This is a genomic window from Lysobacter auxotrophicus (genome assembly GCF_027924565.1).
GTDB classification, from domain to species: domain Bacteria; phylum Pseudomonadota; class Gammaproteobacteria; order Xanthomonadales; family Xanthomonadaceae; genus Lysobacter_J; species Lysobacter_J auxotrophicus.
This window is the reverse complement of record NZ_AP027041.1, coordinates 3,289,677-3,403,921: the sequence shown is the minus strand read 5'-3', so window position 1 is coordinate 3,403,921 and position 114,245 is coordinate 3,289,677. Positions and strand designations below refer to the sequence as shown.

Below are 114,245 nucleotides of genomic sequence, written 5' to 3'. Positions count from 1 at the left end.
TCGTGTCGCGCTCGATGCCGTACTTGCGCAGCTTTTCCACCAGCGTGGTGCGGCGCAGGCCGAGCAGCGGGGCGGCGTGGGCGACGACGCCGCCGGTCTGCGCCAGGGCGGCGCGGATCAGGTCCAGTTCGATGTTCGCGATGTGCCCGCGCAGGTCGATGCCCTGCGGCGGAAGCGTCGTGGTCGGCGACAGGGTCGACGGGTCCGGCGCTTGTGCCTCGCGCATCAGCGCCATCACCGGCGCGGGTTCTTCCGGCTGGATGGCATCGATCGACGCCAGCGTTTCGGCCGGCAGCGTGCAGCGGTAACGCGCGGGCAGGTCGTCGGCGCGCACCAGGCCGTTGGGATGCAGCACCGACAGGCGTTCCAGCAGGTTGCTCAGCTCGCGCACGTTGCCCGGCCACGCGTACTGCTGGAGCATCGCGACCGCATCGCCGGCGAGGTTCACGCGGCCGCGGCCACTGTCGGAGAGCTGGCGCGAGATGGCGTTGATCAGGTCCGGCAGGTCCGCCGCGCGCTCGCGCAGCGACGGCATCTCGATGGGGAACACGTTGAGGCGGTAGAACAGGTCCTCGCGGAATTTGCCTTCGGCGATGTGCGATTCCAGGTTGCGGTGCGTCGCGGCGATCACGCGCACGTCGCACTTCATCGTCGCGCCGCCGCCGACGCGCTCGAAGCAGCGCTCCTGCAGCACGCGCAGCAGCTTCACCTGCATCGCCATCGGCATGTCGCCGATTTCGTCCAGCAGCAGCGTGCCGCCTTCGGCCATTTCGAAACGGCCCTTGCGCTGCGTCAGCGCGCCGGTGAAGGCGCCCTTCTCGTGGCCGAACAGTTCGCTTTCCAGCAGATCCGGCGGGATCGCGCCGCAGTTGATCGCCACGAACGGCTTCTCGCGACGCTTGGAACGTGCGTGGATCGCGCGCGCGGCGACTTCCTTGCCGGTGCCGGATTCGCCCAGAATCAGCACGGTCGTGTCGAAGTTCGCGACCTGGTCGATCATGCGGTTCAAACGCAGCACGGCGGCGCTGCGGCCGGTCGGGCCGACCTGCGGGATCTCGCGCCGCGCGTCGTCGTCCAGACGCTTGAGGCTGGCGCGACGCAGCACGTCCTGCAGCTGCGTGCGACGGATCGGGTAATCCAGCGCCCACACCTGGTCCGGATGCAGCTGCACGCGCCATGCGGCGTTGTCGGCATGGCCCGGCAGTTCCAGCACCGGCGGATGCATCGGGTGCGAACCCAGCCATGCGGCGAAACGCTCCCACGCCTGCGTATCGCCCGACGTATCGCCGGCGATGACGGCGACCCAGTCGGTGGCGCGCGCGCGATCGAGGTTGATCTCGCTGGCGTCGCTGGCGATGCGCGGGGTGAAATCCATGAACTCCAGCAGCGTGGCGACGCGTTCGGCGCGCGCCATGTCGGTGTCGATCAGGAGGATGCGGGACTCGCTCATGGGGTGTCTTCCGAAGCCAGGCGCTCCAGCAGCGGGAGCACGTCCTGGATGTAGGCAAGCTTGCTGACGAAGGCATCGGCGCCGGCGCGCAGGGCGTGCTCGCGGTGCTCGGTGTCGTCGAAATGACTGGCGATGACGATGTAGGGCAGGGGTTCGTCCTGCGCCTTGATCAGGCGCGCGGCCTGCAGGCCCCCCATCTCCGGCATCGCCATGTCCATCAGCACCACGTCCGGACGCAGCGTCTCGCACTGGGTGATGGCTTCGATGCCGTTGCCGGCGGTGCCGACGACATTCGCCCACGGCTGCTTGCGCAGATGGCGGATGGCCGCGCTGATGAAGCCCGGATGGTCGTCGACGATGAGGATTCGCAGTTCACGCATGATGGTTTCAACCGGCCTTGGCGTAGGTGACCGGGCGGCGGCGCTGGCGCGCCGGCGCGATGGCCAGCTGGTCACGGTACTTGGCGACGGTGCGACGCGCCACGCGCACGCCCTGGCGGGCGAGCAGGCCGGCGATGGTGTCGTCGGCCAGCGGCGCGTGCGCCGGTTCGTCGTCGATCAGGCGCTTGACCATGGCCTTGACCGCGCTGCCGGACACCTCGGCGCCTTCCAGGCGCACGGCGAACAGGCGCTTGAGTTCGATCGTCCCGCGCGGCGTCTGCAGGTACTTGCCGCTGGTGATGCGCGAGACGGTGGATTCGTGCATGCCGATGGCGTCGGCGACCTCGCGCAGCGTCAGCGGCGCGATGGCTTCCTCGCCGCGTTCCAGGAACGCGCGCTGGCGATCGACCAGCACCTGCGTGGTGCGCAGCAGCGTGTCGTTGCGCATCGCCACGCCGCGCACCAGCCAGCGGGCTTCGTCGAGCAGCCCGCGCAGCGCGGACACGTCGCCCGGCGCGTCGGCGAGCGCGCGTTCGCAATGCGGCGCGATGCGCAGGCGCGGGGCGGTGCGCGAGTTGAGCGCGACGTGCCAGCGGCCATCGGCGCGCCAGGCGACGACGTCGGGCACCACGATGTCGCGCTCGCTGACGGCGGCGTCGCGGATGGGATGCGCGCGCAGCGTGAGGATCAGCGCCACGGCGTCGCGCACGTCGGCGGCGTCGGCGCGCAGCACCTTCGCGAGCGCGGCTTCGTCGTGCATCGCGAGCAGGTCGATGTGGTCCTTGAGGATGCGCGCGGCGAGCGTGCGGGCGGCCGATTCGGGCTGCATCGAAAGCTGCGCGGCGAGGCATTCGGCGGCATCGCGCGCGGCGACGCCCGCCCATTCGCCGTGGAGCAGGCGCTGGCGGACGATTTCCAGCTCCGTGGCATCGACGTTGCAGGAGCTGGCGCCGAGCAGGTGCAGCTCGTCGAGCGGGGCTTCCAGGTAGCCGCGGTCGTCGCACTGGTCCAGCCACCACGCGGCCAGTTCGACGTCGCGCGCGTTCCACTGCAGCGACAGCGACTGCAGCAGGCGCACGCGCGGATCGCTCGATTCCCCGTCGGCGATCCGCGCAGCCGCATCGTCGTCGAACTCGCCGCCGCCGTTGCCACCGGAAAGGAACGACGGCTCCGGAAGCTCGTCCCATGCGGCGGCGTCCTGCTGCGCGTCCGTCGCCGGGTCGACCCCCTCGTCCTCGGCTTCGTCCTGCTCGAGCAGCGGGTTGCGCTCCAGCGCCTGGGCGAGCTCGAGTTCGAGCTGCGGCGCGGTGAGCTGCAACAGGCGGATCGACTGCAGCAGTTGCGGCGTCAGGTTGACGCCCAGCCCGAGCTTCGGGCTCATCGTTGCTTTCACGTTTGTGTCCCCATCCGCCGGAGCCGGCGGCCACGAACGTCATCGTGATGTGAAGGTGACGGCAAACGAATCGGGGCGTTCCCGGACAAAAGCCGGGGAATTCCTGTCGGTTTGTAAGGGCATGCCCTACTTTGCGACGTGTTTCTGACTGGGGCTGTTCGCGCGCGTCAGGCTGTGACGCGCAGGGGCACGGAGATCGTCGTCACTGTTGGGGTTTGTGACGAGGAATTGGCGGCGGCGCGCGTCGGGTTCGTGGCGTTGCGGGGGAACTGCAAGGGGTGGGCCAGAGGGGGGTGGTGAGGGTGGGCGGTGAGGGTGGGGATCGAGGTGGGATGCAGGCGTCGTGCTTCGCTCTTGATCGTCATCCCGGCGAACGCCGGGACCCAGGCCCATAGCGCACGGGCACTCCCATGGCGGCGAGCCACACCACCGTCTTTCCAGCGAAAGCTGGGACCCAGGCCCGTAGCGCACGGGCACTCCCATGGCGGCAAACCTCCCCACCGTCATTCCAGCGAAAGCTGGAACCCATTTTTGCTTTTGCTCTTGCTCTCGCACTCGCACTCGCTCTTGCTGCTGCCCCTGCTCTTGATCGTCATCCCCGCGAAGGCGGGGATCCAGGGACTTTCCACGCTTTGACGCCAGCACTTCAGACGAAGAATTTTGCTGTTGCTGTTGTTCGTCGCTAACCGCCCAGATGCGGAAACGCCATCGGTAAAGCATGAAACGTCCCTGGATTCCCGCCTTCGCGGGAATGACGAGCAGAGGCAAGAGCGAAGGGCGAAAAGCTCAATGGGTTCCAGCTTTCGCTGGAATGACGGTGACTTGGTTTACCGCGAAGAGAGTGGCCGTGCGCTACGGGCCTGGGTCCCGGCGTTCGCCGGGATGACGGTGACGTGGTTTACCGCAAAGAAAGTGCCCGCGCCCTACCGACCTGGGTCCTGGCTTCGCCGGAACGACGGTGACGTGGTTTACCGCGAAGAGAGTGCCCGTGCGCTACGGGCCTGGGTCCCGGCATTCGCCGGGATGACGATCAAAAGCGCCTTTCGCGGAAATGACGAGCCAGAGCAAAGAGAGTGGCCGTGCGCTACGGGCCTGGGTCCCGGCGTTCGCCGGGATGACGATTGAAAGCGCCTTACGCGGAAATGACGAGCCCGGGCGAACGCGAAGGGCGAAGGCGAAGACAGAGCGAAGCGCCAGATGGGTTAATGCTTTTTGCCGCCGCCCTTGCCGGGATGACGATGACCTGCCCCGTCGGGCGAAGACGCGCCGGCTCAGCCGCCGCTCAGCCTGCCGGCCGATCGTGCAGCCGCATCGCCATGCGCAGCAGTTCGATGGCGTTCCGGCAGCCCAGGGTGGCCATGATGCGGGCGCGGTGGGTTTCCACGGTCTTGACGCTGATGCCGAGGTCCGCCGCGATCTGCTTGCTGGTGCGGCCGGCGCCGAGGGCGGCGAGGATCTCGCGCTGGCGCGGGGGCAGGGCGTCGACGCCTTCCTCGCTGCGCGGGCGCGCGAACAGTTGCGGGGCCGAGACCTGCGGGCTGAGGTAGGTGCGGCCGGCGGCGGCGGCGCGGATGGCGATTTCCAGCTCGGCCGGCGCGGCTTCCTTGACGACGAAACCGCTGGCGCCGCGGGCCAGGGCCTCGCGCACGTGGGTGGGATCGTCATGCATGGACATCACCACGACGCGGCAGTCCGGATGGTCGCGGCGCAATTCGACCAGCGCCTCGAAGCCGCTGCGGCCGGGCATGGAGAGATCGAGCAGGACGATGTCCGGCCGGTGCTGGCGCGAGCCCACGACGGCCTGGTCCGCGTTGGCGGCTTCGGCCACGACCTCGATGTCGACGAACGATTCCAGCAGGCGCCGTAGCCCGGCACGAACCAGTGTGTGGTCGTCGCAGATCAGTACGCGCAACAGCCCCGAGCCCAACTTCCGTTCCCCAAAAAAGCGTCAACTCTCCGTCAGGGCACCTTAGCCGAGGTGACGCGGAGGGACCATTCGTTCACCTCGGGAATGTGACGTGTCTGACAAATGTTCCACCGTGCGGCGGGGTACCGGACGGGGTGGTATGGCGCTTTTTGTCAGGGCTGTCGCATTTATTTTCGCGATCGGCCAGCGGTGCGACGCGGAATGTTCCACGCGTTCGGCTCGTGGCGGGTCGATGAGGGAGTGCCCATGCGGTGCGGGCCTGGGTCCCGGCCTTCGCCGGGATGACGGTTCGACCCGGCATCGGGCCCGGCGCGATCAGCGCAGCCGCCGGCTCTCCGCCACCTGCTTGCGGTGGAGGCGGAACAGGTGGCGCTCCAGTGCGTCGGCGAGGTTGGGCGACAGCGGTTCGAATGCGAGCCACGCGCGTGCGCCTTCCACGGCGATCACGTGCGACGGAAGTTCGATGCAGTCCGGCAACCAGTCGGCGGGTTGCACGCGCAGCACGCCGCGCGCGCCGGGACGGATCGCCAGCGCGTCGCCGAGCACGTCGATGCGCGCGCCGCGCGTGGACCAGCGCAGCACGGTCGGCGGCGGGAGGTCGCCGCGCTCGCGCAGCATGGTGCCGAGCAGGCCCAGCACCAGGTCGATCTTGGCTTCCACGCGTTGCAGCGCGGACGAGGGTTCGGCGTGATCGTCGCCGTCTCCCTCGCTGCGTGCGTTTTCGCTCAGCGCGAGCGAGGTGAGCAGCATTTCCGCGCGCGCCACGCCGACGTGCGCGGCGGGCGTATCGGCGAAACCGGGCAGGAACGCCGCCGGGCGCCGGTCCTGGTGGACCAGCACGTCCCCGAACAGCTCCGCCTCGGCCGCCTGCCAGTTCATCCGCCGAAGCTCCGGTACGCCAGCGCGCCACGGCGTTCGCGGCCCATGCGGGCGAGGATCGCCGCGGTTTCGTCGCGCATCACCACCAGGTCGGCGAGCAGCGCGTGCTGCTGCGCCAGCAATTCGCGCCAGGGTTCGGCCGACAGCGTGGAGAGTTCGGCCGACGCCAGCGCCTGGTGCAATGCGCGGTCGTGTTCGGCGAGCAGTTCGAACGCGCGCTCCCACTGCTGCGCGTGCATCGCGGCGCGAACATCGGCCTCGGGCAGCGCGGGAATGGCGGGCGTCATGGCGGCGCGCGTCACGGGGTCTTGGGCGCGATGGCCAGCCACGCCGATTCGATGTCGCCCAGCAGCGAATCCACCTCGGTCAGCGCCGCGGCGTCGTTGTCGCTGTTGGCGATGAGCAGGCGCTGCTGCGCGTAGTCGTACAGCGACTGCAGGCCCTGCGCGATCTCGCCGCCGGCTTCCAGGTTCAGCGCGCCGTTGAGGCCGGTGATCAGGCCGCTCGCGTCGCTGATCGCCTTCGCCTTGCGCGGGATGTCGCCGCGTTCCAGGCAGGCGCCGGCCAGGCGGATGCGGTCGCGCGCGCCGGACAGCATGAGCGCGACGAGACGGTGCGGATCGGCTTCCAGCACGGCGGCGCTGACGCCGGTGCTGCGGTACTGGTTGGCGTAGTTGCGGTGGCCGAGCATGGGAAGGTCTCCTTAGGACATCGAGCCGAGTTGCTGCGAGAGGTAGCCGCTGGATCCCTGCAACTGCGTGACCAGCTGTTCCATCGCGGTGAACTGCGCGGTGTAGCGGGCCTGCAGCGATTCCATGCGCCGGTCGAGGTCTTCGTATTGCTTGTCGTAGGTCTTCATGCGCGCGTTGAGGCTGTCGGTGCGCGAGTCGAGCAGGCCGTCGGTTTCCAGCACGCTGTCGAGCATGCCTTCCAGGTCCGCGCCGTAGCCTTCCTCGCCGGAGAACAGGCGCGAAAGCGCGCCCGGATCCTCGCCCAGCGCCTTGGCGAGCGTGCTGGTGTTGAGCGCGAGCGTGCCGTCGGTGTTGATCGACAGGCCCAGCTCCTTGAACGCCACCACGTTCTCGCTGGCCATGTTGCGCAGCGAACTCTGCAGGCCGCGCACCATCGAATCGCCGGTGAGCGCCGAGGCGGTCTTGGTTTCGGCGTTGTACGCGGTGAGCGACTTGGTCAGGCCGATCGACGCGTTGTACGCCGTCACGAACGACTGCAGCGTCTTCTGCACCGCGGCGTCGTCGGTGTCGACCTTCAGGTTGAAGGTTTCGCCGGGCTTGGCTTCGGTGAGGTTGAGCGTCACGCCCGGCAGCAGGTCGGTGAGGCTGTTGCTGCTGGAGGTGCGCGTGAGGCCGTCGACCTTCACCACCGCGTCCTTCGCCGCGACGGTTTCGGTCATCGAGGTGGACACGCCCGGGTCGTAGGTCAGCGCCGACAGGCCGCCGTCGCCGCCGCTGGTGGTGACGCGCAGCTTGCCTTCCAGGCCCGAATCCACCGCGGTGAGCACCAGGTGCTGGCCGCCGTCGGCATTCACCAGGCTCGCCTGCACGCCCTTGCCGGCAGCCGCGGTGTTGATGGCGGTGCGGATGTCCGACAGCGTGTTGCGGCCTTCGACGATGTCGACTTCGATCTTGGTGTCGCCGGCCTCGATGACCAGCTTGCCGGTGCCGATCTTCGCGTCGGCGGCCTTCGCCGGCGAGGTGAGGCGGTGCGCGGTGGCGAGCGATTCGACTTCGATCTTGTATTCGCCCACGGCCGCGGTGGTGTCGGCCGAGGCGGTGAAGCCGGCCTTGTCCTGCACGGTCGCGGTGCGTGCGTCGGTGCCGCCGTCCTTGCGCAGTTTCTCCAGCGCGGACTGCAGGCCGGAGAAGACGCTCTTGAGCGAGCCCATCGCCGACAGCTGCGTCTTGGCGGCGTTCTCGCCGCGCGCGATGCGGCTTTCGATCGGGGAGCGTTCGGCGGCGACGAGCTGGGACACCAGCGAGGGGATGTCGATGCCCGAACCAAGCGTGGAAATGGCCATGACCGCTTACCCTCCGCGTCGACCGTGGACCGCGTGGCGCGGTGTGGGGCGGGGCGAGAGATGAGCGGTCATGGCGACTCCTTTCGGAAAGAACCGACGGGATGCGTTCGCGCGCATCCCGCCGGGGTGCCATCGGGGCGCGCATCCCGCGCCCCGTCTGGCGGTGGATCAGCCCAGCAGGCTGAGGACGTTCTGCGGTACGGCGTTGGCCTGGGCGAGCATCGCGGTACCGGCCTGGCTCAGGATCTGGGTACGGGTCAGCTCGGCGGTTTCCTTCGCGTAGTCCGCGTCACGGATACGGCTGCGCGAAGCGCTCAGGTTCTCGCTCGTCGCCTGCAGGTTGGCGATGGTCGAGGTGAAGCGGTTCTGCACCGCACCCATGTCGGCGCGGGCGGAGTTGACGCTGGTCAGGGCCTTGTCGACGATTTCCATGGCCTGCTGCGCGCCGGTGAAGCTGGAGATGTCGAGGTCCTTGATGTACTTCGTGCTGCCCGCCGAAGCGGTCGCGGTGGCGCCGATGCCGGCTTCGGCCATCGTGATGCCCGTGCCGCCCGTCAGCGTGCCGGCGGTGAAGGAGAAATCCTTGCCCGCGGTGATCGAGGTCAGCGTCAGCTTGTTGCTCGAATCCAGCGAGGCGTAGACGCCGGTCTGGTCCATCTTGTCGTTGATCGAGGCGGCCATCTTCTTGGCCACGTCGCCGCCGGTGTCGCCCACGCCGATGTCGATGGTGTCCACCGTCACGCCGTTGATCGCCATGCCGGCGAGGGTGCCGGTCGCCGTGGCCGTACCGGCCGAGACAGCGGCGGTCGAGGTCTGCGCGGCGGCGAACTGGGCCTTGCCCAGCGCGTTGGCGTTGGCGTCGACGATGCTGTTGACGGCGATGGTCTGGCCCGAGTTGGCGCCGACCTGGAACAGCGCGCCGGCGAAGGAGCCGTCGAGCAGCTTGGTGCCGTTGAAGTTGGTCTGGTTGGCGACGCGGTCGATTTCCGAGACCAGCTGCGAGACTTCGGCGTTCAGCGCGTCACGGTCGGACTGCGAGTTGGTGGCGTTGGCCGACTGCACGGCCAGTTCGCGGACGCGCTGCAGGTTGTTGCCGATTTCGACCATCGCGCCTTCGGCCGACTGGGCCAGCGAGATGCCGTCGTTCGCGTTGCGCACGGCGACGTCGAGGCCGCGGATCTGCGTGCTGAAGCGCTCCGAGATCGCAAGGCCCGCCGCGTCGTCCTTCGCGCTGTTGATGCGCAGGCCCGACGACAGGCGCTGGATGGTGGTGCCGAGGCTGGCGCTGCTGGTGCCCAGGTTGCGCTGGGCGTTGAGCGACATCACGTTGCTGTTGATGACTTGTGCCATGGTGGTTCTCCGTAGGTTTCGGTTAGGGCACCGGCGAAGCGCTCGCCGGCCGGCAATTACCGCAGTGGTTGGTCGGTGTTGCCGGCCCTTGCCGCTGCTGAACTAGGTAGCGGCCCACGTTTCGAAACCTTTAGCTCCTGGTTGACAAGTCTTTGGAAGTGGGATGGATGTCTAGAAGCGCTTGATCGGTGATTGGTGATTCGTGATTCGTGATTCGTAAGAGCGGGGCTCCGGCCCGGAGCGGGGATCGCGAGGCCACCACTGGTTCTCCCCCGGCCTTTGTAGCCCGGGTAAGCGCAGCGCACCCGGGGTTACCGCGCCGGAGCCGTTGCCCCGGGTGCGGCCTTCGGCCTTACCCGGGCTACAACCGCCCGGCTCACGAATCACGAATCACCAATCACGAATCACGAATCACGAATCACCAACCTCACATCAAATCAAACAACGAACTCGACTGCAGCCGCATGAAGGCCTGCTGCGCGGCCTGCAGGGCCGTGCTTTCCAGCTGGAAACGGCTGATCGCCTCGGCGTAGTCCAGGTCGCGGATGCCCGACAGCGTGGTTTCCAGCGTGACCGACTGCGCTTCGCGCAATTCGGCCGCGCTGTCCATCGCCGCGAGCTGGGCGCCGCCGGTGGCGCGCCCGTCGATGAAGTGCTCCTGCGCCGTGGCCGCGTCGCGGAGCGACGCCTGCAACGCGTTCTGCTGCCTCGCGCGCTGCTGCGGGGAGTCGTCGGGCAGTTCGAGCGCGCCGACGAGGTCGTCGATCATGCCGAACACGTCGCGGGTTCCCGCCGGGCCGACGGAAAAACTGTCGCCCGCGGCCGGTGCGCCGTCCACGCGCAGGTTCAGCCCGCCGACGTTGATGCCTTCGCCGCTGACGTACGCGCCGGTGCCGATGACCGCACCGCCGGCGTCGCGAAGTTCGTAGGCGTCCGGCGCGGTGAACACGACGCTGAAACGGCCGCCGGTCCAGCTGCCCGACGCGTCCAGGCCGAACTCCATCAGCACGCCGGTGCCGGTGTTGGTCGCCGCCGCGGCACCGTTGACGCGGCCGTCGCCGGTCTTGACGCGCATGAACAACTCGCTGCCCGGCAGCGTGTCGGACACGAACTGGTCCGGTGCGATCTCCACCTCGCGCTGGCGCTGGTCGCCGGTGTAGCTGACGTCGCCGGCGCTCACCACGAACGGCGCGTGGTCGTCCGCGGTGCCGCCGAACAGGTAGCGCCCGCTGCCGTCCTGGCTGTTGGCCAGGCCGATGAGTTCCTCGCGGATCACCTTCAGCTCGGCGGTGATCGCCTTCTTGTCCTCGCTCGACATCGCGGCGTTGTTGGCCTGGATGGTGAGCTCGCGCACGCGCGCCAGGCGATCGCCCGCCTGCGCCAGCACGCTTTCCTGCAGGTTCAGACGGTTGCCCAGCAGGTTGGCGTTCTCGCCGAAACGTTCCAGCTCCGCGCTCGCGCGGTCCAGCGACACCGCGGTGCCGGCGGCGACGGGATCGTCCTTCGCCGTGACCAGGCGCTGGCCCGAGGCGAGCTGCTGCTGCGTATGCGACAGGCCCGCCTGCTTGCGCAGCATCGTGCCCAGTTGCAGTGCGTAGGCGCCGCTGGTGGAAATGCGATTGTTCATCGACGCACCGCGCTGAGCAGGGACTGGAACATCGTGTCGGCGGTGGAGATCACCTGCGCGGCGGCCTGGTAGGCCTGCTGGAAGCGCAGCATGTTGGCCGCCTCCTCGTCGATGTTCACGCCGGAAATCGAATCGCGCGCCGACTGCGCCTGGTCGTACAGCACCTGCTGCGCGTCGGCGGCGTAGTCCGCCTGTCGCGCGGCCGAGCCGATCGTCGTGGTCAGCCCGCCGATCGCGCCGTTGAGCGACACCGTGCCGCCGTTCAAGGCCTTCGCATCGTCGAGGTTGCCCAGCGCGATCGCGTTGCCGTTGTCGCTGGAGCCGGCGCCCGTGCTGCCCACGCTGAAGCGGTCGCCCGCGGCGGGCACGCCGTCCAGGCTGAGGCTCCAGCCGTTGGCGTTGATCGGCTGGCCCGCGGTGTACGGGAAGGGACCGGTGCCGTTGATCGTGTACTGCGTTGCGTCGATGAACTCGATGTCGGCGGGCGTGAGCAGGTTGGCGTGGGTGGCGTCGGTGACCTTCACCGTGCCGATCTTGCCGGTGCCGACGTTGTCGAGTTCGGCCTTCGCCTTCACCGGCGTGGCCGCCGCGATGCGGTTGGGGTCGTCGATGGCGACGCCGATCGCGCCGGCCGCGCCCGCGGTGGGCTGCAGCAGGAAACGATCGCCCGACGCCGGCGCACCGCCGACGACGAGTTCGACGCCGTTGACCACCAGCGGGTCGGCCGCGGTGCCGGTGCCTGTCAGCGGCACGTTGGCGCCGGTGTCGGCGCGCGTGGCGCTCCACGCGCTGCCGTCGAACTTCAGCACGACGTTCTGCGCGTCCAGCTTGGACAGGTCGCCGACGCTCGCGGTGAGCGTGCCGGTGCCGGTGTTGCTGGCGTGGTTGTTGACCTTCGGCGCGGGCACGGAGAAGAAGTCCGTGCCCATCTGGCCGTTGAGGTCCATGCCGGCGCGGTGCTGCTGGTTGAAGGCGTCGGCCAGGCCCACGGCGATGCGCCCGAGTTCGGCCTGCGCCGGATCGAGCACGTCGCTGCGGAAGTCCATCAGGCCGCCGATCTTGCCGCCCAGCGAGGCATCGTTGAGCTGGATCTGCTGGCCGTTGCCGTCCAGCGCCAGGCGCACGCGTTCGGGGCGATAGGGGTCGGTGGCGACGGTGAGTTTCGCCGACGTGTTGCCGACGACCAGCGCCTGCCCGCCGGCGGTGAACACGTTGAGCGCGCCGTCGCCCTGCTGCACCGCGGTGCCGCCGGTGAAGCCGACCATCTGCGAGACCAGGCGGTCGCGCTGGTCGAGCAGGTCGTTGGAGACGTTGTTCGGGTTGCTGGTGATCTCGCCGTTGAGGCGCGCGATCTCCGCGCCGATGCGGTTCACTTCCTCGGCGCTGCTGCGCAGGCCGCTGTTGACCTCGTTGCTCAGCGAATCGAGCTGGTTGTTGAGCTGCTTGAAGCGCGCGGTGAGCGCGTTCGCGTCGGACAGCACGTCCTCGCGCGCGGCGCTGGAGGCCGCGTTGCTGGTCAGGCCCGTGGCGGCGTCGAAGAAGTTCGACCACACGCCGGCCAGGCCGGTCGCCTTGTCGGAAAACAGGCTGTCCACGCGCGAGGCCAGGCCGGAAAGCTGCTGCGCGCGGGCCAGTTCGCCGCCGCTTTCCAGCAGGCGCGTGTTGGCGAGCTGGTCGGCGATGCGGCGCACGTCCGCCACCTGCACGCCGTTGCCGACGTAGCCGTAGCCCATGTCGGTGGGCGAGCGCGTGGACAGCTCCACGCGCTGGCGCGAATAGCCTTCGGTCGCGACGTTGGCGACGTTGTGGCTCACGGTCGCCAGCGCGCGCTGGAACGCGATCAGGGCGCCGGAGCCGGTGGACAGGACGTTGGCCATCGTCAGCCTCGTGTGTTGCCGTCGAGCGCGGCGAGCGCGCGGTTGAGCGTGGCGCCTTCGGCGATCGCGTTGATCTTCGCGGCGTAGGCGGGGTCGGTGGCGTAGCCGGCCTTCTGCAGCGCCTGCGCGAACTGGCGCGTGTCGCTGCCGGCCGCGCGCGCCTGCGCGTAACGCGGGTTGTTCAGCAGCCTGGCGTAGTCGGCGAAGCTCTCGCCGATGGAGCCGTAGGCGCGGAAATCGGCGCGCTCGCTCACGCGCGTGCCGCCGACGTACTCGTGCGTGCCGGCGTTGATGCGCTGGCCGCTCCACTTCGAGCCGGCCTTGATGCCGAACAGGTTGTGCGAGGTGACTTCGCCGCCGCCTTTCGCCAGGCGCCGGCCCCAGCCGGTTTCCAGCGCGGCCTGCGCGACGAGCGCCTTCGGATCCACGCCCAGTTCCTGCGCGGTGCGCTGCGCGTGCGGCCAGACCGACTTCACGAACGCTTCCGGACTGGAGCAGTCGAGCTTCGCGTTCGGATCGCATTCGACCTGCGCCGTTTCCACGCGCAGCAGGGCGGGCGCGGCGAGCGCCGGAAGCGAGACGCCGTCGCTGCTGGGCGTGAGTGACAGCGACATCGGCGAGGCGGCGGGCGAGAACGGCAAACCGCCCGGCGGCGTCGCCGTCGCGGTGGCGCCGCCGGTGTCGCGGGTGAGCTGCTGCACGATGATCGGCGCCAGGCCCAGGCCGCGCCCCTTGGCGAGCTCGCGCGAGAGCTGCTGGTCGTACATGTCGCGGTAGGTGGAGTTATCGCCCATCAGCGGATCGCCGAAGGACGCGCTGCGCATCGACTTGACCAGCATCTGCGCGAACTGCGCTTCCAGCTGCTGCGCGGCGTATTCCACGCGCGAGCGGTCGGCGCGCGGCGCACCGTCGGTGCTGGGCGTCGATAGCGGCTGGGACAGGGCGGGGCGCAGGTGCATGGTGGGGTCAAGGCAAGAGTTGTGCCGTGACGTTTTTCTCCCTCCCCTGCGTGCAGGGGAGGGTTGGGGAGGGGTACGCGCCGCGAAGCGGCGGCATCGCGGCGAGTTCGGCGCTGGCCCGCCTCACGACCCCCTCCCAACCCGCAGCCATCCGGCAATAGCCCGATGGCGTTCGACCGGACGCGCGCCACTGGCGCGCAGGCAGTCCGCTCTCACCCCCTGCATGCAGGGGGAGGGGCAAAAGCGCTGCGGTTTCCTCGTTCCGCGCAGCGCCCATCAGATCACCTCCAGCTCCGCCCGCAGCGCGCCGGCGCGCTTGAGCGCTTCCAGGATCGCCACGATGTCGCCGGGCGCGGCGCCCACGGCGTTCACCGCGCGGACGATCTGCTCCAGCGACGTGCCGCCCTGGAACAGGAACATGCGGCCGCCGTCCTGGCTGGCTTCCACGGTGGACTGCGGCGTGACCACGGTCTGGCCGCGGCTGAATTCGTTGGGCTGGCTGACCTGCGTGTTCTCGGAGATCGACACCGTGAGCGAGCCGTGCGACACCGCTGCCGGCAGCACGCTCACCTGGCCGCCCATCACGACGGTACCGGTGCGCGAATTGACGATGACCTTGGACGCCGCGGCGCCGGGGCTCACGTCGAGGGATTCGAGCTTCGCCAGAAAACCGACGCGGTCGCCGTCGGAGGGCGGCGCGACTTCGATGGTGACGGCGTCCACGGCGCGGGCGCGGCCGTTGCCGAACTCGCGGTTCACCGCATCGACGATGTGCGCGGCAGTGGTGAAGTCGGCTTCGTGCAGGTTGAGCGTGACGTTGCCCGACGCCGGCGCACCGGCGACGGCGCGCTCGACGATGGCGCCGTTCGGGATGCGGCCGCCGTTGGGCGCGTTGACCGAGATGCGCGAGCCGTCCTTGCCCGACGCGCCGAAGCCCGACACGACCAGGCTGCCCTGCGCGATGGCGTAGATCTCGCCGTCGGCACCGCGCAGCGGCGCCATCAGCAGGCTGCCGCCGCGCAGGGAACCCGCGTTGCCGATGGACGAGACGGTGACGTCGATCGGCTGGCCGGGCTTGGCGTACGGCGGAAGTTCGGCGTGGATCGCGACGGCGGCGACGTTCTTCAGCTGCGGATTGACGCCCGGCGGAATGCTGACGCCGAGCTGGTCGAGCATCGTCTTCAGGCTCTGCACGGTGAAGGGCGTCTGGCTGGTGCGGTCGCCGCTGCCGTCCAGACCCACGACCAGGCCGTAGCCGATCAGCGGATTGCCGCGCACGCCCGCGACCTGCGCGAGGTCCTTGATGCGCTCGGCCCGCGCCGGCGGCACGACGGCGAGCGTGAGCACCAGGCCGGCGAGGGTGCAGGCGATGGCGTAGGCGATGAGGCCAGTGCCTTTGGGGAGGCGGGGGTTGCGCGTCATCCCCAGCACTTTCAGACCCGTCATCCCGGCGAACGCCGGGACCCAGGCCCGCAGTGTCGAAAGCAGCGTCGCGATGGATTCAAACGCAGCCAGCCTGGGTCCCGGCGTGCGCCGGGATGACGAGGCGATGGGGCGCGATGAGGCGGACTGTGACGGCACCGGAGCGGACGACCCGCGCGTCGAAGAAGACGAAGAATCACGAGTGTTCATACGCCCCCTCAGTACGGATAAACCGCGGAATTGAAGAACCGGCCGAGCCAGCCCATCGCGTTGGAACGCGCCAGGGTGCCGCGGCCGCCATAGACGATCTGCGCATCGCCGACGCGATCGGAGGAAATGCGGTTGTCGGGACCGATATCGGCCGTGCGCACGATTCCTTGAACCTGGATCAGCTCGTCGCCCTGGTTCAGGCGCAGCTGCTTCTGGCCGCGCACCAGCAGGTTGCCGTTGCCCAGGTTCTGCACGACGGTCGCCGTCACCGAGCCGTTGAGGCGGTTGCTCTGCGTGCTGTTGCCCGAGCCCTGGAAATCGCGCGAGCCTTCGACCGACGCTTCCAGGATCGCGTTGCCCTTGTAGGTGATCGGCACGCCGGCGATGGTCGGCGCGGCCATGTCGATGCCCGATTCCTTGCTGACCGACGTGTTGGCCTGCGCGCGCGCGCTGGTGTTTTCGACCAGCACGATGGTGACCAGGTCGCCGACGTCGCGCGCCTTGTTGTCCTCGAACAGGCGCAGGCTGCGGCTGCCGTAGATCGAGCCTTCGCTGGCGGGCGTGGCGGGGGCGGCGATCGCCGAGGCCGGGGCGGCCATCGGCGCAAACGGGCGCACGTCGCCGACGACGGCGGCGCACCCGGCCAGCGCGAGCGTCGCGCCGGCGATGGAAACACGGAAGAAGGCGTTCACGCCGCGACTCACAGATTGTTGTTGAGGAAGCCGAGCATCGTGTCGGTGGTCGAGATCGCCTTGGCGTTGGTCTCGTACGCGCGCTGGGTTTCGATCATCGACACCAGCTCCTCCACGACGTTGACGTTGGAGCCTTCCAGCTGGCCCTGCGCGAGCTGGCCGATGCCGTTGGTGCCCGGCGCGCCCTGCTGCGCGGGGCCGCTGGCGCCGGTCTCGACGAACAGGTTCCCGCCGATGGCCTGCAGGCCCGACGGGTTCACGAAATCGGCCAGCGTCAGCGCGCCGACCTGCACGTCGTCGGCCTGGCCCTGCACCTTCACCGACACGGTGCCGTCGGCGCCGATGGTCACGCTTTGCGTGCCTTCGGGAAACTGGATGCCCGGTTGCACCGGGTAACCGGCGCTGGTCACCAGCTCGCCCTGCGAATTGCGCTTGAAGCTGCCGTCGCGCGTGTAGGCGCTGCTGCCGTCGGGCATCAGCACTTCGAAGAAACCGCGGCCGTCGATGCCGACGTCCAGCGCGCCGTTGGTGACGTTGAGGTTGCCCTGCGAGAACTCCTTCGCCGTGGCCGCCACGCGCACGCCGGTGCCGGTGGACAGCCCGGTCGGCATCTGCGTCTGCTCGGACGTCGCACCGCCGGGCTGGCGCACGGTCTGGTAGAGCAGGTCCTGGAACTCCGCGCGATCGCGCTTGAAGCCGGTCGTGTTGACGTTGGACAGGTTGTTCGAGATGACCGCCATGCGCGTCTGCTGCGCGTCGAGGCCGGTCTTGGCGATCCATAGCGCCTGGGTCATGGCGTTGTCTCCTGTTCGTCGAAGCCTTCCTGTCGTCATCCCGGCGAAGGCCGGGACCCAGGCGGGGAAGGCTTCGGTTCTGTTGCGGTTTTAGATCGATGCGTTACGGGCCTGGGTCCCGGCCTTCGCCGGGATGACGGCGAAGGCGCGGCGCCTCAAGGACCACCGTCAGCGAGAACCCAGCAGCGAATTCGCGCTGCGTGCGTTCTCATCCACACTCTGCAAGACGCGTACCTGCATCTCGAACGCGCGCGCGGTCTGGATCATCTGCACCAGCATCGAGGTCGCCTCGACGTTGCTGTTCTCCACCGCGCCGGGCGTGAGCGATTCGCCGGCGGCGGGCGCGGGCGGCTGGCCGTTGCCGGGGCGCATCAGGCCGTCGTCGCCGCGCACCAGCTCCGCCGTGCGCGCCTGCACGACGCCCAGGCGGCCGGCCTCGGCGATGGTGTTGGCCGGCTGGCCCTGCGGAACGATCGAGATGGTGCCGTCGCTGGCGATGTCCATCGACTGGAACGGCGGCACCGTCACCGGCGCGCCGTCGCTTCCGAGCACCGGACGGCCGTTGCTGGTCAGCAGGCCGTTGGCGTTCATCGCCAGGTTTCCGGCGCGCGTGTAGGCGGGGTTGCCCTGCGCGTCCTGCACGGTGAGCCAGCGGTCCTGGTTCAGCGCGACGTCCAGCGTGTTGCCGGTCTGCAGGATCGCGCCGTGCGTGTCGCTCACGCCGTACGCCTGCGCGGCGGCGGCCACGCGCGAGGCGTGGCCGTTGCCCTTCACCGGCGTCGCGGTGGAACCGGCGAGCGTCGCCTGGAAACCCACCGTGTTGGCGTTGGCGAGGTTGTGCGACACCGATGCCTGCGTCTTCAGCGACGTGCTGGCGCCGGTCATCGCGATGTAGAGCGCGCGGTCGGTCATGGCGGACCTCCTATCTCATCGCGTCCGCGCTTAGCGGATGTTGATGATCGTCTGGGTGACCTGGTCCTGCGTCGAGATCATCTGCGCGTTCGCCTGGAAGTTGCGCTGCGCGGTGATCATGTTGACCAGCTGTTCGGTGAGATCGACCGTGGACGCTTCCAGCGCGCCGGACTGCAGCGTGCCGAAGTCCGCGGTGTCCGGCGCGCCGATGCGCGGATCGCCCGACGCGTAGGTTTCGGCCCACACGTTGTTGCCCTGCGGCTGCAGGCCCTGCGGGTTGGTGAAGGTGCCCAGCGCGATCTGGCCCAGCGGCTGGTCGGCGCCGTTGGAGAAGCGCGCGTAGACCACGCCGGTGGAGTCGATGTCGATCTCGTTGAGCTTGCCGGCGGCGTAACCGTCCGGATTGATGTCGCGCAGCGAGAACGCCGAGCCGTACTGCGCCGAGCCGGACACGTTCAGCGTCAGGTTCATGACGCCCGCACCGGTGGTCGGGGTGAACGGATCCATCGCGATCTGCCCGTTCGCCGGCGAGATCAGCGCGCCGGAGCCGTTGAACTGCAGCGTCGTCGGCGCACCCACGGCGGTGCCGTCGATGAAGTTGTGCACCTGCCATTCGTTCGGATTGGCCGTCTTCACGAAGTAGGAGGTCTGCACGTGCGCCACGCCGAGCGAGTCGTACACGGTCGCGCCGCCGCTGGAGTGGTTGTAGGTGTTGGTGTCGGTCGGATCGAACGGCGCGATCGTCGGCGCCGCCGCGTTGCCGGGCAGCGTCACCTGCATCACCACGTTGCTCGACGCCTGCGGCGGGCTGGTGGTGGTGAGCAGCTGCAGGTCGACCATGCGGCCGACGTCGAAGCCGTTGCCGTTGGCGTTCGGCGCGAACACCTGCAGGCGCTTGCCGTCGGGCGTGCCGATGAATCCGTTCGCATCGGGCTGGAAATTGCCCGCTCGCGAGTACACGCGCGCACCGTTGTCGTTGAGCACGAAGAAGCCTTCGCCGTCGATCGCGACGTCCAGGCCGCGGCCGGTCGGGTCGATGTTGCCCTGCGAGAACTGCTGCGCGACGTTGCTCAGCTTCACGCCCGAACCGATCGCGTTGCGCGACAGGCCGTAGGCGGTGGAGGAGAACAGGTCGGCGAATTCCGCGCGCGATTCCTTGAAGCCGGTGGTGTTGACGTTGGCGATGTTGTTCGCCGTGACGTTGAGGTCGGCGTTGGCGGCGTTGATGCCCGACAGCGAGGTGTTGAAACCCATTGGATGTTCTCCGGAGAGAGGAAGCCCCTCTCCCGCGAGCGGGGAAGGGGTTTGGGGTGAGAGCTGCGGTTCGTCAGCGGATGCGCAGCACGTAATCCAGCGGCGCCGTGCCCAGCCCCGCGAGGTCGAGGAACACGCCGTCGCTGCCGACGGTCACGCTGTCCACGCGCGATTCGACGTAGGTGCTGAGATCCTTCTTGGTCTCGCCCGAGCCGATCGTCGCGGTGACGCCGTACGTGCCAGCGGCCAGGCGGTTGCCGTTGGCATCGCGGCCGTCCCATTCGAAGGCGACTTCACCGGCCTTTTCGGCCTGCACGGTGAGCTTGCGGACGCTCTGTCCGTTGGCGTCGGTGATCTCGAAGGTGACGGTGCCCGAGTCGGGCGCGGCGACCACGCCGTTGACGCTGCCCTCGCTGCCCAGCGACATCTTCGCCGACGGCACCAGCACGCTGCGGCCGACGAGCGAGGCGCCGCGCAGCATCTGGTCGGTGGCCAGCGAGCCGTTGAAGCTGTCCATCGAGGTCTGCAGGCCCTGGATGCCCTGCACGGTCGAGAACTGCGCGAGCTGCCCGAGGAATTCGCTGTTCTGCATCGGGTTCAGCGGATCCTGGTGCTGCAGCTGCTCGGTCATCAGGCGCAGGAAATCGGCCTGGCCGAGCGACTCGGTCTTCTTCTTCGTGTCCGTGCCGCCGGACGCGTTGGCGCCGAGGCTGGAGTAGATATCGGAGGCGATGGAGGTCATGGGGTTCCTTCGTGCGGAAGCGGTCAGCGGCCCATCTGCAACGTCGACAACGCCAGTTCCTTGGCGCTGTTGAACACTTCGACGTTGGCCTGGTAGCTGCGCGAGGCGGAAATCAGGTCGACCATCTGCGCCACCGGATCGACCGCGGGCGCGTACACGTAGCCCTGCGCGTCGGCGAGCGGGTGGCCGGGTTCGTAGCGCTTGAGCGGCGCGTCGGTGCTCTCGCGCACCTCGGCCACGTTGACGCCGGCCAGCGAGGGATCGCCGGGCACGCCTTCGGCGCGGAACACGGGCTGCTTGGCGCGATAGACCTCGTCGGGATTGCCGGAAACCGAATCGGCGTTGGCGAGGTTCGACGCTATGGTCGACAACCGCACCGACTGGGCGTTCATCGCCGAACCGGCGACGTCGAAAATGGGCAGGTTGCTCATGCGCGCGCGTCCACGTTACTGGCCAGTGATGGCGGTGAGCATCCCGCGCACCTTGGATTCGACGAAGGTCAGCGAGGCGCGGTACTCCAGCGCCGCCTGCGCGAACAACGCGTGCTCGCGCTCGCCGTCGACCGTGTTGCCGTCGACGCTGGGCTGGCTGCTGGGCCGTGCGTAGCGCGCGCCCTGCGCCGCGGCGTCGATGGCGTCGCCCGCGGCGGCGTTGGGCTGCAGCGCCGATTGCAGCGCCGAGGTGAAGTCCAGGTCCTGCGCCTTGAAGTTCGGCGTATCGGCGTTGGCCAGGTTGGCCGACAGCACCTGCAGCCGCTGCTCGCGCAGGGCCAGCGCAGTGCCGTGGATGCCAAGGAAATCGGACATGACGCCTCCGGGCGTGGGTTCACCGGAGACAGAGGCAAGCGGCGTGCCAGAGGGCATGTTTGCTCCCTCCCCTGCGTGCAGGGGAGGGTTGGGGAGGGGTTGCGCAGGCGCGGGAGCGCCAAGCTCAGCGAAGTGCGCCGATCGCTACGGCGCTGTGCACGGCACCCCTCCCCAACCCTCCCCTACTAAGTAAGGGAGGGAGCGGAAAGCGTCGCTTCACCCCAGCGAATTCACCCGCGCCGCCACGCGCTGCGCCAGCTCGTGCTCGGAGTACTTGGGCACGAAGTCGTCCGCGCCCACGCGCTCGACCATGGCCTGGTTGAACACGCCCGACAGCGACGTGTGTAGCAGGACGAACATGTCCCGCAGGGCCGGGTCGCGTCGGATTTCCGTCGTCAGGGTGTAGCCGTCCATGGCCGGCATCTCGATGTCGGAGATGACCATGGCGTAGCGCTCGTGCGGGTCGATGCCGCTCAGGACCAGCGCCTGGAGGTGCTCCAGCGCCTGGCGGCCGTCGGACAGCAGCGTCGAGCCCAGGCCCAGCTGCTCCAGCACCATGCGGATCTGGTTGCGCGCCACGCGCGAGTCGTCGACCACCAGCACCTCGCGCGGCGCGGTCGGGCTGGTCGCGGCGAGCGGGGCGATGCGGTCGGCGTCGCTGCCGCGCGGGGCGGATTCGGCCAGCACGCTTTCCACGTCGATCAGCTGGATCAGCTCGCCGTGGTGGCGCGTGACGCCGGTGAGGTAGTGCTGCTCGGCGCCGTGTTCCGGCGGCGGGTGGATGTCCTGCACCGCGATGTTGACGATGCGGTCCACCGCCGAGACCAGGAAGCCCTGGACGGAGCGGTTGAACTCGGTGACCACCAGGTACTTGGGCTCGGTCGAATGGGCGTCGCCGTGGCCGATCGCGTGCGCCAGGTCCAGCACCGGGATGCTGCGCCCGCGCACGTCGGCCGCGCCGCTGAACGCCGGCGGCAGCTGGGGCAGGGTGAACAGCGGCGGGCGCGGCAGGACCTCCTGCACCTTGAAGACGTTCACGCCAAAAAGCTGACGCGTGCCCAGGCGGAAGAGCAGCAGCGCCAGCCGGTTGTGGCCGGCAAGGCGCGTGCGTTGGTCGATGCGGTCGAGCAGGTCCTGACTCATGCTTCGGGTTGTCGGCCGGGGTGGGCGGGACTTGAGTGGTCGCGGTGCGGTGCAAAGGGTGGGCCGCCGTCATCCCGGCGAAGGCCGGGACCCAGGCGCGTAACGCACGGCATTCCCATCGCGGCCAACCACCTCTCACCGTCGTCCCGGCGAAGTCCGGGACCCAGGCCCGTACCGCACGGGCCTCCCGCACTGGCAAACACCCCCTCACCGTCATCCCGGCGAAGGCCGGGACCCAGGCCTGTACGGCACGGGCACTCCCGCACCGGCAAACACCCCCTCACCGTCATTCAAGTGAAGGCCGGCGCCCACGCCCGTAACGCACGGGCACTCCCGCACCGGCAATACACCCCACCGTCATTCCAGCGAAAGCTGGAACCCATTTTGATCCCGCTCTTGCTGCGGCCCTTGCTCTTGCCGCTTCGCTCCCGCTCTTTGATCGTCATCCCCGCGAACGCGCGGATCCAGGGACGTTCCACGCTTTCCTGTAACCCTTCAGATCAGAAGAGGAAACAGGAACCGCAACCGCAACCGCAACAACGCAGCGCGGTGCTACACCGGCCGTTCAACGTTCCCCTTCGTTGCCCCTCACCCCAACCCCTCTCCCGAGGGGAGAGGGGCTTAACCCCAAAGAGCAGCTGTTTACGCGCCCACTGAGGGCCCCAACGCCTTCCGGCACAAATCCTGCACGCCCCTTGCGGATCTCCCCGGAGCCGCACGTGCACGCCATTTCGAAAGCCCTGCTGACCGCCTTCGCGCTGTCGCCGTCGCTGGCGATGGCGGGCGCGTTCCAGTCCGTGGAGTCCATCCGCGACACCGCCATCGCCGCGATGGGTGCCATGGCCGCCAACGGGCAGGCCGAGGCCTCGGTCGACTCGCGCCTTCGCATGCCCGCGTGCGCGCAGCCGCTGGCGGCGACCGTGGCCGGACCGGCTTCAGTGGCGGTGCGCTGTGCCGATACCCCGGGGTGGCAGCTCTACGTGCCGGTGCGGGTGCGGCGCGAGGCCGATGTGGTGGTCCTCGCAAAGCCCCTCCGGGGCGACGAGCCGATCGGTCCGCAGCACCTCGCCGTGCAGCGGCGGGAACTCGGGGCCGGCGACGGCCCGGTCGTCAGCGATCCGGCCGCCGTCGTCGGCAAGCGCCTGCGTCGCGCCATGCCGGCTGGTGCGGTGCTCGGGGCGGACGATGTCGGCGGGGAGGACGCGCTCAAGCGCGGCGACCCGGTGACGCTCGTCTCGCGCGCCGGCGGCATGGAAGTGCGGATGGGCGGGCGTGCGATGGGTGCGGGCCGGGTGGGGTCGACCGTCTCGGTCGAGAACACCGCCTCGCGCCGTATCATCCGGGGCCGCGTGGTCGGGCCCGGGCTCGTCGAAGTCAATTTGTGACGGCCCTTACAAAGCTGTCAGGTTTTCCCCTCAAGTCCGGCCGTGGGCGGCCGTTATCCAGTTCGAACACGTTCTCAAGGAGTCAGCCATGACCCACAAGATCGACGGCGCCATGTCGCCCGCCCTGCGCCAGATCGAAGCGGCCGGCAGCACGTCCGTGCAGTCGCGCTCCGGTGCGGACCGCGGCCAGCCGGTCGGCGCCACCGCGCCCACCGACCAGATGCGCCTGACCGGCGATGCCACCCACCTGCAGGCGCTGGAGCGCGAGCTCGGCGCGGCCCCGGCCGGCATCGACGTGGCCAAGGTCAACGCGATCCGCTCCGCGCTCGCCGACGGCAGCTACAAGGTCGACCCGCAGGCGATCGCCGATCGCATGCTGTCGCTCGAGAACGCGCTGTCGAAGTGAGCCATCGCGGATGAACGCGCAGGCGCACCCCCTCGACGTGCTGGAAGACGCGCTCAATGCCGAGCGCCGCGCGCTGCTCGACCACGACGTCGAAGCGCTGCTGCTTTCCACGCAGGCGAAGCTCGAAGCGCTGCGCGCGGCCGAACGCGCCGGCGCGAGCGCGGACGACGCGCCGCGCGTGCTCGCACTGAGCGAGCTCAACCATGCCAACGGCGCCTTGCTGGCGCGCCGTCGCCGCGAAGTGAACTGGGCGCTGCGCCACCTCGGCCGCCTGGATGCCGACGCCCTCTACGACGCCAACGGCCAGGCCGGCGCGAAGCCGCATAGCCGGGTGAATGTGTCGGCGTGATTTTTCCCGCGAATCGGGAATCGGGAATCGGGAATCGCCCGCACCTCGGCAGATTCTCGAAGCGCAACGTTCTGACGATTCCCCATTCCCCATTCCCGATTCCCTGCGTGATTTCGCCCCGCATGCGCTAACGTGACCCGGCCACACGCAGCAGGCCCGGAGCGGGATGAGCGAACAACCCATTACACAGCCCGGCGATGCCCTCTGGAGCGAAGACATGCTCTGGGCCGTCGCCATGTCGGACCTCGCGGTCTTCCTGCTCGACGCGAACGGCGAGCTGCTGCACAGCAACGACGCCGGACGCGTGCTGGCGATGCGGCTGCATCCGGACGATCCGCATCCCGATCCGGCGATGCTGCTGTCCTACATCCCCGAACAGGGCTGGCAGATCGCACAGCGCGATGGCCGCTGGATCGGCGAGGTGCCGACGGCGTTGCCGGGGCTGGTGCTGGAGATCAAGGCGTTCGCGGGGCGCGATCGCGGACGCTGCCGGCGCTACACGGTGATGACCGACATCTCCGTGCGTTCGGCGCGCGAAGGCGAACTGCGCCGTCGCCACGACGAACTGCAATCGACCTACGACCGCCTCGCCAGCGCGCAGGAACAACTGCTGCAGTCGGAGAAGATGGCGTCCATCGGCCAGCTCGCCGCCGGCGTCGCGCACGAGATCAACAATCCCATCGGCTACGTTCATTCCAACCTGGGCACGTTGCAGGAATACGCCAGCGCGCTGCTCGCGCTCGTCGACGGTTACGCCAACGCGTTGCAGTCGTCCGATCCCGCCGCGAGCCGTCCGTTGATGAAGCAGCTGCGCGAACGGCTCGACGTCGACTTCATCGTCGGCGACCTGCCCAAGCTGCTGGAGGAATCGCGCGAAGGCATCGAGCGCGTGACCAAGATCGTGCAGGACCTCAAGGAGTTCTCGCACGTCGAGCGCGATGAGCCCATGCGCCCGTCGGACCTTCGAAAAGGCCTGGAATCCACGCTCAACATCGTGTGGAACGACCTCAAGTACAAGGCGAAGATCGACAAGCACTACCACGACGTGCCGCTGGTGGAGTGCTACCTGTCGGAGATCAACCAGGTCTTCATGAACCTGCTGATCAACGCGGGGCAGGCGATCGACGACCGAGGCCTGATCACGCTGGCGATGGGCGTGGAAGGCGACGAGGTGTGGGTGAGCGTCGCCGACGACGGCGTCGGCATTCCCGAGGACGCGCTGCAACGCATCTTCGATCCGTTCTACACGACCAAGCCGATCGGTCGCGGCACCGGGCTCGGTTTGGCCATCGCATATCGCATCGTCGCCAAGCACCACGGCCGCATCGAAGTGCACAGCCGCCCCGGCGAAGGCAGCACGTTCCGCGTGGTGCTGCCGATCTCGCAGCCGGTGTTGTCGCGGCCGCGCGCGAAGTAGCCGCGCGGCAGTCGTCAGCGCGCACGGGTCGCGCACTTGTAGCCCGGGTAAGCGAAGCGCACCCGGGATGGCCTCTCCAAGGTGGGCGCGTCCCCGGGTGCGCTGCGCTTACCCGGGCTACAACGGCGCAAGCACTGACGACGAACGGCATCGCGCTGCCGACACCGCCGCAACGGCCTGTTAACGAAACGCCCACACCGTTACACCGTGCGTCCGCGCTATTCAGCCGCGAGCCGAACCTCATGCCTTCCCTAAGGTTTCAAACGAAACCTGTGGAACCATCGAGCTGTTGCTGCACTGCACGATGACAAACTCGGCACAGTTTGCTTAGTTTTGGTTAAGGCTTCGTGGTAGCGCTATCACAGGGGGTGCGCTGCCCGACGCCGGATCGAGCACCACATAACGCGATTACTGCGACTGCACGGGTCACTGGAACCGCAAGGAAGTCGGCATCGGAAGTGCGGGAAACGGGCGATTGCAACGCCCGGATTTTGGAAGTGGCGGGAGCAACCCGCGGGTGCCCTGGGGAGGGGCGATTACATCCATCGATCGAAGTAGAGGGCAGACCACATGATCTGGTTCCGGTCCCACGCAGCAGGAGCGTCCAGCGCGCACGCGGCCACTATCGCGCCGCAACGCAAGGACGTGGTTTCGATGATCCAAACCTCCGTCCGGAGGGTCGCGCCATGAGCACGCGCTCCAGGACGTTCAAGCCGAAGTTCGGCAGCAGGACCTTCAAGCGCACGGCGATGTTCACCTTCGTCGGCGGCATGCTGGTGATCAATCCGGCGTTCGCGCAGGACGCCACGCAGGCGACGCAGGCGCAGGTCGCGCAATCGCAGCGCCCGGCGGGCGATGAAGCCACCACGCTCGATTCGGTGGTCGTCACCGGCCTTCGCAATTCGCTCAACCAGTCGATGGAGCTCAAGCGCGAAGCCGCTGGCGTCGTCGACGCGATCAGCTCCGAGGACATCGGCAAGTTCCCCGACACGAACCTCGCCGAGTCGCTCCAGCGCATCACCGGTATCTCGATCGAACGCCGCGACGGCGAAGGCGCGCAGATCACCGCGCGTGGCTTCGGCCCGCAGTTCAACATGGTCACCCTCAACGGTCGCCAGATTCCGGGCGCGGACGCGTTCGGCGCGCCGGGCCAGATCCCGATCGGCGGCGTCGACGGCGGCACGCGTGCGTTCAACTTCGCGCAGCTGGCCTCCGAAGCCATCGACACGCTGGTGGTCTACAAGACCGGCCAGGCGACGGTGCCCAGCGGCGGCATCGGCGCGACGATCGACATCCGCACCGATCGCCCGTTCAACCACCAGGGCGGCAACGTCGTCGCCAGCGCCGGCGCCAAGGCGGTGTACGACGAATCGCAGCCGTTCGACACCGACATCACGCCGGAAGTCTCGGGCATCTTCAGCTACGCCAATGCCGACAAGACGTGGGGCGTCGGGCTGTCGGCGAGCTACCAGAAGCGCCACGGCGGTTCGGTGCAGTCCACCGAGAACGCCTGGAACATGCAGCGCTGGACCGGCACGGATCCGGCACTGCGTCCTGATGCGGTCCTGGTGAACGCGCCGGCGATCGGCCAGCTGTACGGCATGCCCAACGACCTGCGTTATGCGTTCGCCGATTTCGAACGCGAGCGCATCAACGGCCAGGCCGTGCTGCAGTTCGCGCCGACCGACGCGCTGACCTTCACGCTGGACTACACGTACTCCAGCAACGAGATCACCGAGAACCGCGGCGAGCAGACGATCTGGCTGCAGCGCGCCAACAGCTTCAGCCACCTCACCTTCGATACCGACGAAGAAGTCGCCACGCCGATCTATCTTCGCGACATCGTCGGCACCAAGGACTTCGGCTACGAGCAGCAGCGCCAGGAGCAGGAATACAAGCTCGATTCGCTCGGCCTGAACGTGAAGTGGGACGTCACCGACCGCTTCCGCCTGGCGTTCGACGCGCACAACACGACGTCCAAGAGCCTGCCGAACGATCCGGTCACCGGCGGCGGTTCGACGTTCTTCTCCATCGCCGGCACCAACAACTGCACCGTGGGTCCGTACTGCGGCGGCAACTGGGCGCAGGAGCTGTACTTCAACAGCGGCCTGCCGATCGGCGCGCGCACGTGGTATCCGGACCCGACCTCGGCGGCAGCCGGCGTGGGCGGCACGCTCAATCCGGACTTCCCGGCCGAGCAGATCGGTTCGCAGGTGCTGCGCATCAACTACCAGCGCCAGGAAACCGAAGTGAAGCAGGGCCGCATCGACGGCGAGTACAACTTCGACGACGGCCGCTTCCTGTTCGGCGTGGATTCGTCCAACGTCACCATGAAGCGCATGCAGGCGACCGAAGCGTATTCGACGCTGGGCGACTGGGGCGTGGCCAACACCGGCAACGAACCGGGCCTGCAGCAGCTGCTGACGCCCATCAGCATCATCGGCATGTTCGAGGACTGGAACACCGCCGGCGCGGCACCGGGCGCATGGCGCGGCGACGCCACGGCCGGCGCGTTGTGGGCGGGCGATTTCTACGGCGCGACGACGCGCCGCAGCGACCAGCTCGCCGCCGACAACCGTGTCGAGGAAGACACCGACGCGGTCTACGCGCAGGTCGAAATGGACGGCACGCTGGGCGGCTTCCCGACGCACACGCGCCTGGGCGTGCGTTACGAGAAGACGTACGTCACCTCGACCTCGCAGGTCGCCATCCCCACCGCGATCCAGTGGCAGGCGAACAACGACTTCCGCATCCTGCGCGGCGAGGACCAGCAGCCCTTCAAGGAAACGCACAGCTACGACTACGTGCTGCCGAACCTGGATTTCAGCATCGACTTCACCGATGAGATCAAGGGTCGCGCATCCTTCGGCAAGACCATCGCACGCGCGCCGTACGGCAACCTGTATGCCGGCCCGACGCCGAACCAGCCCACCGGTTCGATCCTGGTCAACCCGTCCGCACGCGCCGACGGCGACGCGCAGAACCCGATGCTGGATCCGCTGGAGTCCGACAACCTCGACCTCGCGGTGGAGTGGTACTTCGCCGATGCGAGCTTCGTGTCGGTCACGTTCTGGAACAAGGACGTGAAGAACTTCATCGGCAATTCGGTGGTGCGCGAAACGCTGTACGACCTGCGCGACCCGACCTCCGGTCCCGATGCGCAGGCCGCGCTCGCCTTCCTCACCAGCCCGCAGTGCGCCACGCAGGCCGGTGCGGCCGGCGCGGATCTCGCGCAGGCGTGTTCGTCCAACGACACCGCGCTGTTCACCGCGCTGGCGATGTTGCGCAATCCCGAAACCGGCGGCCTGGCGGCGTACAACGGTACGTCCGCGCAGTCGCTGGCGATGGAGAACGCGTACGACCTAGTCGGCGAGGCGGACGATCCGCTGTACGAGTTCGACGTGCAGCGTCCGGTCAACCAGAACAACGCCAACCTCCACGGTTGGGAAATGGGTGGCCAGTACTTCTTCGGTGAGTCGGGCTTCGGCATCTTCGCCAACTACACGCTGGTGGATGGCGACGTCGCGTTCGACAACACCGTGATCGAACGCGACCAGTTCGCGCTGCTCGGCCTGAGCGACACGGCCAACGTGATGTTCATGTACGAGAAGTACGGCTGGTCGGCACGCCTGGCCTGGAACTGGCGCGACGAGTACCTCATCGCCGCGAACGAGAACGGCTCCAACCGCAACCCGTTCTATGTCGAGGAATACGAGCAGTGGGACCTGAGCGTCAACTACTCGTTCAACGACAACTGGCAGGTCGGCTTCGAGGCCATCAACCTCACCGGTGAGGACGTGCGCTGGCACGGGCGTTCCGACAAGCAGATGATCAAGCTGGTCGACCAGAGTCCGCGTTACATGCTGGGCGTTCGCTGGCGCTACTGAGCCACGCGCACGCGGGTGCGGAGCAGTGGGAAGCGGGAGGGAAGGCCCTCCAGCTTCGACAGACAAGGAGCGGGAAACGAACGGGCTCTCCCTCGGTCGTTTCCCGTTTCCTTCCAGATGAGAAGCGAGTAAAACAAGCAGGAAACGCGGGAGGCGCGAACGCTCGCCATCCACTCCCGCATCCCTCGCTTCCGTTCTTCCGGTTGCCATGGCCCGATACGAACTGCTCAACAACATCACGCACAAGGACCTGCGCGTCGCCACGCGTTTCGGTCGCGAGTTCGGCGACGACATCGGCATGGTGCTGGCGTTCCCGACCGAGTTCGCCGAGCTGCAGCGCGAATACCCGATCTTCTTCCGCAAGGACCGCGAGAGCGGGCAGTGGCAGGCCGTCGCGCTGCTCGGGTTCGACGCGAAGGAAAACCTCTTCCTGCAGGGCGAACGCTGGAACGCGGCGTACCTGCCCGGCGCGATCGCGAAGGGGCCGTTCCTGATCGGCTTCCAGGAACAGCACATCGAAGGCGAGCTGCGTCGCGAGCCGGTGGTGCACGTGGACATGGACCATCCGCGCATCCAGGCCGGCGACGGCGAAGCGGTGTTCCTGCCGCAGGGCGGCAACAGTGCCTACCTCGACCACATTTCCACGGTGCTGCGCGGCATCCGCGACGGCGTCGACGCCGGTCAGGCGATGTACGCCGCGTTCGACCAGTTCGAACTCATCCAGCCGGTGTCGCTGGAGATCACGCTCGACGAAGGCCACCGCGTGAGCCTGTCGGGCCTGTACAACATCGATCGCGACCGCCTGGCCGCACTCGATGCCGAGAAACTGCACGCGCTGCATCGCGCGGGTTACCTGGAAGGCGCGTACCTCGTGCTCGCCTCCGTGCACAACCTGCGCCGGCTGATGGCCGAAAAGCAGCGGCGACTGCGCGAGACCGCGCAGTGAACGCATTGGCCGGCGACGCGACGATGCACGCGCGCGCCGGCGCGACGCAGCCGATCCGCGAGCTGCACGACGTGCGCGCGCACGCGCTGCCGCTGGATGAACTGCTGGAACGCAACGAACCGGTCGTGCTGCGCGGCATCGCGCGCGACTGGGAGCTGGTGCGCGAAGGCGCGCGTTCGATGCAGGCGGCGATGGACTGCCTGCGTCGTCGCGACAACGGCCAGCCGGTGACGTATTCGTGGGGACCGCCGGAGATCCGCGGCCGCCCGTTCTACAACGACGAGTTCACGCAGCTCAATTTCGAAGTGCGCCGCGGCGCTCTGTCGCAGGCGCTGGACGAGATCGCCGCGCACGCCGGCGATGCGTCGCCGCCGATGGTCTACGTCGCCTCGCTGCTGATCGACTCGCGCATGCCGGGCCTGCGCGCGGCGAACGATCTGGGCCTGCCGGCGCAGGGCATCGACGCGCCGCCGAGCATCTGGATCGGCAACCGCGTCACCGCGTCGTGCCACTTCGATGCGATGAACAACCTCGCCGTGTGCGCGGTCGGCCGTCGCCGCTTCACGCTGTTTCCGCCGGAGCAGATCCACAACCTCTACCCGGGGCCGCTGGATCCCACGCCGGGCGGGCAGCAGGTGAGCGTGGTGGATTTCGATGCGCCGGATTTCGCGCGTTATCCGCGTTTCCGCGACGCACTCGATGCCGCGCGCAGTGCCGTGCTCGAGCCGGGCGATGCCATCTTCATGCCGAGCCTGTGGTGGCACCACGTGCAGGCGCTGGACGCGTTCAACGTGCTGGTGAACACCTGGTGGAGCAGCGTGCCCGCGCACGTACCCACGCCGATGCACGCGCTGTACCACGCGATCTGGACGCTGCGCGATCGCCCCGAACGCGAGAAGCAGGCCTGGCGCGAGGTGTTCGAGTACTACGTGTTCGGCGACGCCGAACGCGCGGGCGCGCATCTTCCGCCGCCGGCGCGCGGCGTGCTCGCGCCGGTGGACGAGCTGCTCGCGCGGCAACTGCGCGCGATGCTGATCGCCAAGCTCAACCGCTGATTCCACGTTCAATCGCCACGCGACACGAAGGGAGCGACGAGATGGAGAAGGGCAGGATCCGCAGGGTCGTGATCGCCGGCGGCGGTACCGCGGGATGGCTCGCCGCGGCGGCGCTGACGCACCAGTTCCGCGACCTGCTCGACGTGGTCCTGATCGAATCCGAGCAGATCGGCACCGTGGGCGTCGGCGAATCCACCGTGCCGCCGATCCGCAACTTCCACCGCTTCCTGCAGATCGACGAGCAGGAGTTCCTGCGCGAGGTCGCCGGCACGTTCAAGCTGGCGATCTCGTTCGAGAACTGGCGAAAGCAGGGCGAGCGCTACATCCACCCGTTCGGCATCACCGGGCAGGGCACGCTGGTCGCCGCATTCCATCATTTCTGGCTGGAAAGCCTGGAGCGCGGCATCGATTCCAAACTTGGCGATTACTGCCTGGAAACGCAGGCGGCGCTCAAGGACCGTTTCGCGCTGCCGGCCAGCCCGCAGGTGAACTACGCCTACCACCTCGATGCCGGGCTGTATGCGCGTTTCCTGCGCAAGCGTTCGGAAGGCTTCGGCCTCAGACGCATCGAAGGCAAGATCCGCGAGGTGCGCCAGAACGGCGAATCGGGTTACGTCGAAGCGCTGGTGCTGGAAGACGACCAGGTGATCGAAGGCGATCTGTTCATCGATTGCACGGGCTTTCGCGGGCTGCTGATCGAACAGACGCTCAAGTCCGGTTACGAGGACTGGCACCAGTGGCTGCCGTGCGACCGCGCGGTGGCGGTGCAGACCGAATCCACCGGCGGCCCGGTGCCGTACACGCGCGCGATCGCGCACGAAGCCGGCTGGCGCTGGCACATCCCGCTGCAGCATCGCGTCGGCACGGGCTGGGTGTATTCCAGCCGCCACATGTCCGACGACGAGGCCACCGCGCGCCTGCTCAAAGACGCTGCGGCGACGCCGATCCGCGATCCGTGGCGCGTGCCGTTCCGCAGCGGCCGCCGGTTGAAGGCGTGGAACAAGAACGTGGTGTCGCTCGGCCTTGCGAGCGGTTTCATCGAGCCGCTGGAATCCACCAGCCTGCACCTGTCGATGACCTCGATCATCCGGCTGGTGGAGAGCTTCCCGTTCGACGGCATCCCCGACTCGCTGGTGGAGATCTACAACGACACCGGCCGTCGCGAGATGGAACACGTGCGCGATTTCATCATCCTGCACTACCACGCCAACCAGCGCGACGAGGCGATGTGGAAGCAGTGCCGCGAGATGGAGATTCCCGATTCGCTGTCGATCCGCCTTCGCGCATGGCGCGACCGCGCGCACGCGTGGCAGGGCGCGAACGAGCTGTTCCGCGTGGATTCGTGGACGCACGTGATGCTCGGGCAGGGGTTGCAGCCGCAGCAGCACCATCCGCTCGCGCGCGCGCTGCCGGACGACCAGATGCGCCGCTTCTTCGAACAGATCCGCAAGCCGATCGATGAGGCGGTGGCGAAGTTCCCGACGCAGCAGGAATTCATCGAGCGCTATTGCAAGGCCGCGCCCGAAGTATGGGGCGGCCGGCCGCGCAAGCAGGCGGAGCAGGCGTGAAGCCGGCAACGCGTAACGACTGACGGGCAACGAGGAACGACGCAGGCGCAAGCCGCCTCGTCTCGCGTTCCTCCTGCCCGTTCCTACAACCAACAGGAGCGTAGCGGTGAAAGCACGGAATCTGACGCGTATCGGAACGACCGTCCTCGTGGCGGCGCTCGCACTGGCGGCATGCAAGAACGACGACGCGCCGCAGCCGGCCGCGCAGCCGCAGGCCGGCGCATCGCCGTGGCCGGAGGTGAAGTGGCCGCTGCCGGAAGATCCCGCGCTGGAAAAACGCGTCAACGACCTGCTGGCGACGATGACGGTCGAGGAGAAGGTCGGCCAGATCGTGCAGGGCGACATCAGCAGCCTCACGCCCGAGGACGTGCGCACCTACCACCTCGGCTCCGTGCTCGCCGGCGGCAATTCCGATCCGGGCGGTCGCTACAACGCGTCGCCGGCCGAATGGCTCGCGCTGGCCGACGCGTTCTACGAGGCCTCCATCGACACCTCCAAGGGCGGCAAGGGCATCCCGGTGATCTTCGGCATCGACGCCGTGCACGGGCAGAGCAACGTGCTGGGCGCCACCGTGTTCCCGCACAACATCGGCCTGGGCGCCACGCGCAATCCCGAGCTGTTGCGCCGCATCGGCGAGATCACCGCGCTGGAAACGCGCGCCACCGGCATGGAATGGGCGTTCGCGCCGACCGTCGCGGTGCCGCAGGACGATCGCTGGGGCCGCTCGTACGAAGGCTATTCCGAATCGCCCGAAGTCGTCGGCAGCTTCGCCGGCGCGATGGTCGAAGGCCTGCAGGGCAAGGTCGGTTCGAAGGAGTTCCTCGACGGCCGCCACGTCATCTCGTCGGTGAAGCATTTCCTCGGCGACGGCGGCACCACCAACGGCGAGGACCAGGGCGACACGAAGCTGAGCGAAGCCGACCTCGTACGCATCCACGCGGCCGGCTATCCGCCGGCGATCGCCGCCGGCGCGCAGTCGGTGATGGCCTCGTTCAACAGCGTCAACGGCGTGAAGATGCACGGCAACAAGGCCTTCCTCACCGACGCGCTGAAGGGCCGCATGGGCTTCGGCGGTTTCGTCGTCGGCGACTGGAACGGCCACGGCCAGGTCGACGGCTGCACCAACAGCGATTGCCCGGCGACGATCAACGCCGGCCTCGACATGGCGATGGCGCCCGACAGCTGGAAGGGTTTCTACGACACCGCGCTCGCCGCGGCGAAGGCCGGCACGATCCCGAAGGAACGGCTCGACGACGCGGTGCGCCGCATCCTGCGCGTGAAGTTCCGCCTCGGTCTGTTCGAAGCGGGCAAGCCGTCGCAGCGCGCGGTGGGCGGCAAGTTCGAACTGCTCGGCGCACCGGAACATCGCGCCGTCGCGCGACAGGCCGTGCGCGAATCGCTGGTGCTGCTGAAGAACCAGGCCGGCGTGCTGCCGCTGGATCCGCGCAAGCGCATCCTCGTCGCCGGCAACGGCGCCAACGAGATGACCACGCAGGTCGGCGGCTGGACCTTCAGCTGGCAGGGTACCGGTTCCAAGCGCGCCGACTTCCCGAACGCCGACACGATCTTCGAAGGCATCGCGCAACAGGCGAAGGCCGCCGGCGGCGAGGCCACGTTGTCGGTGGACGGCACGTTCACGCGCAAGCCCGACGTCGCGGTCGTCGTGTTCGGCGAGGATCCGTACGCGGAATTCCAGGGCGACATCCCGAACCTGATGTACCGGCCCGGCGACGATTCGGATCTGGAACTCATCAAGCGCCTGAAGGCCGCCGGCGTGCCGGTCGTGTCGGTGTTCCTCAGCGGCCGCCCGCTGTGGGTGAACCGTGAGATCAACGCGAGCGATGCGTTCGTCGCCGCGTGGCTGCCAGGTTCGGAAGGCGCGGGCGTCGCCGACGTGCTGCTGCGCAAGGCCGACGGCAGCGTGCAGAACGACTTCAAGGGCAAGCTCAGTTTCAGCTGGCCGCGCAACGCGATGCAGGTCGCCAACAACGTCGGCCAGAAGGATTACAACCCGCAGTTCGCGTTCGGCTTCGGCCTGACGTATGCCGACGACGGCAACCTCGCCGCGTTGCCGGAGGAATCCGGCGTGAAGCCGGGCCAGACCGAAGCCGGCACGTTCTACGCGCGCGGCACGCTCGCCGACGGGCTGCGGCTGCGCCTGGGCAATGCGGCAGGCCAGAGTGCCGACGTCGCCACGCTCCCGGCGACGCTGCCCGATGGAAGCCTCACCGTCACCGCGGTCGACCACGAAGCGCAGGAAGACGCACGACGCCTCGCATGGTCGGGCGCGCAGCCGGCGACGGCCACGCTCGCGACCGACAAGCCGACGACGCTGATGCGCGAAACCAACGGCGAGGTGATGATCGTCCTCACCACGCGCGTGGAGGAAGCGCCGACGGGCGACGTCTCGGTCGGCGTGACCTGCGGCAGCGGTTGCAAGGCGGCGACGCTTCCCGCGCGCGATGCCCTGGCGAAGCTGCCGAAGGGGCAGTGGACGACGTTCGGCATTCCGCTGAAGTGCCTCGCCGTCGCAGGCGCGGACATGCGCAAGCTCGATGCCGTGCTCGTGCTGCAAAGCGCCGGCAAGTTGCAGCTGTCGGTGTCGCGCGTCGCACTGGGCGCGTCGAACGAAGCCGAGCACGTGCTGCCCTGCAAGGTGATGTAGGGCGTCTCGCGCCTGAGTGAAGCCGGAGCGCTTACGGCGCTCCCGGCTTCCGCCACTGCGCGAGATCATTCGCGCTGGCGCATTCATTCGCGCGCAATTTCACCGCTACGCAACACGGCAGCGCTCTCGACCATTGCGCGACACGCGATGGTGGCCGCGGTTGCGTCCGCATGTGTTTCCCGCCGCTTGCAGATTCTTCCGCACGTCAGGCGAAGCGCGTTCTTCACCGGCGTTGGACTTTCGATGTGCCATCGCGACTGCCTTCGCACGATGCGTCGACTGAATGCGTAGCGGACGCGGCCGGCGCGTACACGCATGTAGGCATGACGCGATGGCACGGCGCTTGCGACGTCTCCCTTTGTCAGGCAATCCGCCTGCACATCGGAGAAGCAGTAATGGGTAGCAACAACCAGCGTGAGCAGAACCAGGGCGGTGGCATGCAGGGCCAGGGCCAGGGCGGCGGCCAGCAGGGTGGTGGCGGCCAGCAGGGCGGTGGTCAGCAGGGCGGCGGCGGCCAGCAGGGTGGCGGTGGTCAGCAGGGCGGCGGCGGCCAGCAGGGTGGTGGCGGCCAGCAGGGCGGCGGCGGCGGCCAGCAGGGCGGCGGTGGCGGCCAGCAGGGCGGCGGCGGCCAGGGCGGCGGCATGGGTGGCGGCCAGAACCGCGAAGAGCGCGGCGGCAGCCAGCGTCGCTAAACCTGCGACGGCGTAAACGCGCAACAGCGCCCGGAGTGGATCCGGGCGCTTTGCGCATCCCGGCGCGGCCATCGTGTGCGCGCCGATCTCCGACGTCGAATCGCACGCCGGAACCTCCGACACCGACTTCTACGTGACGCCGTACGCGATGGGCGGCGAGATCGACGAAGCGCGTCGATCACCAGCACCGCCGCGTCGTCGACCGGGCCGTGCGCCATGCCGGCGCGTCGAAAACGCCGGCGTCCTGGCGCAGGGAGAACGCGATGCGCATCCACCATCTCAACTGCATTTCGACCTGCCCGCTCGGCGGGGGCCTCATGGACGGCCGCACGCACGGCATCCTCGAGCGCGGCCAGCTCGCGTGCCATTGCGTGCTGGTGGAAACGCCGCGCGGGCTCGTGCTGATCGACACCGGCCTCGGCCTGCGTGACGTCGCCCATCCGCGCGCACGTCTGAGCGCTTTCTTCCTCGCGCTGCTGGCGCCCGACCTGCGCGAGCAGATGACGGCGGTGAGGCAGATCACGCGCATGGGGTTCGACGCACGCGACGTGCGCGACATCGTGCTGACGCACCTGGATTTCGATCACGCCGGCGGGCTCGACGATTTCCCGCAGGCGCGCGTGCACCTGCTGGCGACCGAGCGCGGCTATGCGATGAAGCAGAAAACATGGCTGGATCGCCAGCGCTTCCCTCCGCAGCAGTGGTCGACGCAGGGAAACTGGATCGTGTACGCGTCGGGCGTGGGCGAGGACTGGCTCGGTTTCGACGCGGTGCGCGACCTGCACGGCCTGCCGCCCGAAATCCTCATGGTGCCGCTGCCCGGGCACACGTACGGGCACACCGGCGTGGCGATCGACGGCGACGACGGCTGGAAACTGCTCGCCGGCGATGCGTACTTCTGCCACCACGAAATGGAACCGCAGCCCACGTGCACGCCAGGCCTTCGCTTCTATCAATGGATGATGGAGAAGGACCGCAAGGCGCGGCTCGCCAACCAGGCGCGGCTGCGCGAGCTGTGTGCGCGCGATGGTGCGCACGTGCGCATCTTCTGTTCGCACGATCCGGTGGAGTTCGAAGTCGCCTCGGGCCGTCGCATCGACGAACCCGCCGTGTCGGTGGCGCCCATGCAGCGCGCCCAGGTCGCGTACTAGGCGTCAGTACACCGACTCGCCGGCGGCGCGGCGTTCGTGCGCGCGGAACGCATCGAGGATGTGTTCGCGCAGCTCCTCGTCGTTCCACGGCTTGGTGAGGAAACGGTAGATCGCGCCGCGGTTGATCGCCTCGGTGATCGTCGCAAGGTCGGTGTAGCCCGACAGCACCATGCGGATCGTGTCGGGGTACAGATCGCGCACGCGCGTGAGGAACTCGGTGCCGCTCATGTCGGCCATGCGCTGGTCGGACAGGATCACCTGCGCGGTGTTGCTCGCCAGCAGGTCGAAGGCCTCGCGCACGCTCGACGCGGTGAGGATGTGGTAGCCGTCGCGACGGAACAGGCGCACCAGCGAGCGCAGCACGTTTTCCTCGTCGTCGAGCAGCAGCAGCGTGCGCTCGGGGCGCGTCGCCGCGAACGCGCCCGGCAGCAGGAAGCGCTTGCGCACCACTTCGCCGAGCTGGTCGGCCGGTGCCGACGGACTGAACAGGTAGCCTTGGAAGAAATCGCAATGGTTGCGGCGCAGGAAGCCCAGTTCGGCCTCGCTTTCCACGCCCTTGGCGATCACCTTCATGCCCAGCTGATGGCCCATCGCGATGATGCCGCGCACGATCGCGGCGCTGCGCGGATCGCTGGCGACGTTGCGGATGAAACTGCGGTCGATCTTGATGCGATCCAGCGGGTACTGGCCGAGCGCCGCGAAGGACAGCCCGCCGAGGCCGAAGTCCTGCACGGTCAGCGTCGCGCCCATCGCGCGCAGGCCGGCGAGCGTGTCGTGCACGCGGTGGCTGTCGGTGACCAGCACGCTTTCGGGAATCTCGAATTCCAGCGCATTGCCCGGCAGGCCGTAGCGATGCAGCAGCGCGCCGATGCGATCCAGGCAATCGCGCTGCACCAGCAGCGGGCCGGACAGGTGCACCGACATCGACAGGTAATCCAGGCCTTCGGCGCGCCATTGCGCGAGCTGCGCGATCGCCGATTCCACGACCCACGCGCCCAGCCGCGCGGCGAGGCCGACGCGGTTGATCGGCTCGAGGAACTGGCTCGGTCGCAGCAGGCCACGATCGGTCTGCCAGCGCAGCAGCGCGGCGAAGCCGGTGACGCCGCCGTCGTGCGCGGCGACCTGCGGCTGGTAGTACAGGCGGAACTCGCCGCGATCGAGCGCTTCGATGAAGCGCTGCGCGAAGCCGTCGTTGGGCGCGCCGCGATCCTCGGCGGCGGCCGAATACAGGCCCACGTTGTTCAGGCCGTCCTGCTTCACGCGACGCAGCGCTTCCTCGGCCTTCGACAGCAGCGTCGCGGCGTTGGGCGCGTGGTCGGGGAACACGGCGATGCCGATGGAGAGCGTCACCGGCAGCGTGTACGGCGGGAGCGACAGCGGCGTCTCGAACGCGTCGCGCAGGCGTTCGGCGAGGCCGGCGCCGTCCAGCTCGCCTTCGCGATACCCGATGCCCACGACGAACTCGTCGCTGGTCAGGCGCCAGATCCAGCCGTCGCGCGGGACCGCGCGGCGCAGGCGCTGCGCGATGGCGGCCAATGCCTGGTCGCCGGTCGCCGTGCCCATGTTGGTGTTGATCGAGCGGAACATGTCCACGTCGATGTGCAGCAGCGCGATGCGTCGTCGCGTCGCGCCTGCCACCGCGATGGCCGTCGCCAGGCTGGGGCCGTTCGCGCCTAGACGATGCAGCCCCGTGATGGGATCGACCGCGGTGTCAACCTTTTCGTCGTACCGCTGCGCCATTGCCTTCTTTGGTTACTTCGCTGCTGCCTGGGGGGTGGCGGGCTTGCTGCCGAAGTCGCCGTCCGCGGACGCCGCCAGGTAGGCGAACACCGCATAGGCCGCGACGTTCTGCGCCAGCGCCTGCGGATCGATCTTATCGAACGTGTCGTCCGGGGTGTGGTGAAGATCGAAGTAATCCGTGCCGTCCTGCGCCAGTCGCGCCCAGGCCATGCCCTTCTCGGACGACGGCCCGATGTCCGGGCCCGGACCGCCCTGGCCCGGCGTGTACTGGATCCCCAGCGGCGCCAGCGCCTGGGCGATCTGCGCCTCGGCGGCCTTCGCGTAGTCGGGTGCGGAGGTCGAGAACGCGTAGATGCGGCCCGCGCCGAAATCGCTCTCGGCGCCGATCTGGTGCTTGAGGACGTCCTTCATGTGTTCGGCCGCGTACGCCTTGCCGCCGTGCAGGCCCTGTTCCTCGTTGGCGAAGGCGACCACGCGGATGGTGCGGGCCGGGTGCTGCTTGAGATCGCCGATGAGCTTGCCGGCGGCCATCGTCAGGCCGACGCCGGCGCCATCGTCGATCGCGCCGGTGCCGAGGTCCCACGAATCCAGGTGGCCGCCGATCACGACGACCTCGTCGGGCTTCTTCGAACCGCGGATCTCGCCGATGACATTCTGCGAGGTGTAGGTGCCGTCCCAGCCGCAATCCAGCGCCAGCTTCACCGTCACCGGCTTGCCGCGCGCGATGAGGCGGGCGAGCTGGTCGGCGTCCGGCACGGCGAGGGCGGCGGAGGGGATCGGCGTCAGGCCATCGTCGAAGCGCGTGATGCCGGTGTGCGGGTTGCGATGCGAATCGGTACCGGCCGAGCGCATCAGGTAGCCGATCGCGCCGGCGCGGATCGCCGCCGACGGGCCCTTGCTGCGCACGCGCGAACCCGGGCCGTAGCCGGCGCCGTCGCGCGCGCGTTCCATCTTGTAATCGATGAAGGCGATCTTGCCGGCGAGCGAACCGGCCGGCGCGGCTTCCAGCGCCGCGAGGTCGGCAAAGCGCACGACCTGCGCTTCCACCGTGCCCGCCGGGCTACCGCCGAGCGCGGTCAGGTGCAGCGGCTGCGCGTTGGCGCCGACGACATGCGCCGACTCGCTGCGGCGTTCCCACTTCGGGAAGGTGACCGGTTCGGTCCAGACCTTGTCGAAGCCCAGTTCCTTGAACTTCGCGACGGCCCACGCGACCGCGCGCGCGTCGGCTTCGCTGCCGGCCAGGCGCGGGCCGACTTCGGTGGTCAGCGATTCGGTGATGCGATAGCCCAGGTCGCTCTTCAGCGCGGTGTCGCGCAGCTGCGTGGCGGTGGCGATGGCCTTGTCGGGGATGCGCGTTTCGCGCTCGGCCGCGACGGCATCCAGTGCGGCGGTGGCGAACAGACAGGTGGCGACGGCCACCGACAGCATTGCGCGCATCGAACAACTCCCCCGGGAAGATGGTGTCGAAAGGACGAAAGCGCGAGCGTAGCAACTCGCGGCCGGAAGGCAGGGTGTCGTCAGTCACGCGACGGCGCGGCGCGCTTTGCGGTGTGTGGCAGGACGTGCGCCGGAAACCCGGGCACCGTCATTCCCGCGAAGGCGGGAATCCATCTTCCAGTCGCGTCACCTTCGGGCGCGCGTGATGTGCCGGGCCGTTGGATCCCCGCCTTCGCGGGGGATCACGAAGAGGAAGGTGACTGCGAAAGGTGATTTCCGGCGGCGAGCCGGAAGACGCAGAGGACCGCGCGAACGCGATCAGCCCTTGCTCTTCAACTCGTCGCGAATCTCGCGAAGGAGCAGCACTTCTTCCGACACTGCCGCGGCGGCCTGCGGCGCGCGGATGCGGTTGTAGGCCTTCAGGATCAGGAAGATCACCAGCGCGATCAGCAGGAAGTCGATGATCGTCTGCACGAACATGCCGTAGCGGATCGCCAGTTCGGCCGCGACTTCCTTGCCGGCCGAGTCCAGCTGCGCCGGCTTGATCACGTACTTCCAGTCGCTGACGCTCACGCCCTTGGTGAACGCGCCGATCGTCGGCATGACGATGCCGTCCACCAGCGCCGTGACGATCTTGCCGAAGGCCGCACCGATCACGACACCGACGGCGAGATCGACGACGTTGCCGCGCGAAACAAATTCCTTGAACTCGGTGATCAGGCCCATGGCGTCGTGGTCTCCAGCGTTGACATCAGTGGCGGTGCGCGCCGCGGTTTCGGACTATACCGTCCGCCCGGTGACGATCGTCCCGGAATGCTCGGCGATGCCTTCGAGCACCGCGTGGAAGCGATCGCCCGGTTGCAGCGGGCCGACGCCGGCGGGCGTGCCCATGAAGATGAGGTCGCCGGCGCGCAGCGCGTAAAGCTTGGACAACTCGTGCAGGATCTCCGGCACCGTCCAGATCAGGTCGGCGAGCGAGCCGCGCTGTTTCGTTTCGCCGTTGATCGACAGGCCCAGCGTGCGTTCGCCCAACTCGCCCACGGCGCTGGCGGGAACGATCGCGCTGATCGGCGCGGCATGGTCGAACGCCTTGCCGGTATCCCACGGCAGGCCCTTCGCCTTCGCGGCGCCCTGCAGGTCGCGGCGCGTGAGGTCCAGGCCGACGGCGTAACCGTAGACGAGGGCCATCGCGTCGGCGGGATCGAGCACGCCCTCGGGCGCGTCCTTGCCCAGCGCCACGACGAGTTCGACTTCGTGGTGCAGGTCGTTCGTGCCGGGCGGGTAGGGCACATCGGACTGCAACGCGATCGCATCGGCCGGCTTGAGGAAGAACACCGGCGTGCCGCGATCGGCGGGCGAGGCCGGAACGGCGGCACCCATCTCGCGTGCGTGGTCGGCGAAGTTGCGGCCGACGCAGTAGATGCGGTGTACGGGAAAGGTCTGGTCCGTGCCACGGACCGGGACGCGCGGTTGCGGCAGCGCCGCGATCACGTCGCTCATGCGGGATTAGACGCTGGTCTGGGAGCGGGGACGTTCGATCGTCGGCTGGCCGACGACGGTGAACTCGCCTTCGACGATGCGGGCGTCGCGCTGCGCACGGGCCAGGCGCTTGCCGCGGGTCTTCCACAGCTTGTAGAGCATGCCGGCGGCGATCATCGCCGCACCCAGTGCCACCGAGAACGCCACCAGCACCGCGAGCACGCCCAGGCCGACCACGCCGAGCGCGAAACGCAGCAGGCGATGACGCGGCTTGCGCGGCTCGAAGGCCGAACGCACGCGCGAATGGAAGTGGGAGGTACCGAAGCGGAAGGTCTGGGCAAACATCGGATTGCGTCGTGACACAATGCGGCAACAAGCGCCGGGGAGGCGAGTATCGGGCCAGCCATGAGCGAGGGTGTGAGAACTTCGTTAAGCAATTCGCACGAACACGACCGTTCGGCGGAGCCGCTCGTAACGCTGGAACGCTTGCCCGACGGGGCTTTCGCCGAGGTCGAAGTGGTCCTCGACGGCGATGCGGAAAGCCTGATTGTGTATCGTGACGGCGATCACGTCCGGGCCTGGCTCAACATCTGCCCGCACGCCGGCCGGCGCCTCGACTGGGCGCCCGGGCAGTTCCTCAAGAGCAAGGACGGCCACCTCGTCTGTGCAGCGCACGGCGCGAGTTTCGAACTCGTCGGTGGCGAGTGCGTCGGCGGACCGTGCCGCGGGGAGTCGTTGCGGGCGGTGGACGTCGTCGCACGCGACGGCGCGGTGTGGCTCGGCGAAACCGCTGCTTGATGCGCGACGTGCCGGTCACGTCGCGCCCTGAAGCCGGATTGAGCAACCGCAGGGAACTTCGATGACGCATCCCCTGATCGTCCCGATGGCCGCGCATGTCGCGTGGGCCGCCTTCCTCTATGTGGTGTTGACCGCTGCGCGCGCACCGGCGGTGTGGGGCGTCGGCCGTCGGGCCGATGGAAGCAATCCGTGGTCCAAACTCGAACCGCGTATCAGCGCGAACCTGTCGAACCAGTTCGAATGGCCGCTGTTCTTCCACGTCGCCTGCGTGCTGTTGATCATCACGCGCGACATCGGGCCCGTGCCGCAGGGGCTGGCCTGGCTCTTCGTCGTCGGCCGCGTGTTGCACAGCGCCGTGCAGATTCCGATCGCGAACGTGCGCCTGCGCGGCGTGGTGTTCACGGTGAACTTCCTCGCCGTGCTCGCCTTGTGGGCGGTGGTGGTAGCGAGGGCGTTGGGCGTTTGAGTCGCGCGGCGTTTGTAGCCCGGGTAAGCGCAGCGCACCCGCGGGCAGCGATGCCGTGCAAAGCTTGGCGCGTTGTGACGTGATGCCGTGACGGGCCCCGGGTGCGCTTCGCTTACCCGGGCTACAAGAGCGCTGGCTCTTCCCGATTCCCGAACCCTCAATAAAGCAGATTCACCATCGCCACGGCGACGATCGTGTAGATCAGCGAGAGCGGGCCGCCGATCTTCCACAGCTCCTTGCCGCTGTAGCCGGCCGGGCCGGTGATCATCGAAATGACCGGGTTCGAGGCGGTCATGAAGTTGTTCGATGCCGACAGCGCGACGATCAGCGCGAACGCCGTCGGGTTGCCGCCCGCGGCGAGCGCGAGGTTGATCGCCAGCGGCACCGTCACGATGGTCGCGCCGACATGGCTGATCACCAGCGAGAACAGCGTCGTGAACAGGCCGACGAGGATTTCCAGCAGCCACACCGGCGTGCCTGTCGGTAATCGTTCGATGGTGTGGCCGGCGACCCAGGCCGCCGCGCCGCTGGAATCCATCGCCCATCCCAGCGGGATCAGGCACGCCATCAGGAAGACGGTCTTCCAGTTGATCGCCGCGTACGCCTCATCGATGTGGATCACGCCGGCGATGAGCATGCCGGCCACGCCGGTCATCAACGCGATGGACACCGGCAGGCGCGAGGACAACGCCAGCAGCATCGCCACGGCGAAGATCGCCATCGCGATCTTGAATTTGTGCGGGCGCTGCTCGCCCTTGGGGTAGTCGGTGACGACGACCAGGTCCTTGCTCGCCGCCGCTTCGTGCAGGTCGGTCCAGATGCTGTGGAACACCAGCATGTCGCCGGCGCGCAGGTTCACGTCGCGCACGTTCTCGCGCAGCACGCTCTTGTCGCGGTTGATCGCCAGCAGGCTCAGGCCCATCTGCTTGCGCAGCTGCAGGTCGCGGCCGTTCTTGCCGATGAACTTCGACGTGGCCGGCACCACCGCTTCGGAAATGCCCGCGCGGCTGGGATTGAACAGGTCGCCGAAGTTGCGCAGGCGCGCGGACAGCCGCAGGAAATGGTTCTGCGCGAAGTCGCTCACCTGCTGCTTCGGGCCCATCGCGCCGAGCACGCTGCCGACCCAGATGCGCGTGTCCGCCGGCGGCGCCAGGCGCGCCTCGCCGTCGCTCTTGAGCGCCAGCAGCAACGGCGCGTTGTGCAGCGCTTCGGCTTCGCCCAGCGACATGCCGACCAGCGGGCTGTCGGCGGTGACGGTGAGCTCGTACACATCACCGTCGATGCCGTACGCCTTGGAGAAATAGCTCTGCGTGCGCGCCGGCGTCGCGCCGGTGCCGTCGTCGTCGTGGCGAAGGCGCTTGTCGCCGAAGAAATGGAAATACGCGATCGACGCGGCGAGCAGCGCCAGGCCGATCGGCAGCGGCGCGAACATCTTCAACGGTTCCAGCGTCGCCGCGCCCGAGGGCAGGTTCGCGTTGGCGGCGATCAGAAGGTCGTTGAGCAGGATCAGCGGCGAGTTGCCGACCATCGTCAGCGCGCCGCCCATCACGATGGCGGCGGCGAGCGGCAGCAGCAGTCGCGGCAGCGCGATGCCGGTGCGCGAGGACAACCGCGCGGCGACGGGCATGTAGAGCGCCATCACCGACGGGTTCTGCATGATCGAGGAATTGATGCCGGCCACGGCGTTGGTGAGGATCAGCAGCCGGCTTTCCATGCCGCGCGAGCGCCGCAGCAGCCAGCCCGCGAGGCGGTTCAGCGCGCCGGTGCGATCCAGGCCCGCGCCCAGGATCATCGTCGCGACGATGCTGATGACCGCGTTGCCGGAGAAACCGTTGAACAGCTCGTCGGGTTCGACCAGGCCCGACAGGCCCAGCAGCACCAGCACGACCAGCGCGACGACGTCGGCGCGGATGCGTTCGAAGAGGAACATCACCATCGTGAAGCCCACCAGCCCGAGCACGAGCTTCATGTCGGTGGTGAGCGTCAGCGCGGTGTCCATCAGGCCGTGGTGTCGTGATTCGTGGTGGGTGAGGCGGAAGCCATCCGCGTTCCGACCGACCCGGCATCGCGGCAGGCACGCGTGCCTGCATTGCGAATCACCAATACCGAATCACGAATCACGGCACTTTGTCGTACAGCAGGTCCCACACGCCGTGACCGAGTTTCTGGCCGCGGGTTTCGAAATGCGTTTGCGGGCGCCACTGCGGCCGCTCGACGCTGCCGCGCGGGCCGGCGCGATTGGCAAGGCCCGGCGTGGCATCGAGCACGTCCCACATCTGCTCGGCATAGTCCTGCCAATCGGTGGCGAGGTGCAAGCGGCCGGTCGGCGCCAGTTTGGCCACGATCAGGTTCGCGAACTCCGGCTGGACCAGGCGTCGCTTGTTGTGGCGCTTCTTGTGCCACGGGTCGGGGAAGTAGATGCGGACCTCGTCGAGCGCGCCGTCGGCGATCTCGTTGCGCAGCACTTCCACGGCATCGTGGTGGTAAAGGCGGACGTGTTCGGCCTCGTCCTGCGCGAGCGCGTTGAGCAGCCGGCCGACGCCGGGCGCATGCACTTCGATGCCGATCAGGTCGCGCGCCTTGTCGTGCTGCGCGGCGAAACGCAGCGCTTCGCCGTTGCCGAAACCGATCTCCAGCACACGCGGGGCATTGCGCCCGAACGTCGCATCGAAGTCGCGCGGCGCGCCGGTGTAGTCCAGCCCGTAGCGCGGCCACAGCGTATCGAACGCGCGCTGCTGCGCCTCGGTGAAGCGGCCCTGGCGCAGCACGAAGCTGCGGACCTGGCGGCGACCTTCCTCGAGGGTGAAAGGCTTCGGGGGGAGCTTGCCCTTCGGCGTGTCGCTCATCACCCGATGAGTCCGTCGACCGGGCTCGAGGCCGAAGCGAAGCGCTTGCGCGGAATGCGGCCGGCCTTGAACGCGGCGCGGCCGGCTTCCACCGCGAGCTTCATCGCGTGCGCCATGAGCACCGGATCCTTCGCGCCGGCGATGGCGGTGTTCATCAGCACGCCGTCGCAGCCCAGTTCCATCGCGATGGCCGCATCAGACGCCGTGCCCACGCCGGCGTCGACGATGATCGGCACCTTCGCGTTCTCGACGATTTCCAGCAGGTTGTATTTGTTCTGCACGCCCAGGCCCGAGCCGATCGGCGCGGCCAGCGGCATCACCGCGACGCAGCCGATGTCTTCCAGGCGCTTGGCGAGGATCGGATCGTCGGAGGTGTAGACCATCACGTCGAAGCCGTCCTTCACCAGCGTTTCGGCCGCGGCGAGCGTCTGCACGACGTCGGGATAGAGCGTCTTCTGGTCGCCGAGGACTTCCAGCTTCACCAGCGAATGGCCGTCGAGCAGTTCGCGCGCAAGGCGGCAGGTGCGCACGGCGTCGTCGGCGGTGTAGCAGCCGGCGGTGTTGGGCAGGATCGTGTAGCGATCGGGCGGGAGGACGTCGAGCAGGTTCGGCTCGCCCGGGTTCTGGCCGATGTTGCTGCGGCGGATCGCGACGGTGACGATCTGCGCGCCAGCGGCTTCGGTCGCCAGGCGGGTCTGTTCGAGATCGGTGAACTTGCCGGTGCCGGTGAGCAGGCGGGAGGCGTAGGCCTTGCCGGCGATGACGAGCGGATCGGCGGGGAACGTAGGGGAGTGCGGAGCGGTCATCGCGCTAGTTTAGCAGCGCGATGGCAGGGGCCTTTCGTGTTCAGGGGCTTTCGTGGGTGGAAGTGCTGGAGTGCGCGAGGCGTGTTGTGAGTGCCGGGGGTTGGATCGGGTGAGTGCCGCGGCACGGGATCTGGTTCGGTTGCGGTTGCCATGCGTGGCGAGGCGCGCCGGCTTCGCGTCGCCGGGCCCGTCCATCCATGGGTGTGGGTTCGGCAGACCGCGGCACGGGATGCGGTTCGGTTGCGCTTGCCATCCATGGCGAGACGCGCCTGGCTTCGGATCGCCCGGCCCGTCCATCCATGGACGGGCGTTCGGCAGGCACGCGGCAGTGCCGCGTAAGCGGCCTGCCTCACCCCCCGCCCAGGGCGTGGACGATTTCGACGCGATCGCCCTCGGCGAGCGCGTGCTCGCCATGCCGCCCGCGCGGGACGATTTCGCCGTTGACTTCCACCGCCACGCGGCGCTCGCCCAGGCCTTCGGCCTGCACGAGCTGGAGCACGGTGGTCTGCGCCGCGATCGCGCGCGGCTCGCCGTTCAATTGGATCTGCATTCGCGTATTGTCGCCCCTCGCCGTCGCGGCGGGCCAGTCGGCACGGTTTTTGACGCAGTGCGGCGTGAGTGCGTTCACGCCGCGTGGTTCGATGCCGCCATCCGCGGGCGTATGTATTCCCGGATCGAACCCGCCGGCCACAACAGAACATCCAACAAGGAACCGAAGATGAAGAAACCCGTCCGCTCCGTGCTCGCCGCCGCGCTCGCGCTGGCGACCGCGCCGGCCTTCGCGCAGGACTATTCGCAGACCGTGTTTTTCGGCGACAGCCTCACGGACGCGGGTTATTTCCGCCCGGCGATCATCGCCCAGGCCGGCCCCGCCGGCGCACTGCTGGGCAAGTTCACGACCAACCCGGGCCTGGTGTGGTCCGAGCAGCTCGCGACCGAGCTGGGCACCAACGCCACCCCGTTCAACGCCGGCGGCACCAACTACGCCATCGGCGGCGCGATGGTCACCACCGACCGCGCCGGCCTGACCGCGCAGCTGCCGACGCTCTCGCTGCGTTCGCAGATCACGCGCTACCTCACCGCCAACGGCGGTGCCGCCGATCCGAACGCGCTGTACACCGTGTGGGGCGGCGCGAACGACCTGTTCGCCGCGGCTGCCGCTCCGGCGCAGGCGCAGGCGATCGTCGGCGCCGCGGTGACCGGCCAGGTCACCAACGTCATGACGCTGCAGAACGCCGGCGCGCAATACATCCTCGTGCCGAACGTGCCGGACCTGGGCATCACGCCGCAGTTCCGCTCGCAGGGCGCCGCCGCGTCGGCCGCTGGCACGGCGCTGGCGACCGGTTACAACAATGGTCTCTACGCGGGCCTGGCGACCGCCGGTGCGCGTTTCATCCCGGTCGACACCTTCCACCTGCTGCAGGAAATCGTCGCCAACCCGGCGCCGTACGGTTTCACCAACACCACCGGCACGGCGTGCAATCCGCAGATCACCGCGCAGTCGATCACCTGCAACCCGGGCACCTACGCGACGCCGAACGCGCCGGACACCTACGTCTTCGCCGACGGCGTGCATCCCTCGTCGCGTGCGCACGAGATCGTCGCCGACTACGCGCTGTCGCTGCTGGAAGCCCCGCGCCAGATCGCCGTGCTGCCGCATAGCGAAGCGATGGTTGGTCGCGCCCGCGCCGAGCGTGTCGGTGCCAACGCCGCCACGCGTCCGGAAGTCGACGGCATGCGCTGGTGGGCCGACGTTCGCGGCGATTCGCAGCGCTACGGCGGCGGCGACAACTACGACGGCTTCGGCCCGACGCTGACCGCCGGCCTCGACTGGGCCAGCGGCGACCTGGTGTACGGCGGCTTCGCCGGCTGGGGCCAGCAGAAGATGGACTGGGGCCTCAACCGCGGCCAGTTCGACCAGGACGACGCGACCCTCGGCGGCTACCTCGCCTGGTCGGCCGGTTCGGCCTGGGTCAACGGCCAGCTGAGCTACACCTGGGTGTCCTACGACGTCGACCGTCGCGTGAACCTCGGCCCGACCTCGCGCGTGCACAGCGGCTCGGCCGACGGCACCAACCTCACCGCCGCGATCGCCGCCGGCTGGAACTTCGGCGAAGGCTCGCTGAAGCACGGCCCGGTCATGCAGCTGGTGTCGCAGACCATCGAAGTCGACGGCTTCGACGAAAACAGCAACGAAGCCACGGCGCTGTCGTTCGGCGACCAGGAATTCGACTCGCTGATCGGCAGCCTCGGCTGGCAGGTCAACTACGCGATCAACGAGCACCTGCAGCCGTACGCCAAGCTGACCTACGACCACGAGTACGAAGACGCTCCGGCCGAAGCCACCGCGTCGCTGCGTTCGCTGCCGGGCGTCGGCGCGTACGCCGTGCGCGGCCTGGAGTACGACCAGGACTACGGCACGCTGGTGATGGGTGCGCGCACGGAACTGTTCGGCCTGCGCACCGACATCGGCGCGAACCTCACCGTCGGCCAGAAGGGCGGCAACGACGCGACGGTGTTCGTCAGCTTCGGCGGCGGATTCTGATCCGCGCAACACGCTGAACCGGCCCGCGGCGCCCGCGAACACTTCGTCGGGCGCCGCGTTGCCAAGCCTCCTCGCGGCGGCATAGACTTCATCGCGACGCGGGTGTAGTTCAATGGTAGAACTGCAGCTTCCCAAGCTGCTAGCGTGGGTTCGATTCCCATCACCCGCTCCAAACATTTGCGACGGCGGCCTGCTTTACAGTGGCCGCCGTTTTTGTCTTTCAGGCGAGGTCCTGGAGGCGCGATGGCAAGCAAGGTCGTGCTCGGCTGGCGTGAATGGATAGCCCTGCCGGAACTGGGTATCGGGCGATTGCGTGCCAAGGTGGACAGCGGTGCGCGAAGCTCCGCGTTGCACGTGGACACGCAGTGGCGTTTCACCGAACGCGGAAGTCCCTGGGTCGGTTTCTGCCTCAGTCCCGGACACGGCGGGCCCATGATCGAAGCGGCCGCGCCGGTGTTCGACGAGCGCGAGGTCACCGATTCGGGCGGCCACTGCACGCGGCGCGTGTTCGTGCGTACGACGCTGGCGCTGGCCGGCATCGAACGCGAGATTGAAATCAATCTGTCCGATCGTCGCGGGATGCTTTTCCCGATGCTGCTCGGGCGCACCGCGCTGGCGCGCGCGTTCACGGTCGACCCGGGACGCTCGTTCCTCCACGGTCGGCTCAGCCGGCGCGAGCCGGGCGTCGTCTCGCGTCCCGCCGCTCCCGGCGAGGCGCTTCCCTTTCCCCCCCAGCCCCCACACCGCCGCCCTTCATGAAACTGGCGATCCTCTCGCGCAACAGCAAGCTGTATTCGACGCGCCGCCTGGTGGAAGCCTCGCGCGACCAGGGCCACAGCGTCCGCGTGCTCGACCCGTTGCGCTGCTACATGCGGATCGCAAGCGACGGATTCAGCATGCGCTACAAGGGCAAGCCGATCTCCGGCTACCAGGCGGTGATCCCGCGCATCGGTGCGTCGATCACGCGCTACGGCTCGGCCGTGCTTCGCCAGTTCGAACTGATGGGCACGCTCACGCCCAACTCCTCCGACGCCGTGCTGCGCGCGCGCGACAAGCTGCGCTGCCACCAGCTGCTCGCGGCCGAACGCATCGGCCTGCCGACCACCGTCTTCGGCGACAACCCCGACGACACGCACGACCTGCTGTCGATGCTCGGCGCGCCGCCGCACGTCATCAAGCTCAACGAAGGCACGCAGGGCGCCGGCGTGATGCTGACCGAGAAGCTGTCCGCGTCGCGGGGCGTGATCGAGGCACTGCGCGGCCTGTACGCGAACTTCCTGGTGCAGGAGTTCATCGAGGAAGCGCGCGGCGCCGACCTGCGCTGCTTCGTCGTCGGCGGTCGCGTGGTGGCTGCGATGAAGCGTCAGGCTCCCAAGGGCGACTTCCGCTCGAACCTGCATCGCGGCGGTACGGCCAAGGGCGTGCGTGCGAGCGCGGCGGAAGAAGATGTCGCGATCCGTGCCTCGCGCGTGCTTGGACTCGGCATCGCCGGCGTCGATCTGATCCGTTCGAAGAACGGCCCGCTCGTGCTTGAGGTCAACGCGTCTCCCGGGCTGGAGGGCATCGAGGAAGCCAGCGGCGTGGACGTGGCCGGGGAGATCGTCACCTATCTGGCCGACCGGGTCCGCCGGAAAGCCTCGAAACGGGCGGCCGAACGCTGAGGCCGCTGTTCACGGGCGATGCCTGCAGATTCGCCGAAGTTCTTCGATCCTGCCGCGTTCAGTGGCGATTTTCGGAGCTGAATAACATCGATTTAACCTGCGTTTTTAACGACGGTTTAATCGAAATCGGCGTAGCCTGTGCCTACCGCAGCACTGCCGCTCTTCCTCGTCAGCAACAGGTCGATGCAGGTTACGGTAATCGGGGCAATACCTTTTTGGCCCAGGCACGGTGGCCCCGTGCCTGGGCCTTTGTTTGGCCGCTGTCCGGCAATCGCGCCGTCGCGCGTCGATGCAAACGTGCGTTGCGACGTCAGTGCGCGGTGATCGGCGCACTCCAGCGGCTCTGGCAGAATCGTTAAGCTCGCGGCGTTGCCGCACGCATTCAGTTCTTGCCGGCCCGTTCCACGTGGTTGCGGTTTCTGCGGAACCGCGGATGCGCGTGCCGGTCGAAGGCCCATTACCCAGGAAAGGTCACATGCGCATTCTCGTCATCGAAGACAACCAGGACATCGCGGCGAACCTCGGCGACTTTCTCGAGGACCGCGGCCACACCGTCGACTTCGCCGCCGACGGCGTCACCGGCCTGCACCTGGCGGTGGTCCACGACTTCGACGCGATCGTCCTCGACCTGAACCTCCCGGGCCTGGACGGGCTGGAGGTCTGCCGCAAGCTGCGCAACGAGGCGCGCAAGCAGACGCCGGTGCTGATGCTGACCGCGCGCGATTCGCTGGAGAACAAGCTCGCCGGTTTTGATTCCGGCGCCGACGACTACCTCATCAAGCCCTTCGCGCTGCAGGAAGTCGAGGTGCGCCTGAACGCACTTTCGCGCCGCGGTCGCGGCGTGCAGACGCGCGTGCTCAACGTCGCCGACCTGGAATACAACCTCGACACGCTCGAAGTGCGTCGCCAAGGCAAGCTGCTGCAGCTCAACCCGACCGCGCTGAAGATCCTGCAGGCGCTGATGGAAGCCTCGCCGGCGGTGGTCACGCGCCAGGAACTGGAAACGCGCGTGTGGGGCGAGGAGTTGCCCGATTCCGACAGCCTGCGCGTGCACATCCACGGCCTGCGCGCCGTGGTCGACAAGCCCTTCGACGTGCCGCTGATCCAGACCCGACATGGCATCGGTTACCGCATCGCCGCGCCCGACAACGGCTGACCGGATGGCCGAGGAGCCCTCGCAGGATCCCACGCCGCCGCGCAGGCGAACGCGTTTCCGGCGGCAGCTTCGCAGCCGCATCATCCTGGCCTTCGTGCTGCTGGGCTTCGGCCTGACGGCGATGTTCGCGTGGGCGACCAACTGGACGCGCAACCGCGTGGAGAATCAGCTGGTCGAGGACGTGATGAACCGGAACATCGAAATGGCCGCGCGCCAGTTCGAGCTGGATCCGGACAACCCGCAGTTCGCCGTCGACCAGATCCGCGCGTACGTCTATCCCATCGACAAGATCGATTCGGTGCGGGTGAACTGGCCGGAATGGTACGAACTGAGCGACGGCATCTACGGCATGACCGGCGTCGCCAACGGCGAGCCGTTCGCCTACAAGCTCGCCGTGCGCAAGACGCCCAAGGCGTGGTTCTTCCTCGCGTACGACATGTCGCAGGCCACGCGCGGCGAGGCGCAGTTCCAGCGGGCGATCTGGGCCGCGGTGTTCGTGTTCACGCTGCTGTCGTTGCTGGTCGGCTGGTGGTCGGCCTCACGCGTGATGAGCCCGGTGACGGAGCTGGCGAACCGGCTGAAGCAATCGGGCCGAAGCGCGGAACCCGAAGGCCTGGCCTCGCATTTCCCGAGCGACGAAGTCGGCCAGCTCGCCGAGGCGCTGGACGATTACGCGGAGCGGCTGACCGAAGTCGTGCAGCGCGACCGCGAGTTCAACGCGGACGTCAGCCACGAACTGCGCACGCCGCTGGCCGTGATCAAGGGCGCGGTCGAACTGCTGCTGTCGCGTCCGGACGTCGACGAGAAGACGCGCAACCGGCTGCAGCGCATCCAGCGCGCCGAGCAGCAGTGCACGGACCTCATCAGCGCGCTGCTGCTGCTCTCGCGCAACGAGCGCGGCCACGGTGCGACCGATGTGGCGAAGGTGGCCGAACAACTGCTGGATGCGCATCGCGCGCAGCTCGGCGGCAAGTCGCTGGAACTTCGCGTGGTCGGCGAGCCCAGCCTGATCGTCGATGCGCCCGAAGCGGCGGTCTCGGTGGCGCTGGGCAACCTGATCGGCAACGCGGTGAAGTACACGACCGAAGGCGAAGTCGTCGTGCGTATCGGCAAGCGTTCGGTGGACGTGGTCGATTCCGGCCCGGGGTTGAGCGAGGAAGACGCGGCGAAGCTGTTCCAGCGCGGCTATCGCGGCACACACGCGGGCCATTCGCAGGGCGGCGGCATCGGCCTGTCGATCGTGCGGCGCCTGTGCACGCTGTACGCCTGGGAAGTGCAGGTGCGCCCGGGCGGGCCGCGCGGCGTGGTGGCGACGCTGACGTTCGATTCGCCGATGATCTCGATTCCGAGGGCGTGAGGGAGCGTAGCCGGCGGGCATCCCTTGTCGATGTCCACGTGGGCCCTGTTTCGTTGTGAGTTGAACCTTATGGGTGTTCCTCACGGCTTTCGCGCTTGATCGTCATCCCCGCGAAGGCCGGGACCCAGGCTCGTAACACTCGGTCACACTCACACGGCGGTGAACCACCTCACCGTCATTCCAGCGAAAGCTGGAACCCGATGCTCTTGCTCCCGACGCGGGCGCTCGTGCGATGCGCGACCAGTGGTTCGCCAGCGCGCATCGCCGCTCTTGTAGCCCGGGTAAGCGAAGCACCCGGGGACGCGATCACCTGCCACTCGGGTGCGCTTCGCTTACCGGGGTCACAACAACAACGGCAAGAGCGCCCAGACGGCGCGTGCACGCGTAACGCATCCATCAACGAAAAAGGCGCCTTCCGGCGCCTTCTTCGTATCCGATGACCGCAGCACTTACAGCGCTTCCAGCCACCCGTACTTGTCCGGCGTCTTGCCGTCGAACAGGCCGAAGAACAGCTCCTGGATGCGACGCGTCACCGAGCCCGGCTTGCCGGCGCCCACCTGTCGGCCGTCGACGGAGCGGATCGGCGTGATTTCCGCCGCCGTGCCGCACATGAACAACTCGTCGCACAGGTACAGGTACTCGCGCGGCAGGTCGCGCTCGACCACGTCGATGCCGGCGTCGCGAGCGAGCGTGATGATCGTGTTGCGCGTGATGCCGTTGAGCAGCGCGGCGCTTACCGGCGTGGTGTGCAGCGCGCCGTCGAACACCAGGAAGAGGTTCTCGCCGGCGCCTTCCGACAGCAGGCCGGTCGATGCCAGCGCGATGCCCTCGCCGAAGCCGAGGCGACGCGCCTCGCGCGCGACCAGCTGGCCGGAGAGGTAATTGCCGCCCGCCTTCGCGCCGGCGGGCAGGGTGTTGGGGGCGAAGCGCTGCCAGCTCGATACGCAGGCATCGATGCCCTGTTCGAGCACGCTCGCGCCCAGGTACTGGCCCATCTTCCACGTCGCGACGGCGACGTCGGTCGGCGTGTCGGCCGACAGGCCGAAGCCGCCGAGGCCGCGGTACGCGACGGGGCGCAGGTAATCGGTGGTGTTCTCGTTGGCCTGGATGACCTCGCGGCACGCCGCGTTGATCTGCTCCAGCGAATACGGCATCGCCATGTCGTAGATCTTGGCCGACGCGAACAGGCGGGTGTTGTGGTCGGTCAGGCGGAAGATCACCGGGCCGTTCGGCGTCTGGTAGCAGCGGATGCCTTCGAACACCGACGAACCGTAATGCAGCGCGTGCGACATCACGTGCGTGGTGGCGTCGGCCCAGCGCTTGATCGCGCCGTTGTGCCAGATCCAGTCGGGGTATTGCATCGCGGCCGTCCGTCAGGGGAAACCGCTATTGTGCCTCGCGCCGCGGCCGCTTCCCATTCGGCGGGCTTGCCGGCACGGCCGGTTCAGCCCTTGATCCACCAGCAGCCGAAATGCTTCTGCAGGCCGAACACCGTCCGCGACGGCGTGATGCCGTTTTCCAGCGTCTGCTCCACGCGCACGGCGACCGGGCTCCTCGGCCGGGGCGGCGCGGGGGCGGCCGGTGTCTCGGGGGCGGCGACGTCCGCCAGGACGGCCTCGGTAAAGACGGGGCGGGGCGCGGCGGTCTCGACGTCGGTCGTCGGCTGGTCCTCGGGCATCACGGGCACGATGTCGATCAGCGGCCGCTGCACGATCGCATCCAGCCGCTCCATCACGTTGTAGGCGGTGCTGCCGGACATCCCGGTCCAGTGATAGACGCCGGCGAGGCGATTGGCGTCGTGGGCCGCGAAGGCGGTATTCATCTCGAACAGCAGGTCATCGAGGTTGCGTGCGCAGCCGGGCGCGCGCTTCTTCTCGACGTTGCCGACCACCGGCCGCTGCTCGACCTGCTCCGTGCCGCCGACTTCCGCGCAACCGCGATCGGTGAAAACGCTCTGGCCGTCGGGCAACACGCAATGGCGCACGTCGGCCGCGGCCGGCGCGCACCATGCGAGCAACATCAGCGCGAGGAGCGTGTGGATCGAACGGAAGCGCGGGTCTGACATCGGCGCAGACTAGCCGGGCGAACCGCCCGCCGACAGTGCGTGGATCGCACAACGAGGCACGGTGTCCGGAGCCTGCCTTCACAGGCGCACGAAATAGCAACCGGCGTAACGCTCCACGCCGACTTCCATCACACGCTGCGGGCGGTCGAACGTGAGCTGCATCGCGCCACCCCCGCCACCGGCGAGCCCGGGCCAGAAGGTGGCTTCGACGAGCGACGCGCGCGCGAGCTGCATGAGGCGGTTCATCACCACCTGCGCTTGGCGATGGCGAAGGCCGGGCCAGTGCACGCTTTCGGCGATGCGATTCACATCGCCCATCGCGAAGGAGGCCAGCAGGTCCATGGACAACTGCGTCGGGCTGCGCGCGCAGCCGGCCTGCGGCGCGCGACGCACGCGGATGGCGGTGGAGAGCGAACGCGCGCGCGAATCGGTGTCGAACGCCGCATCGTCCGACGCCAGCCGGTTGAGCAGGTCGGTCGACATCGCGGCGGGCTTCGCGTCGAACGCCGCGCAGGCGCTGTCGGTGTAGACGGACGAGCCGTCGGGCGCTTCGCAGCGATGGAGGCCGCCTGCGGCGTGCGCGGGGGCGAACGCGCACAACAAGGCCAACAGTGCGATCCATGACGCCGTCGCGCGCTGTTTCGGCGTGCTCTTGCGCAGCGCGCCCTTGTGCAGCTTGGTCATGTCGGTTCCCGGGGGGAGCGGGTGCGCTCATCCTCCCCCCGGTACCGTCAATGCGACGTGTGAGATCGCGCCGTTTACCGGCGTTTTCAGGCCATCCGCGCGAGCACCGACAGCGTCGGTTTGGTCAGGTTCAGCGTGTAGAAATGCAGGCCGGGCGCACCGCCCTCGACGAGGCGGCGGCACATGTCGGCCACGAAGTCGGCCGCGAATTCACGGATCGATTCCACGTCGTCGCCGTAAGCCTGCATGCGCTTGCCGATCCAGCGCGGGATTTCCGCGCCGCACGCATCGGAGAAACGACGCAACTGCGAGAAGTTCGAGATCGGCATGATGCCGGGCACGATCGGGATCTCGACACCCAGGCGGCGTGCATCGTCGACGAAACGGAAATACGCGTCGGCGTTGTAGAAGTACTGCGTGATCGCGCCATCCGCACCGGCGTCGACCTTCCCCTTGAAATGGCGAAGATCGGCGAGCGCATCATCGGACTGCGGATGGCATTCGGGATAGCAGCCGACTTCGATATGGAAATAGCCGTCGTGCTCGCGGCGGATGAACTCGACCAGTTCGGTCGCGTAACGGAAATCGCCGGTATGGCCCATGCCGGAGGGCAGGTCACCGCGCAGCGCGACGATGCGCCGGCAGCCCATGGTCTTGTAGCGCTCGAGCAGTTCGCCGAGCTCCTCGCGCGTGCCGCCCACGCACGACAGGTGAGGCGCCGCGCTCAGCCCATGCTGCGTGTGCAGGCGCTCGACCGTCTCGGGCGTGTAGCTCAACGTCGAACCGCCCGCGCCGAACGTGCAGGAGACGTAATCGGGCTGGTGCGATTTCAGCTTTGCTGCGGTCTTGTCCAGCTGCGCGCGCTGCTCGTCGGTCTTGGGCGGGTAGAACTCGAAGCTGATCGGGGTCGTGGCCATGCGCACCGGCTCGGCGGGAAGTGTGGGCAGTCTATCGCTTCATCGCGATGAATGCTAATTGATATCAGACAAGCGTATTGCTCAAGAAATACATCAATTTCGGACCTCTGTTTCCCTCGATTCACGTGCCGCGTCAGCGCATGAAGTCCAGCGCTGGTGTGGGGCGGAACTGAGGAGGCACGCATGGGAAGGATGCTTGTCGCGGCATTTCTGGCCGCAATGCTGCAGACGGGTGGGCACAAAGCGCTCCGCATCCGCGGGACCAGGGGAGCGACTACGCCAGGTTGGTGAGGCCGAAATAGAGATTGCGACTCTGGGGATCTCAACCGGTTCCATCGCCATGTCTTTATGCGGCCAGTCTGGAGATGTTCGGCGCTGCGAGTAAACGTCGCCTTTGTTTCGCGACTTTTTTCGCAGGGGTTTTCCTACGTACCAGCGCGCGGCTGCCCGATGGTGGCGAGTCGCGCTCGCACAATGCTTGTACATCGCGTAACCCAAGTGCAGCGCAATGACGCGGGCAAGAGGTTGCCGTTTTGGCAAGAACTTGCCAGCGATCTGGCAAGAAATTGCCGGAGCGCGTATTCGCCGATGAGCAAGTCATTGATGTGCCGTGTGTTGAGGCGTTGGCACGGTGATTGCGTTCCTGCCATCGACCACTGATGAACGTCGGTGGCACTACAACAAGAGATAAGGAGTTCGGCGATGCCAACCCCCGCCTACATCGCCCTCCAGGGCAAGACCCAGGGCAACATCACCCAGGGCGCGTTCACCGCCGACTCCGTTGGCAACACCTTCGTCGAAGGCCACGAGGACGAGATCCTCGTGCAGGAAGTGAGGCACATCGTCACCGTGCCGACCGATCCGCAGTCAGGCCAGCCGTCCGGCCAGCGCGTGCACCGCCCGCTGAAGTTCACCTGCGCGCTGAACAAGGCCGTGCCGCTGATGTACAACGCATTGGCCGCCGGCGAGATGCTGCCGACCGTCACCTTGAAGTGGTTCCGCGCCACCATCATCAGCGGTTCGTCGGGCTTCGTGATTGACGGCAAGTCAGCGGCCACGGTGGGCGATGTCACAGATCACGGCGGCACGCTCACCGAAGGCGACAGCGGCTTTCTGCTGGGCTGAGGCCGGGCCACGAAACACTCCTATAGAACACGTTGCAAGAGGTCAGGAGACTTCGGTGCTCCTGCGCAAAGGACGAAAGCATGGCGCACCAATCGGATGTGCGATTTAGATTCCTGGTGGGCGAGCAATCGCTCGACGTAGTGCGTTTCGAGCTGACCGAAGGCGTATCGCAGGCGTTTCGGTTAAACCTGGAGCTGTCCAGTGTCGATGACGCAATTGACGGAGCGGGGCTACTGGACCAAGACGCAGTCTTCACGATCGAGCGTGATGGCATCCCTGATCGTACCGTGGCCGGCATTGTCACTGCCTTCGAGCAAGGCAACAGCGGCCATCGTTTCACCCGCTATCGAGCCGTGGTCGAATCCCCGTTGGCGCGCTTGGCGCTGCGTCACAACAGCCGCATCTTCCAGCAGGTCAACGCGCCGGAGATCCTTGCGACCGTCCTGAAAGAACACCGCCTCCAAGGCGCCAAAACGACCTACCTCGCTAAGCACGAGCCCAGGGAGTTCGCGGTCCAATACAGGGAACACGACGACCGATTCCTGTACCGGCTCGCGACGGAAGAGGGCATCGTCTATTGGCATCAGACGGAAGGCGCGCAATCCAGGTTAGTGCTGAGCGACCGTATCGATACCGCGCCCACACTCGATGGCGAAGTCCTGTATCAACCCGTAACGGCCGGCGACGCGCCGGTGCCGCACGTGCGGCATTTCGCCCACCGTCGCCAGCTTGCGCCGACGAGGGCGACCCAACGCGAGTACAGTTTCCACAATCCGCCGTACAACCAGGAGCACGGCACCCGTGCCTGGGCTGCCGAGCAAGCGGCGGGTGATTTTGAGTTCTACGACTATGCTGCGGGGTACAAGAAGGACGAGGTGGGCCGGCCTTTCACGCGGACCAAGCTGTCCGGCCTACGCAACCTGGCCGAGCACGCGCTAATCGAAGGCGACGATGCACGCCTATGGCCGGGCTTGGCGTTCGAACTGACCGGGCATTCGAATGAAGCGTTGAATGTGCGTTGGCGCGTGATCACGATGCGCCATCGTGGCGAGCAGGCTGTCTCGCAGGAGGCCGATGCGGCGGGTGCTGAGCATGGAAGCCGCTACGACTACAACGCCACGGTCGTCCCCGCCCATTACGATTGGAAGCCCGAACCAGCGCCGCACCCCGTGATCGACGGGCCGCAAGTCGCAGAAGTGGTTGGTCCGGAGAATGAAGAGATCTACACCGATGTTCACGGAAGGATAAAAGTCTACTTCCCTTGGGATCGCGAGGGTGATCGCAAGGAATCCAGTTCATGCTGGATCCGCGTGTCGCAGGGCTGGGCCGGGGCGATGTACGGCTTCATGGCGGTCCCGCGGGTGGGGCACGAGGTGATCGTCAGCTTCCTGGACGGACGGATCGATCAGCCGATCGTGACCGGCCGAGCGTACAACGCCGCGAATCGGCCGCCGTATGAATTGCCGTTGCACAAGACGCGCACGACATTTAAAACCCAAACTCACAAAGGCAAGGGTTACAACGAGCTGCGCTTTGAAGACGAAGCCGGGCAAGAAGAAATATTCGTCCACGCGCAGAAGGACCAGAACATCGTCGTCGAGAACGACGAGACGACGAAGGTCGGTCACGATCGCAGCGAGGACGTCGGCAACGACGAGACGATCCAGATCGGTCACGACCGTAGCGGGCTATGCAATGGCCCATTCCGCAGCGCTTACCTCCCGGCATACCGAGCGCCGTGCGATTGACATGACCATCTCCGGAGCGGTTGGCAGTGATGTTCGCGACGCTAGCGGTGCCGCCTGCCGAATTTCCTCTTCAAGTGATCAACATACGGTCGGTCAGAGCTACGGCGTCGTGAAGCTCGCAAGCGACCCGCCCCACTGGTCCGATGACGGACATTGAGGTCCTGGCATGAATGGAAAAATCTGCTTGCTTATGGCAGTGCTGCTGTCATGTGCCTGCTCTTCTCAAGTGACCAGTCCCTTGGCAAGTGCCGCGCAGCCTGAGGTCAAGGGGCCCGTGCGGATCGGCTTTGCCGTCTATCGGGATTCGAAGGTAGACCTCTATATCGCGGGAAATCTGTACCGCAGTGACAAGTTGACGATGCAGTATCCGTCGGGAGACGGAGGAACACTTTGCTGTCGCGAGCTGGCGGCCATCGCTGCGCTTCCAAAGCAGCCCGCCGAAACAGTGATGGATGTGGAGACAGGCGCGTCGATGCTCAGATTTGAAGCTCCTCCAGTCAAATCACGCGAGCCGCTTATCGGAGTGGTGGCGATCAACGCAGCTGAGATGACGCAGGCGATAGATGGGGATGACGTGACTGTTCGTGCGGAATCTGGACTGCTACGCATCACGTCCTGCTTCAGCCAGGAAGGTAGTCACCTATTTGTGCGCCAGGACGGGAAGCTCGTCTCTCACTTCTACTACGGCCTTGACTATGACGTGCAGCCGACGTGCCCAGAAGGGCTGTTTGAAGAGGAAGTCAAACAATGACTGACAAGGGCGCAGTGGGTATCAGCGTGCGTTCGCTGGCAACAAGTCGGAGCGAACGTTTGGGTCGCCGTCAATAATGTGATGGGGAGAATCACGATTGACGCAATAAACTCGATCGCTGACCAGGAGCATCTTGTTCAACGAATAGGTGTTTCAAGAAAGGCGTACTACACCTCGCTCACTGTGGATAGTAAGGGCATTCCTAATGCGAAGGTGAAGTTCTTGAAAGGCTGGCATAACCGTGTCGACGACTGTCTGCGAGCTTCGCCATGAAACGCTTTGCGTTTGCGCTCTTGCTATCTATGCCCCAGTGGTGCCTGGCCGGTGACCTTCCTGATCGATTCTCTGGAGACTGGGTCGAGGTAACTCAAGGCGACTCGGCTGGGGAGACGCCGTACTCCACATTCGAGCTTCATCTTATTGCTAAAGATAAGAGGTTGATGGGTAGTTACTGTTACGTCACGCGTCATGGCGCGAAGATTGACTGCGATCCAGCAGAGAGCAATTTGTCTGGCGTGGTGAGCACGGACGGAAAAACTGCTTCCGTCAAATTTAGTTCAACTTTTGGTGCTACGGGCGGTGTGGCCCTATTGTCTCGCAACGGTGAGCAGCTGAGCTGGAAGCTGCTGACCGTGCCGACAGGTGGAGCCTTTTACGGTCCTAGAATGGCGAGCTTGATTGCGGAGAACCGGGAGGAGAAGCGATGCGGCTGGCTTTCTCTAAGTAGGTCTAGCGAGGTATCTCTGCGTGATCGCGATGGGAGTTGGTCGGTCACCCGTAAGGGACCGGATGGTGGGCTTCTAGGACAAGGCGGTTTTCGTCGTGGGCACTGGGTTCGCACGGACGATACTGCCGGTTACGGCTGCGCATGTGTTCGCGCGAAAGTGAACAAGGTGGCACGAAGGATCTTTGAAGTTAGCGATGTCCAGAGTCAGCCCCTTAGCAGATGCTTCTCTGATCCAGGACTGAAGGGGATGAATCCATAATCGGAGACTTACTGCGCTATGAGGTCGAGCTTGTTCGCGCTGTCGAACCTATGGATGGCGCGCCGGCAGTTGCTGCTCGCGGGGGTTGTTGCGCCTGTGCTTAATCCTTGACAAAAAACGGGCGCCGAAGCGCCCGTTTTCCGTTGCGATACCGCCGTGGATCAGTACCGGTAATGATCCGGCTTGTACGGGCCTTCCACCGGCACGCCGAGGTAGGCGGCCTGCTCATTGGTGAGCGTGGTCAGCTTCACGCCGATCTTTTCCAGGTGCAGGCGCGCGACCTCCTCGTCGAGCTTCTTCGGCAGGATGTAGACCTTCGGCTCGTAGGTGTCCTTGTTCGCCCACAGGTCGATCTGCGCCAGCGTCTGGTTCGAGAACGAGTTCGACATCACGAAGCTCGGGTGGCCCGTGGCGCAGCCCAGGTTCACTAGGCGGCCTTCGGCCAGCAGGAAGATCGAGTTGCCGTTCTTGAAGGTGTACTTGTCCACCTGCGGCTTGATGTTCAGGCGCGTGGCGCCCGACTCGTTGAGGCGATCGACCTGGATCTCGTTGTCGAAGTGGCCGATGTTGCAGACGATGGCCTGGTCCTTCATCTGCGACATGTGCTCGAGCGTCAGCACGTCCTTGTTTCCGGTGGTGGTGACGTAGATGTCGCCACGGCCCAGCGTCGATTCGACGGTGTTGACCTCGAAGCCTTCCATCGCCGCCTGCAGGGCGTTGATCGGGTCGATCTCGGTGACCACCACGCGCGCGCCGTAGGCACGCAGCGAGTGCGCCGAACCCTTGCCGACGTCGCCGTAGCCGCACACCACCGCAACCTTGCCGGCGAGCATCACGTCCATCGCGCGCTTGAGGCCGTCGGCCAGCGATTCGCGGCAGCCGTACAGATTGTCGAACTTGCTCTTGGTGACCGAGTCGTTGACGTTGATCGCCGGAACGAGCAGCTTGCCGGCTTCGGCCAGCTGGTACAGGCGGTGCACGCCGGTGGTGGTCTCTTCCGAGACGCCCTTCCAGTCGCGCACGACGGTGTGCCAGAAGCCCGGACGCTCGGCGTGCACGCGCTTGAGCAGGTTCTTGATGACCTGCTCCTCGTGGTTGCCCGACGCGGTGTTGACCCAGTCGCTGCCGTTTTCGAGCTCATAGCCCTTGTGGATCAGCAGCGTGACGTCGCCGCCGTCGTCGACCACCAGCTCCGGGCCGAGGTACTTGTCGGAACCCTTGCCAGGGAAGGTCAGCGCGGCGAGCGTGCAGTCCCAGTACTCTTCCAGCGTTTCGCCCTTCCACGCGAAGACGGGCGTGCCCGACTTGGCGATCGCGGCGGCGGCGTGGTCCTGCGTCGAGAAGATGTTGCACGAGGCCCAGCGCACGTCGGCGCCCAGGTCGCGCAGCGTCTCGATCAGCACGGCGGTCTGGATCGTCATGTGCAGCGAGCCGGTCACGCGGACGCCCTTGAGCGACTGCGCGGCGGCGTACTTCTTGCGGATGGACATCAGGCCCGGCATCTCGTGCTCGGCGATGTCGAGCTCCTTGCGGCCCCAGTCGGCCAGGGAGATGTCGGCGACCTTGTAGTCGCCTTCGGTCGAGAAGGTCTTGATTTGCGCGTTCATCAGATTGCTCCGGTTTGTGTCCCGTTCTCCCTCGCGGGAGAGGGTGGGTTGGGGCGGGCCGTGATGGCCTGCCAAACCGGGCGCCGTTGATTCGGTATGCGTCCCGCCGAGCCTGATTCCGGGAAATTCCGGACTTGCAGCGCCCCTCGGTGGGAACACGACATTCTAGCGGTTCACGGGGCCCGGTGAGTGAATCCGGACGTGCTGCGGGGCCCCTGTCGCCCGCACGAAAAAGGCCGCTTTCGCGGCCTTTTTCCCTCAGTCCGACCCATCGCCCGCGGGCGGGAGAGGGGCGTTCGTGAGGCGTGTTGCTTACTTCAGCTTCGCGTCGGCGCGCAGGGCTTCGGCGCGGTCGGTCTTCTCCCACGAGAAGGCCGTGGCGGTCTGCTTCTTGCCGGCGCCGTCGACGTAGGTCACTTCCTTCGGCTTGCGGCCGAAGTGGCCGTAGGCGGCCGTGTCCTGGTAGACCGGATGGATCAGGTCGAGCATCTTCACGATGCCGTACGGACGCAGGTCGAAGTGCTTGCGGATCAGCTTCTCGATCTTCTCGTCCGGGATCTTGCCGGTGCCGAAGGTGGTGACCGAGATCGACGTCGGCTCGGCCACGCCGATGGCGTAGGACACCTGGACCTCGCAGCGGTCGGCCAGGCCGGCGGCGACGATGTTCTTGGCGACGTAGCGCGCGGCGTAGGCGGCCGAACGGTCGACCTTCGACGGATCCTTGCCCGAGAACGCACCACCGCCGTGACGGGCCATGCCGCCGTAGCTGTCGACGATGATCTTGCGCCCGGTCAGGCCGCAGTCGCCCACCGGGCCGCCGATCACGAAGATGCCGGTCGGGTTGATGTGGATCTTGTTCTTCGGCAGCGACTCGAGCCACTTCCTGGGCAGCACCGGGCGCAGGATGTTCTCGTACACGCCTTCGACCAGGTCCTTCTGCTTCACGCCCGGATCGTGTTGCGTCGACAGCACGACGGCGTCGAGGCCGGCGACGTTGTGGTTCGCGTCATAGCGCAGGGTGACCTGCGACTTCGCGTCCGGGCGCAGCCACGGCAGCGGCGAGTTCTTCTTCTTGCGGATCTTCGCCTGCTGCTCGACCAGGCGGTGCGAGTAGTAGATCGGGGCCGGCATGAACTCCGGCGCCTCGTTGCAGGCATAGCCGAACATCAGGCCCTGGTCGCCCGCGCCCTGTTCTTCCGGCTTCTTGCGATCCACGCCCGCGGCGATGTCCGGCGACTGCTTGCCGAGCATGTTGATGATCGCGCAGGTGTGGCCGTCGAAGCCGACGTCGGAATTGTTGTAGCCGATCTCGTTGATGACGCGGCGCGCCAGCGACTCGATGTCGACCCACGCGGTGGTGGTGACCTCGCCGGCGACGATGGCGGCGCCGGTCTTCACCAGCGTCTCGCAGGCCACGCGCGCGCGCTTGTCCTGGGCCAGGATCGCGTCCAGGACGGCATCGGAGATCTGGTCGGCGATCTTGTCCGGATGGCCTTCGGAGACGGATTCGGAGGTGAACAGGTAGCTGGACATCGAGGTCAATATCCCTTGATTCGGATGAAAGGATGGCCGGGCATGATACAGGCTTGTCCCGGTCGGCGCATTGTGCGCCACGCAGATGTTGCGCGGTGGTTAAGCGCAAGGCGCCTGAACGAGGGCGGCGGGCCGGCGGCGCTGTCATGTCGCTGACGCGAAACCGCCACCGCGGTGTCGCCGCGTGCGTCCAACCTTCCGCGGCGAAAGCCCCGCCGGGGCGATCCGCCTGCGACGCATGCCACTCGAACGCCGCCTGCAAGAACGCTTTCCGCACTGGTTCCGGGGACGTCGCGCGACGGTCGCCCGGCCGCTGCTGCGCACCATCGGCCGCTGGTCGCGCTTCGACCAGGTCGAGGCCTTCCTCGCGGCGAACGGCCACCTGCGCGATTTCGACTTCGTCGCCGCGGGGCTGGATCACCTGCAGGCGCGCTACGTGGTCGATGCGGCCGAACTCGGGCGGATTCCCGCCTCTGGCCGGCTGCTGATCGTCGCCAACCATCCCTCCGGCGCGCTGGATGCGCTGGCGCTGCTCGACGCCGTCGGCCGCGTGCGCCGCGACGTGCGCATCGTCGCGAACGACCTGCTCGGCGCGCTGGAGCCGCTGTCCGGGCTGCTGCTGCCGGTGCGCATTCTCGGTGGTCGGCCCAGCGTGCAGAGCCTCGCGGCGATCGACGACGCGTTGCGTGCCGACCAGTGCGTGATCGTCTTTCCGGCCGGTGAAGTGGCGCGACTGGGCCTGCGCGGGGTGACCGACGGGCGCTGGCGCCGAGGCTTCCTGCGCTTCGCACGTTCGGCCGGTGCGCCGGTGCTGCCGGTGCGCATCGAAGCGCGCAACTCCGCGCTGTTCTACGGCGCCTCGGCGCTGTTCAAGCCGGTCGGCACCGCGCTGCTGGCGCGCGAGATGTTCGCCCGGCGCGCGCATCGCATCGCGTTGCGCATCGGCCATCCGCTTTCGCTTCCGCCGGACGGCGATCCGCAGCGGCTGCTGCGCGACGTGCGTCGCGAACTGTTCTCGCTGGGGCGACGTCGCGCGAACTCCGCCGCGTCGGTCGATGCGAGCGTCGTGCCGCTCATCGCACCGCTGATCGACGCGATCGATCCGGCGCAGGTGCGCGATGGCGTCGAGGCGATGCCGCTGCTCGGCCAGACATCGGACGGCAAGCAGATCCGCGTCGGTCGGCTCGCCGCCGGTTCGCCGCTGCTGCAGGAAATCGGCCGCCTGCGCGAACTCACGTTCCGCGCGGTGGGCGAGGGCACGGGCCAGCGGCTGGACGTGGATCTTTACGACAGCTGGTACGAGCACATCGTGCTCTGGGACGCGGACGCATCGAAGATCGCCGGCGCGTACCGCATCGCGCGCGGTGCCAGCGTGCTCGCCGAGCGCGGGCTCGCGGGGTTCTACACCGCATCGCTGTTCCAGTACGCCGACGATGCCGTTCCGCGCATCGCGCAGGGGATGGAACTCGGCCGCAGTTTCGTCGTGCCCGATTACTGGGGCAGCCGCAGCATCGACTACCTGTGGCAGGGCATCGGCGCGTACCTGGCCAAGCACCCGAACGTGCGCTACCTGTTCGGGCCGGTGTCGATCAGCGCCGCGCTGCCACCCGCGGCGCGCGAACAGATCGTCGCGTATTACGCGCGCTATTACGGCAGCGACGCGGCACGCGCGGTGTCGCGGCAGCCTTTCGTCTACCAGGCGGCGCCGCCGCAGTTCGGCGAGGTCGATGCGGCCACGGCGTTCCGCGTGCTCAAGGGCAACCTCGACGCGCTCGGCGCCACGCTGCCGATGCTCTACAAGCAATACACCGACCTGTGCGAGCCGGGCGGCGCGCGATTCCTCGCGTTCGGCGTGGACCCGGCCTTCAGCGACGCGGTCGACGGACTGATCGAGGTCGACCTGCACCGGCTTCGCCCGAAGAAGCGCGAACGCTATCTCGGCGCAGCCATCGCCGAACCTTGCCTGGAGACCGCCGGATGACGTCGACGCCGACCGTGCTGCCGCCGCGCCGTCGCGCGGTCTTCGTGTCCGACGTCCACCTGGGATCCAAACACTGCCACGCCGCCGAATTCGCCGATTTCCTCGGCGGGCTGCGCTGCGACCGGCTCTATCTTGTCGGCGACATCGTCGACCTGTGGTGGATGGCGCAACGTCGCGCGCGCTGGGGCGCGCCGCACAACCGGGTGATCGAAGCGTTGCACGCGCTGCGTCGCGCCGGGACCGAACTGGTCTACGTGCCGGGCAACCACGATCGCCCGATCCGCCGCTTCTGCGGCCTCGCGCTGCCGCGCATGCGCGTGCGCCGCAGGATGGTGCACGTCACCGCCGATGGCCGCCGCCTGCTGGTCACGCACGGCGATGACTACGACGGCGTCACGCATTTCGGCGGACTGCAGGAGCAGTTCGGCGACTGGCTGTATTACCGCATCCTCACCGGAAACCAGTGGCTCAATCGCGCGCGACGCCTCGCCGGCCAGCGCTACTGGTCGCTGTCGGAATTCCTCAAGCGCCGCAGCGGCGCGGCCGAACGCTACATCGAGCGCTTCGTGCACGCGGGGCTCGACGATGCGCGGCGTCGCGGGCTCGACGGCATCGTCTGCGGTCATATCCATCGCGCGGCATTGATCGAACGCGATGGCCTGATCTACGCCAATGATGGCGACTGGGTCGAAAGCCTGAGCGCGCTGGCGGAAGATCCGGACGGCACGCTGCGGCTGCTTTCGCACACGGGGGAGACGCGGGAGGTGATCGCGCCGCGGTGCGATACGACGAACGAAGCGGCGCAGCAGCCGTTGGCGGAACCGCAAGCGGCGTGAACTCCCTCCCCTGCGACTGCAGGGGAGGGATGGGGAGGGGTGAAGTGCAGCACCGTAGCGCTGACGAAGGCTGCTGCGGACTTGAACGGCGCGCATGCTTTGGCCGCGTCACTGCACCGCACGCCCCGACCCTCACCCCAACCCCTCTCCCGGAGGGAGAGGGGCTCAAACATCCAAGCTCGCGAACCCGCTAGCATCCCGGCATGGATTCCTTCACCCAGATCGTCCTCGGCGCCGCCGTCGCCGCCGCCATCGCCCCGCCGCAACATCGCCGTGCCGCGCTGCTCGCCGGCGCCGCGCTCGGCACGTTGCCCGACCTCGACGTGCTGCCGATCAACCTGATCACCAACGACCCCGTCGCGCGCATGACGTGGCATCGCAGCTGGAGCCATTCGCTGCTGGTGCTGCCGCTCGTCGCGTGGGCGATCTGGGCGTGGTTCCGCTCGCGCGGCGGGCGCGTCGCGCAATCGCCGACGCGCTGGTTCTGGGCGATGCAGGTCGCACTGCTGACGCACCCGCTGCTCGACGCGTTCACCGTCTACGGCACGCAGCTGCTGTGGCCGCTGCCGATGCCGCCGGCGATGTGGTCCAGCGTGTTCATCATCGACCCGCTCTATACGGTGTGGCTGTTGCTCGCGTGCGCGATCGCGTGGTTCGCGCGCGAGCGGCGCATCGCGCAGCCCGCGCTCGTCGCAGGGCTCGCGCTGAGTTCGCTGTACCTGGGGCTGTCGCTCCTCGCCAAGCATCAGGTCGAGCGCGCGGCCGACCAGGCGCTTGCGGCGCAGCAACTGGAGAACGCGCGGCGGTTCTCCGTGCCGATGCCGTTCAACATCCTGCTGTGGCGCGTGGTGGCGATGACGCCGGATGGATTCGTCGAAGGCGAACGCTCGCTGGTGGCCGATCGCGGTCCGATGCGTTTCCGGCATCACGCCTCCGACGTCGCCGCGTTGGCGCAGGTGCGCGAGCTGCCGGCCGTACAGCGGCTGCAGTGGTTCAATCGCGGCTTCATGAAGGCGCAGGTGCACGAGGGCACGCTGGTGCTGTCGGACCTGCGCATGGGCGCCGAGCCCGACTACAGCTTCCGTTTCGCGGTCGCGCGGCAGGAAGCCGGCGAATGGAAGTCCATCGCGCCCGAGCAATTGCAGTGGCCGTGGGAAGCGGGACGTCGACTCGGTGCGATGTGGCATCGCATCTGGCACGAGCCCGACGGTGACGTCGCCGCCGCACATTCGGCGGAACGCGACGGGGCGAACTGAGCGGTCGAACTGAGGTGAACACGCGTCCGGTGCACAGGTGCGCCGACACGTCCGCCGGAACCGCATGCCGTGCGCATGCGGTCCCTTCAAACGGACGTTGAACTGTTCACGTCAGCACCTTGTCGTGAGGGGAACCCGCCCGCCCGGAGCGACGCCCTGCCGCGGCGCCCCGGCCGGACCTACAGCGCGTTGCGCTCCAGCAGCGCCTTGCGATCGATCTGCACGAGGTATTCGTTGCCCTTGGCGTCGTGCAGGGCGACGGCTTCACCGTCCATCAGGCGGTTGTAGTTGTCCTTGCCGATGGCGGCGACGAACTTGTCGAGCGCGCGGTCGTAGGTGTACGGATACTCGGCGAACGCGGTGCGGTTGCCGACGATCATCTGTACCTTGCGCTCGGACAGCCCGGTGATCTTCGACAGATCGCCCACCGGATCGGCGGCCCATGCCGGGGCCGTTACCGCCATCGCCAGCGCGATGAATGCAATCTTGGCTTTCATGAGTGGCCTCCTGGTCCGCCGGAGCGCTGCGGTGGCCCGCAGAGGGGACGCCCCGACGCTTGCAGGTTGGGTCATGCACCGAAGAAAAACATCGGCCGAAGGGGGCTGTTACTTTCGACCTGCACCGTTCGTCGCGTGCGCGTGGAAGGCACATGCGCATGAAGGTTTCATGCGAAATTGTCGACGGTCTTCACCTTTCTCACCAAGCGCGCAACGAGCGCCCCGACACCAGCTCCCGCGCTCAGTACACGACCGCGCGCGCCTGCACGAAGGCATAGAAGAACACCGCATCCGGATCGTTCTGCACCTGATGCATTTCGCGGCGCATGCCGTCGACGACTTCCTGCGTGACCTTGCCCGCTTCGATGAGCTGGTCGGCGGCCGAAAGCAGCAGCTCTTCCCAGAACGCGATCATCGTCTTGCGCCGCGCCGGCTCGCGGTTGTCGAAATAGAACGTCTTCACGTCGGTGGTGACATCGCGGAAACCGCCGGCCAACAGCAGGTTGCCGAGCTTCGCGCCGACGAACGGATCGCCGCCGCTGTCGTACTGGAAATCGTTGAAGGCCATCCAGTAGCGCCACACGTTGGGCGAGTAGGGATCGAGCAGGAACGAGGAGTTCATCACCTCGGTGATGTACACCGGCGATCCCGGCGCCAGGACGCGACGCACCTCGTTGAGCACGCGCGAAGGCGAGGGCACGTGTTCGAGCACCCAGCACAGGAACGCCGCATCGAAGCTGCGCGCCTCGAACGGCAGGCTGGTCGCGTCGGCCTGGTGCAGCTCGTAGCGACCCTTCATCCACGGCATCGCATCGAGGTTGGTGCGCGCGGCGTCTAGCTGCGCTTCGTTGAGATCGACGCAGGTCGCGTGCAGTTCGGGGAAGCGGCGAAGCAGGATCTCGGTCTGCGCACCGACGCCGCTGCCGACTTCGAGCAGGCGCCGCGCGTTGCTGTAGTCGATGTTGTGGAAGATCGTCGATTCGGCCAGTCGGGCCTGCTTCACCAGGCGCGCCTGTTCGGTCGACGAGAAGCCGTGCAGATAAGGGAAGTCGGAACAGGAGGACGAGGTATCGGACATGGGGCACCGGTGCATGAAGCGGATGCGGGAATGCTCGCATGCGGGAAGTTAAGAACCAGCCGTCATCGCAGGAACGTGCCATCCCATTCCGGTCCCCGCAACACCACCGTCATCCCCGCGGAGGCGGGGGTCCAGCTGTCCGGCCGCATCGGCCTTTCCGTAGGGTGTGATGCGTCTGGGAATTGGTTTCCCGCCAGCGCGGGAACGACGACTTCTTACGCCGCCACGCCCAGCGGGTGCACGCCCGCGATCAACGCATCGAAGTAGTCGCGCGTGAGGCAGAGCTGCGCCTCGGGCGTCTCGGCGCGGTTCACCACCGCGCGGAACGCCGTGTTCTCCGGGCGATCCTTCGCGTACCAGCCCAGGTGCTTGCGCGCGATGCGCACGCCGGACACCTCGCCGTAGAACGCGTGCAGGTGTTCCAGATGCCCGAGCAGCACGTCGCGCACTTCGGCCAGCGTCGGTTCCGGCAAGGTTTCGCCGTGTTCCAGGTAATGCGCGATCTCGCGGAAGATCCACGGCCGGCCCTGCGCGGCGCGACCGACCAGCACCGCATCGCAGCCGGTGTGCTTGAGCACCTGCGCGGCCTTGTGCGGCGAATCGATGTCGCCGTTGGCGAACACCGGGATCGACAGCGCCGCTTTCACCTGCGCGATCGTGTCGTACTCGGCGAAGCCGGTGTACTGCTGGTCGCGCGTGCGCCCGTGTACGGCGAGCGCGGCGATGCCGGCACTCTCCGCGATGCGCGCGATCTGCAGCGCGTTGCGCTGGCCTTCGGCCCAGCCGGTGCGGATTTTCAGCGTGACCGGAACGTCCACCGCGCGCACGACGGCGTCGAGGATGCGCGCGACGAGTTCGGGTTCGCGCATCAGCGCCGATCCCGCCCACGCGTTGCACACCTTCTTCGCCGGGCAGCCCATGTTGATATCGATGATCTGCGCGCCGTGGTCGACGTTGTAGCGCGCCGCATCGGCCATCACCTCCGGCACGGTGCCGGCGATCTGCACGCTGATCGGGGCCGGCTCGCCGTCGTGGTCCATGCGGTGGCGCGACTTCGAGGTCGTCCAGAAGCGCGGGTCCGACGTCGTCATCTCCGACACGCACAGCCCGGCGCCCATGCGCTTGCACAGGATGCGGAAGGGCTTGTCGGTCACGCCCGCCATCGGCGCCAGGACGACGCGCGGGGCGATCTCGTGCGGGCCGATGCGGAAGGAAAGGGCGGACATGGCGCCATTGTACCGGGGGCCGTCCGCCTTCCCGGCGAACGCCGGGCTCCGCGCGTTCACGCCTCGCGCAAGCGTCGGTCAGCGCTTCCCGCGTCGCCGCCGCCAGAACAGGAAGCCGGTCGCCAGCAGGAACATCGGCAGCAGGCCGATGAACGCGGTGATCCACTTCATCGCCGTGCCGCCCACCGCGCCGACGTGCAGCGGGTAGAACGCCTGGCTCATGCGCATGCCGAGCTGGTGCGTCGTGGCGTCGAACGCCTGCACGACGCGCCCCTCGCGCGACAGAACGACCGTACTGCGCCCGACCGGATGCCATTCGCCATGGGCCTGCAGCCGGAAAGACACCGCGCCTTCATCGGGATCGGGCACCGACACGCGCGCCAGCCGCGCCTGCGGGATCGCGACGCGCGCCTGCGCGATCGCGCGCGTCCAGTCGATGGCGGTCGTGCTCGCCGGAAGCTCCGGCGCCTTCACGTTCTTCCCGCCGAACGCGCCCGTCAGCGCCTTCTGGAAACCTTTCGAATACACCATGCCGACGCCGGTCACGGTCGCCAGCAACAGCAGCGGCAGCAGGATCACGCCCGCGCTGCGATGCCACGTGAGCCAGCGCCGCACCGGCGGGCCCGCGTGCATTTTCAGTTGCGCCAGGTAGCGCCCCGACTTCGGCCACCACAGGTACAGCCCGATCAGGATCATCGCCAGCGAAATCCAGCCGATCACGCCCCACACGTCGCGTCCGGTCTTCCCGCCGAGCAGATCGACGTGCCACTCGTGCAGCCACAGCAGTACGTCGTCGTGGTGGCTGCGATACAGCAGCAACGCGCCGTCTTCCGGCGCGAAGTACTGACGATGCCCGTCCTCGAAATACGCCTGCCACACCGGGAGCTCGTCGCGCGGCAGGTCGAGCGAACGCATGCCTTCGGGGCCCCAGCGTTCGATCAGCTGCGCGAGCACGCGGCCGTCGGCGACGGGCGCGTGCTGCGCGAGCTGCGGATGCTGCAGTTTCAGCAGGTCGACATGGAACACCAGCACCGCGCCCGCCAGCGAGGCGAGCGCGAACACCAGTCCCGCGGTGAGCCCCGTCCACAGGTGCAGCCACGACAGCACCGCGCGCACGCGCCGTTTCGGCGGTGCCTTCGTCGCAGGTGCGGTGGCGGGCATGTCCATGGCGGGTGGCGATCAGAACCGGTGCGACCAGCCTACCGTCAGCACGCGGCCGCGACCGGCGGTGTAGGTGTCCGCGCGCGGCGTGGTCTGCGAGTAGTACGTCGTGTACTGCTCGCCGAACAGGTTCTCGATGCCCACGTTCAGCGCGCCGACCGGCAGCGGGAACCGCGCCTGCAGGTCGACCGTCGTGTAGCCCTCGAACTGCGCCGGCAGTGTCGTGCCGCGGTAATCGAAATCGCGGTCGAACGAATGGCTCGCCTGCAGGCGCGTGGAGATCGCCGGCGTCCAGGCCTGGTCCCAGAACGCGGTCGCGCGGTCCGGGGCAACGTTCACGCCAGGCAGGTCGCTGTCGACGCGATCGTCGCCGTTGCTGTCGTAGCGGCCGTCGGTCTGCGCGTAGGCGACGCCGATGCGCGTGGCGTCGTTGAACTGGTAGGCGACGCTGCCTTCGAAGCCGTCGATCTCGGTGCGCTCGCGCACGACCTGGTAGAACTGCGTGGCCGGGTCGAAGGCCAGGCGCGAACCGAGGTCGGAATCGGACCAGAACGCCGCCAGATGCACCAGCCAGCGGCCGTCGTCGTAATCCAGGCCGATTTCCTGGTTGTCGGCGATGACCGGCTGCAGGTCGACCAGCGTGTCCACGCGCTGGTTCGGCGTGTTGATCGCGCGCAGCACGCGGCCGATGTCGGCCACCGTGTAACCTTCCGAATACGACGCGTACAGCTTCAGTGCGTCGGTGGCTTCCCAGACGATGCCGACGTTGGGCAGCGTCTCGCTGGTCCGCGGCGAACCGCCCTGGACGAGGTAGCGCGTGCCGTGCACGCCGGGCGTCAGGCGCTGGTCGGGAATGGTCAGGTAGTCGTCGACCTTGAGCTTGCCGCGCTCGTGGCGCAGGCCGCCGGTGAGCATCACCGAATCGGCGACCCACCACTCCAGCTGCACGAACGGGGACACCGATTCGTACGAGGTTTCCGGCACCCAGTCGATGCCGGCACGCACGAGCTCCTGCGAGGTCGTGTCGCGCGCGAGGTCCAGGCCGACCGTCGCGCGCAGGCGCAGGCCGAACAGGTCGCCGCGCGACCAGCTGAACTTGCCGCCGAGCTTTTCCGACAGGTTCTGCGACTGGTCGTACCAGTCCGGATCGCGGCCGTCGCCCCAGAAGTCGCCCCAGTAGCTGCCGCCGTACAGCGCCTCGAAATCGACCCAGTACAGCTGCGCCTGGAAATAACCGCCGGCGAGCGCCTTGTCGGTGTAGTCCAGCGTCAGCGACGTGGAGCGGTTGCGCGGGCCTTCGCCCTCGCTGCCGCCGCGCGCGGAGGTCGCCAACTCGCCGGTCGCGAGGTTCCCGTTGACCGCGTGGTAGTGGTTGTTGCCCTGCAGTTCGTAGCGGTTCGCGCTGACCTGCAGGCGGCGGCTTTCGTCGAGGTTCCAGCCGGCCTTGGCGAAGAGGTTGTAGCTCTCCGCGTCCATCAGGTCGCCCTGCACGTCGTTGACCGCGATCGAATCGCCGTCGCCGTCGTAGTACAGGCCTTCGCTCGCGTACGAGGCGCCGCCCACGAAATCGAACGCGCCGCTGCGCGTGCCGAACAGGTAGGACGCGCGATAGCCGGTGCTGTCGCTTTCGTGCGGCAGCGCGGTGGACGCGGACGCCGACACGTCCTGGAAGGACTGGCCGTCCTGGCGCGGCGCGCGCTTGGTGATGATGTTGATGATGCCGCCGGACGCGCCCAGGCCTTGCAGCGCGTTGGCGCCGTGGATGACCTCGATGCGCTCGATCATCGCCGGATCGATGGTGTGGCCGTCGCGACCGCCGTCGCGCAGCGGCGTGGACTGCGGCACGCCATCGACCAGGTACAGCGGCTTGCGGCCGCGCAGCGTTTCGCCGCTGTTAGTGAGTTTCTGGCGCGAGGGCGCGAAGGAGGGAATCAGGTTCGCCAGCACCTGCGAGACGTCCTGCGTCAGCGCCAGCTGCTGCTGCAGCTGCGCCTGGTCGATCACCGTGATCGTGTTGGGCAGCGCGGCCTCGGAATCGGGAATGCGGCTGGTGCTGGCGGAAACGGTGACGCGGTCGATGTCGGTGGCTTCATCGGCGTGTGCGACGGGCGCGACAAGGACAGCCAGCAGCGCGCTGGCGAGGGCATGGCGGCGGAGCATCGGGATTCCAGGACGTCGAAAGCCCGCCATGTTAATGCGAATAATTCTTATTTGATAGATCGAGAGTTTGTGCTAGCGGGCGGCTGGGCGCAGCTTTCAGCCCCTGGGTCGGGCAGTGGCGCAGCGGCCTTCAGCCCCTCTCCCACCGGGAGAGGGGTTGGAGTGAGGGGCGGGACGCGCGGTGCAGTGATGCGCCCAATGCTCAAAGCCCCTCTCCCAACGGGAGAGGGGTTGGGGTGAGGGTCGGGACGCGCGGTGCAGTGATGCGCCGAATGCTCAAAGCCCCTCTCCCAACGGGAGAGGGGTTGGGGTGAGGGGCAAGACATGCGATGCAGTGATGCGGTTGGTACCGGCTCTTGGCCGATCGAGGCGACTGTCAGCGCTTGGCGCCGTGCACTGCACCCCTCCCCAACCCTCCCCTGCATGCAGGGGAGGGAGTCCACTCTGCGGGTGACGGCTGAAAGCTCAAGCGAAGCGCGCGCGCACTTCCTCATCCCGCGGCATGGAAACCGCCGCACCGGCGCGCTCGGTCGAAAGCGCCGCGTAGCGGTTCGCGTAATGCAGGTGGTCGGCGAACGCCGCGTCCGGACGCAGCGCCCATGAGGCCGCGAGCGCGCCGTTGAACGCGTCGCCCGCGCCGGTGGTGTCGTGCGGCTGCACCTTCGCCGCGGCCACGCGGTAATGCGTGCGGGCATCGCGATGGAGCGCGCCGTCCGCATGCGAAACGAAGCACCCGGCGGCGCCGAGCGTCACCACGACCGTGCCGTGCGGCAGCAGGCGGCGGCACCAGGCGTGCAACGTGTCGTCGTCGCGGGACGCCACGGTGGAGGCGTCCACGCGTTCGCCGACGTGGCGCGCCAGTTGCGCGCAGAACTCGGTTTCGTTCGGCGTGATCACGTCGCTCAGCGCGAGCAGCGATGCCGGCACCTGCGCATCGGCCGGTGCGGGATTGAGCATGGTCCGCACGCCTGCCTCGCGTGCGATCGCGAACGCCGCTTCGATCGACGCCAGCGGCGATTCCAGCTGCGCCAGCAGCACGTGCGCGGCGTGAATGCCATCGCGCTGCGCCTGCACATGCGCGAGCGGCAGGTCGGCGTTCGCGCCCGGGCCGATCACGATCGAATTGCGGCCGTCGTGGTCGACGTAGATGCCGGCGGTGCCGGTCGGCGCCTCGCTGGAATGTTCGCGAAGATCCAGCCCGTCTGCGGCCGCGAGCGCCCGTGCGAGCTGCCCGCCCAGATCCTCGCCCAGCGCGCAGACGAAGGTCGTCGAAGCGCCGGCGCGCACCGCGGCCGTGGCCTGGTTGAACCCCTTGCCGCCCGGCCCGGTGTGGTAGTGCCCGCTGAGCGTCTCGCCCGGCCGCGGCAGGGAAGCGACCGTCCAGACGTGGTCGACGTTGAACGAGCCGACGACTAGGACGTGATGCGTGATTCGTGATTCGTGATTCGCAGGAGACGGGCTCATCGCTTCATCCAGAAGGAACTCCGTGGCGGGGTTGCGCATTCTCGAATCACGCATCCCCGATCACGAAGCATGGCGCCTCAGCTGCCGAACCACGTCAGCACGCCGGCAATCGTCGCCGTCATGAACGTCGCGATCGAACCGCCGAGCACCGCGCGCAGGCCGAAGCGCGCGAGGTCCTGGCGACGTTCCGGCGCCAGGCCGCCGATGCCGCCGATCTGGATCGCGATCGAGGAGAAGTTGGCGAAGCCGCACAGCGCGTAGGTGGCGATCAGGCGGCCCTGGTCGGTCAGCGTCACGCCGTCGACCTTGCCGTTGACGATGTCGGCCAGCTGCAGGTACGCGACGAATTCGTTGATCACGATCTTCTGGCCGATCAGGCTGCCGACGGTGGACGCGTCCTGCCACGGCGTACCGATCACCCACGCCAGCGGCGCGAGCACGTAGCCGAAGATCGTCGCGAGGTCGAACGGCTTGCCGATCGCCGCCGAGATGCCGGTGACGTCGCCGAACCACGACAGCGGCCAGTTCACCAGCGCGATCAGCGCGATGAAGGCCAGCAGCATCGCGCCGATGTTCAGCGCCAGCCGCAGGCCGTCGCCGGCGCCCGCCGCGGCGGCGTCGATGATGTTGGCGGTGTTCTTCTCCACTTCCATCTTGACCGTGCCGCGCGTGAGCGGCTCGCCGGTTTCGGGGATGAGGATCTTGGCGATGACCAGCGTCGCCGGCGCGGCCATGATCGACGCCGCGAGCAGGTGCTTGGCGTAGAACGCCTGCTGCTCCGGGTCGCCGCCGCCGAGCATGCCCACGTACGCGGCGAGCACGCCGCCGGCGATGTGCGCCATGCCGCCGATCATCATCGTGATCAGCTCCGACTCGGTCATCTTCGGGATGTACGGACGCACCGTCAGCGGCGCCTCGGTCTGGCCGATGAAGACGCTGGCGCAGACGCTGGTGGTTTCCGCGCCGGACACGCGCATCACCTTGGTGATCACCCACGCCATGCCGCGCACGACCGCCTGCATCACGCCCAGGTGGTAGAGCACGCCCATCAGCGCGGCGAAGAAGATGATGGTCGGCAGCACCTGGAAGGCGAAGATGAAGCCGTAGGTGTTCACGTCCATCAGGTTGCCGAAGATGAACTTCGAGCCTTCGCCGACGAAGCTGAGCACCTTCACGAAGCCGTGGCCGATGGCGTCGAACACGTCCTTGCCGCCCGGGACCAGCAGCACCAGCGCGGCGAAGGCGACCTGCAGGCTCACGCCGGTGATCACCAGCTTCCAGTCCACGCGGCGCTTGTTGTTCGAGAACAGCCACGCGATGCCGATGAGCACCGCAAGACCAAACAGGCCAAAGGCCACCCGGGTAATGGCTTCCACTCAGTTTCTCCCCTGCAACCGGCGGCCGGCAGCGAGTCTTGTCGTTCAGGAATGATGCGGCCTGAGCCCTCGCGGGGGCGGGTCACGGCTGCGGCGGCGCGTAGTTTACGACGAGCTCGAGCGGCCGCGGCGGCGGGCGCGTCCACAGGGGCTCGCCGCGGCGTGCTGTCAGAAAAATGCGCGTCAGGGGGTAAGACCCGTCAGGTATCCCGCGCGACGACCTTGTTCCGCCCCTGCAGCTTGGCCTGCTGGAGGCGACCGTCCGCCCGGCGGAGCAGGCGCGAAAGATCCGAGCCCTCGTGCGGGAACCCGGCCAGCCCGGCGCTGAAGCTCAGCGCCACGTTGTCGGCGCCGCGCTCGGGTTCGAACGGCCGCTCGCCGAGCGCGCGGCGGATCGCATCCACGCGTTCCCAGGCGGTGCCGATCGGCTTGCGCAGCAGCAGCACGAATTCCTCGCCGCCGATCCGCACCAGCCATTCGCCCGGTTCGGCAAGCTCGCGCAGCACCGACACGACGTGCCGCAGCGCGCGATCGCCCGCGTGGTGCCCGTGGGCGTCGTTGATGCGCTTGAAGTGGTCCAGGTCGATCAGCGCCAGCGTGAGGCTGTCGCCGTCGTGGCGGACGCTGTCGAACAGGCGCGGCACGCGGTACATCAGCCAGGTGCGGTTGGGCAGGCGGGTGAGGCCGTCGGTGCCGGACATCTCCACCAGCCGCTGCATGCGGTAGACGACCATCGCCGTGATCAGCGTGAACACCCCGAGCAGGATCACGCGCTGCAGCTGGCCGGGCAGGGTGATCGCGCCGTAGTCGCTGGAAATCAGCTGCTCGGGCGAGCCCGCCGTGGCGAACACCCAGGCCGCCAGCAGGCAGTACTGGCCGATCGCCAATGCGCCCGCGAACAGCGCGATACGGCCGTCGCTGCGCGGCGCGGTCAACACGATCGCCACCACATAGCCGCACCAGGCCGTCAGGTTGTTCAGGCCGGCCGGCAGGTGGTCGGCGGCGAGGATGATCAGCAGCACCGTGGTGGCGGTGACGTCGAACGCGGAAGATGCGAACGGCAGCCAGCGGAACAGTCGGCGACGCCGCGCGAGCGCGAGCCACAGGTGCGCGAAGATGTTGACCACGATCGCGCCGCCCAGGCCGACCAGCGTGTCCTTGACGCTGCCGCCGCCGAGCGCGTTCGTCACCGGCAGCACCAGCAGCATCGCCGCGATGACCACGCGCAGGCGCGCGACCATCAGCTCGCCGCCGGCGCCGATCTCCAACATGATTTCGTCCGGCCGCGCCAACAGCGCGGCGACGACGTCGCGGACCCTTCCGCCGGTTCCGAGCATGCGCTTCCCCCGCTTGCCGGCCCTCACGGGCCGCGCCGAGCATAGCGCGCCCGGGCGGCTTTCCGTGCGGCCGCGCCGCCTTTGCCGCAGCGAAGGCGCGCGGCTGCGCGTGCGTCGCTTACGAAATCCCGCGCACCGCGGCCCACGCCGCCAGCGCGAGGAACACCACCGCCGCCGTGTAGCGGGCCGCCTTCAGCGGCAGGCGGTCGGCCAGCTTGCTGCCCAGCAGCACCACCGGCACGTTCGCCAGCAGCATGCCGACCGTCGTGCCCACGACCACTTCCCACAGCGGCGAGTACTTGGCGGCCAGCAGCACGGTCGCGACCTGCGTCTTGTCGCCGATCTCGGCCAGGAAGAAGGCGAACGTCGTGGCGACGAACGCGCCACGCGCCGGCAGCGATTCCTCGCCTTCGTCCAGCTTGTCCGGCTTGAGCGTCCACATCGCGACGGCGAGGAAGCTGATCGCCACGACCCAGCGCAGCACCTGGGGCGTCAGCCATTGCGCCACCAGCGTGCCGAACCAGCCGGCCAACGCGTGGTTGAGCAGCGTCGCGACGAGAATGCCGGCGATGATCGGCAGCGGCTTGCGGAAGCGCGCCGCCAGCAGCAGCGCGAGCAGCTGCGTCTTGTCGCCGATTTCGGCAAGCGCAACCGTGCCGGCGGAAATCGCGGCGGTGAGCAGGGGAAAGTGATCCATGCAGGGCTCCGGGGTCGGGCTTTCGCGTGGACGCGAAAGGCAGCCGTCACGCGGCCCGACCCGGCGGATGCCAGTTGCTCGCGCGACGCCTGCCTTCGGTCTTGCCCGTGGTCGCTCGCCGGAGCCCGAAGGCGTCGGCTGGCTGCCGCTCCCGCGCCATGGCCTGTGGGCCAAGTGTGTTGACGCGGGTCTCCGCCGGTGTGGCGGATGGGCTACTCCCCGGAGGAGGAAGTGCGCGCATTGTACCCACCGGGCGCGCACAGCGGCAGGGCTAAACTGAATGAGCCCGCCTTTCCGATCCTCCGGAGCCTTCCCATGCAATACCGCCGCCTCGGCTCGTCCGGCCTGCAACTTTCCGCGCTGTCCTTTGGCGCCTGGCTTACCTTCGGGGCCCAGATCGGGCGTTCGACCGCGCGGGACCTCGTCGCCGCGGCCTGGGACAACGGCATCAACTTCTTCGACAACGCCGAGACCTACGCGAACGGCGAAGCGGAGAAGGTCATGGGCGACGTCATCGCCGACCTGCGCCTGCCGCGCGACGGGTTCTGCGTGTCGAGCAAGGTGTACTTCGGCGCGGTCGACCAGCCCGGGCCGACGCAGCGCGGTCTTTCGCGCAAGCACGTCACCGATGCCTGCCACGCCGCGCTGAAGCGGCTGCGCGTGGAAACGCTCGACCTCTACTACTGCCATCGCCCCGATCCCGACACGCCGATCGAGGAAACCGTCGGCGCGATGGACGCGCTGATCCGCCAGGGCAAGATCCTGTACTGGGGCACGTCGGAGTGGACCGCGGCGCAGATCCGCGACGCGCACCGCATTGCGCACGCACGCAACTGGTACGCCCCCACGATGGAGCAGCCGCAGTACAACCTGCTGCATCGCGAACGCGTCGAACTCGAATATGCGCCGCTCTACGCCGAGTACGGCCTGGGCACGACGATCTGGTCGCCGCTGGCGTCGGGCCTGCTGACCGGCAAGTACAACGCCGGCGTGCCGACCGAAGCGCGCCTCGGGCGCGAAGGGCTCGGCTGGCTGCAGCGTTCCGTGCTGGGCGAGGAGGGCGCGCGGGTGGAACGCGCGCGTCGCTTCGTCGCGACCGCGCAGGAACTCGGCGTCGCGCCGGCGCCACTCGCCATCGCGTGGTGCCTGCGCAATCCGCACGTGTCGAGCGTGATCCTCGGCGCGAGCAGGCCCGAACAGCTGATCCAGAACCTGGAAGCGCTCGAGCTTTCGGAACGCCTGTCGGAAAGCGACTGGCAGCGCGTCGAGGCCGCCGTCGGATAAGCGGTCGGCGGGGCGGGTTGACTGTCAAATGAGAATCATTATCATCCGTGGCGAGCCCTCGAACGAGCCACGCCCATGTCGACGCGCCCCACGCTGCTGCAGCTCAAGCCCCGTACCGAACGCCTGTCGCCGCCCATCGCGGCCGTCGCCGCCGTCCCGTCCATGCCCGCGTCGTTCGCGCAGGGCCTGCTCGACAGCGACGACCTGCTCCGCGGCGGCCGCGAAGTGCTGATCCGCCACGGCGACGAGGTCTACCGTCTGCGCCACACGCGCAACGACAAGCTGATCCTCACCAAGTAATCCTTCCCTGACGGCGGCCGCACGGCCGCCGCGATGCACGACGCGCGGCGACTCCTTGGGGAAGGAACGCCGCGCACGGCCGCACGGCGGCATATCTCTACACCTCTCTCTCTTCAACCTCTCTCTCCCAAGGCAAGCAAGCCGGCCGGCGACGGCTGCCAGCCCGCCTCGGAATCACTCCGAGACCGCGCATGCACCCTGTCCGCAACACCCTTGCCCTTGCTTTGCTGCTCGCCATTCCCACCGTCGCCCTCGCCAACGACGCGACGCCCGAAGGAAGCGACCCGGCGCTTTCCACTGCCGCCGCGGGCGCCGTGTCCGCCAGCGAGCTCGACCGCATCGTCGTCACCGCCACGCTGACGCAACGCGCGTTGGACGACGTACCGAACGTCGTGACCGCGATCGATCGCGACGAGATGGACCGCCACCTCGTGCGCGACCTGAAGGACCTGTTCCGCTACGAGCCCGGCATCACGGTGTCCGGCGGTTCGGGCCGGTTCGGCGGCCTGGGCGACATCCGCATCCGCGGCCTGGGCGGCAACCGCGTGCGCATCGAGACCGACGGCATCGCCGTGCCGGACGCGTTCTCGATCGGCAGCTTCTCCAAGGCCAACCGCAACTTCGTCGACCTCGACACGCTCAAGGCGGTCGAAGTCGTGCGCGGCCCGGGCAGCGCGCTCTACGGCTCCGACGCGCTGGGCGGCGTGGTGTCGTTCGTGACCAAGGACCCGTCGGATTACCTGGCGGACGGCAAGGACGCCTACTTCGGCTTGAAGTTCGGTTACTTCGGCGAGGACAACGGCCTCTTCGGCGGTGCGACCGCGGCGTTCGGCGGCGAGCGCTGGTCGGGCCTGGTCGCGGTCGGACATCACCAAAGCCAGGAGCGCGAGAACATGGGCGAAAACCGCAGCACCGGCGCCTCGCGCACCGCGCCCAATCCGCAGGAGGCCGACGGCCGCAGCCTGCTGGCCAAGCTCGTGTTCGCCACGAGCGAGCACCAGCGCTTCAAACTCACCGTCGAGGGCAACGAGGACGACGTCGACACGGACGTACTCAACGCGATCGGCGACACGTCGACGATCCCCGGCACTCCGGCGTCCGTGCGCATCGCATCGCAGACCGGCGACGACAGGCAGACCCGCGCGCGCGTGGCGTTCTCACACGAAGTCGATGCGCTCGACGCGACATTCGCCGATTCGCTGCAATGGCAGCTCTATCGGCAGGACAGCGAGACCACGCAGCGCACGCGCGAGGAGCGCGCCACGCTGCGCGGCGGCGTGGCGATCAACCCCGTGCTGCGCGAACGCAAATTCAATTTCGACCAGCGCCTGACCGGCTTCGACGCCGTGCTGCACAAGGACCTCGCCGGCGGATCGGTCGAACATGCCATCACCTACGGCGTCGAACTCACGCGTACGCAATTCAGGCAGAAGCGCGATGGCCGCGCGGCCAACCTGCTGACCGGCGCGGTGACCAACGTGATCTCGCCCGACGTCTTCCCGGTGCGCGATTTCCCCGTCAGCGACACCACGCAGGCGGCGGTGTTCGTGCAGGACGAGATGTCCTTCGCGGGCGGCGCATTCCGCCTGATCCCCGCCGTGCGCGTGGACTACTACAAGCTGGAGCCGAAGCCCGATTCCATCTTCGCCGAGGACAATCCTGGCGTCGAAGTGGCGAAGCTGAGCGAAACCAGCGTGTCGCCCAAGCTCGGCGCCGTGTGGCATTTCAACGAGGACTGGTCGCTGTTCGGTGGCTACCAGCATGGTTTCCGCGCGCCGCCCTACAGCGACGTCAACCTCGGGTTCACCAACCTGCAGTTCGGCTACACGGCCATCCCGAACCCGGACCTCAAGCCGGAGAAGAGCAACGGCGTCGAGTTCGGCCTGCGTTTCTCGAACGAGGCCGTCTATGCCGAAGTCTCCGCCTATTACAACCGCTACGACGATTTCATCGAATCGTCGGTGCAGGTGAGTGCGCCGCCGCAGACGCCGCTGATCGTGTTCCAGTCGCAGAACATCGAGGACGCGCAAATCCATGGCGTCGAAGCGCGCGGCGGCGTGGACCTCGGCGCATACAGCGACACGCTGGCGGGATGGTCGATCCGCGGCGCCGCTTCGTGGTCGAAGGGCGAGGACCGCACGACGAACGATCCGCTGCCGTCGATCGATCCGCTGCGCGCGACGATCGGCATCGCATACGACGCCGACGCCTGGGGCATCGAGCTCGCCGGCCGCTTCGCCGGACGCAAGGACGACCTGCCGGCGGGGAACCTGTTCGAGGTGCCGGGCTACGGCGTCGCCGACCTGCTCGCGCATTGGAACTTCGCGCCGGGCGCGGTGTTCGACGTGGGCGTGTTCAACCTCGCCGATCGCACGTACTGGGACGCGACCGACGTGCCGGCCGGCACGCTCGCGAGCAGCACCGTGCTAGACCGCTACACCAGCGCCGGCCGCAACATCGGCGTCAGCCTGTCGGTGAGCTGGTGAGCCGTCCGACTTCCTCCCTTTCCCACTTCATCGAGCCCGCCATGAACCCCCGCACGCTCGCCCTGCATCTGGGCCTTTTCGCTGCCGCCCTTTCGCCGGCGGCCTTCGCTGAACCATCCCGCGATCACGATTCGATCCTTGCGATGCAGGGCGAATACCTCGTCGACTTCGCCTTCGATGAAACCGTGCTGTTGCAGCCCGGCTACGAACGCCATCCCGCCATGCGCAGCGGCGGCAACGAGACGGTGATCGTCGTGCAGGACGCGCCGACGAAGATCGTGCTGCAGCACATCCTCGTCGACGAGAAGAGCGGCCACGTGACCAAGCACTGGCGGCAGGACTGGACGTACGAGGCGCCGACACGCTTCGAATTCAGCGACGACCAGACCTGGCAGGTGCGCGCGATTCCGGCCGACACGACGCGTGGCGCGTGGACGCAATGCGTGTACGAGGTGAGCGATGCGCCGCGCTATTGCGGTACCGGCAAGTGGACCTACGACAATGGCGTCGCGATGTGGACCAGCGACACGAGCTGGCGTCCGCTGCCGCGTCGCGAGTACACCAAGCGCAGCGACTACAACGCCATCAGCGCGGTGAACCGCCACACGCTGACGCCCGGCGGCTGGACGCACGAGCAGTTCAACACGAAGGTGCTACGCAAGCCGGACGGCATGCAGGTCGAGCTGGCGCGCGAGTTCGGCTTCAACGATTACCGCAGGACCACCGAAGTCGACTTCAAGCCGGCCTACACGTACTGGGCCGCGACGAAGGACTACTGGGCGAAGGTGCGCGCGCGCTGGGAGCGTTACCTCGGCCAGGCACCGGGCGTGCGCCTGAAGACGAAGGTCGACGGCATGGCGATGATCATCCCGCTGTTCGAGCAGGCCGGTTCGCTTGAGGACGGAAAGAAGGTGCGCGATGCGCAGATCGACGCGGTGTTCGACGAGTGGGTCGAGCGCGCGCCGGTGGAGGCAGCCGCGCGGAAGTGAGGCCGAAAGCCGCCCCGGGGTTCGCAAAAAGAATGGACGCCTTGCCGAGGCAACGCGCTGCGGCGCGGTCATTGCAGGAAAACTGAACTACACGACGGTGCGATGCGCTTCGCTTACCCGGACTACAAGAGCGTGTTGAATCCCCGATGCATTTCTCCGGCAACGTAGTGATTGGCCGAACCGAGAGGACGCTCTCCCTCACCCCAACCCTTCTGCCGTACGTCGGCAGGAGGTTTTTTTTTACGCCTGACATTCGGGCGCGGGATCAGAGCGAGAACACGTGCCCGACGAAACCTTCCGGCGGTTCGGGCGCCTTCGGCGGCGCGGGCGGCGCGGGTGCAACGATGGCGAGCGGCGGCTTCGGTGCCGGCGGAGCGGCGGGTGCGGGCGGCGCCGGGGGCGTGGCAGGCGCGGCCGGCGGTTTCGGTGCGGCAGGCGGCGCGGGCGGCGCCGGCGGACGCGGGATGCGCAGCATCGCGGTCTTCGGCACGGTGATCTGCGTCGTCGCGCCCTTGCGATCGCGCAGGTAGGTCACTGCGACGCGACTGTCGGCGGGCTTGTCGCGCAGCGCCGCCATGGCCTCTCGCGGCGACGCGACCGGCTTGTTGTCGATGCGCTGGATCACGTCGCCGGCCTGCAGGCCCGACAGTTCCGGGCCGGTGCTGAGCACGAGCACGCCGCGGTCCGCACCGAAGTAACGGCCGAGCTGCGCGTCGACCGTCGCGAGGTTCAGGCCGTTCCAGCGGAAGGCTTCCGACAGCAGCGGCAGGCGGCAGTCGCCGTCGTCGTCCTCGCAATCCAGGCGGATTAGTTCGTTGCGCACCTGCGGGGCGACGATCGGCATCGGACGCGCAAGCGGGTTTCCATCGGCATCGCGTGCGAAGAGCAGCCGGTCGCCGAGTTGCGGGGTCGCGCGCGCCGTCGCCACGCGGCCATCGCGCGTATAGACCAGCGTCACGGGCTTGTCGATTTCGTTCTTGCGCAACTGCGCGCGCGCCTGCTCCAGCCGCACATCCGCCTGCGCCTGATCGAGCTTCGCGCCATTGATGGACGTGAGGACGTCGCCCGCGCGGAGTCCGGCCTTCGCCGCCGCGCTGCCGGGCGTGACCGCGGCGATGCGCACGCCGGCCTTCGCGTCCGGCGAGAGCACCACGCCGAGCACCGGCTGGCGCGCGAAGCGCCGCTCGAACTCGCGTTCGAAGTGCGCGCGGTCGAAGTTCGCGTTCTGGCGGCTGAGCTCGGCATAACGCTGCGCGGCGCGATTGAGGTCGGCGCGCGCGGCTTCGATCTGCCGCGTCCGTTCGGCGTCCTGCCGCGCCTTCGCAGCGTCCTGTCGGGCGAGCTGCGCACCCTGCCGTGCCTTATCGGCGTCCTGGCGCGCGCGCTCGGCGTCGGCTTTCGGCGTCTGCGCGCCGGCGCCCATGCACAGAACGAGCAGGGCGATCGTCGCGGTCAGTCGCGTCGTGTTGCGGGTAGGAATCATGGCGTGGTCCTGCGGATGAGAGGGGTCAATCGACGCTGACGAGCGCGCCGTCGTAGCGTTCGCCGCTCGAAAGCAGCCAGCGCTGGGTGGTTTCGATGCCGGCCAGTTCGCGCATCGTCGACACGCGCGCCTGCCAGAGCGCCGCGCGATCCACATCGTCAAGGCCCGGCTGCGAGAGCGAGGCGTCGATGCGGCCGATGCGGCGGTCGAACTCCACCGCGAGCGCCGCGCCGCTGGCCGATGCGACGCGATCGTCGCGGGCGATGGCGAGGAGCGCTTCCAGTTGCGCCGACTCGGCCTGCAGCGTGGCGACCTGGTTGCGAAGTTCGGCGGCGCGCGGGTCGGGCGCGGTTTCGGTAGGCATCGCGCTGGCGATGCGCGGTGTTTCGTCGGCGCGCGTTGCGGCCGGCGCGTCGTCGATCCGCGTCGCCTCGCTCGATGGCGCCGGTTCGGTCGTGTTCGCGACGCGCGTTTCCGGTCGCTTCGAGGCGGGCAGCGGCGGGCGCGAGGTATCGACCGGCGTGCGCTTGCGTGCGGCCAGTTCGTTCGACGCCGGCGCAGTCGCCTCATCGGCGCTGCGATGCAGCACCGGCACGAGCGCGATCGCCCCGATCGCCGCGGCGGCGAGCCACACCGGCCAATGGCGCCGCTGCCGGCGCGCGGGCGCCGCGTCGAGTGCGCGTTCCATGCGCTGCCATCCGCCCGATGGCGGTGCTTCCATCGGGAGGGCGGCGAAGGCGCTACTCCAGTCGGCGCGTGAATCGTTGCGGTCGGTGTCAGGCATGGGCCTTCTCCGGTTCGAGTAGTTCGCGCAGGCGGCGACCGCCGCGTGCGAGCTGGGACTTCGAGAAACTCGGCGTGCGCTGCATCAGCGACGCGATTTCCTCGTGCGTGTAGCCCTCGGCGTGGTACAGCCACAGCACGCTGCGGGTGGCGGCGGGCAGGCGGGCGAGGGCGCGGTTCAGTGCGGCGGCATCGGCGGCCGCGGTCGGCAGCGGGCCGGTGTCGACGGCGAACTCGTCGTCTTCCAGCGCCACGTCGTACTGGTGACGACGCTGCCCGCGCAGCCGCATCAACGCCTCGTTCACGGCGATCTGCCGGACCCAGCCCCAGAACGGGCTGGCGGCGTCGCCGTGGCCGGCGCTCGCCGCGCCGCGGAAGTCGCCGATCTTGTTGAACACCTTGAGCATGGTTTCCTGCAGCACGTCGGAGGCCTCCTCGACGCCGTCCGGCCCGTGGGCGCCGCCGAGCATCCGCAGCGCCAGGTTGAACACGGGCCGCTCGAAGCGGCGGTAGATCTGCTCGAACGCCGCCCGCTCGCCGGCGCGAACGCGTGCCAGCAACGCCTCGGGGACGTCGATGGCGAAGCTGCTCCGGGGCGCGTCGGCAGTGGGTGGCACGCTGGTGGGCAAGGGCTCGCGTCCTGCGTTTGTTGGATCGTCCTCCCCATGGATGCGGGAGGCGCCGAAACCGTCGCAGCGGTCGGCCTATACTCGGAAGACAGGCTTTCAGGAGGGGATCATGGGACTGAGTGCGGTGCTGAGCGTCGTCCTGCTGTTCGCGGGCGTCATCCTGGTGTTGAAGGCCGTGCGGATGGTGCCGCAGGGCTATGAATGGACGGTCGAGCGGTTCGGCCGCTACACCCACACCATGGATCCGGGCCTGCACTTCCTGATCCCGATCGTCTACGGCGTGGGCCGCAAGATCAACATGATGGAACAGGTGATGGACGTCCCCAGCCAGGACGTGATCACCAAGGACAACGCCGTGGTGAAGGTCGACGGCGTCGTCTACTTCCAGGTGCTCGACGCGGCCAAGGCCGCCTACGAGGTCGCGCAGCTGGAGGTCGCCATCCTCAACCTGGTGATGACCAACATCCGCACCGCGATCGGTTCGCTGGACCTGGACGAATCGCTGTCCAAGCGCGACGAGATCAACGCCCGCGTGCTGGTCGCGGTGGACCAGGCCACGCATCCGTGGGGGCTGAAGGTCAACCGCATCGAGCTCAAGGACATCCAGCCGCCGCGCGACCTGGTCGACTCGATGGCGCGCCAGATGAAGGCCGAACGCGAGAAGCGCGCCAACATCCTGGAAGCCGAAGGCCATCGCCAGGCGGAGATCCTGCGCGCCGAAGGCGAGAAGCAGGCGGCGATCCTGGAAGCCGAAGGCAAGCGCGAAGCCGCCTTCCGCGAAGCCGAGGCGCGCGAGCGCCTGGCCGAGGCGGAAGCGAAGGCGACGCAGCTGGTGTCGGACGCGATCGCCGGCGGCAACGTCAACGCCATCAATTACTTCGTCGCGCAGAAATACATCGAGGCGTTCAAGGCGCTGGCCGAGGCGCCGAACCAGAAGTTCGTGATGATGCCGATGGAAGCCACCGGCGTGATCGGCTCGCTCGCCGGCATCGCCGAGCTGGCGAAGAACGCGCTGGGCAGCGACGCGCTCGCCGCGCAGGCCTCGACGCGCACGCCGCCGCCGTCGCCCCGGCTGGGAGGCTGACCGATGCAGTGGAACACCGAGACGATGACCTGGGCGGTGGTGGCGCTGCTGCTGTTCGCCGCAGAAGCGATGGCGCCGGGCGCGTTCATGCTGTGGCTCGGCTTCGCCGCCGCTGCGGTGTTCGCGATCGTGCTGGTGATCCCGGGCGTCCCGGTCCTCGTGCAGGCGGCGGCGTTCGTCCTGCTGAGCTTCGTGTCGATCCAGGTGTACCGCAGCTGGTTCCGCGGCCGCGAACCGCGCAGCGACAAGCCCACGCTCAACCGCCGCACCGAGGCGCTGATCGGCAGCGTCGTTCCGCTGGAACGCGCCATCGTCAACGGCCACGGCCGCGTGCAGATCGCCGACGCGTACTGGGACGTCACCGGCCCGGAGCTTCCGGCCGGCACGGTGGTGCGCATCGTCTCCAGCCGCGGCATGAGCCTGCTGGTCGAGCCGGCGGTATGACGGGACGGGCGGCGCGACGCGACGTGGCACGCGGCTTGCTCATCGCGGCGTTGTGCCTCGCCGGCAGTGCGTTCGCGGGCGACGTGCGCGCGGGCGGCAATCCGATGATGATCGGCAAGCTCGTGCCGCCGTACCCGAAGGGGTTCCGCTCCAACACCGGCAGTTGCGTGGGCGTCGGCACCGGCATCGAGCAGCTGTGCGCGCGCAGCATCGCCACACTCGACGACGACGAGGACCGCACCGTGCAGCTGCTCGCCGCGCAGTTCGTCGAACGCGTCGGCGACCAGCCGCGATGGCGCATCACCGATGCCGTGCCGTATCCGGCGCTGCGTCGCGACGAGCTGGTCGCCATCGCCACCTGCCAGCGCAACGGCGTGGACGACACCGGCGTGGTCGCGATCATCGACACCGGCGCCGATGGCGCGTCGGAACTGGACATGCTGCCCGCCGTGCGCTGGGCGATGCGGCTGGATCGCGGCACCGGCAAGTTCCTGCGCGTCACGCCGTCCACGGTGCGCTGCTACAACGAAGGCGCGAGCGAATAGGCGCAGCCGCGGCGTTGGACCATTCGCCGGCGTAGGCGTGGGAGAAAGTCCGTACAGGCCGGGCTCGCCGGGTTCTGGGATAATCGCGGGCTCGCTCCCGCAGACAGGTTCCCGCGCCATGACCCAGAAGACGATCCTCAACCAGACCCACCGCGACCTCGGCGCCAAGATGGTCGACTTCGGTGGCTGGGACATGCCGATCCACTACGGCTCGCAGATCGAGGAACACCACCAGGTTCGCCTCGACGCCGGCATGTTCGACGTCAGCCACATGACGGTGGTCGATCTCAACGGCGCGAAGGTGCGCGACTTCCTGCGCCGCCTCGTCGCCAACTCGGTCGACAAGCTCAAGGTCCCGGGCAAGGCGCTGTACACCTGCATGCTCAACCCGCAGGGCGGCGTGATCGACGACCTCATCATCTATTACCGGGCCGAGGGCTTCTTCCGCCTGGTGGTCAACGCCGCCACGCGCGAGAAGGACCTGGCGTGGATCACGCAGCAGGCGAAGGCCTTCGACGTGACCGTCACCGAGCGCCCGGACTTCGGCATGATCGCCGTGCAGGGCCCGAACGCCCGCGCGAAGGTGCTGGGCCTGCTGCGCGAGGAAGACCGCGACGCGATCGGCAAGCTGGGCAAGTTCGCCGCCGGCGAGGCGAAGACGGTCGACGGCATCGACGTGTTCGTCGCGCGCACCGGTTACACGGGCGAGGACGGTTTCGAGGTCGTCGTGCCCGAAGCGCGGACGGTCGCGTTCTGGAACGCGCTGCTCGATGCGGGCGTGAAGCCGGCGGGCCTCGGCGCGCGCGACACGCTGCGCCTGGAAGCGGGCATGAACCTGTACGGCCAGGACATGGACGACACCGTGTCGCCGTATGAAGCCGCGCTCGCATGGACCATCGCGCTCGACGACCAGGCCGATGGAAAGCCGCGCGACTTCATCGGTCGCGACGTGCTCGAACAGCAGAAGGCCGCCGGCGCACCGCGCCAGATGATCGCCCTGGTCATGGACGAGAAGGGCGTGCTGCGCCACGGCCAGAAGGTCGTCACCGAACACGGCGACGGCGAGATCCTGTCGGGCACGTTCTCGCCGACGCTGGGCAAGGCGATCGCCTTCGCGCGCGTGCCGGCGGGGAAGATCGCGCTGGGCGCCGCCGGCAATGTCCGCGTCGACATCCGCGGCAAGGAAGTCCCGGTGCGCGTGGTGAAGTTCCCGTTCGTGCGCGACGGCCAGCCGCAGGACGGCGTGCTGGCGTAAACCCGCGACGCGATCATTGCCCTGTCGCACGCCCCATCCTGCGCCGTTAGACTAGGCGCCACATCCGCTGTTCCGCCGCCCCCGCAAACGTTTCGAGGCTCCCGTCATGAGTGAAATTCCCGGCGATCTGAAGTTCATGAAGTCCCATGAGTGGGCTCGCATCGATGGCGACGGCAAGGTGACCGTCGGCATCTCCGACCACGCGCAGGGCCTGCTCGGCGACCTGGTGTACGTCGAACTGCCGAACGTCGGCGACCGCGTCGAAGCCGGCGCCGCCTCCGCCGTCGTGGAATCGGTGAAGGCCGCGTCCGACGTCTACGCACCGGTCACCGGCAAGGTCGTGTCGGTCAACACCGCGCTGACCGACAAGCCGGAGACCATCAACGAGGACGCCTACGGCGAAGGCTGGATCTACACCCTCGAGATCGAGGACGCCGACCAGCTCAACGAGCTGCTGGCGCCGGACGACTACGCCGAGCTGCTCGAAGAAGAAGACCACTGATCCTCGTCCGGCATTCCCGCACGGCGCGCCGCGCGGGAACCGAAGCGATCACCGACCGGCCGCCCAGTGCGGCCGGTCTTGTTTTTGCGGCACGCGATGCGCGTTGCGGGAAGTGACGGTCCGGTGAGCGCGGTCGTCGCGAGCGTCCGACGACGGTGTCGCGATGTCTTCGCAACGCGATGCACGACACGTTCCGGGTGCACCGTCGGTGACCTTCGGCATGCGGCGATGGACGCGTCGGCCGCGCGCATCGCGGTGCATCGCATGCATCGCGAAGGTGTCGCCGACATCCCCGACGCGTTGTTCGCGAACGTGTCCGACCGTCGTTTCAGTGTCGTCCGGGTTCGCGCACTTTCGCGCAAATCGGGTTTGTGCGACGCGAAACGAGGGCGTCGGCGAAAACTTTTTTCGGGTGCCTTCGCGCACCCTCGACGACCCGTCGTCGGCATCGCGACGCATGCATGCGATCGCACCGTCGAACCTGTCCGCACGCCGATGCGTTTTCGCAAACCCCTTAAAAAAAGCAGTTTGCGAATTGCGTGTCGTCGCGTCGGCCGATCGGTGAACTTCGTCGTCGTCGTTCGACGCGTCGCTTGGAACGGCGGCGGCGATGACGCCATCCCGACCTGCCTGAAAAAAAAATGAGCGAAGTTGTTGACAGTCCGAAAAAGCGTGATTAGGTTTCGCCCAGCAGACGTCTCCTGCGGAAGAGAGTGAGTACAGACAGCGCGACAACTCGCGGCACAAAACGAACCTCCGACCGGGCTGTCGAAACGGTGGACGCAGGGTTCGTTTCCTCCGCGAAAACGCGAACCGTGCACACGCAGGCCAGGCACTCCATCCAACCCGGTCCGCATTCCGCGCGCCGGGTTTTTGTTTGCCCGCATGGGCAGACGGCACCAAATCCGTACCGGCGCGTTCGCGCGTCGGCGGCTGCTCGCGGGTCCGACTCCCGCGGCTTAGGTTCTACTGGGCGATAGACCTGCACGACCACTGATCAATGCTGATCAACCACTGACGAGGAGCCATACCATGGCCATGAAGAAAGCTGCGAAGAAAAAGACCGCCGCCAAGAAGGCGACGAAGAAGGTCGCCAAGAAGGCTGGCGCGAAGAAGACCGTGAAGAAGGCCGCCAAGAAGACCGGCGCCCGCAAGACCGCCGCCAAGAAGACCGCGAAGAAGGCCGCCAAGAAGACCGGCGCGCGCAAGACCGCGAAGAAGGCGACCCGCAAGACCGCCGCCAAGAAGGCCACCAAGAAGACCGGTGCCCGCAAGACCGCCGCCAAGAAGACCGCGAAGAAGGCCGCCAAGAAGACCGGCGCCCGCAAGACGGCCAAGAAGGCTGGCGCGAAGAAGACCGCCAAGAAGGCGACCAAGAAGGCGGCTCCGAAGAAGGCTGCCAAGAAGTCGAGCCGCAAGAAGACCGCCAAGAAGGCGGCTGTGACGGCGATGCCGGCTACCCCGGCGCCGATGATCTAAGAAAGCCCCGAAGACCGTAATCGAGCTCTCTCCCCGCAGCCCAGGCGGGGGGAGAGTTTTTTTTTGGGGCGTCGGAAAGAGGCGGATGGCGAAGACGGGCGCGGTGAGGTTCATGCGTCTGTGCGGGACCTCTTCCGTGAGTCGACAGGTTCGCGGCCTGCTTGAAGCAGGCTCAGCTGCGTTTCGGGCACCGCACGTCGTCGTGGGCGGTGTCGCCGGGATGGCGAGTGCGCGCGCGATCAGTCCGGGGCCCGGCATGCGCCGCGACGACGGGGTGCATGTCGTTGTTGGCGTCGGGACCGCTGCGGTGGGTGTGCTCCGGGTAAGCGAAGCGCACACGGGGTGGCCGGTCGACGAAGCGAGCGGAACAAAGCACGTTCGCTTCCGCTGAGGCATGGCGCAGCATTCAGCCCACTTCCGCGCGAGGGGGGTTACGTAGGAGCGGAATGCGCGGCGGTGCGACGCGGGTGCGTCAGCCGAAGGGGCCGGCGTCGGAGCTCAAGATGCATTCCAGTGTTCGCTGGAATGACTGGCGCTCAGAACGCCGGTCGTGCGCGTCGGCGCGCCGGTGAGGTTTGCCGAACGATCCACGCACGCGCGACAGCGTGGATCCAGATGGCGCCGGGACGAGCTTAGACGACCGGCGCAACCGGTTTCCTCTTCCACATGAGGAACGCGCGCCAGCGTCCGCCTTATCGCGCCGCCTGCCGCCTACTGCGGCGCAGCCGTCGAAGCCGAAGCGTGCGAGCCCGGTGCGTGCGGGGCATCCGGCGACGCGTCGTCGGTCGCTTCGGCGTAGAGCGTCGGGTCGATGTCGTCGTCCAGCCACTGGCCCGGCGGCAGGCCGAGTGCGGTGTCGAGGATCGTCGGCAGCAGGCCCGAGGGCAGCGAGCTCTCGCTGTTCCACATGAGCGCCACGCCGAAGTCGAGCTCCGGCACCATCGCGATCAGGCCGCGATACCCCTGTACCGCGCCGCCGTGGAAGACGACGTCGTGGCCGGCGTACTTGTACGTGCGCCAGCCCAGCGCATACCCGGCGCCGGTCAGGCGCGTGCGACGCCACGAGGAGCCGCGGATCTCGCTCGGCGTATCGACCAGCTGCTGGTGCAGCGTGGCCAGCAGCGGCGCCGGCAGCACGTCGGGGCGATGGCCGGTGTGCGCGATCAGGTACTGCGCCATGTCGCTCGCGCTGGCGTTGACGCCCGCGGCCGGCAGCACCTGGTAGTAGGTGGTCTTGGGCATCAGCGACACCCAGCCGCCGCGACCGCGCACGTGCGGACGCGCCCAGCTCGGGCTCGCCTGGATGCCTTCCAGGCCGAGGCTCGCGTCGTTCATGCCCAGCGGCTTGAAGATGCGGCGCTGCACTTCCTGCGCGTAGAAGTCGCCCGTGGCGGCGAAGACCATGTCGCCGACCAGGCTGAAGGCGACGTTCTGGTAGCTGTAGCAGGTGCCCGGCGCGCACTGCAGCGGCGCGTACGCCAGCTTCTGCGTCAGCGTGCGGTAGTCGACGTACTGCTCCAGGTCGCGATCGAACGCGTTGTGCGTCAGGCCCACGCGATGGCTGAGCAGGTCGGCGACGGTGAGCTGCTGCGACGCCAGCGGGTTGCTGAGGCGGAAGCTCGGCAGGTAATCGACCAGCTTGCTGTCCCAGCGCAGCGAGCCGTCGTTGACGAGCAGGCCCGTCATCGTGCCGGCGAAGCTCTTGGACAGCGAGGCCAGGCGGAACACGGTGTGCGAGTCGACCGGCGCGGCGTGGCTGGTGTCGGTGATGCCGTAGCCGCGCGCGCTCAGGACGCGACCGTTGTGCACCATCGCCATCGCCATGCCCGGCACGCGCTGGTTGGCGACAAGCTGCTGCGCCATCGATTCGAACTGGCGCACGTCGAAGGCCGCGGGCAGCGGCACTGCCGGCGGCAGGGGCGCGACGGGACGCACGTTCGGCGTGTTGAAGGCGGTGGTGCTCGCGACCGCTGCACCGGAATGCTGCGGCGTCTGCGCGGTCGAGCCCAGCGTGAGCGGAAGCAACAGCGCGACGGCACCGATGCGGCGCAGGGTGCGCGAAGGCTTTTTCACGTTGCTTTTCATGGCCTTCGCCCCTGCTTCACGATCTCGCGGGATCATAGCGCCTATCTCAGGGGGCAGCGCAACAGTCGGCAACACATCCCTGATTTTTCAGGCTTTAGTGGACTGCGTCGCAGTTCGCGAGCCGACGATTTTCGCATTCACTTTTGTGGACGCACCCTCGTGCGTGAAGACTGCGCGAACCGCGGCATTCAGATTGCGCGGGAACGCACGGTCGCAGCGCCCGTCAGGCGGTCCGGATCAGCTCGGCCGCGCGCTCGGCGATCATCATCGTTGGCCCGTTGGTGTTGCCGCCGACCAGCATCGGCATGACGGATGCATCGACCACGCGCAGGCCTTCGACGCCGCGCACGCGCAGCTGCGGATCGACGACCGACAACGCATCCGACCCCATGCGGCAGGTGCCGACGGGGTGGTAGATCGTCTCGGCCTTCGCGCGGATGAAGGCGACGAGGTCCTCATCGTCGAGATCGTCGCGCGCCGGGAAGATCGGCGCGCCGCGGTACGCGTCGAAGGCCGGTTGCGCGAGCAGTTCGCGCGAGAGCTTCGCGCACTCGACCATCATCTTCAGGTCGAACCCGTCCGCGTCGCTGAGGTAGTTGGCCTCGATGCGGACGTGGTCGCCGGCATGGGCGCTCATCAGCCGCACGCGCCCGCGGCTGCGCGGCCGCAGGAAGCACGCGTGCACGGTGTAGCCGTCGCCCGGCAGGCGATGGCGGCCATGGTCGTCGAGCATCGCCGGCACGAAGTGCAGCTGGATGTCGGGACGTTCGTCCGGCGCGAAACGCGATCGCACGAAACCGCCCGCTTCGGCGATGTTGCTGGAGCCGATGCCGCTGTGGCCGCGCAGGTAGTAGTCGAACGCGATGCGCGCGTCGCTCAGGCGGTCGTAGGTGATCGGTTGCGGGCAATGCCGCAGCGTGCAGATGTCCAGATGGTCCTGCAGGTTCTCGCCGACCTGCGGCGCATCGACGACGACGTCGATGCCGTGGCGGCGCAGCTGCATCGCGGGGCCGATGCCCGACAGCATCAGCAATTGCGGCGAGTTGAGCGCGCCGCCGCACAGCAGCACTTCGCGCGCCGCGGCCTGGTGGAACGCGCGGCCCTTCGAGCGGTACACCACGCCGTTGGCGCGGCCGCGTTCGAAGGTGATCCGGTTGACCTGCGCGTCGGTGACGATGGTGAGGTTGCGCCGCGTGCGCACCGGATCCAGGTAGGCGACCGCGCTCGAACACCGCGCGCCGTTCTTCTGCGTGACCTGGTAAAGGCCGAAGCCGTCCTGCACGGGGCCGTTGAAGTCGTCGTTGAGTGGATGCCCCGCCTGGTGCCCGGCCTCGATGAAGGCGTGCGACAGCGGGTTGCTGTGGCGCAGGTCGGCCACGTACAGCGGACCCTCGTCGCCGTGCAGCGCGTCGCTGCCGCGCGCGTTGCGTTCGCTGCGGCGGAAGTACGGCAGTACCGACGCCCAGTCCCACCCGTCGGCGCCCTGCGCGGCCCAGTCGTCGTAGTCGCCCGGCACGCCGCGCGTGTAGCACATGGCGTTGATCGAACTGGAGCCGCCAAGCACCTTGCCGCGCGGCCACCACAGCGTGCGGTTGTCGAGGGCCGGTTCCGGCGCGGTGTGATAGTCCCAGTTGACCCGCCGGTTGTTCACCAGCTTGGCCAGGCCCGCCGGCATGTGGATGAAGGGATGGCTGTCGCGCGGGCCGGCTTCCAGCAGCAGGACCTTCGCGTCGGGATCGGCGGAGAGCCGGTTGGCGAGCACGCAGCCGGCCGAGCCGGCACCGATGATGATGTAGTCGAACACGTGTGCCTGGCCCTTGCGCTTGCCCGTCCGGCCGACCCGAAACCCGGGCCGCCGGCCGACCGTAAGTGGCGCCATTAGAGCAAATGCTCCCGCCGTGCACCGGCGGCGACGCATCCGGTCCGGTTGCGGCACGATGGCCGGCCTTCGAGGTAAAGCCCCGTCGTCGACGGCGGTTAAACTCGCCGCACCTTCCCCGGAGCTCCACCGCGATGCCGCAGGCTCACGACGACCGCGTGCCCGCCGTCCCGGGCGGCCGCATCCGCGGCGGGGAATGGCCCGCGGTGGCGCTGTCCTTCGCCTATTTCTTCTGCGTGCTGGCGGCGTACTACGTGATCCGGCCGCTGCGCGAGCAGCTGACCGCGGCCGTTGGTTCGACGCAGCTGCCGTGGTTCTACGGCGCGACCTTCATCGCCACGCTGGTGCTGACGCCGGTATTCGCCTGGCTCATCGCGCGCTACTCGCGGCGCATCGTCGTGCCGTTGGTGTACCTGTTCTTCATCGGCTGCCTGTTCGCGTTCGTGCCGCTGTTCGCCGATCCCTCGCTGATCGGTCCGCGCGCGCTGGGCACGGTGTTCTTCGTGTGGGTCAGCGTGTTCAACCTGTTCGTGGTGTCGGTGTTCTGGATCTTCATGTCCGACATCTGGAACATGGAACAGGCCAAGCGGCTGTTCCCCGTCATCGCCGTCGCGGGCACCTGCGGCGCGCTCGCGGGCCCGACGCTCACCGCGACGCTGGTCAACATCATCGGCGTGGCGCCGCTGCTGCTGGTGTCGGCGTCGCTGCTGGGCGTGGCGGTGGTGTGCATCGTGCTGCTCGGGCGCTGGGCGCGGACGCACGGCGAACGGCGGTTCGAAGCCGCGCATGAAGCGCCGATCGGTGGCGGCATGCTCGACGGCCTCAAGCAGGTGTTCACCGACCCGTTCATGCGCAACATGGCGATCCTGCTGCTGCTTGCCGATGGCATCGGCACGGTGAACTACGCGCTGGTCGCCGACTATTCGGGCGCGACGTTCACCGATGCGGTCTCGCGCACTGCGTTCGCCGCGCGCGTGGACCAGGTGGCGAACGTGCTCACGGTCCTCACCCAGCTCACGCTGACGCGCTGGCTGCTGCCGCGTCGTGGGCCAGGGCCGGTGATCCTGGTGTGGGCGGTGGTGAGCATGTTCGCGTTGTCGCTGGTGGTGTTCTCGCCCGACCCGCACGCGCCGATGGCGTTCGGTTTCCCTGCGGTGGCGATCGCCCTGATCGTCAGTCGCGGCCTGGCCTACGGCATGGCCGAACCGGCGCGCCACAGCCTCTACGCACGCGTGCCGCGCAACGTCCGCTACAAGGGCCAGAACGCGGTGGACACCGCGGTGTGGCGCTTCGGCGACACGGCCATCGCGCTTGGCATGAACGCACTGCGCACGCTGGGCGTCAGCATCGGCGCGTTCGCCGGCATCAGCGCGCTCGCCGCGCTGAGCGCGGCGACGATCGGCTGGCGCATGTCGCGGCGCGTCGAGGAATCGCCGCAGCCGGAGGCGCAACCGGCGACGTAGTGCGTCCGCCGAAGAACGCGCGTCGGATCGGCGTCAGCCGGGCGAAGACCGGGACCCAGGTCGTCACGCCATACGCCGCATCGCTTCGCTCTGTGGCCCACCCCTGCGGAACACGTGCATCACGCCGCGGCAACCGCTACGGTGCGCGTGTCAGCCTCGGGCCCGGCCTTCGCCGGGATGACGGCTTCCAGAGGCAGTCGCGCGGAGAACCGGAATGTCCATGCTCGTGTTGCTGCTGATCGCCCTCGTCGCACTCCTGCACGCCTACTTCCTGGTGCTGGAGATGTTCCTGTGGACGCGCCCGCTGGGCATGAAGGTTTTCCGCCTCACGCGCGAGAAGGCCGAGTCGACGAAGGTCCTCGCCGCGAACCAGGGCCTCTACAACGGCTTCCTCGCCGCGGGCCTCGTCTGGTCGATCATCGGCGAACGCCGCGACGTCGCGACGTTCTTCCTCGCCTGCGTCGTCATCGCCGGCGTGTTCGGCGCGGCGACGGTCAACAAGCGGATCTTCTACGTGCAAGCGGTGCCGGCGCTGGTGGCTGGTTTAGCCGTATTGATCCGCTGAGCAGTTCATCGGGTGTGGTAGCGCCGCTTGAACTCCACGCGATCGGAGAATGCCTTTTTGCCGAGGTGCACTCCCCCGACAATGCAGTGCCGAACACGGCCCATCCGATCCACGGGTGGAGACTGAAGCCAAGCCAAAAGCCGAGAACCACCGCTAAGAGCAGAATCCATACATAGGCCATCGGCGGGACGCCGTACTCGACTTCTGCATGGCAACCGCGGCATACCGTTGCGCCATGAGGCACGTTCTCGTTCAAGCAGTGAGGGCAGGTTAGTGTGGACATCGAACATTCCCCGAGGACTCGACATGCCAAGGGTCGCTAGCTTCGGTGCCCGGCACCATGGGAATGTTTCGTTTCCCGTCTATCCTCGGCCACCTACTTCCTCGGCGACACCCACATCGAGATCGATGCGCGGAAGACCGCTTCGCCCGCGTCGTTCTTCACGATGACGGTGACGGGCAGTTCGTAACCCGACGCGGATTCGACCAGCGGGACGTCCGGCGTCGCGACGCCGTGCATCGTGCCGGTCGCCTTCTTCAAATACTCGACCGTCATGCCCTTGGGGATCCAGCGCATCGACGGCGGCAAGGTCGCATCGGTCATGACGCCGGCGGCCAGTTCGGCGAGGTTGCACAGCGCGATCGCGTGCACGGTGCCGATGTGGTTGTGGACGCGGCGGCGGTCGCGGATGCGCACCTCGCAGCAGTTCGGCGCCAGCGACACGATGCGTGGCGCGATGGTGCCGAAGTAGGGCGCCTTGAAGCAGATCGCGCGCGAGAACAGCCAGTGTCCGGCGGGCCAGCGGGTGATCTTGCGATACAGCGAGAGCAGGGGCGTCGACATGCGATGTCCTTCGTGGGCCGGATAGCACGACGGCGGGACATGCCCGCCGTCGTGTGGTCGTTGCGAGGTCGCCGGTCAGGCGGCGTAGCGGTTGTCCTGCTTGCCGATCTGCGAGGTCGCGGCGCGCAGCTCCTCGGGATCGAAGTCGTCGACGCTGATCGTGTCGATCGTCAGCTCGCGCAGCTCTTCCAGCTGGCGACGCTCGTCGGCGGTGATCCAGCCCTCGCGCACGCCTTCCTCCAGCTGCGCGGCGAAATCGTGCGCCTCGATGCCCTTCTGCTTGAGCGCCTTGAGGAACTTGCGCTCCACCGGCTCGGCCAGCACGGCCTTCTGCAGGTAACTGGCGATGCGGCCGCCCGGGTTGTTCGCCGTCGGCGTGAGGAACACGCCCTTGGCGAGACGATCGCGTGCTTCGTTCGGCGACATCAGCAGGGATGCGACCTTGTGGCCGAGGCGATCGCTCGGGTACTGCGCGCGGCGGCCCAGCGGGAACACCAGCGCCCACAGCAGCCAGCCGATCGGACGGATCGGGAAGTTGCGCAGCGCGCCGGAGAACGCCTTTTCGATCTTGAAGGTCGCATTGTGGATCGACCACGCCAGCAGCGGCTGGTCGGTCACCGGGCAGCCTTCGTCCTGGTAGCGCTTGAGCAGCGCGCTGGCGATGTACAGGTTGCTCAGCACGTCGCCGAGGCGGCCCGACAGCGATTCCTTGAACTTCAGCTTGCCGCCGAGCAGCAGCATCGAGGTATCCGCGCACAGCGCCAGCGCCGCCGAATAGCGGTTGAGCTTGCGGTAGTAACGGCGCGTGTACGCATCGCCCGGCGCCTTGCCGAAGCGCGCGGACGTCAGGCCGAACCAGAACGAACGCACGGCGTTGGAAATCGCGAAACCGATGTGCCCGAACAGGTTGCGGTCGAACTCGCGCAGGCGCTCGTCCGGATCGGGCAGCGTGGCGGCCTTCATTTCCTTCAGCACCCACGGGTGGCACAGGATCGCGCCCTGGCCGAAAATCATCAGCGAGCGCGTCATGATGTTCGCGCCTTCCACCGTGATCATGATCGGCGCCGCCTGCCAGTTGCGGCCGGCGAAGTTGCGCGGCCCCAGAATGATGCCCTTGCCGCCGATGATGTCCATCGTGTCGCGTGCGACTTCACGGCCCAGTTCGGTGCAGTGGTACTTCGAGATCGTCGACGGCACCGCCGGCAGTTCGCCGCGCGCCACTGCGGCGGCCGAGGCTTCGGCCAGCGCGCTGATCGTGTACGCATTGCCGCCGATGCGGGCGAGCGCTTCCTCCACGCCTTCGAAGCGGCCGACCGACAGGCCGAACTGCTTGCGGATGCGCGCGTAGGAACCGGTGACGACGGCGCCGAACTTCGAACCGCCCGAGGCGGTGGACGGCAGCGTGATCGAACGGCCGATCGACAGGCATTCGACCAGCATCTGCCAGCCCTTGCCGGCGTAGGCTTCGCCGCCGATCAGCTGGCTCAGCGGGATGAAGACGTCCTTGCCGCGGATCGGGCCGTTCTGGAACGGGCTGTTGAGCGGCATCGCGCGGCGGCCGATCTCGACGCCGGCGGTGTCGCGCGGCAGCAGCGCCAGCGTGATGCCGATGTCTTCCTTGTCGCCGATGAGGCCTTCCGGGTCGTACATGCGGAACGCCAGGCCGATCAGCGTGGCGACCGGGGCGAGCGTGATGTAGCGCTTGTCGAAGGTCAGCTTCACGCCGACCACGCGCGCGCCGTTCCATTCGCCCATGCAGACGATGCCGTAGTCGGGGATCGACGTCGCGTCCGAACCCGCCCACGGACCGGTCAGGCCGAAGCAGGGCACTTCACGGCCGTCGGCCAGGCGCGGCAGGTAATGGTCCTTCTGTTCCTGCGTGCCGTAGTGCATCAGCAGCTCGGCCGGGCCGAGCGAGTTCGGCACGCCGACGGTGGAGGACACCACCGACGACATCGACGCCAGCTTCTGGATCACCTTGTGGTTACCCAGCGCGGTGAAGCCCAGGCCGCCGTATTCCTTCGGCACGATCATGCCGAAGAACTTGTTCTTCTTGATGAAGTCCCACAGCTCCGGCGACAGATCGGCGTCGACGTGCGTGATCTGCCAGTCGTCGATCATCTTGCACAGTTCTTCGACCGGGCCGTCGAGGAAGGCCTGCTCGTCGGCGCTCAGCGTCGGCCGCGGCTGGTTGTGCAGCACGTCCCAGTCGGGCTTGCCGGAGAACAGCTGGCCTTCCCAGCCGACGGTGCCGGCTTCCAGCGCGACGCGCTCGGTTTCCGACAACGGCGGCAGGATCTTGGTGTAGAAGCCCAGCAGCGGCTTGGTGATGAACGGCAGGCGGAACTGCGGCAGCAGCAGCGGCACCGCGATCACCGCGGTGACGATGGCGGCCACGACCGTCGCCGTGCCGCTGGCGCCGAGGAGCCAGCACGCGACCAACGCGGTCGCGGTCAGCGCCGCCCAGACCGGAAGTCGAAGGCGATGGTAGGCGGCGATGGCGCCGACCAGCAGGAAGGCAATGAAGGGAATCGCGATGCTCATGACAGCGCTCCAGCAGCGGTGCGGCGGTACGTATAGAAGGTATGTTGGGTCGGGTCGCGGCGATGCGCAGGCGCCTGGCGGGAAACGAGGCATTCAAGCGCGCGCATCAAACGCTTGCCATACGGACGAGTATGGTAATATCGCCGCGTACCTGTCAACTCGCTTTCCCCATTGTCGGCGGCCTTCATGCCTTCTTTCGGGGTTCTTGACGGCCTGCATACTGTTCCCGCCACTGGCGTATGGTTAAACTTGAAACCATGAGCTCAGACGCCCAGACGAAGCACGAAGGAGCCGGCCAGGATCGCCCCGGCGAAAGCGGACCCGGCGACAGGGCGGCGCACGCGAAGCCCGCGCCCGAACGCACCGGCCGGCTCAGCGCCGACGATTGGGCCCAGGCCGCGCTCGACCTGATCGCCGAACAGGGCGTCGCCGCCGTCGCGGTCGAACCGCTCGCGCGCCGGCTCGGCGTCACCAAGGGCAGCTTCTACTGGCATTTCCCCTCGCGCGACGCCCTGCTCGTCGCTGCGTTGGAGCGCTGGGAGAAGGTCGAACAGGAAACCGTCTTCGGCCAGCTCGAACCCATTTCCGACCCACGCGAGCGCCTGCGCGCGCTGTTCACGCTGGTCGCGCACGAGTTCAAGTCGCACGTCATCTATTCCGAGCTGCTCAAGGCGCTGGATCATCCGGCGGTGCAGCCGGTCATCGGGCGCGTGTCGGAGCGTCGCCTGGAATACCTGACCGCCTCGTTCCGACAGGCCGGGCTCAGCCGGACCGACGCCCAGCATCGCGCCCGCCTGCTCTACGCGGCGTACGTCGGCTTCCTGCAGCTGAACCTGCAGCTGCACCAGGCGCGCATGCAGCACGACGAGTTCGAGGCGTACGTCGAGCACATGATGGCGACGCTCATCCCGTCAGCCTGAAAACCAGTTTCCCCTGAAAACCGGCCCCCGCTGGAGGTAGTTCCGCAATGAATGCCATTTCCCATGACGTCGCCAAACCTGCCGTCGCGCCGGGGAGCCAGGGCAGCAAGCTCGCCGCCCTCAACGCCTGGGTCGCCGAAGTCGCCGCGCTGACCAAGCCCGACGCGATCCACTGGTGCGACGGCAGCGATGCCGAGAACGCCGCGCTCATCGCGCAGATGGAGGCCGACGGCACGCTCGTCAAGCTCAACGAGTCCACGCATCCGAACAGCTACCTGCACCGCTCGCATCCGGACGACGTCGCTCGTGTCGAGCACCTCACCTTCGTCTGCACGAGCAGGCAGGACGACGCGGGTCCGAACAACCACTGGATGGCCCCGGCCGACGGCCACGCGAAGATGGACGCGCTCTTCGACGGCTGCATGAAGGGCCGCACGATGTACGTGATCCCGTACTGCATGGGCCCGATCGATTCGCCGCTGTCGCGTTGCGGCGTGGAGATCACCGATAGCCCGTACGTCGTGGCGAACATGCGCATCATGACGCGTATGGGCGCGCCGTCGCTGGCGCGCATCGAGCGCGAAGGCACGTTCGTGAAGGGTCTGCACTCCATCGGGGAGCTCGATCCGGAGCGCCGTTTCATCATGCATTTCCCGGAAGAACTTACGATCAAGTCGTTCGGTTCGGGCTACGGCGGCAACGCGCTGCTGGGCAAGAAGTGCCATGCGCTGCGCATCGCCTCGCACCAGGCGCGTTCGGAAGGCTGGCTCGCCGAGCACATGCTGATCCTCGGCCTGGAAAACCCGCAGGGCGAGACGCATTACATCGCCGCGGCGTTCCCGTCGGCGTGCGGCAAGACCAACCTGGCGATGCTGATTCCGCCGGAAGGCTATCGCGCGAAGGGCTGGAAGGTCTGGACCGTCGGCGACGATATCTGCTGGATGCGCCCGGGCGCGGACGGCCGCCTCTACGCGATCAACCCGGAAGCCGGCTTCTTCGGCGTCGCGCCGGGCACCTCGGCCAAGTCGAACCCGAACGCGCTCAAGTCGATCCAGAGCAACACCATCTTCACCAACGTCGGCGTCACCGCCGACAACCAGCCGTGGTGGGAAGGCCTGGACGACGGCCAGACGCCGGTCACCGACTGGCGCGGCAACGCCTACGACCCGGCGAAGGGCCCGGCGGCACATCCCAACTCCCGCTTCACCGTGAGCGCGAAGCAGTGCCCGAGCTACTCGCCGGAAGCCGAGAACGCCGCGGGCGTGCCGATCAGCGCGATCGTCTTTGGCGGTCGCCGCCCGTCGCTGGTGCCGCTGGTGTTCGAAGCGCGCGACTGGACGCACGGCGTGCTGGTCGGCGCCGCGATGGGGTCGGAAACCACCGCCGCCGCCACGGGCGCGGTCGGCGTGATGCGCCGCGATCCAATGGCGATGAAGCCCTTCTGCGGCTACAACTTCGCCGACTACTTCACGCACTGGCTCTCGTTCGACCAGGCCGGCGCGAACCTGCCGAAGATCTTCCACGTCAACTGGTTCCGCAAGGGCGACGACGGCTCGTTCCTGTGGCCGGGGTTCGGCGAGAACCTGCGCGTGCTGGAGTGGATGATCCAGCGCGTGAAGGGCGAGGCCGGTTCGGTCGAAACGCCGATCGGCCACCTGCCGAAGGACGACGAGATCAACCTCGACGGCGTGCAGCTGACCGACGAGGCGCGCGCGAAGTTGTTCGGTTTCGAGCGCGAGGGCTGGCAGGCGGAGTTCGCCAGCATCGGCGAATACCTCGACGAATACGGCCCGCGCATGCCGCAGGCGTTGAAGGACGAGCAGCAGCGCATCGCCAAGGCACTGGGCAACTGAGGCCTGCATGACACCGAACCCCGCCGCGCTCGCGGCCAGTCGTGAATTCGAGATCGACGGCCGCCCGCTGCGGGTGTTCGACGGGCACCTGCCCAACGTGGCGGACTACGTGCGCGGCCTGGCGAAGGCCGCGTTCACCCGCACCGAAGTCGCCCGGCCTGAGACGGCGGAGCACAAGCACTGGGCCACGGAAGTGAAGCTCGAGGCGCTCGTGCAGCAGCCGATCTTCGAGGTCACCGCGCGCGCGGTGCTGGGGTTCACCACGCGCGAATACGGCTACCGACCGTACCGCGCGTACACCAACGTCGCCACGTTCGGCGACATGCTTTTCAGTCATACCGACTGCCTGCCCGAGCAGCATGACCTCACCGCGCTGTGGTACCTGTGCGAGCAGTGGGACCTGGAGTGGGGCGGCGAGACGATGTTCTTCGACGCGAACGACGAAGTGGCCGCCGCGGTGCAGCCGCGTCCGGGCAGGCTGGTGATCTTCGACGGTGCGATCAAGCACGTCGGCCGTCCGCCCAATCGCATCTGCTACGCGCCGCGCTACACGTTCGCGATCAAGTTCGAACGCCAGCGCGCCCCGGCCTGACCGCACATCCGACCCGGGGAGGGCGCGTGGAAACCACGAGCTTCGAAGCCACGTTGCCGACGCACGCGAGCGACGCGCGGTGGTTCCCCGTGGACCTGCACGTACCCGATCGCCGCTTCGACATGGCGATGCTCGACGCCGGCGTGCTGGAGCGTTCGACCTTCCTCGACACACGACTGGACGCGACGCTTGCGTCCGTCGAGCCGATCGCGGCCGACCGCTTCGCGATGCTGCCGCAGCGCACCCCGGCATGGTTGTTCCACACCTCGTTCTGCGGTTCGACGCTGCTCGCGCGCGCCGCGCACCTGCCCGCGCACCACGTAGCGCTGAAGGAGCCGCTGGTCCTGCGGCGACTGGCCGACGCGCGGCACGCGGGCTGGTCGATCGACGGGCTCTGCGACATCGCCGTGCGGCTGCTGTCGCGCCCATGGACGCCCGATGGCGACGTGCTGGTGAAGGCCACGCATGCCGCGCTGAACATCGCGCCGGACCTGCTGCGTGTCACGCCGGACAGCCGCGCGGTGCTGCTGACCTCGACCTTGGACGATTTCCTCGTCTCGAACCTCAAGAAAACCCCGGAAACGCAGGCGAAAGTGCCCGAGCTCGCCGAGCGCGCGCTGCGCGCCGGAACGCTGCACGCGCGGCTACCCGCGCAGGCGCTGCAGCCGCCGGACCTGCTGTGCGCGGTGGCGCTGCAGTGGGCGGCGCAACGCGATCTGCTCGCCGGCCTCGTGCGCGGGTTCGGCGAACGCGTGCGCGTGCTGGATTTCGCCACGCTTGCTGACGATCCGGAAAACGTCGTCGTCGCCTGCGCACGCTGGTGGCGATGGTCATCGCCGGAGAACGCATTGCGCGAGCGCACCCGCGAGGTCGCCCATCGCAACGCGAAGGCGATGGCCGTGGAATACAGCGCGCAGCAACGCGAACAGGAAGCGCGGATGGTGCAGGCGCGGTTCGGTACCGAACTGGCCCGCGCCCGCGACTGGGCCGAACGCTTTGTCCTTCCGTACCTGGGAACGCCGCTGCCGATGCAACCGCCGCAGGAGTGGACATGAACGTCGCAACGCTCTGGCAGCGCGCCGAGACCTACGCCAAGCAGGGCCAGTGGGCTGCCGCGCTGTCCGCCTACGACGGCGTGCTCGAACACGACCCCGGCCACGTCATGGCCATGCTGCGCGCCTCGCGCATGGCGCTGTCGCTCGGCCGTTATCGCGATTCGCGCGACTACGCCGTGCGCGCGCTGGCGGCGCGGCCGCAAGGCGACGAGGCGGTACTGAACCTCGCGCGCGCGCTTCGTCTGTTCAACGAGCCCGCGTTGCTGATGGAGTGCCTGGCGCATTCGCGCTGGGAGGAGCGGCGTTCCGCTGCGTGGCTGACGGAAGTCGCCATGCTGGTGAGCACCAGCGGCGAGAACGAACTGGCGATGCAATTGCTGGACCTTGCCGTGCAGCGCGACGCGCGGCACGCGCCGGCGCGCTATTTCCGCGGCGTGGTGCACATGTTCTTCGGCCAGATGGACGAGGCCGATCGCGAACTGGAGCAGTGCATCGCCATCCTGCCGACTTACGCGCAGGCGCACTGGGTGCTTTCGCGCCTGCGCAAGCAGACGCCGGACAACAACCACGTCGCGCGCATGAAGGCGCTCATCCCGCGCGTGCCGCCGGGCAGCGAAAGCCGCGTGTACCTCGCCTACGCCGTGCACAACGAGACGCACGACATCGGCGCCTACGAGGAATCCTGGCAGGCGCTCGACCACGCCTGCCGCACCAAGCGCCAGCTCACGCCGCACGACCGGACCGACGCACGACGCATGTTCGAAGGCCTGATGAAGACGTGCGATGCCGCGTTCGTCGACGCCGGGCGCGCCCACGCCGACGAACCGGCGCCGTACCGGCCGGTGTTCGTCGTCGGCATGCACCGCTCCGGCAGCACGTTGCTGGAGCAACTGCTGGGCGGGCATCCGGACGTCACCGATGGCGGCGAGACGTACTCGTTCACCTCGCAGATGCGCTACTTCGCCGACTACCGCAGCCGCGGCGTGCTCGACGCGGAACTGGTGCGGCGGGCGGACAAGGTCGATTACGCCGCGCTCGGCCGGCGTTTCCTGGAGCACACGGCCGCGCGCACGAAGGGCAGGGCGGTGCTGACCGAGAAGCTGCCGTCGAACTTCCTCAACCTGGGCTTCATCGCCCGCGCCCTGCCGCACGCGCGCATCCTGCACATGGTGCGCGACCCGGTCGACACGTGCTTTTCGAACCTGCGCACGATGTTCTCCGACGTGAATACGTTCTCCTACGACCAGCGCGAACTGGCCGAGTGGTACGGCCAGTACCGGCGGCTGATGGACCACTGGCACGCGGTGATGCCGGGCCGGATCCTGGACGTACGCTACGACGCGCTGGTGGCCGACCCCGAAGGCGTGATGCGACAGGTGCTCGCGTTCTGCGGCCTGCCGTGGGACACGGCGGCGACCACACTGGACCGTCCCGGCGCCGTGGCGACCGCCAGCAGCCCGCAGATGCGTGGCGGCATCATCAAGGACCGCAAGGCAGCCTGGGCGCCGTACGCCGACAAGCTGGGTCCGCTGCTCGAAGGCCTGGCCCCCTGGCGTGAGCCGACGCCGGCCCCTTAAACCCGCGCTCCGTTCGGCGCATCCATAGGGACATGCTGACCGTCGTGACCGAAAGCCTGACCGATGCCCCCGCCGTCCCCGACGACGGCAGCGAGGAGCGCAGCCTGGTGGCGGCGGCCGCGCGCGGCGAGATGCGGGCCTTCGAGGCGCTGTATCGCCGCCATGCCGGCCGCGTCCATGGCGTGATCGCCCGGCTGGTCGGCGGCCACGGCGCCCGTGCCGAGGACCTGACGCAGGAAGCCTTCGTCCGCGCGTGGCAGGCGTTGCCGGCGTTCCGGTTCGAGTCGTCGTTCTCGACCTGGCTGCACCGGCTGGCCGTCAACACCGCGCTGATGGAACTGCGCAGCCGCCGCAGCCGGCCTCAGGACGAGGGCGACTCGGACGAGGAAATCTTCGACCTGATCGGCAGCGCCGATTCGGCCGGACATACCACCGCGCTGTCCATGGACCTGGACCGCGCCGTCGCCAGCCTGCCGCCGCGCGCCCGCGCGGTGCTGGTCCTGTACGACGTGGAAGGCTGGAAGCACGAGGAGATCGCCGCCGAACTCGGCATGGCGGTCGGCAGTTCGAAAGCGCAATTGCATCGCGCGCGCAACCTGTTGCGCGACCGGTTGGAGGCACACGGATGAACACCAAGCACACTGACGACACCCGCGACGACCTGCCCGATGCGCTGCGCTGGCAGCTTCGGGCGATGCGCCGCGACGAAGCGCCCGAACGCGACCTGTGGGCCGGCATCGCGCAGCGCATCCAGGCGCAGCCGCGCCAGGTCGCACCGCAGCGGCCGCGCTGGATCGCGCCGGTCGCGATGGCCGCCACGCTCGTACTGGCCGTCGGCATGATCGGCCTGTGGCGCGACGGCGCGCAGGGTCCGGCGAATCCGGGCGCGGAATCCGCGCCGCGCGAAACGCTCGTGCAGCTGGAAGCGCACGGCATGCAGCGCCAGTACCAGGCCGCGATGATCGAAGTCGGCCCCGGCCGGCCGCCGGCGGAACTGCAGCCGGCGTTCGACGAACTCGATCGCAATGCGGCACTGATCCTCGACGCATTGGCCCACGACCCCAACTCGCGCCTGCTGCTGGAGCAGCTTCGCAGGACCTACGCGCGCCGACTCGCACTTGCGCAACGTGTCGCCTACGCATGACGGTAGCCATCCAGATGCCGCGATCCACCCACCTGCAACCCCAAGAACCGAAGCCCGATTCCCGGAGAACGTCCATGACCCGCGCCCACATCCAACGCCTCGCATTCGGCCTGGCCCTGCTGACGGCGCACGGCGCCTTCGCCGCCACGCCGATCAACGAGTCGCGTCCGCTGGACCCGCGCGGCCGGGTCGAGATCGAAAACCTCAAGGGCAACGTCCAGGTCCGCGCCTGGGACAAGCCGGAAGTGAAGATCGAAGGCAGCCTCGGTCAGGGCGTGGAACGCCTGGAAATCGACGGCGACCGCGAGCACCTCAGCATCCGCGTGAAGTACCCCAACCGCAGCGGCATGGGCGTGTTCGGCGGAAGCGACAAGAGCGAGCCGACCGACCTGGTGCTGATGGTGCCGATCCGCGCCGACCTCGACATCGACGTGGTCTCCGCCGACGTGAACATCGAAGGTGTCGCGTCGAACGAGCTGTCGGTCGACTCGGTCAGCGGCGAGGTCACCGTCGCCGCCGCGCCGCGCGAAGCCGACTTCGACAGCGTCAGCGGCGACCTGATGCTCACCATCAATTCCAGCCGCGTCAGCGCGGAAACGGTGAGCGGCGACCTCAACCTGCGCGGCCGCCTCGACGGCGAGGTGCGCGTCGAAACGGTGTCCGGCCGCGTCGATGTGTCCACGCTCAACACGCGCGTGCAGAAGCTGTCGGGCTCTACAGTGTCGGGCGACATCCGCATCAACACCGCGCTGGCGAACAACGGCCGCGTCACGCTGGAAACCGTCAGCGGCGACCTCGACCTCACGCTGCCCAGGAGCCTGTCGGCGAACGTGCGCGGCGAGAGTTTCAGCGGCGACCTGACTGCGCCGGGCGCGCAGATCAACCGGCCCAAACACGGCCCGGGTTCGAGCTTCGACCACCGTTACGGCAACGGCGATGGCGATGTATCGATCGAAAGTTTTTCGGGCGACGCGACGTTGCGGCTGGAGTGATCGCTTGATCGGGCGCGATGCCTGAATGCAAAAAAGCCGCCTTTTTGGCGGCTTTTTTCATGTTTGTATCGCCCGGACAGGCGAGGCGCGCCGGCTTCGCTCAGCCGTTCTTCATGCCGAACCAGCAGTTGAACGCGATGGTGATGCGTTCGTCATCGCCATGGAACGGCATGACCTCGTGCTGCAGCCACGACGGGAACAGCACCAGTTGCCCGGCCTGGAAACGCACGTTCCAGGTGCCGTGGTGATACGGCGGACGCAGCCGCGCGTTGCCGGCGTCGAGGAAGTAGTTGCTGTAGTGATGCGGGTTGTGGAAGCGCAGCACGCCCGAATCGGGCCGGTCTTCCGGCGTCGTGCCCGGGTCCACGCAATACACGCCCGACCACGACGCCATCGGATGCGTGTGGTTGATGGTGAAGCCGCCCTTTCGCGTCACATGGAACCAGGTGTGCGAGAAGATCTGCAGCTGCTTCATCTCCTCGGCGCTGTAGCCGTTGAGGTCGGCGATGGTGCGGCCGAGCGTCGCCCAGCAGAACTGGCGCAGCTGCTGGATGCAGGCCTGCGGCCACGCGAACAGGTTGAAGTCGCTTTCGAACACGCCCGGCTGCTGCTGCAACGACGGATTCGGGTTCGCGTAGCGCGCGCCTTCGGCTTCGCGCGCGAGGATCAAGGCGCGCAGTTGCGGATTGATCGCGCTGGCCTCGGGCAGCACGTCCTGCGCGAAGGGAACCGAGAAGACGGGGCGGATCTCGAAGGACATGCGATCGCTGCGGCGCGTTGCGGAACCTCGAGTGTAGCCCGGCCGAACCCCGATAAAACCACGGCCCCTTTCGGGGCCGTGGCGAATGAACCATCGCGGACGAGGTTCAGAACTTCTGCGAATACCGGAAGTAGATGAAGCGTCCCGGCAGGTCGTACTGCGGATCGAACGAGTTGGCGAACGAGGTGTAGGCGATCGGCGGGTTCTTGTCGAACAGGTTGTTGATGCCGAAAGTCACCTTCGCGTTCCAGGGTGCGTTCCAGTAGACGCTCGCATCGTGGTAGGTCGCGGCACCGACGTGGTGCTCGTTCGCCGCCACGGTGGTGAAGCCGTCGCCGCCGGCCTCGCCGTCCCACACGCCGTTGCCGTTGACGTCGGTCGGCTGGCTGCGGAAGCGGTCGGTGGTCGTGCACAGCCAGCCGTAACCGTAGTCCTCGAACGTCTGGCAGGGCTCGGTCTGGTCGGAGTAGTAGCGCACGTTCCAGGTCGCGCCCCAGTCGCCCTTCTCCCAGCGCGCCGCCAGGTTCGAACGGATGCGCCAGTAGTTGAGCAGGTTCGGGCCGTCGTATTCGCCGACCAGGTTGCCGCCTTCGTTGGCCTCCATTTCGCTGCCGATGGCCGGCTCGCGGAAGACGTCCTCGCCGTAGCGACCGTCGCCGTCCAGGTCGTTGAGGAACTCGGACAGGTACGTCGTATCCCAGGTGAAGCTGAACTTGCCCCACGAGGTTTCGGGCAGGCGATAGCTCACCGTCATGTCCCAACCTTCGACCTTGGTGCCGCCGATGTTCACCGTGGTGTTGAGCAGCGTCAGGATCTCGCCACCGGGCTGGCGGCTGTAGAGATCGCAGGTCGAGCCGGTGCCGCCGGAGTCGATGCACTGCTGGATGATCGGCGCGGCGCCGACGGTGGTGATCGCGTCCTCGATCTTGATCTTCCACCAGTCCAGCGAAACGTCGAGGCCTTCGACGAAGCTCGGGCTGTAGACGAAGCCGGCGGTGGTCGATTCGGCCTTTTCCGGCTGCAGGTTCGGGTTGCCGCCGACGGTGATGCGGATCTGCGTGTTGTTCTGCGCGTAGCCGCCCTCCGGCACGCCTTCGGCGCGGCAGCGGGCCTGCGCGGGCGCGGTCTGGTTACCGAAGTTGGTCTGGTTGCAGGGGTCGCTGACCTGCGGGAAGGAGTCGGCCTGGCCGGCGAACAGTTCGGCGATCGACGGTGCACGGAAGCCTTCGGACCAGTTGCCGCGGATCAGCAGGTCTTCGATCGGCTTCCAGCGGAAACCGAACTTGCTGTTGAGCGTGTCGCCGAAGTTGCTGTAGTCCGAGTAACGCGTGGCCAGCGAGAAGTCGAGCAGCTTCGCGCCGGGCACGTCGGCAAGCACCGGAATCGCGAGTTCCAGGTACGCCTCGTCGACGGTGTAACCGCCGGATGTCGCGGTGCGCGCGTTGCCGGTGGTGTTGCCGGAATTGATCAGTGCGTCGGGGGAGTCGTAGCCGTCTTCGCTGCGGTGTTCCAGGCCGACCGAGAACCCGAGCGGACCGCCCGGCAGGTCGAACAGATCGCCGCCGATGTTGGCGTAGTAGGTCTTCTGCGTGTAGCTGTACTCGTCGTGCGCGACGAAGGTGGTGTAGTCGAGCATGTCCTGCGTGAGGCTGCCCACGCCGCCGAGCATGTTCATCGGTACGCAGCCGGCGATCGGGTCGTCGGGCGTGCCGCAGGTCGGGACGCCCTCGGCATCGATGAACGACGGACCGAGCGCGTTACCCAGCGAGATCACGTTGAACAGGCCGTTGGTGGTGTTGTTGGCCTTGTTGCGACCGTAGAAGTAACCGGCTTCCCAGTCGTAGTACTTCTCGCCCCAGTTCAACGTGCCTTCGAACCCGGCGTTCATCGCGAAGGTGCGCACGTCCTGCTCGAACCGGCGACCGCCGGTTTCCACGGCGCGACGCTGCACCCAGTCGATGTCCTCGCCGAACGGGTTGTAGATGCTGTCGGCGCTGATGACGACGTTGCCCGCGTTGGTGCCTGCGACCGGCACGCCGAGCGTGATCGGCATGGCCGCCAGCAGCTGTTCGGACTGTCGTTCGTTGTAGGTCAGCGTGGTCTTGAAGCGGACGTTGTCGGTGATGTCCACCGACGCGTTGCCGAACACCGAGCGGCGTTCCTGCGGCGTGAGCAGGTAGTTGTCGGGCGCGAAGTTGTAGATGTCGTTGTTGGTGAAGTTGCGCCAGTTGGCTGCGCCCGCGCCGGGGTTGTAGGTGAAGCTGCCGGGCGTGCCGTCGGGACGGCAGCGCGTGGCCGAGTCCGGATCGTCCGGATCGGTGAAGCACTCGCCGAAACGCATGGAGAAATTGCCGTTCGGCGTGGTCGAACTGCCGCCCAGCGCCGCGCCGGTCGTGTAGATCGGCTCCTTGGAGATGTAGCGGTCGCCCGCCCACACGGGTTCTTCCTTGACGTAGCCGAAGCCCAGCATCACGGCGAAGCGGTCGGATGCGCTGCCGATGGTGAAGTCGTACGACTGGCGGAAACCGTCGCCCTTGTCGTACACGCCGAGGTACGCGTT

Annotated in this window: 102 protein-coding genes, 1 tRNA gene and 1 riboswitch (2 of these 104 cut by a window edge); of the genes, 47 read left to right on the top strand and 56 right to left on the bottom strand. The window is 67.8% G+C overall.

What is annotated here, in order from left to right; genetic code table 11:
* From LA521A_RS15470 to LA521A_RS15370, 21 genes are all read right to left on the bottom strand, one after another.
* A protein-coding gene (locus LA521A_RS15470; protein ID WP_281779750.1) for a sigma-54 dependent transcriptional regulator crosses the window boundary here: on the bottom strand, positions 1-1,450 show its 5' portion. 23 nt of this gene lie to the left of the window's left edge; the window shows 1,450 of its 1,473 coding nt (coding positions 1-1,450); the start codon lies at positions 1,448-1,450; its stop codon lies off the left edge, out of view.
* Positions 1,447-1,830: a response regulator gene (locus tag LA521A_RS15465; RefSeq protein ID WP_281779749.1), complete on the bottom strand. Its 384-nt coding sequence runs from the start codon at positions 1,828-1,830 to the stop codon at positions 1,447-1,449. The genes LA521A_RS15470 and LA521A_RS15465 overlap by 4 nt, the downstream gene beginning before the upstream one ends.
* Positions 1,831-1,837: 7 nt before the next feature.
* Entirely contained in the window at positions 1,838-3,223 is a 1,386-nt protein-coding gene (gene rpoN / locus LA521A_RS15460) for an RNA polymerase factor sigma-54 (RefSeq protein ID WP_281779748.1), read from the bottom strand.
* A gap of 1,282 nt (positions 3,224-4,505) precedes the next feature.
* Positions 4,506-5,135, bottom strand: a complete 630-nt coding sequence (locus LA521A_RS15455; RefSeq protein WP_281782116.1) for a response regulator transcription factor — start codon at positions 5,133-5,135, stop codon at positions 4,506-4,508.
* Positions 5,136-5,465: 330 nt separating this feature from the next.
* Complete coding sequence (locus LA521A_RS15450; protein ID WP_281779747.1) at positions 5,466-6,029, bottom strand: PilZ domain-containing protein; 564 nt, start codon at positions 6,027-6,029, stop codon at positions 5,466-5,468.
* Positions 6,026-6,331: a hypothetical protein gene (locus LA521A_RS15445; protein WP_281779746.1), complete on the bottom strand. Its 306-nt coding sequence runs from the start codon at positions 6,329-6,331 to the stop codon at positions 6,026-6,028. The genes LA521A_RS15450 and LA521A_RS15445 overlap by 4 nt, the downstream gene beginning before the upstream one ends.
* Positions 6,328-6,720, bottom strand: a complete 393-nt coding sequence (fliS, locus tag LA521A_RS15440) for a flagellar export chaperone FliS (protein ID WP_281779745.1) — start codon at positions 6,718-6,720, stop codon at positions 6,328-6,330. Before fliS ends, LA521A_RS15445 begins: the two co-directional genes overlap by 4 nt.
* Positions 6,721-6,732: 12 nt before the next feature.
* Positions 6,733-8,064 carry a flagellar filament capping protein FliD gene (fliD, locus tag LA521A_RS15435; protein ID WP_281779744.1) on the bottom strand — a complete coding sequence of 444 codons (1,332 nt, stop codon included), beginning with the start codon at positions 8,062-8,064 and terminating at the stop codon, positions 6,733-6,735.
* Between the two features lie 168 nt (positions 8,065-8,232).
* Positions 8,233-9,414 carry a flagellin gene (locus LA521A_RS15430; protein ID WP_281779743.1) on the bottom strand — a complete coding sequence of 394 codons (1,182 nt, stop codon included), beginning with the start codon at positions 9,412-9,414 and terminating at the stop codon, positions 8,233-8,235.
* 427 nt (positions 9,415-9,841) lie between these two features.
* The gene (gene flgL, locus LA521A_RS15425) at positions 9,842-11,041 is read right to left on the bottom strand and encodes a flagellar hook-associated protein FlgL (protein WP_281779742.1); all 1,200 of its coding nucleotides are present in this window, start codon (positions 11,039-11,041) and stop codon (positions 9,842-9,844) included.
* Positions 11,038-12,918 carry a flagellar hook-associated protein FlgK gene (gene flgK / locus LA521A_RS15420; protein WP_281779741.1) on the bottom strand — a complete coding sequence of 627 codons (1,881 nt, stop codon included), beginning with the start codon at positions 12,916-12,918 and terminating at the stop codon, positions 11,038-11,040. Before flgK ends, flgL begins: the two co-directional genes overlap by 4 nt.
* 2 nt (positions 12,919-12,920) lie before the next feature.
* Positions 12,921-13,877 (bottom strand): flagellar assembly peptidoglycan hydrolase FlgJ, encoded by a 957-nt coding sequence (flgJ, locus tag LA521A_RS15415; protein ID WP_281779740.1) that lies wholly within the window; start codon positions 13,875-13,877, stop codon positions 12,921-12,923.
* A 276-nt stretch (positions 13,878-14,153) separates the two neighbouring features.
* The gene (locus tag LA521A_RS15410; RefSeq protein WP_281779739.1) at positions 14,154-15,299 is read right to left on the bottom strand and encodes a flagellar basal body P-ring protein FlgI; all 1,146 of its coding nucleotides are present in this window, start codon (positions 15,297-15,299) and stop codon (positions 14,154-14,156) included.
* Between the two features lie 218 nt (positions 15,300-15,517).
* The gene (flgH, locus tag LA521A_RS15405; RefSeq protein WP_281779738.1) at positions 15,518-16,201 is read right to left on the bottom strand and encodes a flagellar basal body L-ring protein FlgH; all 684 of its coding nucleotides are present in this window, start codon (positions 16,199-16,201) and stop codon (positions 15,518-15,520) included.
* 8 nt (positions 16,202-16,209) lie between these two features.
* Positions 16,210-16,995 carry a flagellar basal-body rod protein FlgG gene (gene flgG, locus LA521A_RS15400; RefSeq protein ID WP_281779737.1) on the bottom strand — a complete coding sequence of 262 codons (786 nt, stop codon included), beginning with the start codon at positions 16,993-16,995 and terminating at the stop codon, positions 16,210-16,212.
* Positions 16,996-17,163: 168 nt separating this feature from the next.
* The gene (locus LA521A_RS15395) at positions 17,164-17,907 is read right to left on the bottom strand and encodes a flagellar basal-body rod protein FlgF (protein WP_281779736.1); all 744 of its coding nucleotides are present in this window, start codon (positions 17,905-17,907) and stop codon (positions 17,164-17,166) included.
* Positions 17,908-17,937: 30 nt separating this feature from the next.
* On the bottom strand, positions 17,938-19,161 hold the full coding sequence (gene flgE, locus LA521A_RS15390) for a flagellar hook protein FlgE (RefSeq protein WP_281779735.1): 1,224 nt from the start codon (positions 19,159-19,161) through the stop codon (positions 17,938-17,940).
* A 73-nt stretch (positions 19,162-19,234) separates the two neighbouring features.
* The gene (locus tag LA521A_RS15385; RefSeq protein ID WP_281779734.1) at positions 19,235-19,903 is read right to left on the bottom strand and encodes a flagellar hook capping FlgD N-terminal domain-containing protein; all 669 of its coding nucleotides are present in this window, start codon (positions 19,901-19,903) and stop codon (positions 19,235-19,237) included.
* A gap of 23 nt (positions 19,904-19,926) precedes the next feature.
* Positions 19,927-20,334: a flagellar basal body rod protein FlgC gene (flgC, locus tag LA521A_RS15380; RefSeq protein ID WP_281779733.1), complete on the bottom strand. Its 408-nt coding sequence runs from the start codon at positions 20,332-20,334 to the stop codon at positions 19,927-19,929.
* A gap of 15 nt (positions 20,335-20,349) precedes the next feature.
* Positions 20,350-20,709 (bottom strand): flagellar basal body rod protein FlgB, encoded by a 360-nt coding sequence (gene flgB, locus LA521A_RS15375; RefSeq protein WP_281779732.1) that lies wholly within the window; start codon positions 20,707-20,709, stop codon positions 20,350-20,352.
* 216 nt (positions 20,710-20,925) lie between these two features.
* Positions 20,926-21,852, bottom strand: a complete 927-nt coding sequence (locus LA521A_RS15370) for a chemotaxis protein CheV (protein ID WP_281779731.1) — start codon at positions 21,850-21,852, stop codon at positions 20,926-20,928.
* A gap of 719 nt (positions 21,853-22,571) precedes the next feature.
* On the opposite strand from LA521A_RS15370, the gene flgA reads away from it, so the two are divergent.
* From flgA to LA521A_RS15325, 9 genes are all read left to right on the top strand, one after another.
* Positions 22,572-23,237 (top strand): flagellar basal body P-ring formation chaperone FlgA, encoded by a 666-nt coding sequence (flgA, locus tag LA521A_RS15365; protein WP_281779730.1) that lies wholly within the window; start codon positions 22,572-22,574, stop codon positions 23,235-23,237.
* A gap of 88 nt (positions 23,238-23,325) precedes the next feature.
* Positions 23,326-23,643, top strand: a complete 318-nt coding sequence (flgM, locus tag LA521A_RS15360; RefSeq protein WP_281779729.1) for a flagellar biosynthesis anti-sigma factor FlgM — start codon at positions 23,326-23,328, stop codon at positions 23,641-23,643.
* Positions 23,644-23,653: 10 nt separating this feature from the next.
* The gene (locus LA521A_RS15355) at positions 23,654-23,992 is read left to right on the top strand and encodes a flagellar protein FlgN (protein WP_281779728.1); all 339 of its coding nucleotides are present in this window, start codon (positions 23,654-23,656) and stop codon (positions 23,990-23,992) included.
* A 217-nt stretch (positions 23,993-24,209) separates the two neighbouring features.
* The gene (locus LA521A_RS15350; protein WP_281779727.1) at positions 24,210-25,409 is read left to right on the top strand and encodes an ATP-binding protein; all 1,200 of its coding nucleotides are present in this window, start codon (positions 24,210-24,212) and stop codon (positions 25,407-25,409) included.
* Between the two features lie 686 nt (positions 25,410-26,095).
* Positions 26,096-29,296: a TonB-dependent receptor gene (locus tag LA521A_RS15345; RefSeq protein ID WP_281779726.1), complete on the top strand. Its 3,201-nt coding sequence runs from the start codon at positions 26,096-26,098 to the stop codon at positions 29,294-29,296.
* Positions 29,297-29,504: 208 nt separating this feature from the next.
* On the top strand, positions 29,505-30,242 hold the full coding sequence (locus LA521A_RS15340) for a SapC family protein (RefSeq protein ID WP_281779725.1): 738 nt from the start codon (positions 29,505-29,507) through the stop codon (positions 30,240-30,242).
* Between the two features lie 23 nt (positions 30,243-30,265).
* Positions 30,266-31,297 (top strand): cupin-like domain-containing protein, encoded by a 1,032-nt coding sequence (locus LA521A_RS15335; protein ID WP_281782115.1) that lies wholly within the window; start codon positions 30,266-30,268, stop codon positions 31,295-31,297.
* Between the two features lie 41 nt (positions 31,298-31,338).
* Positions 31,339-32,865 (top strand): tryptophan halogenase family protein, encoded by a 1,527-nt coding sequence (locus tag LA521A_RS15330; protein WP_281779724.1) that lies wholly within the window; start codon positions 31,339-31,341, stop codon positions 32,863-32,865.
* A gap of 73 nt (positions 32,866-32,938) precedes the next feature.
* Positions 32,939-35,530, top strand: coding sequence for a glycoside hydrolase family 3 protein (locus LA521A_RS15325; RefSeq protein ID WP_425494605.1), 2,592 nt, complete (start codon positions 32,939-32,941; stop codon positions 35,528-35,530).
* 83 nt (positions 35,531-35,613) lie between these two features.
* Here LA521A_RS15325 and LA521A_RS15320 read toward each other — a convergent pair whose 3' ends face one another.
* Complete coding sequence (locus tag LA521A_RS15320; RefSeq protein ID WP_281779722.1) at positions 35,614-36,345, bottom strand: hypothetical protein; 732 nt, start codon at positions 36,343-36,345, stop codon at positions 35,614-35,616.
* Between the two features lie 140 nt (positions 36,346-36,485).
* On the opposite strand from LA521A_RS15320, the gene LA521A_RS15315 reads away from it, so the two are divergent.
* Entirely contained in the window at positions 36,486-37,373 is an 888-nt protein-coding gene (locus tag LA521A_RS15315) for an MBL fold metallo-hydrolase (RefSeq protein ID WP_281779721.1), read from the top strand.
* Positions 37,374-37,376: 3 nt separating this feature from the next.
* On the opposite strand, the gene LA521A_RS15310 is transcribed toward LA521A_RS15315, so the two are convergent.
* The 5 genes from LA521A_RS15310 to LA521A_RS15290 all read right to left on the bottom strand — a co-directional run bounded on the left by LA521A_RS15310 (position 37,377) and on the right by LA521A_RS15290 (position 42,374).
* A complete protein-coding gene (locus tag LA521A_RS15310) occupies positions 37,377-39,113 on the bottom strand; it encodes an EAL domain-containing protein (protein ID WP_281779720.1) in 1,737 nt (578 codons plus the stop codon).
* A gap of 12 nt (positions 39,114-39,125) precedes the next feature.
* Positions 39,126-40,541, bottom strand: a complete 1,416-nt coding sequence (locus LA521A_RS15305; RefSeq protein ID WP_281782114.1) for a M28 family peptidase — start codon at positions 40,539-40,541, stop codon at positions 39,126-39,128.
* Positions 40,542-40,868: 327 nt separating this feature from the next.
* Positions 40,869-41,276, bottom strand: a complete 408-nt coding sequence (gene mscL, locus LA521A_RS15300) for a large-conductance mechanosensitive channel protein MscL (protein ID WP_281779719.1) — start codon at positions 41,274-41,276, stop codon at positions 40,869-40,871.
* Positions 41,277-41,330: 54 nt separating this feature from the next.
* Complete coding sequence (locus LA521A_RS15295; RefSeq protein WP_281779718.1) at positions 41,331-42,050, bottom strand: fumarylacetoacetate hydrolase family protein; 720 nt, start codon at positions 42,048-42,050, stop codon at positions 41,331-41,333.
* Between the two features lie 6 nt (positions 42,051-42,056).
* Positions 42,057-42,374 (bottom strand): hypothetical protein, encoded by a 318-nt coding sequence (locus tag LA521A_RS15290; RefSeq protein ID WP_281779717.1) that lies wholly within the window; start codon positions 42,372-42,374, stop codon positions 42,057-42,059.
* Between the two features lie 60 nt (positions 42,375-42,434).
* Between LA521A_RS15290 and LA521A_RS15285 the strand changes: the two genes are divergently transcribed.
* Both LA521A_RS15285 and LA521A_RS15280 read left to right on the top strand, forming a co-directional pair.
* Positions 42,435-42,827 carry a Rieske (2Fe-2S) protein gene (locus LA521A_RS15285; RefSeq protein WP_281779716.1) on the top strand — a complete coding sequence of 131 codons (393 nt, stop codon included), beginning with the start codon at positions 42,435-42,437 and terminating at the stop codon, positions 42,825-42,827.
* Between the two features lie 61 nt (positions 42,828-42,888).
* Positions 42,889-43,293 (top strand): MAPEG family protein, encoded by a 405-nt coding sequence (locus LA521A_RS15280; RefSeq protein WP_281779715.1) that lies wholly within the window; start codon positions 42,889-42,891, stop codon positions 43,291-43,293.
* A 157-nt stretch (positions 43,294-43,450) separates the two neighbouring features.
* Here the strand turns inward: LA521A_RS15280 and LA521A_RS15275 are convergent, their stop codons facing one another.
* The 4 genes from LA521A_RS15275 to thiS all read right to left on the bottom strand — a co-directional run bounded on the left by LA521A_RS15275 (position 43,451) and on the right by thiS (position 47,495).
* Entirely contained in the window at positions 43,451-45,292 is a 1,842-nt protein-coding gene (locus tag LA521A_RS15275) for an SLC13 family permease (protein WP_281779714.1), read from the bottom strand.
* A 118-nt stretch (positions 45,293-45,410) separates the two neighbouring features.
* The gene (trmB, locus tag LA521A_RS15270; protein WP_281779713.1) at positions 45,411-46,139 is read right to left on the bottom strand and encodes a tRNA (guanosine(46)-N7)-methyltransferase TrmB; all 729 of its coding nucleotides are present in this window, start codon (positions 46,137-46,139) and stop codon (positions 45,411-45,413) included.
* Entirely contained in the window at positions 46,139-46,945 is an 807-nt protein-coding gene (locus tag LA521A_RS15265; RefSeq protein WP_281779712.1) for a thiazole synthase, read from the bottom strand. The genes trmB and LA521A_RS15265 overlap by 1 nt, the downstream gene beginning before the upstream one ends.
* Positions 46,946-47,294: 349 nt before the next feature.
* The gene (gene thiS, locus LA521A_RS15260) at positions 47,295-47,495 is read right to left on the bottom strand and encodes a sulfur carrier protein ThiS (protein WP_281779711.1); all 201 of its coding nucleotides are present in this window, start codon (positions 47,493-47,495) and stop codon (positions 47,295-47,297) included.
* Positions 47,496-47,663: 168 nt separating this feature from the next.
* Here thiS and LA521A_RS15255 point away from each other — a divergent pair, with 168 nt between their 5' ends.
* The 6 genes from LA521A_RS15255 to LA521A_RS15230 all read left to right on the top strand — a co-directional run bounded on the left by LA521A_RS15255 (position 47,664) and on the right by LA521A_RS15230 (position 53,664).
* A complete protein-coding gene (locus tag LA521A_RS15255; protein ID WP_281779710.1) occupies positions 47,664-49,490 on the top strand; it encodes an autotransporter domain-containing protein in 1,827 nt (608 codons plus the stop codon).
* Positions 49,491-49,588: 98 nt separating this feature from the next.
* Positions 49,589-49,662, top strand: a tRNA-Gly gene (locus LA521A_RS15250).
* A gap of 71 nt (positions 49,663-49,733) precedes the next feature.
* On the top strand, positions 49,734-50,249 hold the full coding sequence (locus tag LA521A_RS15245) for an ATP-dependent zinc protease family protein (protein WP_281779709.1): 516 nt from the start codon (positions 49,734-49,736) through the stop codon (positions 50,247-50,249).
* The gene (rimK, locus tag LA521A_RS15240) at positions 50,246-51,151 is read left to right on the top strand and encodes a 30S ribosomal protein S6--L-glutamate ligase (RefSeq protein WP_281779708.1); all 906 of its coding nucleotides are present in this window, start codon (positions 50,246-50,248) and stop codon (positions 51,149-51,151) included. Before LA521A_RS15245 ends, rimK begins: the two co-directional genes overlap by 4 nt.
* A gap of 475 nt (positions 51,152-51,626) precedes the next feature.
* The gene (locus LA521A_RS15235) at positions 51,627-52,307 is read left to right on the top strand and encodes a response regulator transcription factor (protein WP_115843471.1); all 681 of its coding nucleotides are present in this window, start codon (positions 51,627-51,629) and stop codon (positions 52,305-52,307) included.
* 4 nt (positions 52,308-52,311) lie between these two features.
* Complete coding sequence (locus tag LA521A_RS15230; protein ID WP_281779707.1) at positions 52,312-53,664, top strand: sensor histidine kinase; 1,353 nt, start codon at positions 52,312-52,314, stop codon at positions 53,662-53,664.
* A gap of 449 nt (positions 53,665-54,113) precedes the next feature.
* Here LA521A_RS15230 and LA521A_RS15225 read toward each other — a convergent pair whose 3' ends face one another.
* From LA521A_RS15225 to metF, 4 genes are all read right to left on the bottom strand, one after another.
* Entirely contained in the window at positions 54,114-55,025 is a 912-nt protein-coding gene (locus LA521A_RS15225) for a branched-chain amino acid transaminase (RefSeq protein WP_281779706.1), read from the bottom strand.
* An 83-nt stretch (positions 55,026-55,108) separates the two neighbouring features.
* On the bottom strand, positions 55,109-55,684 hold the full coding sequence (locus tag LA521A_RS15220; RefSeq protein ID WP_281779705.1) for a hypothetical protein: 576 nt from the start codon (positions 55,682-55,684) through the stop codon (positions 55,109-55,111).
* 123 nt (positions 55,685-55,807) lie between these two features.
* Positions 55,808-56,413, bottom strand: a complete 606-nt coding sequence (locus LA521A_RS15215; RefSeq protein ID WP_281779704.1) for a hypothetical protein — start codon at positions 56,411-56,413, stop codon at positions 55,808-55,810.
* Between the two features lie 86 nt (positions 56,414-56,499).
* Positions 56,500-57,330 (bottom strand): methylenetetrahydrofolate reductase [NAD(P)H], encoded by an 831-nt coding sequence (gene metF, locus LA521A_RS15210; protein WP_281779703.1) that lies wholly within the window; start codon positions 57,328-57,330, stop codon positions 56,500-56,502.
* Between the two features lie 702 nt (positions 57,331-58,032).
* Between metF and tssD the strand changes: the two genes are divergently transcribed.
* The 5 genes from tssD (at position 58,033) to LA521A_RS19045 (ending at position 61,940) form a co-directional block, all read left to right on the top strand.
* Positions 58,033-58,455 (top strand): type VI secretion system tube protein TssD, encoded by a 423-nt coding sequence (gene tssD, locus LA521A_RS15205; RefSeq protein WP_343226695.1) that lies wholly within the window; start codon positions 58,033-58,035, stop codon positions 58,453-58,455.
* An 80-nt stretch (positions 58,456-58,535) separates the two neighbouring features.
* Positions 58,536-60,203 carry a type VI secretion system Vgr family protein gene (locus LA521A_RS15200; RefSeq protein ID WP_281779702.1) on the top strand — a complete coding sequence of 556 codons (1,668 nt, stop codon included), beginning with the start codon at positions 58,536-58,538 and terminating at the stop codon, positions 60,201-60,203.
* Positions 60,204-60,369: 166 nt separating this feature from the next.
* On the top strand, positions 60,370-60,954 hold the full coding sequence (locus tag LA521A_RS15195; RefSeq protein ID WP_281779701.1) for a hypothetical protein: 585 nt from the start codon (positions 60,370-60,372) through the stop codon (positions 60,952-60,954).
* A gap of 81 nt (positions 60,955-61,035) precedes the next feature.
* On the top strand, positions 61,036-61,227 hold the full coding sequence (locus LA521A_RS19050; RefSeq protein WP_425494530.1) for a putative peptidoglycan-binding domain-containing protein: 192 nt from the start codon (positions 61,036-61,038) through the stop codon (positions 61,225-61,227).
* On the top strand, positions 61,224-61,940 hold the full coding sequence (locus tag LA521A_RS19045; RefSeq protein ID WP_425494529.1) for a DUF4087 domain-containing protein: 717 nt from the start codon (positions 61,224-61,226) through the stop codon (positions 61,938-61,940). The genes LA521A_RS19050 and LA521A_RS19045 overlap by 4 nt, the downstream gene beginning before the upstream one ends.
* A gap of 161 nt (positions 61,941-62,101) precedes the next feature.
* On the opposite strand, the gene ahcY is transcribed toward LA521A_RS19045, so the two are convergent.
* Positions 62,102-63,547, bottom strand: coding sequence for an adenosylhomocysteinase (ahcY, locus tag LA521A_RS15190; protein ID WP_281779700.1), 1,446 nt, complete (start codon positions 63,545-63,547; stop codon positions 62,102-62,104).
* 71 nt (positions 63,548-63,618) lie between these two features.
* Positions 63,619-63,701: riboswitch (S-adenosyl-L-homocysteine riboswitch) on the bottom strand.
* Between the two features lie 158 nt (positions 63,702-63,859).
* Complete coding sequence (metK, locus tag LA521A_RS15185; RefSeq protein ID WP_281779699.1) at positions 63,860-65,080, bottom strand: methionine adenosyltransferase; 1,221 nt, start codon at positions 65,078-65,080, stop codon at positions 63,860-63,862.
* Between the two features lie 238 nt (positions 65,081-65,318).
* On the opposite strand from metK, the gene olsF reads away from it, so the two are divergent.
* The 3 genes from olsF (at position 65,319) to LA521A_RS15170 (ending at position 69,153) form a co-directional block, all read left to right on the top strand.
* A complete protein-coding gene (gene olsF, locus LA521A_RS15180; RefSeq protein WP_281782113.1) occupies positions 65,319-67,061 on the top strand; it encodes a bifunctional ornithine lipid synthase OlsF in 1,743 nt (580 codons plus the stop codon).
* Positions 67,058-67,897, top strand: a complete 840-nt coding sequence (locus LA521A_RS15175) for a UDP-2,3-diacylglucosamine diphosphatase (RefSeq protein WP_281779698.1) — start codon at positions 67,058-67,060, stop codon at positions 67,895-67,897. Before olsF ends, LA521A_RS15175 begins: the two co-directional genes overlap by 4 nt.
* Positions 67,898-68,100: 203 nt before the next feature.
* The gene (locus LA521A_RS15170; protein WP_281779697.1) at positions 68,101-69,153 is read left to right on the top strand and encodes a metal-dependent hydrolase; all 1,053 of its coding nucleotides are present in this window, start codon (positions 68,101-68,103) and stop codon (positions 69,151-69,153) included.
* Between the two features lie 179 nt (positions 69,154-69,332).
* On the opposite strand, the gene LA521A_RS15165 is transcribed toward LA521A_RS15170, so the two are convergent.
* The 9 genes from LA521A_RS15165 to LA521A_RS15125 form a co-directional block, all read right to left on the bottom strand.
* A complete protein-coding gene (locus LA521A_RS15165) occupies positions 69,333-69,650 on the bottom strand; it encodes a hypothetical protein (protein ID WP_281779696.1) in 318 nt (105 codons plus the stop codon).
* A gap of 241 nt (positions 69,651-69,891) precedes the next feature.
* A complete protein-coding gene (locus LA521A_RS15160) occupies positions 69,892-70,728 on the bottom strand; it encodes a class I SAM-dependent methyltransferase (RefSeq protein WP_281779695.1) in 837 nt (278 codons plus the stop codon).
* Positions 70,729-70,943: 215 nt separating this feature from the next.
* Positions 70,944-71,954, bottom strand: coding sequence for a tRNA dihydrouridine synthase DusB (gene dusB, locus LA521A_RS15155; RefSeq protein WP_281779694.1), 1,011 nt, complete (start codon positions 71,952-71,954; stop codon positions 70,944-70,946).
* A gap of 78 nt (positions 71,955-72,032) precedes the next feature.
* The gene (locus LA521A_RS15150) at positions 72,033-73,121 is read right to left on the bottom strand and encodes a PepSY-associated TM helix domain-containing protein (protein WP_281779693.1); all 1,089 of its coding nucleotides are present in this window, start codon (positions 73,119-73,121) and stop codon (positions 72,033-72,035) included.
* 12 nt (positions 73,122-73,133) lie between these two features.
* On the bottom strand, positions 73,134-75,275 hold the full coding sequence (locus LA521A_RS15145) for a TonB-dependent receptor (RefSeq protein WP_281779692.1): 2,142 nt from the start codon (positions 75,273-75,275) through the stop codon (positions 73,134-73,136).
* Between the two features lie 465 nt (positions 75,276-75,740).
* Entirely contained in the window at positions 75,741-76,739 is a 999-nt protein-coding gene (locus LA521A_RS15140) for a ribokinase (RefSeq protein ID WP_281779691.1), read from the bottom strand.
* A gap of 77 nt (positions 76,740-76,816) precedes the next feature.
* A complete protein-coding gene (locus LA521A_RS15135) occupies positions 76,817-78,115 on the bottom strand; it encodes a NupC/NupG family nucleoside CNT transporter (RefSeq protein ID WP_281779690.1) in 1,299 nt (432 codons plus the stop codon).
* A 200-nt stretch (positions 78,116-78,315) separates the two neighbouring features.
* A complete protein-coding gene (locus LA521A_RS15130; protein WP_281779689.1) occupies positions 78,316-79,386 on the bottom strand; it encodes a GGDEF domain-containing protein in 1,071 nt (356 codons plus the stop codon).
* 184 nt (positions 79,387-79,570) lie between these two features.
* A complete protein-coding gene (locus tag LA521A_RS15125) occupies positions 79,571-80,149 on the bottom strand; it encodes a TMEM165/GDT1 family protein (RefSeq protein ID WP_281779688.1) in 579 nt (192 codons plus the stop codon).
* Between the two features lie 315 nt (positions 80,150-80,464).
* Here LA521A_RS15125 and LA521A_RS15120 point away from each other — a divergent pair, with 315 nt between their 5' ends.
* The 4 genes from LA521A_RS15120 to LA521A_RS15105 all read left to right on the top strand — a co-directional run bounded on the left by LA521A_RS15120 (position 80,465) and on the right by LA521A_RS15105 (position 85,208).
* A complete protein-coding gene (locus LA521A_RS15120; RefSeq protein WP_281779687.1) occupies positions 80,465-81,433 on the top strand; it encodes an aldo/keto reductase in 969 nt (322 codons plus the stop codon).
* Between the two features lie 75 nt (positions 81,434-81,508).
* On the top strand, positions 81,509-81,733 hold the full coding sequence (locus LA521A_RS15115; RefSeq protein ID WP_281779686.1) for a hemin uptake protein HemP: 225 nt from the start codon (positions 81,509-81,511) through the stop codon (positions 81,731-81,733).
* A 191-nt stretch (positions 81,734-81,924) separates the two neighbouring features.
* On the top strand, positions 81,925-84,219 hold the full coding sequence (locus LA521A_RS15110; protein ID WP_281779685.1) for a TonB-dependent hemoglobin/transferrin/lactoferrin family receptor: 2,295 nt from the start codon (positions 81,925-81,927) through the stop codon (positions 84,217-84,219).
* A 41-nt stretch (positions 84,220-84,260) separates the two neighbouring features.
* A complete protein-coding gene (locus LA521A_RS15105; protein WP_281779684.1) occupies positions 84,261-85,208 on the top strand; it encodes a DUF6607 family protein in 948 nt (315 codons plus the stop codon).
* A gap of 265 nt (positions 85,209-85,473) precedes the next feature.
* Here the strand turns inward: LA521A_RS15105 and LA521A_RS15100 are convergent, their stop codons facing one another.
* Genes LA521A_RS15100 through LA521A_RS15090 form a run of 3 tightly spaced genes read right to left on the bottom strand, consistent with a single transcriptional unit; the run spans position 85,474 to position 88,103 of the window.
* A complete protein-coding gene (locus LA521A_RS15100) occupies positions 85,474-86,691 on the bottom strand; it encodes a PDZ domain-containing protein (protein ID WP_281779683.1) in 1,218 nt (405 codons plus the stop codon).
* 25 nt (positions 86,692-86,716) lie between these two features.
* On the bottom strand, positions 86,717-87,475 hold the full coding sequence (locus LA521A_RS15095) for a hypothetical protein (protein ID WP_281779682.1): 759 nt from the start codon (positions 87,473-87,475) through the stop codon (positions 86,717-86,719).
* Complete coding sequence (locus LA521A_RS15090; protein WP_281779681.1) at positions 87,468-88,103, bottom strand: RNA polymerase sigma factor; 636 nt, start codon at positions 88,101-88,103, stop codon at positions 87,468-87,470. The genes LA521A_RS15095 and LA521A_RS15090 overlap by 8 nt, the downstream gene beginning before the upstream one ends.
* A gap of 109 nt (positions 88,104-88,212) precedes the next feature.
* On the opposite strand from LA521A_RS15090, the gene LA521A_RS15085 reads away from it, so the two are divergent.
* The 7 genes from LA521A_RS15085 to LA521A_RS15055 all read left to right on the top strand — a co-directional run bounded on the left by LA521A_RS15085 (position 88,213) and on the right by LA521A_RS15055 (position 93,412).
* The gene (locus tag LA521A_RS15085; RefSeq protein WP_281779680.1) at positions 88,213-89,187 is read left to right on the top strand and encodes an SPFH domain-containing protein; all 975 of its coding nucleotides are present in this window, start codon (positions 88,213-88,215) and stop codon (positions 89,185-89,187) included.
* 3 nt (positions 89,188-89,190) lie between these two features.
* Positions 89,191-89,631: an NfeD family protein gene (locus LA521A_RS15080; protein ID WP_281779679.1), complete on the top strand. Its 441-nt coding sequence runs from the start codon at positions 89,191-89,193 to the stop codon at positions 89,629-89,631.
* A gap of 23 nt (positions 89,632-89,654) precedes the next feature.
* A complete protein-coding gene (locus LA521A_RS15075; RefSeq protein ID WP_281779678.1) occupies positions 89,655-90,176 on the top strand; it encodes a hypothetical protein in 522 nt (173 codons plus the stop codon).
* 118 nt (positions 90,177-90,294) lie between these two features.
* Positions 90,295-91,431: a glycine cleavage system aminomethyltransferase GcvT gene (gene gcvT, locus LA521A_RS15070; RefSeq protein WP_281779677.1), complete on the top strand. Its 1,137-nt coding sequence runs from the start codon at positions 90,295-90,297 to the stop codon at positions 91,429-91,431.
* Between the two features lie 106 nt (positions 91,432-91,537).
* Entirely contained in the window at positions 91,538-91,933 is a 396-nt protein-coding gene (gcvH, locus tag LA521A_RS15065; RefSeq protein WP_281779676.1) for a glycine cleavage system protein GcvH, read from the top strand.
* A gap of 228 nt (positions 91,934-92,161) precedes the next feature.
* A complete protein-coding gene (locus LA521A_RS15060) occupies positions 92,162-92,578 on the top strand; it encodes a hypothetical protein (RefSeq protein ID WP_281779675.1) in 417 nt (138 codons plus the stop codon).
* Between the two features lie 387 nt (positions 92,579-92,965).
* Positions 92,966-93,412, top strand: coding sequence for a hypothetical protein (locus LA521A_RS15055; RefSeq protein ID WP_281779674.1), 447 nt, complete (start codon positions 92,966-92,968; stop codon positions 93,410-93,412).
* 711 nt (positions 93,413-94,123) lie between these two features.
* Here the strand turns inward: LA521A_RS15055 and LA521A_RS15050 are convergent.
* The gene (locus LA521A_RS15050; RefSeq protein ID WP_425494528.1) at positions 94,124-95,497 is read right to left on the bottom strand and encodes a serine hydrolase domain-containing protein; all 1,374 of its coding nucleotides are present in this window, start codon (positions 95,495-95,497) and stop codon (positions 94,124-94,126) included.
* 223 nt (positions 95,498-95,720) lie between these two features.
* The gene (locus tag LA521A_RS15045; RefSeq protein ID WP_281782112.1) at positions 95,721-97,301 is read right to left on the bottom strand and encodes a GMC family oxidoreductase; all 1,581 of its coding nucleotides are present in this window, start codon (positions 97,299-97,301) and stop codon (positions 95,721-95,723) included.
* Positions 97,302-97,510: 209 nt separating this feature from the next.
* Here LA521A_RS15045 and LA521A_RS15040 point away from each other — a divergent pair, with 209 nt between their 5' ends.
* Together LA521A_RS15040 and LA521A_RS15035 are read left to right on the top strand one after the other, a co-directional pair.
* The gene (locus LA521A_RS15040) at positions 97,511-98,839 is read left to right on the top strand and encodes an NTP/NDP exchange transporter (protein ID WP_281779673.1); all 1,329 of its coding nucleotides are present in this window, start codon (positions 97,511-97,513) and stop codon (positions 98,837-98,839) included.
* Positions 98,840-99,053: 214 nt separating this feature from the next.
* Entirely contained in the window at positions 99,054-99,404 is a 351-nt protein-coding gene (locus LA521A_RS15035) for a DUF1304 domain-containing protein (RefSeq protein WP_281779672.1), read from the top strand.
* Between the two features lie 376 nt (positions 99,405-99,780).
* Here LA521A_RS15035 and LA521A_RS15030 read toward each other — a convergent pair whose 3' ends face one another.
* From LA521A_RS15030 to LA521A_RS15020, 3 genes are all read right to left on the bottom strand, one after another.
* Positions 99,781-100,248 carry a hotdog fold domain-containing protein gene (locus LA521A_RS15030; RefSeq protein ID WP_281779671.1) on the bottom strand — a complete coding sequence of 156 codons (468 nt, stop codon included), beginning with the start codon at positions 100,246-100,248 and terminating at the stop codon, positions 99,781-99,783.
* A gap of 75 nt (positions 100,249-100,323) precedes the next feature.
* Positions 100,324-102,792 (bottom strand): acyl-CoA dehydrogenase, encoded by a 2,469-nt coding sequence (locus tag LA521A_RS15025; protein WP_281779670.1) that lies wholly within the window; start codon positions 102,790-102,792, stop codon positions 100,324-100,326.
* Positions 102,789-102,980, bottom strand: a complete 192-nt coding sequence (locus tag LA521A_RS15020; protein ID WP_281779669.1) for a hypothetical protein — start codon at positions 102,978-102,980, stop codon at positions 102,789-102,791. Before LA521A_RS15020 ends, LA521A_RS15025 begins: the two co-directional genes overlap by 4 nt.
* Before the next feature lie 69 nt (positions 102,981-103,049).
* Between LA521A_RS15020 and LA521A_RS15015 the strand changes: the two genes are divergently transcribed.
* The 8 genes from LA521A_RS15015 to LA521A_RS14980 all read left to right on the top strand — a co-directional run bounded on the left by LA521A_RS15015 (position 103,050) and on the right by LA521A_RS14980 (position 110,925).
* Positions 103,050-103,712, top strand: a complete 663-nt coding sequence (locus LA521A_RS15015; protein ID WP_281779668.1) for a TetR/AcrR family transcriptional regulator — start codon at positions 103,050-103,052, stop codon at positions 103,710-103,712.
* Positions 103,713-103,759: 47 nt separating this feature from the next.
* Complete coding sequence (locus tag LA521A_RS15010) at positions 103,760-105,565, top strand: phosphoenolpyruvate carboxykinase (GTP) (protein ID WP_281779667.1); 1,806 nt, start codon at positions 103,760-103,762, stop codon at positions 105,563-105,565.
* A gap of 7 nt (positions 105,566-105,572) precedes the next feature.
* The gene (locus LA521A_RS15005; RefSeq protein WP_281779666.1) at positions 105,573-106,157 is read left to right on the top strand and encodes a 2OG-Fe(II) oxygenase; all 585 of its coding nucleotides are present in this window, start codon (positions 105,573-105,575) and stop codon (positions 106,155-106,157) included.
* Positions 106,158-106,183: 26 nt separating this feature from the next.
* Positions 106,184-107,212, top strand: a complete 1,029-nt coding sequence (locus LA521A_RS15000; RefSeq protein ID WP_281779665.1) for a hypothetical protein — start codon at positions 106,184-106,186, stop codon at positions 107,210-107,212.
* Positions 107,209-108,789, top strand: coding sequence for a tetratricopeptide repeat-containing sulfotransferase family protein (locus tag LA521A_RS14995; protein WP_281779664.1), 1,581 nt, complete (start codon positions 107,209-107,211; stop codon positions 108,787-108,789). The genes LA521A_RS15000 and LA521A_RS14995 overlap by 4 nt, the downstream gene beginning before the upstream one ends.
* Before the next feature lie 32 nt (positions 108,790-108,821).
* Complete coding sequence (locus LA521A_RS14990; RefSeq protein ID WP_281779663.1) at positions 108,822-109,418, top strand: RNA polymerase sigma factor; 597 nt, start codon at positions 108,822-108,824, stop codon at positions 109,416-109,418.
* Entirely contained in the window at positions 109,415-109,933 is a 519-nt protein-coding gene (locus LA521A_RS14985; RefSeq protein WP_281779662.1) for a hypothetical protein, read from the top strand. Before LA521A_RS14990 ends, LA521A_RS14985 begins: the two co-directional genes overlap by 4 nt.
* A 74-nt stretch (positions 109,934-110,007) precedes the next feature.
* Positions 110,008-110,925, top strand: a complete 918-nt coding sequence (locus LA521A_RS14980; RefSeq protein WP_281779661.1) for a DUF4097 family beta strand repeat-containing protein — start codon at positions 110,008-110,010, stop codon at positions 110,923-110,925.
* Between the two features lie 100 nt (positions 110,926-111,025).
* Here the strand turns inward: LA521A_RS14980 and LA521A_RS14975 are convergent, their stop codons facing one another.
* Positions 111,026-111,685, bottom strand: a complete 660-nt coding sequence (locus tag LA521A_RS14975) for a TIGR02466 family protein (protein WP_281779660.1) — start codon at positions 111,683-111,685, stop codon at positions 111,026-111,028.
* 106 nt (positions 111,686-111,791) lie between these two features.
* Positions 111,792-114,245 carry the 3' portion of a TonB-dependent receptor gene (locus LA521A_RS14970; RefSeq protein ID WP_281779659.1) on the bottom strand. It continues 564 nt past the right edge of the window, so the window shows 2,454 of its 3,018 coding nt (coding positions 565-3,018); the start codon falls outside the window, past its right edge; the stop codon is at positions 111,792-111,794.

Bases quoted from the DNA above. Each gene is read 5' to 3' on its own strand.
- LA521A_RS15225 (WP_281779706.1), bottom strand. From the start codon at position 55,025: ATGCAATACCCCGACTGGATCTGGCACAACGGCGCGATCAAGCGCTGG.
- LA521A_RS19050 (WP_425494530.1), top strand. From the start codon at position 61,036: ATGGGGAGAATCACGATTGACGCAATAAACTCGATCGCTGACCAGGAG.
- LA521A_RS14975 (WP_281779660.1), bottom strand. From the start codon at position 111,685: ATGTCCTTCGAGATCCGCCCCGTCTTCTCGGTTCCCTTCGCGCAGGAC.
- LA521A_RS15385 (WP_281779734.1), bottom strand. From the start codon at position 19,903: ATGACCTCCATCGCCTCCGATATCTACTCCAGCCTCGGCGCCAACGCG.
- LA521A_RS15285 (WP_281779716.1), top strand. From the start codon at position 42,435: ATGAGCGAGGGTGTGAGAACTTCGTTAAGCAATTCGCACGAACACGAC.
- LA521A_RS15015 (WP_281779668.1), top strand. From the start codon at position 103,050: ATGAGCTCAGACGCCCAGACGAAGCACGAAGGAGCCGGCCAGGATCGC.
- LA521A_RS15085 (WP_281779680.1), top strand. From the start codon at position 88,213: ATGGGACTGAGTGCGGTGCTGAGCGTCGTCCTGCTGTTCGCGGGCGTC.
- LA521A_RS14980 (WP_281779661.1), top strand. From the start codon at position 110,008: ATGACCCGCGCCCACATCCAACGCCTCGCATTCGGCCTGGCCCTGCTG.
- gcvT (WP_281779677.1), top strand. From the start codon at position 90,295: ATGACCCAGAAGACGATCCTCAACCAGACCCACCGCGACCTCGGCGCC.
- LA521A_RS15110 (WP_281779685.1), top strand. From the start codon at position 81,925: ATGCACCCTGTCCGCAACACCCTTGCCCTTGCTTTGCTGCTCGCCATT.
- LA521A_RS15060 (WP_281779675.1), top strand. From the start codon at position 92,162: ATGGACGCGTCGGCCGCGCGCATCGCGGTGCATCGCATGCATCGCGAA.
- LA521A_RS15335 (WP_281782115.1), top strand. From the start codon at position 30,266: ATGCACGCGCGCGCCGGCGCGACGCAGCCGATCCGCGAGCTGCACGAC.
- LA521A_RS15095 (WP_281779682.1), bottom strand. From the start codon at position 87,475: ATGCCTGACACCGACCGCAACGATTCACGCGCCGACTGGAGTAGCGCC.
- LA521A_RS15160 (WP_281779695.1), bottom strand. From the start codon at position 70,728: ATGTCCGATACCTCGTCCTCCTGTTCCGACTTCCCTTATCTGCACGGC.
- olsF (WP_281782113.1), top strand. From the start codon at position 65,319: ATGCCACTCGAACGCCGCCTGCAAGAACGCTTTCCGCACTGGTTCCGG.
- LA521A_RS15165 (WP_281779696.1), bottom strand. From the start codon at position 69,650: ATGAAAGCCAAGATTGCATTCATCGCGCTGGCGATGGCGGTAACGGCC.
- LA521A_RS15275 (WP_281779714.1), bottom strand. From the start codon at position 45,292: ATGGACACCGCGCTGACGCTCACCACCGACATGAAGCTCGTGCTCGGG.
- LA521A_RS15410 (WP_281779739.1), bottom strand. From the start codon at position 15,299: ATGACGCGCAACCCCCGCCTCCCCAAAGGCACTGGCCTCATCGCCTAC.
- LA521A_RS15010 (WP_281779667.1), top strand. From the start codon at position 103,760: ATGAATGCCATTTCCCATGACGTCGCCAAACCTGCCGTCGCGCCGGGG.
- trmB (WP_281779713.1), bottom strand. From the start codon at position 46,139: ATGAGCGACACGCCGAAGGGCAAGCTCCCCCCGAAGCCTTTCACCCTC.
- LA521A_RS15120 (WP_281779687.1), top strand. From the start codon at position 80,465: ATGCAATACCGCCGCCTCGGCTCGTCCGGCCTGCAACTTTCCGCGCTG.
- ahcY (WP_281779700.1), bottom strand. From the start codon at position 63,547: ATGAACGCGCAAATCAAGACCTTCTCGACCGAAGGCGACTACAAGGTC.
- flgK (WP_281779741.1), bottom strand. From the start codon at position 12,918: ATGGCCAACGTCCTGTCCACCGGCTCCGGCGCCCTGATCGCGTTCCAG.
- LA521A_RS15170 (WP_281779697.1), top strand. From the start codon at position 68,101: ATGGATTCCTTCACCCAGATCGTCCTCGGCGCCGCCGTCGCCGCCGCC.
- LA521A_RS15265 (WP_281779712.1), bottom strand. From the start codon at position 46,945: ATGACCGCTCCGCACTCCCCTACGTTCCCCGCCGATCCGCTCGTCATC.
- LA521A_RS14985 (WP_281779662.1), top strand. From the start codon at position 109,415: ATGAACACCAAGCACACTGACGACACCCGCGACGACCTGCCCGATGCG.
- LA521A_RS15145 (WP_281779692.1), bottom strand. From the start codon at position 75,275: ATGCTCCGCCGCCATGCCCTCGCCAGCGCGCTGCTGGCTGTCCTTGTC.
- flgM (WP_281779729.1), top strand. From the start codon at position 23,326: ATGACCCACAAGATCGACGGCGCCATGTCGCCCGCCCTGCGCCAGATC.
- LA521A_RS15230 (WP_281779707.1), top strand. From the start codon at position 52,312: ATGGCCGAGGAGCCCTCGCAGGATCCCACGCCGCCGCGCAGGCGAACG.
- LA521A_RS15430 (WP_281779743.1), bottom strand. From the start codon at position 9,414: ATGGCACAAGTCATCAACAGCAACGTGATGTCGCTCAACGCCCAGCGC.
- metF (WP_281779703.1), bottom strand. From the start codon at position 57,330: ATGGCCACGACCCCGATCAGCTTCGAGTTCTACCCGCCCAAGACCGAC.
- LA521A_RS15295 (WP_281779718.1), bottom strand. From the start codon at position 42,050: ATGAGCGACGTGATCGCGGCGCTGCCGCAACCGCGCGTCCCGGTCCGT.
- flgJ (WP_281779740.1), bottom strand. From the start codon at position 13,877: ATGCACCTGCGCCCCGCCCTGTCCCAGCCGCTATCGACGCCCAGCACC.
- LA521A_RS15005 (WP_281779666.1), top strand. From the start codon at position 105,573: ATGACACCGAACCCCGCCGCGCTCGCGGCCAGTCGTGAATTCGAGATC.
- LA521A_RS15340 (WP_281779725.1), top strand. From the start codon at position 29,505: ATGGCCCGATACGAACTGCTCAACAACATCACGCACAAGGACCTGCGC.
- flgB (WP_281779732.1), bottom strand. From the start codon at position 20,709: ATGTCCGATTTCCTTGGCATCCACGGCACTGCGCTGGCCCTGCGCGAG.
- LA521A_RS15040 (WP_281779673.1), top strand. From the start codon at position 97,511: ATGCCGCAGGCTCACGACGACCGCGTGCCCGCCGTCCCGGGCGGCCGC.
- LA521A_RS15305 (WP_281782114.1), bottom strand. From the start codon at position 40,541: ATGCTGTCGGTGGCCGTCGCCACCTGTCTGTTCGCCACCGCCGCACTG.
- LA521A_RS15355 (WP_281779728.1), top strand. From the start codon at position 23,654: ATGAACGCGCAGGCGCACCCCCTCGACGTGCTGGAAGACGCGCTCAAT.
- LA521A_RS15235 (WP_115843471.1), top strand. From the start codon at position 51,627: ATGCGCATTCTCGTCATCGAAGACAACCAGGACATCGCGGCGAACCTC.
- LA521A_RS15200 (WP_281779702.1), top strand. From the start codon at position 58,536: ATGGCGCACCAATCGGATGTGCGATTTAGATTCCTGGTGGGCGAGCAA.
- LA521A_RS15310 (WP_281779720.1), bottom strand. From the start codon at position 39,113: ATGGCGCAGCGGTACGACGAAAAGGTTGACACCGCGGTCGATCCCATC.
- LA521A_RS15290 (WP_281779717.1), bottom strand. From the start codon at position 42,374: ATGTTTGCCCAGACCTTCCGCTTCGGTACCTCCCACTTCCATTCGCGC.
- LA521A_RS15055 (WP_281779674.1), top strand. From the start codon at position 92,966: ATGGCCATGAAGAAAGCTGCGAAGAAAAAGACCGCCGCCAAGAAGGCG.
- LA521A_RS15115 (WP_281779686.1), top strand. From the start codon at position 81,509: ATGTCGACGCGCCCCACGCTGCTGCAGCTCAAGCCCCGTACCGAACGC.
- LA521A_RS15050 (WP_425494528.1), bottom strand. From the start codon at position 95,497: ATGAAAAGCAACGTGAAAAAGCCTTCGCGCACCCTGCGCCGCATCGGT.
- mscL (WP_281779719.1), bottom strand. From the start codon at position 41,276: ATGGGCCTGATCACCGAGTTCAAGGAATTTGTTTCGCGCGGCAACGTC.
- LA521A_RS15465 (WP_281779749.1), bottom strand. From the start codon at position 1,830: ATGCGTGAACTGCGAATCCTCATCGTCGACGACCATCCGGGCTTCATC.
- LA521A_RS19045 (WP_425494529.1), top strand. From the start codon at position 61,224: ATGAAACGCTTTGCGTTTGCGCTCTTGCTATCTATGCCCCAGTGGTGC.
- LA521A_RS15175 (WP_281779698.1), top strand. From the start codon at position 67,058: ATGACGTCGACGCCGACCGTGCTGCCGCCGCGCCGTCGCGCGGTCTTC.
- LA521A_RS15125 (WP_281779688.1), bottom strand. From the start codon at position 80,149: ATGGATCACTTTCCCCTGCTCACCGCCGCGATTTCCGCCGGCACGGTT.
- gcvH (WP_281779676.1), top strand. From the start codon at position 91,538: ATGAGTGAAATTCCCGGCGATCTGAAGTTCATGAAGTCCCATGAGTGG.
- LA521A_RS15030 (WP_281779671.1), bottom strand. From the start codon at position 100,248: ATGTCGACGCCCCTGCTCTCGCTGTATCGCAAGATCACCCGCTGGCCC.
- LA521A_RS15245 (WP_281779709.1), top strand. From the start codon at position 49,734: ATGGCAAGCAAGGTCGTGCTCGGCTGGCGTGAATGGATAGCCCTGCCG.
- LA521A_RS15150 (WP_281779693.1), bottom strand. From the start codon at position 73,121: ATGGACATGCCCGCCACCGCACCTGCGACGAAGGCACCGCCGAAACGG.
- flgC (WP_281779733.1), bottom strand. From the start codon at position 20,334: ATGAGCAACCTGCCCATTTTCGACGTCGCCGGTTCGGCGATGAACGCC.
- LA521A_RS15035 (WP_281779672.1), top strand. From the start codon at position 99,054: ATGTCCATGCTCGTGTTGCTGCTGATCGCCCTCGTCGCACTCCTGCAC.
- LA521A_RS15195 (WP_281779701.1), top strand. From the start codon at position 60,370: ATGAATGGAAAAATCTGCTTGCTTATGGCAGTGCTGCTGTCATGTGCC.
- LA521A_RS15330 (WP_281779724.1), top strand. From the start codon at position 31,339: ATGGAGAAGGGCAGGATCCGCAGGGTCGTGATCGCCGGCGGCGGTACC.
- LA521A_RS15395 (WP_281779736.1), bottom strand. From the start codon at position 17,907: ATGACCGACCGCGCGCTCTACATCGCGATGACCGGCGCCAGCACGTCG.
- LA521A_RS14995 (WP_281779664.1), top strand. From the start codon at position 107,209: ATGAACGTCGCAACGCTCTGGCAGCGCGCCGAGACCTACGCCAAGCAG.
- LA521A_RS15080 (WP_281779679.1), top strand. From the start codon at position 89,191: ATGCAGTGGAACACCGAGACGATGACCTGGGCGGTGGTGGCGCTGCTG.
- flgE (WP_281779735.1), bottom strand. From the start codon at position 19,161: ATGGGTTTCAACACCTCGCTGTCGGGCATCAACGCCGCCAACGCCGAC.
- fliD (WP_281779744.1), bottom strand. From the start codon at position 8,064: ATGGCCATTTCCACGCTTGGTTCGGGCATCGACATCCCCTCGCTGGTG.
- metK (WP_281779699.1), bottom strand. From the start codon at position 65,080: ATGTCCAGCTACCTGTTCACCTCCGAATCCGTCTCCGAAGGCCATCCG.
- LA521A_RS14990 (WP_281779663.1), top strand. From the start codon at position 108,822: ATGCTGACCGTCGTGACCGAAAGCCTGACCGATGCCCCCGCCGTCCCC.
- rimK (WP_281779708.1), top strand. From the start codon at position 50,246: ATGAAACTGGCGATCCTCTCGCGCAACAGCAAGCTGTATTCGACGCGC.
- LA521A_RS15315 (WP_281779721.1), top strand. From the start codon at position 36,486: ATGCGCATCCACCATCTCAACTGCATTTCGACCTGCCCGCTCGGCGGG.
- flgL (WP_281779742.1), bottom strand. From the start codon at position 11,041: ATGAACAATCGCATTTCCACCAGCGGCGCCTACGCACTGCAACTGGGC.
- LA521A_RS15450 (WP_281779747.1), bottom strand. From the start codon at position 6,029: ATGAACTGGCAGGCGGCCGAGGCGGAGCTGTTCGGGGACGTGCTGGTC.
- thiS (WP_281779711.1), bottom strand. From the start codon at position 47,495: ATGCAGATCCAATTGAACGGCGAGCCGCGCGCGATCGCGGCGCAGACC.
- LA521A_RS15255 (WP_281779710.1), top strand. From the start codon at position 47,664: ATGAAGAAACCCGTCCGCTCCGTGCTCGCCGCCGCGCTCGCGCTGGCG.
- tssD (WP_343226695.1), top strand. From the start codon at position 58,033: ATGCCAACCCCCGCCTACATCGCCCTCCAGGGCAAGACCCAGGGCAAC.
- LA521A_RS15350 (WP_281779727.1), top strand. From the start codon at position 24,210: ATGCTCTGGGCCGTCGCCATGTCGGACCTCGCGGTCTTCCTGCTCGAC.
- LA521A_RS15220 (WP_281779705.1), bottom strand. From the start codon at position 55,684: ATGTTGCTCGCATGGTGCGCGCCGGCCGCGGCCGACGTGCGCCATTGC.
- LA521A_RS15130 (WP_281779689.1), bottom strand. From the start codon at position 79,386: ATGTTGGAGATCGGCGCCGGCGGCGAGCTGATGGTCGCGCGCCTGCGC.
- LA521A_RS15140 (WP_281779691.1), bottom strand. From the start codon at position 76,739: ATGAGCCCGTCTCCTGCGAATCACGAATCACGAATCACGCATCACGTC.
- LA521A_RS15105 (WP_281779684.1), top strand. From the start codon at position 84,261: ATGAACCCCCGCACGCTCGCCCTGCATCTGGGCCTTTTCGCTGCCGCC.
- LA521A_RS15025 (WP_281779670.1), bottom strand. From the start codon at position 102,792: ATGAGCATCGCGATTCCCTTCATTGCCTTCCTGCTGGTCGGCGCCATC.
- LA521A_RS15280 (WP_281779715.1), top strand. From the start codon at position 42,889: ATGACGCATCCCCTGATCGTCCCGATGGCCGCGCATGTCGCGTGGGCC.
- LA521A_RS15020 (WP_281779669.1), bottom strand. From the start codon at position 102,980: ATGAAGGCCGCCGACAATGGGGAAAGCGAGTTGACAGGTACGCGGCGA.
- fliS (WP_281779745.1), bottom strand. From the start codon at position 6,720: ATGCTCGGCCACCGCAACTACGCCAACCAGTACCGCAGCACCGGCGTC.
- LA521A_RS15100 (WP_281779683.1), bottom strand. From the start codon at position 86,691: ATGATTCCTACCCGCAACACGACGCGACTGACCGCGACGATCGCCCTG.
- LA521A_RS15215 (WP_281779704.1), bottom strand. From the start codon at position 56,413: ATGACCAAGCTGCACAAGGGCGCGCTGCGCAAGAGCACGCCGAAACAG.
- flgG (WP_281779737.1), bottom strand. From the start codon at position 16,995: ATGACCCAGGCGCTATGGATCGCCAAGACCGGCCTCGACGCGCAGCAG.
- dusB (WP_281779694.1), bottom strand. From the start codon at position 71,954: ATGTCCGCCCTTTCCTTCCGCATCGGCCCGCACGAGATCGCCCCGCGC.
- LA521A_RS15345 (WP_281779726.1), top strand. From the start codon at position 26,096: ATGAGCACGCGCTCCAGGACGTTCAAGCCGAAGTTCGGCAGCAGGACC.
- LA521A_RS15370 (WP_281779731.1), bottom strand. From the start codon at position 21,852: ATGAGTCAGGACCTGCTCGACCGCATCGACCAACGCACGCGCCTTGCC.